The sequence below is a fragment of the Pseudomonas sp. AC169 genome (assembly GCF_979258515.1).
This window is the reverse complement of sequence record NZ_OZ409866.1, coordinates 2,098,532-2,211,448: the sequence shown is the minus strand read 5'-3', so window position 1 is coordinate 2,211,448 and position 112,917 is coordinate 2,098,532. Positions and strand designations below refer to the sequence as shown.

Below are 112,917 nucleotides of genomic sequence, written 5' to 3'. Positions count from 1 at the left end.
GCCCTGATTGGTTTTGGCGATCCGGAAGCGGTCGAGTACATCAGCGCCGACACCTACGTGATCACTGACGAGCGTCAGCAGCGGCTGATCAAGATACACCTGGAAGCAGACACTACATTCCTCGACGCGGCGGACGCCGAGCAGATGACCCTCGGTGTGCATATGGCCGGCAACAAGGGTTTCGAAGGGCTGGCTTACGACTCGGTGGGCAAGCGTCTGTTTGTCGCGAAAGAGCGTAATCCGATGCTGATCTACGAAGTACACGGTTTCCCGCACTTCAACCCGGAAAAGTCCTACGCGGTACACGTGATCAACGACCCCAAGCGCGATGCCGGGATGTTTGTGCGCGATCTGTCGAGTTTGCAATACGACGAGCGCAGCGGCCATTTATTGGCGCTGTCGGATGAGTCACGGCTGATTCTTGAACTCGATGTCGGCGGGCGGCCGCTGAGCACGATGTCGATCAGTGGCGGGCGGCAGGGTCTGAAGAAAACCGTGCCGCAGGCGGAAGGCATTGCCATGGATGATGACGGGACGTTGTATCTGGTGAGCGAGCCGAATCTGTTTTATGTCTTCAAAAAGCCAACACCGAACTAACCAACGCCACAAAACACTGTGGGAGCGAGCCTGCTCGCGAAGGCGTCGGGTCAGCCAATGAAGATGTTGGCTGATCCACCGCATTCGCGAGCAAGCTCGCTCCCACAGGTTTATTTGTCTGCCCATAAATTTCGGGCAGTCTGGCTTACTCAGCCTTGAGGGTTTTCACGCCTTCGCTAGTACCCAGCAACAGCAAGTCCGCCGGACGCGCCGCGAACAAGCCATTGGTGACCACGCCGACAATCGCATTGATCTGCGCTTCCAGCTCCACCGGGTTGGTGATCTGCAGGTTGAACACGTCCAGAATGATGTTGCCGTTATCGGTCAACACGCCTTCGCGATAAACCGGGTCGCCGCCCAGTTTCACCAGTTGGCGGGCGACATGGCTGCGGGCCATCGGGATCACTTCGACCGGCAGCGGGAACTCACCCAGCACCGGTACCAGTTTGCTGGCGTCGGCGATGCAGATGAAGGTCTTGGCCACGGCGGCGACGATCTTCTCGCGGGTCAGGGCTGCGCCGCCGCCCTTGATCAGGTTCAGGTGCGCGTCGCTTTCGTCGGCGCCGTCGACGTAAAACTCCAGGTCGCTGACGGTATTCAGCTCATACACCGGAATTCCGTGGCCCTTGAGGCGCGCGGCGGTGGCTTCGGAACTGGCGACCGCGCCATCGAACGCGCCCTTGTGCTGGGCCAGAGCGTCGATGAAGCAATTGGCGGTGGAGCCGGTGCCGACCCCGACGATGCTTTTGTCGTCGAGTTTCGGAAGGATGAAGTCGACGGCGGCCTGAGCCACTGCCTGTTTGAGTTGATCCTGGGTCATGCGGGCTCCGGAAGCGGGCAAGGTGAGTACGGAAAGGCCGGCATTATAGCCGCAAGCGTGGCTAAAACCTCTGGATTCGTGTGGTCGTGCGGGCAAAAGCCGGGTTAGACTCCCCGGTCCCGCTCAACCGCTCAGTGATGCTTTCCGATGCTCGAACAGTACGTCAAAAAGATCCTCACCTCGCGCGTTTATGACGTTGCCGTAGAAACCCCGCTGCAGAACGCTCGCCAGCTCTCCGAGCGGCTGGGCAACGACATTTGGCTCAAGCGCGAAGACTTGCAGCCAGTGTTCTCGTTCAAGATTCGCGGCGCCTACAACAAGCTGACGCAACTGAGCGATGAAGAGCGCGCCCGTGGCGTAGTCACCGCATCGGCGGGCAACCATGCGCAGGGCTTGGCCCTGGCGGCGAAAGTGCTGGGCGTAAAAGCCACCATCGTCATGCCCAAGACCACCCCCGAAATCAAAGTCGAGGGCGTGCGTTCGCGCGGCGGCAAAGTGGTGCTGCACGGTGATTCTTTTCCCGAAGCGCTGGCCTACTCGCTGAAACTGGTCGACGAAAAAGGCTACGTCTACATCCACCCGTACGACGATCCGCACACCATCGCCGGGCAGGGCACTGTGGCGATGGAAATTCTGCGCCAGCACCCGCAGCCGCTGGACGCGATTTTCGTACCGGTCGGTGGCGGTGGTCTGATCGCCGGTATCGCTGCCTATGTGAAGTATCTGCGTCCGGACATCAAAGTCATCGGCGTCGAGCCGGACGACTCCAATTGCCTGCAAGCCGCGATGGCTGCCGGTGAGCGCGTGGTGCTGCCGACCGTGGGCATCTTTGCCGACGGCGTAGCGGTGGCGCAGATCGGCCAGCACACCTTCGACATCTGCAAAGACTATGTTGATGAAGTGATCACTGTCAGCACTGACGAGATCTGTGCAGCAATTAAAGATATCTACGACGATACCCGCTCGATCACCGAGCCTGCCGGCGCGTTGGGCGTGGCCGGGATCAAGAAGTACGTCGAGCAACGCGGCGTCAGCGGCCAGACTTTCGTCGCCATCGACTCCGGTGCCAACGTCAACTTCGATCGCCTGCGCCACGTCGCCGAGCGTGCCGAGTTGGGCGAAGGTCGCGAAGCGATCATCGCCGTGACCATCCCCGAGAAGGCTGGCAGCTTCAAGGCGTTCTGCGAGGCTGTCGGTAAACGCCAGATCACCGAATTCAACTACCGCTACAACACCGGCAGCGAAGCGCACATCTTCGTCGGCGTGCAGACCCACCCGGACAACGACCCGCGCAGCGCACTGCTGGCGAGCCTGACCGAGCAGGGTTTCCCGGTGATCGACCTGACCGACAACGAACTGGCCAAGCTGCACATTCGCCACATGGTCGGTGGCCACGCGGCCCACGTGATTGATGAGGTGGTGTTCCGCTTCGAGTTCCCGGAGCGTCCGGGCGCGCTGTTCAACTTCCTTAATAAGCTGGGCGGGCGCTGGAATATATCGATGTTCCACTACCGCAACCACGGTGCAGCCGATGGCCGCGTGGTCGCGGGCCTGCAGGTGCCGCACGATGAGCGTCATCTGGTGCCGGCAGCGCTTGAGGAAATCGGTTATCCGTACTGGGACGAAAGCGAGAACCCGGCCTATCAGCTGTTTCTTGGCTGAGCGGCTACGCTGATGGGCATGGCCCAAGGAAGAGAAATACATGGAAACCCTGACCACCCTGAAAGTCCTTCACGTCGCGGCGACCGTGGTGATCCTCGTCAGCGGGTTGGGGCTTGCCGCTCTGACCTGGCGTAATCGCAGCGAAGGGCCGGCCAGCACGATGCAACGTCCCTGGCTGTTTATCTGGTGTCTGATGCTGATCGGTATGCTCAGCATGCCTTTCACCGGCTGGTGGTTGGTACACCTGATCGGCTGGCCATTGGGGCAGTTCTGGATTCTGGGTTCCAGCGTGATCTATGCCGTGGCCACGTTGAGTGCAGTGTGGTTGTTGGTGCGGCTTAATCGGCTGTGGACTAGCGGGGTTGGCAACTGGAAATTCACCTTGGCGCTGGCGATTGTCAGCGGCGTTGGGTTTCTCGCCATTGCCGGGTTGATGGGGGCCAAGCCTGTTTAAGGCTTGAGACCGAGTCGACACCATTCGCGAGCAGGCTCGCTCCCACAGGGGATTTGTGAACGACACAGATCCAATGTGGGAGCGAGCTTACTCGCGAAGGCGTAATCAGCCGCGCAACGAAATCACCGGCCAGCCACGCTTCTCGGCTTCAGCGCGTAGATTCGGATCCGGATCGACCGCCACCGGATTCGCCACCTGCTCCAGCAACGGCAAATCATTCATCGAATCGCTATAGAAATAACTGTCGTCCAGCGAATACCCGGTCTCCTCCAGCCAGCGGTTCAGGCGCGTCACCTTGCCCTCACGGAAGCACGGAATATCCGTGCTGCGCCCGCTGTAACGGCCGTCAACCATTTCGCACTCGGTGGCGATCAGTGTTTCAACACCCAGACGCACAGCAATCGGCGCGGTGACGAAGCGGTTGGTCGCGGTGATGATCACCAGTTTGTCGCCGGCGTCGCGGTGCTTTTTCAGCAGCTCCAGCGCCTTGGGCAGCACAATCGGTTCGATACAGTCGCGCATGTAATCGTAGTGCCATTGATCGAGCACGGCCATGTCGGTGCGGCCGAGGATTTCCAGGCAGAAGTTCAGGTACGCGGCGTTATCCAGTTTGCCGGCCAGGTAATCCTGGTAGAACTCGTCGTTGCGTGCTTTGTACGCAATCGGATCGAGGAAGCCGCGTTCACACAGATAGTCGCCCCAGGCGTGATCGCTGTCGCCGCCCAGAAGGGTGTTGTCCAAATCGAAGAGTGCCAGGCGCATTGCAGTTACCCGCTGATAAGTCTGTAAAAAGGCGACAAGAATACGGTCTTTTCACAAGAGTGCACATAAGGTAGGAAGCTTCGTTGCCGCCTTATCAACCTTTGTGGAACAATGCGGCGACATGCGTTTGCGAGGTTGTTGCCGTGATCGACCCCGATGGTTTCCGCCCCAATGTCGGGATCATTCTGACGAATGACGCCGGCCAGGTGCTATGGGCTCGCCGTATCAATCAAGATGCCTGGCAGTTTCCGCAAGGGGGAATCAACCCTGAAGAGACGCCGGAAGACGCCTTGTACCGCGAGCTGAACGAAGAAGTTGGCCTGGAACGTGAAGATGTTGAAATACTGGCCTGTACTCGGGGCTGGTTGCGCTATCGTTTGCCGCAACGTCTGGTGCGTACCCACAGCCAACCGCTGTGCATCGGCCAGAAACAGAAATGGTTTCTCCTGCGCCTGATCTCCAACGAGCAGCGGGTGCGGATGGATTTGACCGGTAAACCGGAGTTCGATGGCTGGCGCTGGGTCAGCTATTGGTATCCGTTGGGCCAGGTGGTGACATTCAAGCGCGAGGTGTATCGCCGCGCCCTCAAAGAGCTTGCCCCGCGCCTTTTAGCGCGCGACTGACGACGGAGTTCGACCCCGAGCCATGCTCAATACGCTGCGCAAGATCGTCCAGGAAGTTAACTCCGCCAAGGATCTCAAGGCGGCGTTGGGGATTATTGTGTTGCGCGTCAAAGAGGCCATGGGCAGCCAGGTCTGCTCGGTCTACCTGCTTGATCCCGAGACCAACCGCTTCGTCCTGATGGCCACCGAGGGCTTGAACAAGCGCTCGATCGGCAAGGTCAGCATGGCACCCAACGAAGGTCTGGTCGGTCTGGTCGGCACGCGTGAAGAACCCCTGAACCTCGAAAACGCTGCGGATCACCCGCGCTACCGTTACTTCGCCGAAACCGGTGAAGAGCGCTACGCCTCGTTCCTCGGCGCACCGATCATTCACCATCGCCGCGTCGTCGGCGTGTTGGTCATCCAGCAAAAAGAGCGCCGCCAGTTTGATGAAGGTGAAGAAGCCTTCCTCGTGACCATGAGCGCGCAGCTTGCCGGCGTTATCGCCCACGCCGAGGCCACCGGTTCGATCCGGGGTCTGGGTCGTCAGGGTAAAGGTATTCAGGAAGCCAAGTTCGTCGGCGTACCGGGTTCGCCGGGTGCCGCCGTCGGTACTGCAGTGGTCATGCTGCCGCCGGCCGATCTCGACGTGGTGCCGGACAAGACCATCACCGATATCAACGCTGAGCTGGCGCTGTTCAAGACCGCCATCGAAGGCGTGCGCGCCGATATGCGCGCGCTGTCCGCCAAACTCGCGACGCAGTTGCGCCCGGAAGAGCGCGCACTGTTCGACGTCTACCTGATGATGCTCGACGATGCCTCGCTGGGCAGCGAAATCACCACCGTGATCAAGACCGGTCAGTGGGCCCAGGGCGCGTTGCGTCAGGTGGTCACTGAGCACGTCAACCGTTTCGAACTGATGGACGATGCCTACCTGCGCGAGCGTGCCTCGGACGTCAAAGACCTCGGTCGCCGCCTGCTCGCCTATTTGCAGGAAGAGCGCCAGCAGAACCTGGTCTACCCGGAAAAAACCATTCTGGTCAGCGAAGAACTGACGCCGGCCATGCTCGGCGAGGTGCCGGAAGGCACGCTGGTCGGTCTGGTCTCGGTACTCGGTTCGGGTAACTCCCACGTCGCGATCCTTGCCCGAGCGATGGGTATTCCGACGGTGATGGGTCTGGTCGACCTGCCATACGCCAAGGTCGACGGCATCGAAATGATCGTCGACGGCACACGCGGCGAGGTCTACACCAACCCGAGCGAAGTGCTGCGCAAGCAGTTCGCCGAAGTCGTCGAAGAAGAGAAACAACTGGCGCTGGGCCTCGACACCCTGCGCGACCTGCCGTGCGTGACCCTCGATGGCCACCGCATGCCGCTGTGGGTCAACACCGGCCTGCTCGCCGATGTGGCGCGGGCGCAGAAGCGTGGCGCCGAAGGTGTCGGCCTGTACCGCACCGAAGTGCCGTTCATGATCAACCAGCGCTTCCCGAGCGAGAAGGAGCAACTGGCGATCTACCGCGAGCAGCTCGCCGCGTTCCATCCGCAACCGGTGACCATGCGCAGCCTCGACATCGGCGGTGACAAGTCGCTGTCGTACTTCCCGATCAAGGAAGACAACCCGTTCCTCGGCTGGCGCGGCATTCGCGTCACCCTCGACCACCCGGAAATCTTCCTGGTGCAGACCCGCGCGATGCTCAAGGCCAGCGAAGGCTTGAACAACCTGCGGATTCTGCTGCCGATGATCTCCGGCACTCACGAACTCGAAGAAGCCCTGCACCTGATCCACCGGGCCTGGGGCGAAGTGCGCGACGAAGGCACCGACGTGCCGATGCCGCCGATCGGCGTGATGATCGAAATTCCGGCGGCGGTGTACCAGACCAAGGAACTGGCGCGGATGGTCGACTTCCTCTCCGTCGGCTCCAACGACTTGACCCAGTATTTGCTGGCGGTCGACCGTAACAACCCGCGTGTTGCCGATCTTTACGATTATTTGCACCCGGCGGTGCTGCAAGCCCTGCAAACCGTGGTGCGCGATGCCCATGCCGAAGGCAAACCGGTGAGTATCTGCGGCGAGATGGCCGGTGATCCGGCGGCAGCGGTGCTGTTGATGGCGATGGGTTTTGACAGTTTGTCGATGAACGCCACCAACTTGCCGAAGGTGAAGTGGATGTTGCGTCAGGTGAATTTGAGCAAGGCGAAGGATTTGCTGGCGGAGTTGATGACCATTGATAACCCGCAAGTGATCCACAGCTCGCTGCAACTGGCGCTGAAGAATCTTGGTTTGTCGAAGATGCATCCGCCGGCGGTTATCAAGGCCCTGTGAAGATCAAAAGCCCCTCACCCTAACCCTCTCCCAGAGGGAGAGGGGACTGATCCGGGGATGCTGTAAAACTCCGCCGACCTGATAGTGCTGTGCTGAATCCATAATCGAAGCGCACCGACCTGATAGTGCTGTGCCGAATCCATAATCGACCCACACCGATGAGGGTTCTGGGTTGAAGCCGTATTCGAATCACAGCGACTGAAGATGCTGCTGAATCCATAATCGACTCGGTCTTTCAGGTCGATGTATGGCTCAAAACGCCTCGGTCGGCCCCCTCTCCCTCTGGGAGAGGGCTGGGGTGAGGGTCTGCTCTGAAGCTGTTATCCACAGCTCGCTGCAATTGGCGTTGAAGAACTTTGGGTTGTCGAAGATGCATCCGCCGGCGGCTATCAAGGCCCTGTGAAGATCAAAAGCCCCTCACCCTAACCCTCTCCCAGAGGGAGAGGGGACTGATCCGGGGATGCTGTAAAACTCCGCCGACCTGATAGTGCTGTGCCGAATCCATAATCGACCCACACCGATGAGGGTTCTGGGTTGAAGCCGTATTCGAATCACAGCGACTGAAGATGCTGCTGAATCCATAATCAACTCGGTCTTTCAGATCGATGTATGGCTCAAGACACCTCGGTCGGCTCCCTCTCCCTCCGGGAGAGGGCTGGGGTGAGGGTCGGCTTTTACGCTGTTATTTCCACTTCGCCCAAATGCCCGCCATACGGCCCAAAACTCCGCTCGACCATCCGCCGAGTACCGTCCGCCTGCACAATCAACGCCGTACTCGCCCGCGTGCCGTAACTCTGGCTGGCAATAAACACACTCGACAACAGTGATTCCGTCGCCAATCCCACCCCGGTATCCGGCAACTCGGCAGGCGGCGCGGTCTGCGCGTCGCTGAGCAAATCCAGCAACCGCTCAGGTTGCGGATCATCCAGCACCGCACCCAGCGCCGCCTTGGCCTTGAGCAACTTCGGCCACGGCGTATCCAGTCCGGCATTCGACAACCCGTAGACGCCCGATTCCAGCATCACCGGCTCCGACATCCGCGCATTGAAATGCCACAGCTCATGACTATTGCCGAGCAGCAGATTAAACCCGGCATATTCCGCCGAACGCCCGACCACTTCCCTCAAATAATCATCAATCGACGCATCGCCCGTCAGAAACCGCGCCACCAGCTCCCCTCGCGATTTGCGCGCTGGCGGTTGCTGCGGATCGCGAATGTTGGTCAGCGCGGCAAAGCGCCCGCTGGCGCCAATCCCCAGCCAGGTTCCGCCGGCTTCAAGATCACGCCCGGCATGCACATGCGGCGCCTCCGGCCATTGCGCCAGCGGCAGACTGGGCCGGGCGTAGAACTCGTCACGGTTGGCTGCGACGATCAGCGGCTGGGCATGACCCGGGCGCCAAGCGAAAACAATCAGGCACATAAGGTGGTCCTTGTGTGTTTTTTGTTCACTCTACGCATCCCGCGTCCGTGCATCCATCGCAAGTGGAGTAGAAGGGTGTGCATCCGTTACCATGCCGCTCCGGTTTTGCGGATGCGGTCTGGGGAGACGGTCATGGAATTTCTGCTCTATCTGGCGCTGGGCGCCTGTGCGGGCGTGCTGGCCGGGCTGTTTGGCGTCGGCGGCGGGATCATTATTGTCCCGGTGCTGGTGTTCAGTTTCACCTTGCAGGGCTTTGATCAGTCGATCCTTACCCATCTGGCGGTCGGCACGTCGCTGGCGACGATCATCTTCACCTCGGTCAACGCCGTGCGTGAGCATCATCGACGAGGCGCAGTGCGCTGGCCGATCTTCATGTGGATGGCTGTCGGCATTCTGCTGGGCGCCGGTTTCGGCGCACTGACCGCTGAAGCGATCTCCGGCCCGCACCTGCAAAAGATCATCGGCGTGTTCGCGTTGATCATCTCGGTGCAACTGGCGCTGGATATCAAACCCAAGGCCAGCCGAACCGTGCCGGGTAAACTCGGTCTGACCGTGGCCGGCAGTGTGATTGGCTGGGCCTCGGCGATTTTCGGCGTCGGTGGTGGTTCGTTGACCGTGCCGTTCCTGACCTGGCGCAGCGTGCCGATGCAGCAAGCCGTGGCGACCTCGTCGGCCTGCGGTCTGCCAATCGCGCTGGTCAGTGCATTAAGTTTCATGATTCTGGGGTGGCACGATCCGTTGTTGCCACCGCATAGTCTCGGTTTTGTGTATTTGCCGGCGTTGTTGGGCATCGCCCTGACCAGCATGGTTTTCGCCCGCATCGGCGCGCGTTTGGCGCATCGATTGTCGCCGCGCTTGCTGAAACGGCTGTTCGCCGCTTTGCTGTTCAGCGTGGGTGTGAGCTTCCTGATTTAACCGTCGCAATCCTGGCTTAATCCTGAGGTGGCAGCGTCGCCCGGGAATTCTGGTTTCAACTCTAACGAGGAGTCGCAATGCTGCCTTACCCGCAGATCGACCCGGTGGCCCTGGCCATCGGTCCGCTGAAAATCCACTGGTACGGTCTGATGTACCTGATCGGCATCGGCGGTGCGTGGCTGCTGGCGTCGCGCCAGCTCAACCGTTTCGACCCGACTTGGACCAAGGAGAAACTCTCCGACATGGTCTTCTGGATGTCGATGGGCGTGATCGTCGGCGGACGTCTGGGCTATGTGCTGTTCTACGATCTGAGCGCCTATCTGGCTAATCCGACGCTGATTTTCGAAGTGTGGAAGGGCGGCATGTCGTTCCACGGTGGCTTCATTGGTGTGATGCTGGCCGCGTTGTGGTTCGGCAAGCGCAACGGCAAGTCGTTCTTCCAGTTGATGGACTTCGTCGCACCAATGGTGCCGATTGGTCTGGGTGCCGGGCGCATTGGCAACTTCATCAACGCCGAGTTGTGGGGCAAAGCCACCGACGTGCCGTGGGCCATGGTCTTCCCGCCATTCAGCGATCCGGCGCAACTGCCGCGTCACCCGTCGCAGCTGTATCAGTTCGCGCTCGAAGGCGTGGCACTGTTCCTGATCCTGTGGATTTTCTCGCGCAAACCGCGTCCGACCATGGCTGTCTCGGGCATGTTCGCGCTGTTCTACGGCATCTTCCGTTTCATCGTCGAATTCGTTCGCGTGCCGGATGCGCAACTGGGCTACCTGGCCTGGAACTGGCTGACCATGGGCCAAGTGCTCTGCGTACCGATGATCGTCGGCGGGCTGTTCCTGATCTGGCTGGCCTATCGTCGCGCACCGGCAGCACCGCTCGCGCCGACGGCTTAAACTACGAACCCCGACGCGCGACGCCGGGGCTCAAAGGACACAGGTAACTCATGAAGCAATATCTCGAACTGGTCTCGCACGTCATTCAGAACGGCACTAAACAGGCCAACCGCACCGGCATCAACACCATCAGTTTCCCGGGCGCGATGCTGCGTTTCGATCTGCAGGAAGGTTTCCCGGCGATCACCACGCGAAAAATGGCCTTCAAATCGGCCATCGGCGAGATGTGCGGTTTTCTCCGTGGCGTGAACAATGCCGCTGAATTCCGTGCGCTGGGCTGCAAGGTCTGGGACCAGAACGCCAATGAAAACGCGCAGTGGCTGGCCAACCCGTTCCGTCAGGGCGACGACGACCTCGGCGAAATCTACGGCGTGCAATGGCGCAAATGGCCGGCGTACAAGCAGATCCCGCTGAGCAACACCGCCGCCATCGAACAAACCTTGAGCAACGGCTACAAGCAGATCGCTCAAGGCGAAGAAGACGGCCAGGCTTACGTGGTGCTGTACAAAGCCATCGACCAGGTGCGCCAGTGCGTCGACACGATCATCAACGATCCGGGCAGCCGCCGCATTCTGTTCCACGGCTGGAACGTCGCTCAGCTGGATGAAATGGCCTTGCCGCCATGCCATCTGCTGTACCAGTTCCACCCGAATGTCGAGACCAAGGAAATTTCCCTGACCCTCTACATCCGCTCCAACGATCTGGGCCTGGGCACACCGTTCAACCTCACCGAAGGCGCGGCACTGCTGAGCCTGATCGGTCGCCTGACCGGTTACACGCCGCGCTGGTTCACCTATTTCATCGGTGATGCGCACGTCTACGAGAACCACCTGGACATGCTCAACGAACAGCTTAAGCGCGAGCCGTTCGCCATGCCCAAGCTGAAGATCTCCGATCGTGTGCCGGAGTTTGCCAAGACTGGCGTGTACCAGCCGGAATGGCTGGAGCTGGTCGAGCCGAGCGATTTCTCGCTGGAAGGTTACGAGCATCACGCGCCAATGACCGCGCCAATGGCGGTCTGAAACAACGGCGCAGAGGCGTTTATATTCGGTGCAGGTCTAACAGACTGTCATGTCTGACAGTAGGCAAATGAAAAAGAGGGTGTTTGACTGACCACGGGCCTAAAGGACGTGGGTCAGTCCAACACCCTCTTTTTTCATTTCAGGAGCTTCATCATGACAAGTACAGCATCTGGCGTAACGGCTGGGTTCTCGGAGGTCTCTTTCGGTTGTACACCCACCGAATCAAAGCAGTTGAACAGTTGGCCGTTTATCGGCTGTGAAAGCCGTTCGGGACTTTTCCATTCCATTCCGAGTATTGACCCATGGGGGTGTGTGGTGCCCATGGAAATATTCAATGGCGCGCCGATTTTCATCGACTCGCTGCGTGTCGGGGTGCCGGTCACTGAGCGGGATTTCAGGATTGGCGATCAGGTTCGCGTGCAATGGAACGCACTCGGCGGCTCTGCGGGCAGCTATAGGTCGGAACCCCAGACAGTGGTGAGTTACACCCCTTTGCATTTTGCAGTTACTGACGAAATCGCAAGGACGTTCGCAGGCAATCGGGTCGAAGTCTTTTTTGTCATTGAAAGAGAAGCAGGCTCTTTGCCCTCTTCTTCGTTGTACATGACGTTTGCGCCGGAACTGGCACAGACCGGTCCGGTTTTTATTGAGGCCGTCTCGCAAGGCGTGCTTGAAATTGACCGGCATCCCGAGGGGGTTTGCCTGACTATTCCACGGATTGAAAACCTGAGAACCAACAACGCCGTCGAAATGTTCTGGAAAAGCAGTGCCAGCGGCGGGCAGACCGGCGCCTGGCGGGATTACCAACGCAAACTGACGGTCAGCCCCGACTCATCGCTCAGCTTTCGGATTGAGCCGACGGTCTATCAGGCGCATCGGGGTGAGACGGTTCATTTGTTCTGCAGTCTTTTCCTCGGGTCCGGGATGGTCCCCGGTTTGGCCTATGGCATGGGTTCTCGGGGCGTAATGGAGTTCAAACTGGTGTGAGAGCAAGCGGCGACGAAGGACTAATGCCCATGACTTCTTCCGACATGGGAGTGCTCGACCTCCGTCGCCACCACTCCGCCACTCACTTCCAGCCGCTGCAAAATCCCGCATTGATCGGCCATCGGCCCTTCGCCACAGCGTTGGCGCAGGTCGAGCAACTGTGTCTGCAACGCCAACAACCCATCAATCCGCGCCTTCACATGTTGGATATGCTCGTCGATCAACGCATTGACGCTTTCGCACTGATCCTGCGGGCTGTCGCGCAAGGTCAGCAGGCTGCGGATTTCTTCGAGGGTCATGTCGAGGGTGCGGCAGTTGCGGATGAAGGTCAGGCGTTCGGCGTGGGCCTGGGTGTAGACGCGGTAGTTGCCGTCGCTGCGCGCCGGTTCCGGCAGGAGGTTTTCACGCTCGTAGTAGCGGATGGTTTCCACGGCGCAGTCGGTCAACTTGGCCAGTTCTCCGATCTTCATGACGGCAATCTCCAAAAGGGTGCTTGACCCTATAGTGGCTACAGGGTCTTTACTTGGCAACAGGCACCTTCATGGACGCGACCAATGAGCGATTCCCAGCACACCCACAAGCCCGGCGACGGCCACGATCACAGTCATAAATTGCAGCCTGTGCATAAGCATGCCCATGGCGGCGATGCCTGCTGTGGGTCGAAAGTTGCAGCGCCGGCACCGGTTCATGCGCACGAAGATTCTTGCTGCTCGTCGAAAGCTGCCGCGCCTGCGTTGGTGCAACTGAGCGAAAAGACCAGTGCCGATGCGCGGCTGAGCAGTTTCCGCATCGAAGCGATGGACTGCCCGACCGAGCAAACGCTGATCCAGAACAAGCTCGGCAAACTCGCTGGCGTGCAGCAACTGGAATTCAACCTGATCAACCGTGTTCTTGGCGTGACCCACAATCTGCCGGGCACCGAGCCCATCACCGAGGCAATCAAATCCCTCGGCATGCACGCCGAGCCGCTGGAGGCGGGGGTCGATTCGCCAGTCCCGGAGCCAGTGAAAAAACACTGGTGGCCGCTGGCGTTGTCCGGTGTCGGCGCGCTCGCCGCCGAAGTCATCCACTTCACCAACGCCGCGCCCACCTGGGTGGTAGCGATCATTGCGCTGGTTTCGATCCTCAGCGGTGGCCTGAGCACCTATAAAAAGGGCTGGATCGCCCTGAAGAACCGCAACCTCAACATCAACGCGCTGATGAGCATCGCCGTCACCGGTGCAATCCTCATTGGCCAGTGGCCGGAAGCGGCGATGGTGATGTTCCTGTTCACCGTTGCCGAGCTGATCGAAGCACGTTCGCTGGACCGTGCGCGCAACGCAATCAGCGGCCTGATGCAGATGACGCCGGAGCAAGCCACGGTGTTGCAGGCTGACGGCAGCTGGATTGAGCAGGATGTGAAAAGCGTCGAACTCGGCGCCCGCGTGCGAGTGAAACCCGGCGAGCGCATTGCGCTGGACGGCGAAGTGGTCAGCGGCAACTCGACCATTGATCAAGCGCCGATCACCGGGGAAAGCCTGCCGGTAGAAAAAACCGTCGGCGATAAAGTCTTCGCCGGCACCATCAACCAAGCCGGGTCGCTGGAATACGTGGTCAGCGCAGCGGCGAACAACTCGACCCTGGCGCGAATCATCCACGCCGTCGAACAGGCCCAAGGCGCGCGCGCTCCAACCCAGCGTTTCGTCGATCAGTTCTCGAAAATCTACACGCCGGTGGTGTTCGTGTTTGCCTTGGCAGTGGCGATCATTCCGCCGCTGTTCATGGGCGCCGTGTGGTTCGACTGGATCTACCGCGCGCTGGTGTTGCTGGTGGTGGCGTGCCCATGTGCACTGGTGATTTCGACCCCGGTGACCATCGTCAGCGGCCTCGCGGCAGCGGCGCGCAAAGGCATTCTGGTCAAGGGCGGCGTGTACCTGGAGGGCGGTTTCAAACTCGATTATCTGGCGCTGGATAAAACCGGCACTATCACCCACGGCAAACCGGTGCAGACCGATTACCTGTCCCTCGACCCAACCGCCGACGCCACGGCGCCGGCCATCGCTGCTGCACTGGCCGGTCGCTCCGACCACCCGGTGTCGCTGGCCATCGCCAACGCCGCTGTGGATAAAAACTTCGCCGCGCTGATTGTGGATAACTTCGAAGCGCTGGGCGGGCGTGGCGTTAAAGGCGACATTAACGGCCAGACCTACCACTTGGGCAACCATCGTCTCGTTGAGGAACTGGGCCTGTGCTCGCCGGCGCTGGAAGAAAAACTCTTCGCGCTGGAGAAACAGGGAAAATCCGTGGTGCTGCTGCTCGACAGCTCCGGCCCACTGGCGCTGTTCGCCGTGGCCGATACCGTCAAGGAAACCAGCCGCGAAGCGATCCGTCAGTTGCATGAACTCGGGGTGAAAACCCTGATGCTCACTGGCGACAACGTCCACACCGCGCAGGCGATTGCCGCGCAGGTAGGCATCGATGAAGCGCGCGGTGATTTGCTGCCAACCGACAAACTGCAAGCCATTGAAGATCTGTACAAGCAGGGTCATCGTGTGGGCATGGTTGGCGACGGCATCAACGACGCCCCGGCACTGGCCCGCGCCGAGATCGGTTTCGCCATGGCCGCTGCCGGCACCGACACCGCCATCGAAACCGCCGATGTCGCCCTGATGGACGACGATCTGCGCAAGATCCCGGCGTTCATCAGCTTGTCGCGCAACACCGCGAGCATTCTGAAACAGAACATCGCGCTGGCGCTGGTGATCAAAGCTATCTTTCTTGCGGTAACCTTCGCGGGGCTCGCCACCATGTGGATGGCGGTGTTCGCTGACATGGGCGTGAGCCTGTTGGTGGTGTTCAACGGTTTGCGCCTGCTGCGCAAATAGATGAGGAAGGGTTGTGCTGAGTGCCGAGCTGAAAGCGTTTTACATGGTCGCCCGCCTGGGCAGCATCACGCTGGCGGCGAAAAAACTCGGCCTCAGCCAACCGACCGTGACCACGCAGATCCGCAATCTGGAAAGTCAGTATTCGGTGGAGTTGTTCTACCGTGGCGGCCGGCGCCTGAGTGTCAGTGATGAAGGCGCGCGGTTGCTGCCGATGGTCAAGACGCTGTTGCAGCAAGAGGCGGACATCGAGTTTTTCCTGCGCAACAGCGGTCAGGTGCAGGGCACATTGCGCATCGCGGCGACGGCGCCGTATTACATCCTCGATCTGGTGAAGACTTTTCTCGAGCGCTTGCCGCAGGTCGAGGTGTCGGTGGAAATCGGCAACTCGCAGCAGGTGCTCGAAGCACTGGAGGATTACCGGGTGGACATCGCCGCGTCGTCGCAATTGCTCGATGACGCGCGGTTGATTCGTCGGGTGCTCGGGACGGATCCGCTGGTGCTGGCGGTGCATCGCAATCATCCGCTGGCGGCACAGGAGCATGTGGCGTTGAGTGCGCTGGCCGGACATACGTTGTTGATGCGCGAATCCGGTTCAACCACGCGGCGGCTGACGGAAGAGTTGCTCGCGACTGCCGGGGTGAGTTTCGGGCCGTTGCTGGAGATTGGCAGCCGCGAGTCGATTCGTGAGGCGGTGTTGCGCAATATCGGCATCAGCATCATTGCCCGCCAGGAAGTGCCGCATGATCCGCAGTTGCGCGTGCTGACGATCGAGAATGCGCCGCAGATTCCTGAGTATCTGTATTGCCTGAAAGAGCGCAAGGGCGCGCGGTTGCCGGCGGCGTTCCTCGGCTTGGCCCAAGAGATGTCCCCCGCGTAATGATCGTTCCCACGCTCCGCGTGGGAATGCCTCTACGGACGCTCCGCGTTCGGCTTTGGGACGCAGAGCGTCCCGGGCTGCATTCCCACGCGGAGCGTGGGAACGATCTTTGGTGAACCAAAATCCCCGAATACCACTATCACCAGTTTTTGCCTCACTGCCACATGACGGACGCATTACAACTCTAGGATTGGCCTCATCTGCTTGATGAGGTCTGTCCATGAATCCTGCCATCGCAACTGCCCTGACCAACCCCGGCGCACCCATGAAAGTGCGCGGCGTGCAGAAACGCTTCGGCGCGTTCACCGCGCTGGATAATGTCTCCCTCGACGTCGCCGCCGGTGAACTGGTGTGCCTGCTCGGCCCGTCGGGCTGCGGCAAGACCACCTTGCTGCGCTGCATCGCCGGTCTGGAGAAGCAGGACAGCGGCGAGCTGTACCTCGGTGATCGCGACGTCTCGCACCTCGCCCCGCAAGCCCGCGACTACGGGATTCTGTTCCAGTCCTACGCGTTGTTCCCCAATCTGACGGTCGAAGCGAACATTGCCTACGGCCTCGCCGGCAGCGGCCGCGATGAAGTGCGCCGCCGCGTCGGACAGATGCTTGAACTAGTCGGCCTCACCGGCAGCGAGAAAAAGTACCCCGGCCAATTGTCCGGCGGCCAACAGCAACGTGTAGCTTTGGCTCGCGCTCTGGCCCCGGCACCGTCGCTGCTGTTGCTCGATGAACCGATGTCCGCCCTCGACGCCCGCGTCCGCGAGCATCTGTGCACCGAACTGCGCCAACTGCAACGCAACCTCGGCATCACCACGCTGATGGTCACGCACAATCAGGACGAAGCCATGCTCATGGCCGACCGCATCGCCGTGATGAACAATGGCCGCGTCGAGCAGTACGCCACCCCGCAGGAAATCTACAACCGCCCAGCCACACCGTTCGTGGCCGAGTTTGTTGGGCAGGGCAACTGGCTGCCGTTCCAGCGCAGCAGCGACACTCACGCGCAGGTCGGCGGGATGAACCTGCGCCTCAGCGATGGCAGCGTTCAGCGTGCTTCGGGTCGTCTGTTCTGCCGTCCGGAAGCGATCAACGTCAATCCGCCGGTGCACGAAGAAAACCTGTTCCCGGCCAAAATCCGCGAGATCACCTTCCTCGGCAACCGCTGCCGCATGAGCTTCGAACTCGACCAACTGCCGGGCCACGCCTTGCTCGCCGAACTCGCCCCGGAAGCCATGCCGCGCCTCGGCGCCCAGCAGATCATGGTCGCCTTGCCGCCGCGCAGCCTGCAGGTGTTTGCCTGATGAACAGCAACCTCGCGCTGCCGCTACCGCACAAGCAGGTGCGACAGTCCTCGAAAGCCGAGATTGGCGACCGCATTTTTGTCGTCGGCGGCAAAGTCCTTTTGCTGCTGTTGCTCGGCGTCGCGGTGTTGCTGCCGTTGCTGGCGATCTTCTGGCGCGGCTTCAGCAGTGAAGCCGGGCAGGGCGGTGGCTGGGTCGCGGCGAAGGAGTTGGTGAGCAGCGAGAATTTCCACTGGCTGCTCGGCAACAGCCTGAAGGTTTCCCTCAGCGTTGCGGCTATCGTCGTTCCACTGGCCTACCTGTTTGCCTACGCGCTGCAACGCACAATGATTCCGGCGAAGGGCATCTGGCGCGGGATTTCGTTGTTGCCGCTGATGGCGCCGTCGATGTTGCCGGGCATTGCGCTGGTCTATCTGTTCGGCAACCAAGGCATGTTGCGCGGGCTGCTCTCGGACAACATCTACGGGTTCTGGGGGATTGTGCTGGGCGAGGTGATTTACACCTTCCCCCATGCGCTGATGATTTTGCTATCGGCATTGTCGCTGGCCGATGCGCGGCTGTTCGATGCTGCGTCGAGCATGGGCGCCAGTCCGGCCAAAGCCTTTCGCAGCATTACTTGGCCGGCCACTCGCCAGGCCGTGTTCGCTGCGTTCTGTCTTGTATTCACCCTGACCATCACCGATTTCGGCGTGCCAGTGGTGGTCGGTGGTGACTATCAAGTGCTGGCGCTGGAAGCCTACAAAGCCGTGGTCGGCCAACAACAATTCGGTCGCGGCGCGTTGATCGGCATGGTGCTGTTGCTGCCAGCGCTGTTCAGCTTCGGCGTCGATGCCTGGCTGCGTCGGCGTCACGGTGACTCCATGAGCGGTCGGGCGCAGGTGTTCAAACCGGCGCCGTCGACACTGCGCGATGGTTGCTATCTGGCGATTGTCTTGCTGATCAGCGCGGCGTTGATTCTGGTGTTCGGCATGGCGGTGTTCTCGTCGCTGGTGAAGTTCTGGCCGTACAACCTGTCGCTGTCGCTCAATCACTATCAGTTCAACGAAACCGCTGGCGGTGGCTGGCTGGCCTACAACAACAGTTTGAAGATGGCTTTGGGCACGGCGTTGATCGGCAGCGTGCTGATCTTCACCGGCGCTTACCTGATGGAGAAAACCCGCAGCCAACGAGGCCTCAATCTGGCCCTGCGCATGCTCAGTTTTGTGCCGATGGCGGTGCCGGGGCTGGTGCTCGGTCTGGGCTATGTCTTCTTCTTCAATCTCAACGGCAACCCGCTGCACGTGCTGTACGGGACGATGACGCTGCTGATCGTCTGCACCATTGCGCACTACCTGACCACTGCACAAATGACCGCGACCACCGCGCTGCGCCAACTCGACGCCGAGTTCGAAGCCGCCGCGCTGTCGCTCAAGGCGCCGCTGTACCGGCACTACCTGCGCGTCACCGTGCCGATCTGCCTGCCGGCGCTGCTGGACATCGTGCGCTACCTGTTCGTCTCGGCGATGACCACCGTTTCCGCAGCGATCTTCCTCTACAGCCCCGACACCATCCTCGCGGCGGTGGCGGTGCTGAACATGGATGACGCCGGCAACGTCGGCGGCGCGGCGGCGATGTCGACCCTGATTCTGTTCACCTCGGCGGGCGTGTCCTTGCTGCTGGCGTGGGCCTCGCGCGGCTTGCTGCGCCGTTCCCAAGCCTGGCGGCAAACCGCGCCCGGTCACTGATTCCAACCCCGTTCAACTCACCTACAGGAAAACGATCATGTTCAAGCCTATGGCCCTGGCCGCTGCTGTGCTCGCTACTTTCAGCCTGAATGCCTTCGCGGCAAAAACCGAGTTGACGGTGTACACCGCCCTCGAAGCCGAGCAACTGAAGTCCTACAAAGAAGCCTTCGAAAAGGCCAACCCGGACGTCGAGATCAAATGGGTACGTGATTCCACCGGGATCATCACCGCCAAACTGCTCGCCGAAAAGGCCCGCCCGCAGGCTGACGCGGTGTGGGGTCTCGCGGCTTCGAGCCTGGCGATTCTTGATCAGCAGGGCATGCTGCAAAGCTACGCGCCGAAGGATCTCGGCAAGATCGGCGCGAACTACCGCGACGCCGCGAATCCTCCTGCTTGGGTTGGCATGGACGTCTGGGCCGCAACGATTTGCTTCAACACCGTCGAGGCCGAGAAGCAGGGCCTGACTAAACCGGTGAGCTGGCAGGACCTGACCAAGCCTGAGTACAAAGGCAAAATCGTTATGCCCAACCCGGCGTCCTCCGGTACCGGTTTCCTCGACGTCAGCGCCTGGCTGCAAACCTTTGGCGAGAAGCAGGGCTGGGCGTACATGGATGGCCTGCACCAGAACATTGGTCAGTACGTTCACTCCGGTTCCAAGCCTTGCAAACTGGCGGCTGCGGGGGAATTCCCGATCGGCATTTCTTTCGAGTATCCAGCCGTACAACTGAAGCGTCAGGGCGCGCCACTGGACATCATCCTGCCGAAGGAAGGTCTGGGCTGGGAGATCGAAGCGACTGCCGTGATCAAAGGTACGCAGCATGAAGAGGCGGCGAAGAAACTCGCTGACTTCTCTGCCAGCGCTGAGGCGATGGATCTGTACAAGGAGAACTTTGCTGTTCTCGCACAGCCAGGGATCGCCAAGCCGCAGACGGAATTGCCGGCGGATTATGAGCAGCGTCTGATCAAGAACGACTTTGCCTGGGCCTCGAAGAATCGTGACGAAATCCTCACCGAGTGGCGCAAGCGTTATGACGGCAAGTCCGAGAAAGTGGCTGCCAAGTAACCGTTGCCGATCGTTCCCACGCTCTGCTGATCGTTCCCACGCTCCGCGTGGGAATGAATCCCGTGACGCTCCGCGTCACTATGGACGCAGAGCGTCCTTGGCTGCATTCCCACGCGGAGCGTGGGAACGATCATTGAGGTAGCCTCATGACACAACACAAAGACCTGCTCATCGTAGGCGCCGGCATTCTCGGCCTGTCCCACGCCTACGCCGCCGCCAAACGCGGTCTCAAAGTCACCGTTTTCGAACGCACCGCCACGCCCCTCGGCGCCTCGGTGCGCAACTTCGGTCAGGCCCTGGTCACCGGCCAGCCACCGGGCATCATGCTCGAACTGGCCAAGGCCAGCCGCGAGATCTGGGGTGATTGGGCGCAACTCGCCGGTTTGCAAATCAAGCGCAACGGTTCTTACCTGTTTGCCAGAACCGAAGCCGAAGAACATCTACTGGAAGCCTTCTGCAATGGCCGCGCCGTGGAGCACGGCTACAACATTCAGCTGCTGCGCGGCGCCGCATTGCGCGATCTGTATCACGGCCAGTTCAGCCATCACCGCGCCGCGTTGCACGGCATGGACGATCAACAGTTGTATTCGCGCGAAGCGATCCCGGCACTGATCAATTACCTGCGCCGCGACCTCGGCGTCGAGTTTCACTTTTCCACGCTGGTGCGCGACGTCGAACCGGGGCGTCTGCAAAGCACGGCGGGGACGTTTACCGCGAAGCAGATCATCGTCTGCTCCGGCCACGATTATCAGACCCTGCTGGCCGAGCCGATTGCCGCACTCGACCCGCAAATCTGCCGCTTGCAAATGCTTCGCGCCAAACCGCAGATCGATCTCAATCTGCAACACGCCTTGCTCACCGGTTTGAGTTGCGTGCACTACGGCGCCTTCGCCGATCTGCCGGAAGCTGCGGCAGTGCAGGCGCAGATCCTGCGTGAACAACCGCACCTGCACGACAACGGTATCCACCTGCTGATCAGCCCGACGCCGTACGGCGAACTGATCATCGGCGACTCGCACCATTACGGCAGCGATCCTTCACCGTTCAACGCCGAGCAAGTGGATAACTGGATGCTCGAACTGGCCGAGCAAACGCTGGGTTGCAAGGTGCAAGTGGTCGAGCGCTGGCAGGGCGTCTATGGTTCTCGGGGGCCGGGGCCGTTTTCGTTGCTGCGCCCGGCAGCGGGGTTGAGTGTGGCGCTGATGCACACCGGTGTCGGCATGAGCGTCGGCCCGGCGCTGGCCGAGCGCAATGTTGCGCAGTTGCTGGAGGAAATTGAATGACAGCTCACGAGCAAGTCGTCGCGCGGGTATTCGGGCTGTACGAACGCTTCGGCACCAGTGATTACATCGGCGAACCGGTGTCGCAGATCGAGCACATGTCCCAGGCTGCCGAACTGGCGATGGCTGAGGGCTTTGATGATGAAGTGGTGCTGGCGGCGTTCTTTCATGACATCGGCCATTTGTGTTCCGAAGGCGCAGAGAACATGGGCGGGTATGGCGTGGTCAGCCATGAACGGCTGGGCGCGGATTATTTGCGTGAGGCCGGCTTCAGCGAGCGCATGGCGCGGCTGGTGGAGTATCACGTGCAGGCCAAGCGGTACCTGACGTTGCGTGAGCCGGGGTATTTTGATCGGCTGAGTGAGGCGAGTCGGCGGACGCTGGCGTATCAGGGCGGGGTGATGACGGAGGCGGAGGCGGAGGTGTTTGAGCGGGATCCGTTGTGGGCGGTCAGCCTGCGGATGCGGCAGTGGGATGAGCTGGCCAAGGAAATGGCTGTGCCGGTGACTGATTTGGCGGTTCTCAAGCGCAAGGCTGAGGTTTTGTTGTCGGCTGAGTGATAGCTGCCCTCACCCCAGCCCTCTCCCTCTGGGAGAGGGCTGGGGTGAGGGTCGGCGTCTATAGCTCAAGCACCTTCCCCACCAACGCCTCAATCTGCTCCTGCCTTTCCGCCTGATTCAACTTCGCCTGCGGATTCAACGACGACCACTGCGGATGCGCCCGCGCCTTGTTCAGCGCCTCGGGCAACTTGCCCTCGCGCCAGGTCTTGTCCTGCGGGGTCGCCACCTGAACCGCGTCCATCGCCGCATGCCCACGCAGATCCAGCGCCAACACCAACTGTCGCTGACGCAACGCCAACAACCGCAACACCCCGTCATCCACCGTCAACTCACGTTGTCCTTTGATCTTGCCCAGCAACCGACTGCCATAACTGCGCGCCGTTTGCAGCGCACCGCCAGCAATCGCACCCGCCAGCGCCGCAGCGCCAAGGGTAATCCCGCCAACCAGCAAATCCACGCCAGCCCCGGCCGCCGCGCCCGCCGCAATACCACCGCCGACCCGAACACCGAGTTGCTTCAAGGTTTCCGGGTTGAACAAGTCATCGCCCCAGCGCCCATCGAGCAACGGCAAATCACTCGCCGCCGCATCCTGTGGACGAAACGCGTAGAGCTTAAGCAGCGCCTCGACGCATTTCTGTTCGCGCTGACGCACAGCTTTGCGCAGTTCACTGATCGCTTGCTGTTCCTGCTCCGCCTCGCTGACCACACTGCGCCGGCACGCGGCGCAATCGATCAACAATTCAGCAATCAAGCGCGCCGCACTTTGCTGACGCGCGAGGCGCTGAGCCTGTTGATCGGCAATCAGTCGCTCCAATTGCGGTCGAGCATTTTCCAGCAGCAACGCGAGACTTTCATACAGCCGCCGCTCGCCATCCTCGGGCGGTGCGACGCTGTCGAAACGCACCAGCGCATGTAAGCCGAGCCGCGCCAACGCCTCGCGCCAATCCGGCTCGCGATGGTTGGCGCTGCTGACAAAATTCAGCACCGGCAGCAGCGGTTTGCCACAACTGGCGAGCACTTCCAGTTCGTCGCGGTACTTGGCCAGCACCGGTTCGCGGGCGTCGATCACATACAAACCGGCGTCGGAGGCGAGCAGTTGCCGCAGCACTTTGGCTTCCTGTTCGAAACGCTGGCGCGCCTCGCTGCCGTCGAGAAACCGCGCCAGTCGCGCCGGGCCATCGAGGCGTTCGCCGGGACGTTCCAGGCGTTCGAGAAAGTCCAGCAGGGCGATGGCGTCTTCCAGCCCCGGGGTGTCGTAGAGGTCGAGCAACGGCTCGCCGTCCACCGACAACCGCGCGCCTTCGACATGCCGCGTGGTGCTCGGGCGATGAGAGACTTCGCCGAAGCCGACATCGCGGGTCAGCGTGCGCAGCAGTGAGGTCTTGCCGACGTTGGTGTGGCCGACCACCGCGAGTTTCAGCGGCGCTTTCCAGGCATCAGTCATGGCCAGTCTCCAGCCAGTTCAACGGTGCGCAATCGGCGAACTTCAGATCGAGCTGTTGCAGTGCAATGTGCCAGTCGCCGAGACGTTCGCCGTCCAGTGCTTCGCCGGGCGGCGCTTGCAGCAGCCAGACGCGGGTTTCGCCCGCGTTGCGCGCCAGTTCCGCGATCAAGGCGAGGCTGCCGCGATCCGGCGAACGCTGTGGGTCACAGGCAATTGCCAGACGTGCCGGCGGGAAGCGGCTCAGTTGTTCGAGGAGTTTGTGCCGTGATTCGCGGCTGTCGAGGATGCCGGCGTTGCTGACGTTTTTCGGCAATGCCGGTGGCCATGGGCGTTGCTCGTCGAGTTCGATGGCGACCAGTAACGCGCCTTCGCTGACCAGTTCACTGACACTGCTTTCGACACGGTGCAATTGCGCCGGCTCCGGATCGTTGACGCCGAGGCGTTCGCTGGTCGGCATCAGGCGTTCGCGCAGTTGCGCGTAGCCGGGCAGGTTCAGGTCCAGACGCAGCGCGGTTTTGCCGCTGTTCCAGCGCCAGAAACACAGCAACGTCAGCAGCAGACGCGGCAGCACGCCGTACACCACCAATACGCCGACCAACCATGTCGCCCAGGCCTGGCGGGCGCTTTCGATGTCGAGCGCACCGTCGCCGCTGGCGCGGATCATTTCCACGGTCGGCACGTTGAAACCGAGCAGCGACGGCAAATAGCCGAGCGCGTGGGTGACATGGATAAACGTGTCGGCGCTGAGAATCGTGGTTTCCCAGACGAAGCCATAGCGCCGGGTCGCCATCAGCGTCAGCAGCAGAATCAGCGCGCTGAGCATCGCCAGCAACCACAAACCGTTGACCAGCGTACCGAGCGCCCAGCGATTGAGTTTCTTGCGTTGCAGCATCAGCAGCAGGGCTGGCGCCAGTTGCGCGGCTTTGGCATCGCGGGCCATTTTTTCGCTGAGCCATAACCACAACCGTCCGAGTGTGGCGCCGTGTTCGCCGGCAAAGATCAATCCCAGCAACCAGCTCAGCAACAGAATCAGGTTCAGCCCGAGCAGGCTGCCCAAGGCCCAAAACACGTTGACCGGCGTCTGGCCGAGGGCGGCGAAGGCCAGGCCGGTGCCGCTCAGTACCGCGAAGATCATCAACAACACCAGCGCCAGACGCGCGCCTTGCAGCCAGTGTCTGAGGGCAGCCGTCAGCCCGTCACGTTCGGCCAGCCATAACGCCCGGCGTTGAATGCGGCTCGGCAGATCGCCGCCGGCCGTGCGCGCCAGTCGGTTGGCTTCCAGATCATCCAATGGGCCTGCATGTTCTTCGCGCAGGCGCACGGTCTCGGTGAGCCAGAGGTTTTGCAGTGGAGTCAGTTCAGTCACGCGGCATCCCGTCGCTTAATTCAGCGCTGAGCATAACCGCTGTGGCGCTTATCGGGGTAAGCGCGGCTCTGGTATCCTCGCCGGCATGACTAAATCTCTCCCTCTCAGCCTGATCGCAGCCCTCGGTGAAAACCGCGTGATCGGCGTCGACAACAGCATGCCCTGGCACCTGCCGGGGGACTTCAAATACTTCAAGGCGACGACCTTGGGCAAGCCGATCATCATGGGGCGCAAGACCTGGGATTCGCTCGGTCGGCCATTGCCGGGGCGCTTGAACATCGTGGTCAGCCGTCAGACCGGTCTGGTGCTCGAAGGTGCGGAAGTTTATCCGTCGCTGGAAGCTGCCGTGGTTCGTGCCGAGGAATGGGCGAAGGAGCAGGGCGTCGATGAGCTGATGCTGATTGGCGGCGCGCAGTTGTACGCGCAAGGGCTGGCGCAGGCGGATCGTCTGTATCTGACTCGCGTGGCGTTGAGCCCGGAAGGGGATGCGTGGTTTCCTGAGTTTGATTTGGAGCAGTGGAAACTGGTGTCGAACGTTGAAAACCCGGCGGTTGAAGATAAACCCGCGTACAACTTCGAAGTCTGGGAAAAAGCCTAAAAGATCGCAGCCTGCGGCAGCTCCTACACGGTATCCGTGTTTCCCTGTAGGAGCTGCCGAAGGCTGCGATCTTTTGATCTTGCTTTACATCACGCCTGAGCCAACTCCGCATGCTCATCCGCATGCAGCAGTTCTTTATCGGTCTGCTGCATCACCTGACTGGTAATCGCGCCAGCGGTGATCGAACCACTCACGTTCAACGCCGTCCGCCCCATATCGATCAGCGGCTCAACCGAAATCAGCAACGCCACCAGTGACACCGGCAAGCCCATCGCCGGCAGCACGATCAGCGCCGCGAACGTCGCGCCGCCACCGACACCGGCCACACCGGCCGAGCTCAACGTGACAATTGCCACCAGCGTCGCGATCCACAGCGGATCCAGCGGGTTGATACCCACGGTTGGCGCAACCATTACCGCCAGCATCGCCGGGTACAGCCCCGCGCAACCGTTCTGGCCAATCGTCGCACCGAAAGATGCGGCAAAACTCGCCACCGACTGCGGAATCCCCAGACGACGGGTCTGCGCTTCAATGCTCAGCGGAATGCTAGCCGCGCTGGAACGGCTGGTGAACGCGAACGTCAGCACCGGCCAGATCTTGCGGAAGAATCGCAGCGGGTTGATCCCGGCCGCCGAGACCAGCAAGCCGTGCACGACGAACATCAGGCCCAGACCGAGGTACGACACCACGACAAAACTGCCGAGTTTGATGATGTCCTGCAGGTTGGAACCGGCGACCACTTTGGTCATCAGCGCCAGCACGCCGTAAGGGGTCAGCTTCATCACCAGGCGCACCAGACGCATCACCCAAGCTTGCAGGGTGTCGATGGCGTTGATCACTTTCTGACCTTTCTCGACGTCATCCTTGAGCAGTTGCAGCGCGGCGACCCCGAGGAATGCGGCGAAAATCACCACGCTGATGATCGACGTCGGCTTGGCCCGGGCCAGATCGGCGAACGGGTTTTGCGGGATGAACGACAGCAGCAGTTGCGGCACATTCAGGTCGGCGACCTTGCCGGCGTAGTCGCTCTGAATGGTCTGCAGGCGGGCCATTTCCTGGGTGCCGGCGACCAGACCTTCGGCGGTGAGGCCGAACAGGTTGGTCAGGCCGATGCCGATCAGCGCGGCAATCGCGGTGGTGAACAGCAGGGTGCCGATGGTCAGGAAGCTGATCTTGCCCAACGACGACGCGTTGTGCAGGCGCGCCACGGCGCTGAGGATCGAGGCGAACACCAGCGGGATGACGATCATTTGCAGCAACTGCACGTAGCCGTTGCCGACCAGATCGAACCAGCCGATCGACGCTTTCAGTACCGGGTTGCCAGCACCGTAAACGGTGTGCAGCGCGACGCCGAACGCTACGCCTAGCGCGAGTGCGAGCAGGACTTTTTTCGCCAGGCTCCACGTGGTGTGGCGAGTTTGCGCCAGACCGAACAGCAGGGCGAGGAACACCAGCAGATTGAGGATCAGCGGCAGATTCATGAAAACTCCGATAAGACTTGTGCCAGTCGCATTCTTGGGCAACTGCGAACCGGCAAGCCTAACAGTTTGATTTGCAATGATTTAATACCGAAATCGAAGGGTGTCCGTCGTTTTTGGAATAAGCCCTTGTCGCTCTCGGCAATGCATCTGGCGCAAACAGGGACGTGAGCGGTCGCTGACAGACGAGGACTGTCATACTTATTTGGTAGCGTCGATCTCTTTGAATCAGGGAGAAGAGGCTTATGAAGTTCGCACCGAAATTTCTGGCTGTCGCACTGACGGTGGGTATGGGTCTGGTCTCTCAGGCCTTCGCCACCGACCTGAAACACTGGCCGGCCGATCAGGCCAAGGCGCTGGATGCGATGATCGCCGCCAATGCCAACAAGGGTAACTACGCGGTGTTCGACATGGACAACACCAGTTACCGCTACGACCTCGAAGAGTCGTTGTTGCCGTTCATGGAAAACAAGGGCCTGATCACCCGCGACAAACTCGACCCCTCCCTGAAACTGATGCCGTTCAAGGACACCGCCGACCACAAGGAAAGCCTGTTCAGTTATTACTACCGCCTCTGTGAAGTCGACGACATGGTCTGCTACCCGTGGGTGGCGCAAGTGTTCTCCGGTTTTACTCTCAAGGAACTCAAAGGCTACGTCGATGAGCTGATGGCCTCGGGCAAACCGGTGCCGGCGACCTATTACGAAGGTGATGTGGTCAAGAAGCTCGACGTCAATCCGCCGAAAATCTTCACCGGCCAGCAGGAGCTGTACAACAAGCTGATGGAGAACGGCATCGAGGTTTACGTGATGACCGCCGCCTCGGAAGAACTGGTGCGCATGGTCGCGGCGGATCCCAAATATGGCTACAACGTCAAACCGCAGAACGTCATTGGCGTTTCGCTGTTGCTCAAGGATCCGAAGTCAGGCGAACTGACCACTGCGCGCAAACAGATCACCGCCGGTAAATATGACGAGAAGGCCAACCTCGGCCTGGAGCTGACGCCGTATCTGTGGACCCCGGCCACCTGGATGGCCGGCAAGCACGCGGCGATCCTCACCTATATCGACGAGTGGAAAAAACCGGTACTGGTCGGTGGCGATACGCCGACCAGCGACGGTTACATGCTGTTCCACGATGTTGACGTGGCCAAGGGCGGGATTCACTTGTGGATCAACCGCAAGGACAAGTACATGACGCAGATCAACGGCATGATGGCCAAGCATGCAGCGGCGCAGGCCAAGGAAGGGTTGCCGGTGACGGCGGACAAGAATTGGGTGATCGTCAAGCCTGAAGAAATCCAATAAAAGCAGCTGATAGCGGCGAACCGCAAGCTGCAAGTAAGAGCCACGTTGCTCTTTCTTGCCGCTTGCAGCTCGCCGCTTTGAGCTTTTTCAGATCCCGTCAAGCATCGCTTTGTTACGCACAGCACCTTTGTCGGCGCTGGTCGCCAGCAGGGCGTAAGCCTTGAGGGCGGTGGTCACTTTGCGTGGGCGAATCTCGACCGGTTTCCAGCCTTTCTTGTCCTGCTCGGCGCGACGTGCCGCCAGTTCTTCGTCGCTGACCAACAGGTTGATCGAGCGGTTCGGAATGTCGATCAGCACTTTGTCACCGTCCTGCACCAGACCGATCGCACCGCCGGCGGCTGCTTCTGGCGAAGCGTGACCGATGGACAGACCCGACGTACCGCCGGAGAAACGGCCGTCAGTGAGCAGTGCGCAGGCTTTGCCCAGACCTTTGGATTTCAGGTACGAAGTCGGGTAGAGCATTTCCTGCATGCCCGGGCCGCCTTTCGGGCCTTCGTAGCGAATGATCACGATGTCGCCAGCCTTCACTTCGTCAGCGAGGATGCCGCGTACGGCGCTGTCCTGGCTTTCGAAGATCTTCGCGTTGCCTTCAAATACGTGGATCGATTCGTCGACACCGGCGGTTTTCACCACGCAGCCGTCGATGGCGATGTTGCCGTACAGCACGGCCAAACCACCTTCCTGCGAATAGGCGTGTTCGAAGCTGCGGATGCAGCCGTTTTCACGGTCGTCATCCAGGGTTTCCCAACGGGTCGACTGGCTGAACGCCGTCTGCGTCGGGATACCGGCAGGGCCGGCCTTGAAGAAGTGATGCACCGCTTCATCGGTGGTCTGGGTGATGTCCCACTTGGCGATGGCTTCTTCCATGCTGCGGCTGTGTACGGTCGGCAAGTCGGTGTGCAGCAGGCCGCCACGGGCCAGCGAGCCGAGGATGCTGAAGATGCCGCCAGCGCGGTGCACATCTTCCATGTGGTACTTCTGGATGTTCGGCGCCACTTTGCAAAGTTGCGGAACGCTGCGCGAGAGACGGTCGATGTCGCGCAGGTCGAAATCGATTTCTGCTTCCTGGGCGGCGGCGAGCAAGTGCAGGATGGTGTTGGTCGAGCCGCCCATGGCGATGTCGAGCATCATCGCGTTCTCGAACGCCTTGAAGTTGGCGATGTTGCGCGGCAATACCGATTCGTCGTTCTCGCCGTAGTAACGCTTGCACAGCTCGACGATGGTGCGGCCAGCCTGCAGGAACAGCTGTTCGCGGTCGCTGTGGGTGGCGAGGGTCGAACCGTTGCCCGGCAAGGCCAGACCCAGAGCTTCGGTCAGGCAGTTCATCGAGTTGGCGGTGAACATGCCGGAGCACGAACCGCACGTCGGGCAGGCGCTGCGCTCGTACTCAGCGACTTTCTCGTCAGAAGCGCTTTCGTCGGCGGCGATCACCATGGCGTCGACGAGGTCGAGACCGTGGGAAGCGAGTTTGGTCTTGCCGGCTTCCATCGGGCCGCCGGAAACGAAGATCACCGGAATGTTCAGGCGCAGGGCCGCCATCAACATGCCCGGGGTGATCTTGTCGCAGTTGGAGATGCAGACGATGGCGTCGGCGCAGTGGGCATTGACCATGTATTCGACGGAGTCGGCGATGATCTCGCGGCTCGGCAGCGAGTACAGCATGCCGTCGTGGCCCATGGCGATGCCGTCATCCACGGCGATGGTGTTGAATTCTTTCGCTACACCGCCGGCGCGTTCGATTTCGCGGGCGACCAGTTGGCCCAGATCTTTCAGGTGCACGTGGCCCGGTACGAACTGGGTGAACGAGTTGGCAATGGCGATGATCGGCTTTTTGAAGTCGTCATCTTTCATCCCGGTGGCGCGCCACAGTGCGCGGGCACCGGCCATGTTGCGGCCGTGGGTGGATGTTTTCGAGCGGTAATCTGGCATGGAGCACTCCGGGCGGCTAATCAGGTACTAAATGGGAGTGAGCTTCTATTAACGTCTGGAACACTCAGAAATGGCCGTGTGTCCGGAAGCTGCCGATGACGTTGCGGGATCGCCGCTGGTCTCAGCTTGAGCTCATAAACCCGCCGGGGGATGAATGGCGATGAATCAGCCGATTCTACACCGCTGGCGTCTGGAGGGAATGGCGCAAAGCGTTGTTCCAGCGCAGACGGCGTGTATGGAATGACGACCGGCGGGTTTAATCACCGCCGGTCTGGGCAACGGCATTGGCTTCGAGGTTTCTGGCACGACGGCTGAGTCTGTTATTGAGCAGCAGCGCAATCGCGCTCAACAGCACAAAGCTGTAACCCAGCGTTGACTGCAGATTGACCGGACTGAGGCTGATCAACGCACTGATAAACCCGCCACAAATGAAGATGATCGTGCTGCCCGCAGAGGCGCAGGTGCCAGCGTTTTCCGGAAACAGGCCCATGGCCCGCGAGGTGGCTGCGGGGCGCGCAATGGTGGTGCCCGCAGTGCAGATCAGCATCGGGATCAACACCGTGGCCGGTGCCAACGCATGATTCGCCGCCAGATACAGCATTGTCAGTCCCGACATCAGTATCAGGCTCAGCCCGGTGAAGATTTGCTGAACCGGCGTGATCCGTCGATTCAGTACAGCGGCCAAAATGCCACCAACCACATAGGCGGCACCGTAGACCAGCAGAATCAATGAAAAGTCGTATGGCGCCAGTTGCAGTTGATCCATGAAAATCAGCGGCGAAATCACGATGAACGAGAAGTGGCAGGCGAAAGCAAATGCAGAGATCAGCCAGTAACCGACAAACTCGAAATCCCCCAGCACGAGTCGGTAGGACTGAATGAAACCCAACCGCGCACCACTATGGGTCGGACGGCTGTTCTGTAAAAACAACCACGCTTTGATCAGCACCATGGCGGACAGCGCGGTAAAGACCCAGAAGCTGCCGCGCCAACCGAGTGTGGCCTGCAGAAAGGTGCCGGCCAGCGGCGACACCGAGATGAAAATCCCGGTGGCCGTGACCATCAGGATACGCAAGCGGTCGCGCTCCTCACCTTCGAACAGATCTTGCACCAGTGCCTGGGACAGCACGAAACAACCACAGCCCAACGCCTGCATCACCCGGAACACCAGGAATACCGTGTAATCGCTGGTTGTCACGCAACCGAGCGCACCCAGCATGGATACGCTCATGCCCACGAGTAACAAGCCCTTGCGCCCGATCACGTCCGAGAGGGGGCCGATCAGGACCTGGGCAAACGCGATCCCTACGGCGAACAGACTGATGGACAGCGCGATATCTGCCGGTGAGCGGCTAAAGTGCGTCGCCAATGCCGGAAAGGAAGGAAGCAGAACATCCAGTGGAAACACGCCAAGCAGCACCATGGTCAGCAACAGACTGACAGCGGCGCGGCGCTGTCTGGTGGTTGCCACGGATTGTCCTTTATCCATCGATCAGTCCTGCCTTGGCGAAAAGTTTCTGGTTATGGGGGAGTGCAAAAAAACCGGCCTTGCGCAGTGCGTCCAGCGTTGCGATGGCGCCTGATCGTGCCCGCGCACGATTGGCTTGCACTGTTGCCATGCCGCCGACAATTTCCATCACGTCACTGTCGGCAATGCCCGCTCCTCGCAAGCTCTGTTGCAGCCAGCGTTCGTCGGCCTCGAAAAAAACCCCGATGATTTCCAGCAGTGTTCTGCTCGCAAATGTGCGCTGTCGGCTGTTCATCGACAGCCAGAAGTAATGGAACGCTTCGGTGAAATATCGACTGTGGCGGGCTTCGTCCGCGAGATGGTCGCGCAGCATGTCGTTCACGCCCGACACCAGGCTGTCGCGGCAGACGTCCAGCAGCTCCCGGGCAATGATGGTTTCCGAGACGAAGCCGAGCAGAAACCAGGCCAGCGCCCGGTTCTTTTCCGGCGTGCGGGCGATCAGTGCGTTCAGACGTGTGATGCGCTTCGGAATAGCCGGACGTCCAGTGATTCCATAGAAACTGGCGATCTGCTCAGCGAGCCGATTGGAGAACAGCGCGTGGTAACCCTCGTCGGTGTAGAGCTGCAGCGCCGCGTGTTTCATCGGCAAAGGTACGTAAATGGGCAACTCCCGGTGCACGATGACTTCCACGGCACGATTGACGATGCGGTGTTCGAGCAGGGTGGTGTAGTCGAGAAAGTGCACCAGGTGGTTGGCTGACAGCCGGTGCACCACGTCGAGCCCTGCCGCCTGAATGGCCGGATGTGCCAGATAAGGCAGAAACGCCGGTGGAAACCAGTGGCGGGTTTGCAACTGCAGCGGCACATCGTCGGGCAACAGATAGTCATGTGTACTACTGCGCACGGAGGCGCGGCTCTCCCAGTCACCCAAGGTGAATTTGAGCGCCCAGGACACCGGTGCTTCATCCGGCACTGCAACTGACAGGGTCATGCTTGTCCCTCGCGCAACAGATCGCGCATTTCATGGCACATCACTTGCCCGTCACTTTGCCCACAACCGACAAAGAACAGCGGCTGTTCGGCGCTGCCCTCCAGGTTCAGGAGTGTTTCGACCTGCTGGTCGGCAAATGCACCGGTTAGCCAGGTGTTGAGTCCCAGGGACGTGGCGACCAGTTGGAAGGTTTGCGACAGGTGACCAGCCTCGACGAAGGCCATGCGATAAGCCCGCGAGTGTTCGTACTTCCACCAGAGCCGGTCAAAACGGGCAGTGATGAACAACCCCAGCGGCAGGTTGTTGATGAAATGCTGACCGCCCAGCAAGTGGCCCAGCGCCGGTTCAGGCAACGGATTGATCCGGCTCAAGGTATGGTCGGCCGGATGATAGACATAGATGCCCGGCTCCAGACCCTCGACGTTCTGGACCAACAGAAAACCTTCGCAAGCGTTCAGGCCACCCGCGGAAGGACTGCTGCGCCGTGCGCTGAGCCCGTGGGCGATGCTGTCGTCGTGATCATTGTCTCGTTCGCGCAGATAACCGAGGGTCAGATAGAGCAGGGTGCCGACGTCATTCAGCGTTACCGCTGCACCTGTATAGCTGCGACAGGTTTTGCGCTGGAGCAGCACATTCCCAAGACTGTCGTCACTCAATGCGCACGGTGCGGGCAGGGTAATGCGCTGCTCGGCTTCAAGCGTCGGGCGGTCTGTCGCGGGCGCTGGTGTGGCCAATACTTCATTGCAGTGCGCCAGATATTGTCTGGACCACTCGTGGATATTTTGTGGGGTATGTTCGCAGGGAATGTTCTGTGTGCCGATGTGGTAAATCTTCGACAACTCGTCCCAACCCCATTGCGGATTGTCTGTTTTTGAAATGGTTAGAATGCCCGCACTTAATAATTGTGTGTCTATTATGTTGTGGTTGTCGAACAGTTGCGGGTTGTTGATCAATTGCGCGAGGCGAGTTGCATAGTTCAGGTCAAGTTCGTGTTGTGTATGGTTTTTATAGTTCCATACAATTTGTCCGGGAGAACGCGGCAATATAAATAGAAAGGGGTTGATGTGCATATTGGGTATTCACTCTGGATAAAGTCAAAAAGGACGCCGGAATGCCGGCACTTTCCGGCGTCCTGACTTACTTAGCGGGCTTTAGAAGCAACCAGAAAAGCCAGGTTTGCGATTTTTTTACTTTCCAGAGAAATACTTTTCATAATTTGAACTCCTTGTTCGTTGATAGTTGAAGTCACCTCGTGGTGACAACTTCATAATAGTTTGTAATGGATTATTGGCAAGGGGATATTAAGTAGGAAATTTCCAGTAATTTTGTCGGAGTAGTCTTTAGCTGGAAATAAACTTGTAGGGTAAGTTTCAATAATTAAAGGACGTAAGGAAATATCCTGCACGTCAGCGAGAAAATAATTGTAGGAAGTATTGGGTAATCGCGAGGAGGAAAAGTGGCACGCAAAAAAAACGGGGAGCCTGCTGGCTCCCCGTTTTCCGCATGGATCAGCTGTTGGGCAGCAAGCGGCAGGTGATGCTCTTGATGTAGCGGGTCTCAGCGATGGCCGGGTGCACCGGGTGATCCGGGCCCTGACCGCCACGCTCGAGCAGCTGGATATTACGATCCAGGTGACGAGCGCTGGTCAGCAGAATGTTCTGCAGATCGTCTTCCGGCAGGTGCATCGAGCATGATGCGCTGACCAGAATGCCGTCCTTGTTGAGCAGGCGCATGGCTTGCTCGTTCAAGCGGCGGTAGGCGCCTTCACCGTTTTTCATGTCTTTCTTGCGCTTGATGAACGCTGGCGGGTCGGCCACGATCACGTCGAAGCGCTCTTCGCTGGCTTTCAGTTCTTTCAGGGCTTCGAAAACGTCGCCTTCGATGCAGGTCATCTTGTCAGCGAAACCGTTCAGTGCAGCGTTGCGCTCGACACCGTCGAGGGCGAAGGCCGAAGCATCGACGCAGAACACTTCGCTGGCGCCAAACGCGGCAGCCTGTACGCCCCAGCCACCGATGTAGCTATAAAGATCGAGAACGCGTTTGCCTTTGGCGTAAGGCGCCAGGCGTGCGCGGTTCATGCGGTGGTCGTAGAACCAGCCGGTTTTCTGACCCTGAATCACCGGGGCTTCGAATTTCACGCCGTTCTCTTCGAGCGCCACCCATTCCGGCACCAGGCCGAACACGGTTTCGACGTAGCGGTTGAGGCCTTCGGCATCACGGGCGGCGGAGTCGTTCTTGAACAGAATGCCGCTTGGTTTGAGCACTTGGGTCAGTGCGGCGATCACGTCATCTTTATGCGCTTCCATGGTCGCCGAGGCGATCTGCACCACCAGGATGTCGCCGAAACGGTCGACGACCAGGCCAGGCAGCAAGTCGGAATCGCCATATACCAGGCGATAGAACGGCTTGTCGAACAGGCGCTCGCGCAGCGACAGGGCCACGTTCAGACGGTGCACCAGCAGGGATTTGTCCAGCGACAGCTTGATGTCGCGGGACAACAGGCGAGCGCAGATCAGGTTGTTCGGGCTCATCGCAACGATGCCCAGCGGTTTGCCGCCGGCCGCTTCGAGGATGGCTTGATCGCCGGCCTGGAAACCGTGCAGAGGGGTGGCGGCTACATCGATTTCGTTGCTGTAGACCCACAGGTGACCGGCGCGCAGGCGACGGTCGGCGTTGGCTTTGAGGCGCAAGCTAGGCAGGGACATGACGTCGCTCCGGAAAAAAGAGCGGGAGTATAGCGTGTTGCGACTTGTGTCGGGTTTGATCAGCGATGAAACGCTGATGGCCCTTTCGCGAGCAAACTCGCTCCCACAAAGGGCTTGTGACCGACACAAGACCAATGTGGGAGCGAGCCTGCTCGCGAATGCGGTCCCCAATGCTACGCCGACAGTGCGTCGATCAACTCTCGACTGAACGCCGGAATATCATCCGGCTGACGGCTGCTGATCAGATGACCGTCCTTGACCACTTCCTTGTCCACCCAATTGGCCCCGGCATTGACCAGGTCATCCTTGAGCGTCTTGTAACTGGTCATGGTCTTGCCGTTGACCAGTCCCGCCGAGATCAGCAACCAGCCGCCATGGCAAATCACCGCGATCGGCTTGCCGGCCGAAGCGCCAGTCTTGACCAGATGCTGGGCGTCCTGATCAATGCGAATGGTATCGGAGTTCTGCACGCCGCCCGGCAGGACGATCGCGTCGTACTGCTCGCTGCTGGCGCTCTGGAAAGTCTGGTCGACCTTGAAGTCGTCCGCCGGTTTGTCGTGATTCCAGCCTTTGACCTTTCCAGCCTCGGCCGAAAGGATATCGACCTGCGCGCCGGCTTGCTCCAGCGCTTGCTTGGGACCTGTCAATTCAACCTGTTCGAAACCATCGGTTACCAAAAAAGCGACGCGCTTGCCGTTGAGGGAAGTGGCCATCGATAAGCTCCTGAGTCTGTGGGAATTTGTTGCCGCGCCGGACAGAAACTGTCCATCGCGCCATACAAAGTCCGAAGCCTGAGCTTGAATGAAAGTTCCTGCGATGTGCCCATCGGTGTGTCGCCCTGCGGTTTCAACGGTTAGAATCGCCGCCTGTCCCAGAGTGTGTACTTATGTCCCAAGAGCTGACCACCGAACAGATTCAACAATCGCTGCAAGGCATCAGTGTGCCTGCGCAACCGCAGATCATGGTGGATCTGCAAATGGAGCAGTACATGCCCGACCCGGACCTGGAGGTGATCGCCAAGTTGATCGCTCAGGATCCTGGCCTGTCCGGCTCGCTGCTGAAAATCGTCAATTCGCCGTATTACGGCTTGAGCAACAAGATCACCTCGATTCAGCGCGCGGTGAACCTGTTGGGCAGCCGTTCGATCATCAACCTGATCAACGCGCAGTCGATCAAGGGCGAGATGAACGACGACACCATCGTCACCCTCAACCGTTTCTGGGACACCGCTCAGGACGTGGCGATGACCTGCCTGACGCTGGCCAAGCGTATCGGTACTCAGGCCGGTGATGAGGCGTATGCCTTGGGCCTGTTTCACGATTGCGGCGTGCCGCTGATGCTGCAGCGTTTCCCCAATTACATGTCGGTTCTGGAAAAGGCTTATGCCAATGCCAGCGCTGAATGTCGGGTGGTCGACACCGAGAACAGTGAGTTCAACACCAATCACGCGGTGGTCGGTTACTACACGGCCAAGTCCTGGCGCCTGCCCGAGCATGTCAGCGCGGCGATCGCCAATCACCACAACGCCTTGGCAATTTTCAGCGATGAGTCGTCGCGCAACAGTCAGCTGAAAAACCTGCTGGCGATCCTGAAAATGGCCGAACACATTTGCGCTTCGTATCGAGTGCTGGGCAGCCAGACCGAAGATTTCGAATGGAACGCCGTCGGGCCGCTGGTACTCGACTACGTAGGGCTGTCGGATTACGACTTCGAAACCCTCAAACAAACGATCCGCGACCTCGGCGCGCATTGATCCGAGGACGCCATGCCTGAACTGCCGGAAGTCGAAACCACCCGTCGCGGGATTGCCCCGCACCTGGAAGGGCAGCGTGTCAGCCGGGTCATCGTTCGCGACCGGCGTTTGCGCTGGCCGATTCCCGAAGACCTCGATGTGCGCCTGTCGGGGCAGCGTATCGTGCTGGTCGAGCGTCGCGCCAAGTATCTATTGATCAACGCCGAAGTCGGCACGTTGATCAGTCACTTGGGCATGTCGGGTAATTTGCGTCTGGTCGAAGTCGGTTTGCCGGCGCTCAAGCATGAACACGTCGATATTGAACTTGAGTCGGGGCTGGCGCTGCGCTACACCGATCCGCGCCGGTTCGGCGCGATGCTGTGGAGCAACGATCCGCTCAATCACGAGCTGCTGATTCGTCTCGGGCCGGAGCCGTTGACCGATCTGTTCGATGGCGAACGTTTATTCCAGCTGTCGCGTGGGCGTTCGATGGCGGTCAAGCCGTTCATCATGGATAACGCGGTGGTGGTCGGGGTCGGCAATATCTATGCGACCGAAGCATTGTTTGCCGCCGGGATCGATCCGCGCCGCGAGGCCGGGGGGATTTCCCGGGGGCGCTATCTGACGCTGGCGATCGAGATCAAACGGATTCTCGCCGCCGCCATCGAGCGTGGCGGCACCACGTTGCGCGATTTCATTGGCGGTGACGGCCAGCCGGGGTATTTCCAACAGGAATTGTTTGTCTATGGCCGCGGTGGTGAACACTGCAAGGTCTGTGGCACCGGTCTGCGTGAAGTGAAGCTCGGTCAACGCGCCAGTGTGTTCTGCCCGCGCTGCCAGAGCTGAGGCAAAAAGCTGAAAAGGTCCTACGGTCTATAGTGAGATGTCTCACTGTTCAGCCCGAAGGATCGTGCCATGAAGTCCTTGCAAGTCCTCGTTGTTGCGCTGCTGCTGTGTTCCAGTCTGGCCGTTCAGGCCACGGAAAACGGCAGCGGTGACCCGCGCTACACCATCCAGAATCCACCGGCCTACGCCATGCTTGGCGATTTGCTGATTGCCCGACCTTTATTGGTGGTGGCGACGGTGATCGGTGCGGGGGCGTTTGTCGTGTCGTTGCCGTTTACCGCGCTGGGTGGCGGGATTGGCGATGCCGGGCAGGCGTTGGTGGTGGATCCGGCGAAAGCGGCGTTTGTGCGGTGTCTGGGGTGTATCGGGGAGGGGTTTGAGCAGCGCGAGTGAGCTGATCAGGGATTTGCTGTGTGGCTGACGGCCCTTTCGCGAGCAAGCTCGCTCCCACATTGAAACGCATTTCAAAAGTGGGAGCGAGCTTGCTCGCGAAGAGGCCCGAAAGAGCGCTATAACTCCGGCGGATCAGGCCTTGCCAGTGATCAGGCGGTACTTCTCCATCAACTGTTCTTCAGTCTCCGGATGTGCCTCGTCCAGCGGAATGCAATCCACCGGGCAAACCTGCTGGCACTGTGGTTCGTCGTAGTGGCCGACGCACTGGGTGCACAGGTTCGGGTCGATCACGTAGATCTCTTCGCCTTGGGAAATGGCGGCGTTCGGGCACTCGGGTTCGCAGACGTCGCAGTTGATGCAATCGTCGGTGATGATCAGGGACATGCTAACTCCAGCCGGGGCGGCAGGCCCGGGCGCTATAAATCAATGCGCGCAATTGTGCCGCATTGGCGCCCGTAGTGCACGCGGGCGCCGTTTGAACGGTCGTTACTTCTTGAAGCGCAGGGTCAGCGCATCAGCCACGGCCGGGTGGACGAACTTGCTGATATCGCCGCCCAGCGCGGCGATTTCCCGCACCAGCGTCGAGGAAATGAACGAGTAACGCTCGGACGGCGTGAGAAACAGGCTCTCGACATCCGGGGCCAGCTGACGGTTCATGTTGGCCAGCTGGAATTCGTATTCGAAGTCCGACACCGCGCGCAGACCACGCAGGAACACATTGGCGTTCTGCTCTTTGGCGAAATGCGCGAGCAGCGTCGAGAAACCGACCACTTCCACGTTCGGCAGGTGTTTGGTGACCTCGCGAGCCAGTTCAACCCGTTGTTCCAGCGGGAACAGCGGGTTTTTCTTCGGGCTGGCAGCGACCGCAATGATCACGTGATCGAACAGGCGCGAGGCGCGTTCGACCAGATCGCCATGGCCCTTGGTAATAGGGTCGAAGGTACCTGGGTACAACACTCGGTTCATCGCGTCGTCCTGGCGGGAGTCCGTTGGGGAGTCGGATGGTATCGCAGCCGTCCCGGTCGGCCAAGTCACCTGTTGGGTAAGAAAGCACTATAGACGATGGCAATAATCGGTTTTTTCACGGGTTTCTCAGCCGATCGGCGAGGGACGTCGCCAGTTGCGCGGTCAGGCCATACACCGACAATTGCGGGTTGGCGCCGATGCTGGTGGGGAACAGCGAGCCGTCGTGAATCGACAGATTAGCCAGTTGATGATGGCGACCGAGACTGTCGGTGACCGCGCTTTTCGGCTCTTCACCCATTGCGCAGCCGCCCATGACATGCGCGCTGCCGAGCCGGGTGCGATACAGCTCGAGGCTCAAACCATCGATCAGCGTGCGCGCTTCAGCCAGGGTTTTCACGTAGCGCGCGTCGGCGTGCATCGGCATTACCGATTTTGCGCCGCCGGCGAACTGGATTTCGGCCATGACGTGAAACGCCCGGCGCAAGCCTTCCCAGGCATAGGGCGAAACCTGGTAGTCGAGCACCGGCGAACCATCGCCCCGCAACTCGACTGCACCGCCCGTGCTGTCCGGGTGGAAGCCATCACGCAGCAAGGCCAGCATGGCGTGGGTGTGCGGCAGGTCCGCCATGTGTTGCGCGCTTTCTGCGCCAAAGCCGCCGAGCAGCGTGGCCGCCAGTGCCGGATGCAACGGTGGCACTTCGAGTTTGAAAGCCATCGGTCCGGTGGTGCCGTCCTTCCATTGGAAATGGTCGGAATAGATCGACTGCGGCGCCCCGTAAAACGGGTTGATGACCTCGTCGAAGCGCGCGGCGGACATGTTCACCGGGTGCAGGAAGGTGCGTTTTCCCAGGTTTTCATGCGGATCCGGCGCGTCTGAACGTAGCAACAGTGCCGGGCTGTTGATGCCACCGCCGGCAAGCACGTAATGCCGCGCCTTGACGCTGATCTTGCGCCCGGTCGGTTCAACGCAGCGCTCATCCATCGCCACGCATTGCAGGCCAGTGACTTTGTCGCCATTGATCAGCAGTTTCTCCGCGCGGGCCAGATAAAGCAGTTCGCCGCCCTTTTCCAACGTGGCGGGAATGGTCGTGACCATCATCGATTGCTTGGCGTTGGTCGGGCAGCCCATCCCGCAGTAGCCAAGGTTCCAGCAGCCGCGCACGTTGCGCGGGATCACGTGCCAGCTATAGCCGAGTTGCTCACAGCCTTTGCGGATCACGTCGTTGTTGGCATTGGGTGGGACCATCCACGGGGCGACGCCGAGGCGCTGCTCCATTTTTTCGAACCACGGCGCCATCTCGGCGGGGCTATGGCCCTTGACGTTGTGTTCTTTGGCCCAGTGTTCAAGGGTCGGCTCCGGGGTGCGGAAACTCGAAGTCCAGTTGATCAGCGTCGTACCGCCGACTGCGCGACCCTGGAGGATGGTGATCGCGCCGTCCTTGCTCATGCGGCCGATGCCTTCCTGATAAAGGCTGCTGTAGGCCTTGTCTTCAAGCATTTTGAAATCGGAACTGGTTTTCAGCGGGCCTTCTTCGATCAGCAGCACTTTGTAACCGGCAGCGCTGAGGATTTCCGCGGTGGTGCCGCCACCAGCGCCGCTGCCGATGATCGCCACGTCTGCTTCAAGGGTGAGGTCATCGCTCAGCTGTGCGCCGTTGTAGGTTTTCCAGCCTCGGGCGAGGCCTTCGCGGAACGGGTCGGGTACGGGCATCGATCAGGTTCTCTTTATTATTCTGGATGCTGGGTGTGGCGGCTGGCCCCTTCGCGAGCAAGCTCGCTCCCACATTGGAATGCGAACCCCTGTGGGAGCGAGCTTGCTCGCGAAGGCCGCGCCGCCGATCTCAAACGGTAGGCGGGCCGGGATAGCCGCAATGTCCCCACGATTCGGTGCGGGTATACCAGGCCATCATCACCATCTGCTGTAACGAGCTATGGCCCATACGCAACAAGCTCAGCGAGCTGTTTTCCCAACGATCGAGGAAATGACGCATGGCCTCCGGACTGGCGTTTTCCCAACTGCCCCAGATCCCGGTAAGTGGCCCGCGTGTCACCGCCATGCCGAGGACGTCGAACAGTTGTCGGGTAAGTTTGAGCATTTCCGGCGACAGGTGATCGAGGCTGTAGTCCAGCGACTTCAGCGTGCCATCGACGGCGGCAGGCATCTTTTCCGCCGCCACGGCGCCGTCGAGCATCACTGGAATCAGCGCGCGCAGAAACAACAGATCGCCGTCGCGCAATGAGACAAAACCGTTGGCCGCGACGCTTGACGAGCAGCCGCTGAGGCTGGCGCCGAGTCCGGCGGTGGCGAGGAACGCCGTGGCGCCGAGGCTGAATTTCAGCAGGCCACGGCGGGACAGGGCGGGTGTTTCGGTCAGGCTTGGGTGCATTGTTTTTATTACCCGGCGGTGACGAATGTTTAGCGAATGAACAGTTTCTGAATCAGCTTCTGAATCGATTTGCCGTAGGGCGGGTAAATCAGTCTGGCCGCGTTGAAGCGCTGTTTAATCAGCACGCCTTTGGCTTTGCTGAAGGTCAGGAAGCCTTCGTGGCCGTGGTAGTGGCCCATACCGGAAGCACCGATACCGCCAAACGGCATATCGTCCTGAGCCACATGCAGCAACGTATCGTTCAGGCACACGCCGCCGGAATGGGTCTCGTGCAGCACGCGGTTCTGTTCGCGTTTGTCGTAGCCAAAGTAGTAAAGAGCCAGAGGACGTGGCCGCTTATTGATGTAAGCAAATGCCTGCTCCAGATCCTGATACGGCACGATTGGCAGCAGTGGACCGAAGATTTCGTCCTGCATGACCGTCATGTCGTCACTGACATTCAGCAGCACACTGTGCGGCATGCGCCGGCCCTGGCCCTGCTCGAACAGCGGGATCAGCAGCGCACCCTTGCTGGTGGCATCGCTGACGTAGCCGTTAAGACGCGCCAATTGGCGTTCGTTGATGATCGCGGTGTAGTCCGGATTGTCGGTGAGTGTCGGGTAAAAACCCTGCACGGCCTGGCGATAGGCTTCGACGAAACCACCGACGCGATCTTCCGGCACCAGCACATAATCCGGGGCCACGCAGGTCTGACCGGCGTTGAGGGTTTTACCGAAGGCGATACGCTCGGCGGCATCCTTGAGCGGTACATCGCGGGAGACGATGGCCGGTGACTTGCCGCCCAGTTCCAGGGTGACCGGTGTCAGGTTTTCGGCGGCGGCGCGCATCACGTGTTTGCCGATGCTGGTGGCCCCGGTGAACAGCAAGTGATCGAAGCGCAGGCGGGAGAACGCTACGCCGATGTCGGCTTCACCGAGCACCACGCAGACCAGGTCTTCGGGGAAAATTCGCGCCAGCAACTCTTTCATCAACAAGCCGGTGGCGGGGGTCGATTCGCTGAGTTTGAGCATCACCCGATTGCCCGCTGCCAAGGCGCCGACGAGCGGGCCGACGGCCAGATACAACGGGTAATTCCACGGCACGATGACGCCGACTACGCCGAGAGGCTGATACACGACTTTCGCCGAGGCCGGCTGGAACGCCATGCCAACCTTGCGCCGCGAGGCTTTCATCCAGCCCTTGAGATGACGGCTGGCGTAATGAATACCGTGCAGGCTTGGCATCAGCTCGGCTAGCAAGGTTTCATCGGCGCTTCGGTGGCTGAAATCGGAGCTGATCGCGGCGATCAATGCCTGGCGTTCATTGCTCAACAAATCGCTCAACGCTTTGAGCCATTGCTGGCGCTGGGCGGCGGGCGGCATCGGATTGGCGGCATACGCGGCCCGCTGTGCCTCGAACAACCGGTCCAGTTCGGCCAGCGGTTGTTGCAGCGTTTGCAGGTAGGCAATGTCGGCAGTCATGGTCTGCTCCGGATTTATTGTAGTGATGAACTTTTAGAGTCTATGCTCTAGAAAGTCAAATGACTTCCTTGCACAGCAGTGTTTTATCCATTTCCGGTTAGGTCGTAAGATGCCCCCCAACGCACTCTGAATTAAAGCTCAAGCCATGGCCCCACGAATAAAAACCAGCGAGCGTATCGTGCTGAACAGCCTTGAACTGTTCAATCAGCAGGGCGAGCGCAGCATCAGCACCAATCACATTGCTGCCCACATGGAGATTTCTCCGGGCAACCTGTACTACCACTTCCCCAACAAGCAGGCGATCATCGCCGTGTTGTTCAGTGAGTACGAAAGCCTCGTGGACAGCTTTCTGCGCCCGCCGCAGGGGCGCGCGGCGACGGTCGAGGACAAGCGTTTCTATCTCAAGGAATTGCTTTCGGCGATGTGGCGCTACCGCTTTCTGCACCGCGACCTGGAGCATCTGCTCGACAGTGATCCGGAACTGGCCGCCCGCTATCGGCGCTTTTCCCAGCGCTGCGTGATTCAAGGCGCGGCAATCTACGAAGGTTTTGTCGCCGCCGGGATTCTCGATATGGATCGCGTGCAGATCGAGTCCCTGACCCTCAATGCCTGGATCATCCTGACGTCCTGGGTGCGCTTCCTTTGCACGACCCGCGAAAACTCCAACCACCTCAGTGAACAAGCCATTAAACGTGGCGTGTATCAGGTGCTGGTGCTGGAGGCCGGATTTGTCACCGAGCAGGCGCGTGACGAGGTCAATGCGTTGTTCGAGGAGTTCTATGTGCCGCTGGCCCAGGCCCTCGAAGACGTGAAATAAACCGTTCTGTTGAAATCCCCCAGGAGCCCGTTATGCCGATTGCGCAACTGATCAGCCCCGAAGCACTGGATGCCCGCAAGGCGCAGCCGGGGCTGGTGATTCTCGATTGTCGTTTTGCCCTCGAAGACCCGGACTACGGTCAGCGCAGCTACGCCGAAGGGCACATTGCCGGGGCGAGCTTCGCCGATCTTGAGCGTGACCTCAGCGGCACCGTGGTCAAAGGCGTAACCGGTCGTCATCCGTTGCCCGAGCCGGCGGCGCTGATCGAGCGACTGCAGGCGTGGGGCATCAACAACGACAGCGATGTGATTTTGTACGATGACGGCCCCGGTGCCTACGCGGCGCGGGCGTGGTGGTTGCTAGCGTGGCTGGGCAAGCGCGATGGCGTGTTCATTCTCGATGGCGGACTCAAGGCGTGGCATGCGGCGGGGTTGCCGCTGAGCCTCGATGCGCCGACGGTCAGTCGCGGTAGTTTCAGTGGTCAGCCGGACATGAGCTTGCTGATCAGCGCCGAAAAATTGCAAAAGCGTCTTGGCCAACCTGCGTTGACCTTGATCGATGCTCGGGCGTTGCCGCGATTCAAGGGGGAAGTGGAACCGATCGATTCGGTGGCCGGGCACATTCCCGGTGCGCAATGCGCGGCGTTCACCGACAACCTCGGCAGTGATGGGCGATTCCTCCCAGCCGATCAGCTCAAGCAGCGTTTTGCCGCGAAGCTCGGCGAACGTTCGCCAGCGGATCTGGTGGCTTATTGCGGTTCTGGCGTGACGGCGTGTCACAACCTGTTCGCGTTGTGTCTGGCGGGATATCCGCTGGGTTCGTTGTATGCCGGGTCGTGGAGTGAGTGGATCAATGAGCCTTCGCGCGGTATTGCCACCGGCCAATAATTAATACCTGTGGGAGCGAGCCTGCTCACGAATGCGTCCTGTCAGCCACTATTTCTTGGACTGACACACCGCTTTCGCGAGCAGGCTCGCTCCCACATTGGTTAATTGTTGTCTGCAGGAAGCTGTCGGGCGCTGCGATAAGCGGCCGGCCCGACGCCATAAGCCTGTTTGAACTGCCGGCTCAAATGGCTCTGGTCGGCAAACCCCAGTTGCATGGCGACTTCTACCGGCAGGCAACCGTGCTGCAACAGTGCGCGCGCCTGGGCGATACGTTGCTGCATCAGCCAGGTGTGCGGCGGCATACCAGTAGCGCGGCGGAACACCCGGGCGAAATGGAAGGGCGACAGATTGACCGCCGCCGCCAGTTCTTCCAGTGACGGTGGCGCCGCCAGTTGTGCGTGCAGCAATTCTTTGCCCAACAGCACCGCGCGGTGTTCCTTGCCGGCTCGGCCGGGCACCGGCACTGCCGCATGGCGCTGCAACAGCAGCAACATCATCTCGCGCCACACCGTTTGCTGTTGCAGCGCGGTGGCCGGGCTTTCGAGCAAACGGTGCAACTGGGCAAAGCCGTTGACCAGATCCGGGTCGCGATACAGCGTGGCGCCAAACGCCGGCAGGTTGGTGGTGGACAGTTCCAGTTCATCCAGCAGCGAAACGATTTGCGCGGTATCGGGATAAAACGCCCGATACAGCCAGCCATCCTCGGTGCCTTTGTGCCCGGTGTGCAACTCGTCGGGGTTGATCAACACCAACGTGCCGCTGCCGGCCAGATGCTCGGCGCCGCGATAGCGATAACGCTGGGCGCCGGCCATGATCATGCCGATCACATAGCCGTCATGCACATGCGGGGCGAAACGATGCTCGATATAACGCGCTGACAACAACTCGACCCCGGCCAGCGGCGCGGTTTGCCAGAAATGGATCGACTCGCCCTGATCGCTCATGCGAGCACACTGGCCAGCCACTGCGGGATACGACGTTCGAGGTAGTAGCCAGGCTGACGCAGCGAGCCATCGACGAAGCCAACGTGCCCGCCGCGTGGCTGCAACTCAAAGGCGGTCGAGGCTGACAGTTCATCGGCCTGCGGCAAGCTGTGCGGGAATACGAATGGATCGTCCGCTGCTTGAATGATCAGGGTCGGCGTGCGGATCTCGCCGAGGAAGTAACGGCTCGAAGCGCGGCGATAGTAATCCTCGGCACCATTGAAACCGTGCAACGGCGCGGTCACCCGGCCATCGAAGTCCCAGAACGTGCGCATGTTCTCCAGCGAACCGAGGGCGGCCAGCGCCGCGAGTCCGTCTTCGCGTCCATCGTGTTGAAACTGCCGTTGCTTGTTCTTGATGTAGGCAACCATTTCGCGCATGAAGTGCGCTTGATAAACCTTGGAAAATCCCTGACCGATGCGGTCGGCGCATTGGTCGAGGCGAAACGGTACGGACACCGCCACAGCACCGAGCACACCACTGGCGCTGCCGGTTTCGCCCAAGTGCTTGAGCAGCACATTGCCGCCCAGGGAGTAGCCGACGGCATACAACGGTGCCAACGGTCGTTTCGCACGCAGGTGTTTGATGGCTTCGGCGAGGTCTTCACTGGCGCCGGAGTGATAACTGCGCGGGAGCAGATTCGGTTCACCGGAACAGCCGCGCCAGTTCAGCGCAACACTGGCCCAGCCTTGATCGGCCAGCGCCTTCTGGATGCCGGCGACGTAAGGCGAATTGGAGGAACCGGTCAGGCCATGCAGCACCAGCACCAGTGGTGCATCGGCGGTGTGCGGGCCGTGCCAGTCGAGGTCGAGAAAGTCGCCATCATCAAGCCACAGGCGCTCGCGCTCACGTTCGATATGCACGGTTTTGCGCCACAGCGGTCCCCACAAGGTTTGCAGATGCGGATTGCCGAGGCCGAAGGCGGGGTTAAAGCGTTCTGAAGAGGCGGACACGATGGTTCTCGATGCAGAGCGGCGACCCCATTGGAAGGGACGCCGCTGATTCAGACCGGTCGGTTAACCGGCGATCTCTGCCGTACGTTGCCACAGCGCGTAGTAAACCCGGCCGGATTTCTGCTCGCGGTGCAGGCGCCAGTTGCCCGGCAGGCCCAGCGTCGATGGCGCCGTTTCGCTTTCAGTGTAGATCCACGAGTCCGGCGCCAGCCACTGACGCTCTTCGAGCAAGGTGCAAACGGCCGGCAGCAGGTTCTGGTTGAACGGCGGGTCGAGGAACACCAGATCAAACGGCGTGGCGGTCTGGGTTTCCAGATAACGCAGTGCATCAGCCGTTTGTACCTGACCGTTGGTGCAGCGCAGGGTGCCGAGGTGTTCTTTCAGGCTGGAGACGGCAATGTTGCTGGCGTCCAGCGCCTGACCCATGGCCGCACCACGCGACAGCGCTTCGAGAAACAGTGCGCCGCTGCCGGCGAACGGGTCGAGCACTTTGGCCCCTTCAACGTATGGCGCGAGCCAGTTGAACAGGGTTTCACGCACGCGATCCGGCGTCGGGCGCAGGCCCGGCGCGTCAGGGAAACTCAGCTTGCGGCTGCGCCATTGGCCGCCAATGATGCGCAACTGGTTCACACCGTTGTGAACGTTTTGCGCAGGTTTTTTTGGGGAACGAGTCGCCATTAATGCTCCGGAACCCCGAGCGGTTGCTCGGCAGGTTTATCAGATGGGGCCGGTAACGGCTTTTGCGGCACGGTCGGGCCAGCAGTGACGATGACCATTTTGTCCGTGCTCAGGTGTTTGTTCAGGGCGTCGCGGACTTGTTCGACGGTCAGGCTCTGCGACTGACGCATGAAATCATCCAGGTAGCTCAGCGGCAGATTATAGAAGCCCATCGCGCCGAGTTGGCCGACGATATCGGCATTGCTCGCGGTGGACAGCGGGAAGCTGCCGGCCAGTTCGCGTTTGGCGTCGTCGAGTTCTTTTTGCGTCGGGCCGGTTTTAAGGTAATCGGCGAGCACATCCTGCACCAGTTTCAGGGTGCCTTCGCTCATTTCCGCGCGGGTCTGCAGGTTGATCATGAACGGGCCGCGTGCCTGCATCGGGCTGAACGCCGAGTACACGCCATAAGTCAGGCCGCGTTTCTCACGCACCTCACTCATCAGGCGCGTGCCGAAACCGCCGCCGCCGAGGATCTGATTGCCCATCGACAGTGCCGCGTAATCCGGGTCGTCTCGGTCGATGCCCAATTGCGCGATCATCAGATTGGTCTGCTTCGACGGGAACTCGATGTGGTTGGTGCTGGCTTTCGGCTCCTGTGGCTGAACGATCTTCGCCAGCGCCGGGCCTTTCGGCAGGGTGCCGGAAACCTGATTGGCAATCGCCTCGGCCTCCGCACGCGAGAGGTCGCCGACCAGTGCGATCACCACGTTGCCAGCGGCATAAGCCTTGGCGTGAAACTCACGCAACTGGGCGAGGGTGATCTTCGGCACGCTTTGCGGATTGCCGTCGCTCGAATGCGCGTACGGATGATCGCCGTACAGACGTTTCATCAGTTCAAGGCTGGCGAGTTTGCCGGGGTTCTGCTTCTGGTATTCGAAACCGGCAAGCATCTGGTTCTTGATGCGTGCGAACGAGTCAGCCGGGAAGGTCGGTTTGCCGACCACTTCCGAAAACAGCTTCAGCGCCGGTTCACGCTTGTCGGTGGCACTCAGGCTGCGCAGCGAGGCCAGCGCCATGTCCTTGAAGGCACCGTTGCCGAAATCCGCACCCAGGCCTTCAAAACCCTGAGCGATGGCGCCGACGTCTTTGCCAGCGACACCTTCGTTGAGCATCGCGTTGGTCAGCACTGCCAGACCCGAAGCGTTACCGTCCTGGCTGCTGCCGGCGGCGAAGATCAGGCGCATGTCGAACATCGGCAGTTCATGGGCTTCGACGAACAGCACCTTGGCGCCTGCGGCGGTGTTCCAGGTTTGCACGTCGAGTTTGCGGCTGGCCGGGGCCTTGCCGTCGAGTTCGGCCAGCGATTGCAGCTTCTGGCTGGACTTGGCGTTGTCGAGGGCTTCGCTGGCATTGCTGTCAGCGCCTGGCGACAGGTAGAACGCGGCAGAGCCGATCACCGCCACGGCGATCAAGCCGAGCAGCAGGCGTGGGGATTTGCGCTTACTCATGAGTCGTCTCCAGTGGCAGGACATGGGCGACGCTGAGACGTTCGCGGGTGAAATACAGCTTGGCGGCGTTCTGGATATCTTGTGGGGTGACGCTTTCCAGATCGGCGAGTTCGGTGTCCATCAGTTTCCACGACAGGCCGACGGTTTCCAGCTGACCAATGGCGGTGGCCTGGCTGGTGATCGAATCACGCTCGAAGACCAGACCGGCAATCACTTGCGCACGCACGCGCTCCAGTTCTTCAGCGGACGGCGCGGTGGTTTTCAGCTGCTCCAGCAGTTTCCACAGACCGGCCTCGGCTTGTGCCATGGTCTTTTTCTTCTGCGTGTTCGGCGTTGCCGACAGGGTGAACAGGCTGTCGCCACGGGTGTAAGCGTCGTAGCTCGACGAACCGCCGGAGACCAGCTCTTCGCCGCGCTCCAGTTGCGTCGGGATGCGCCCGCTGTAACCGCCGTCGAGCAGGGCCGAGATCAGGCGCAAGGCGTTCACCGAACGCTTGTCTTCAGCGGTGGCAATGCTTGGCACGTTGAAACCGAGCATCAGGCTAGGCAGTTGCGTCTGCACGTGCAGGGTGATCTGGCGTTCGCCGGGTTCGGCCAGTTCCAGCGGCTTTTTCGCCGGTGGCACGTCGCGTTTGGCGATCGGGCCGAAATAGCGCTGGGCGAGGGTTTTCACTTCGTCCGGGGTGACGTCGCCAACCACCACCAGTGTGGCGTTGTTCGGCACGTACCAGGATTGGTACCAGTGGCGCAGTTCTTCGACCTTCATGCGATCGAGGTCAGCCATCCAGCCGATGGTTGGTGTGTGGTAGCCGCTGGCCGGGTAAGCCATGGCCTTGTAACGCTCGTAAGCCTTGGACATCGGTTTGTCATCAGTGCGCAAGCGGCGCTCTTCCTTGATGACTTCGATTTCCTTGGCGAACTCGTCGGCCGGCAGGCGCAGATTGGCCATGCGGTCGGCTTCCAGTTCAAAGGCTACGCCCAAACGGTCGCGAGCCAGAACCTGGTAATAAGCGGTGAAATCGTCGCTGGTAAAAGCGTTCTCTTCGGCGCCCAGATCACGCAGGATCAACGACGCTTCGCCGGGGCCGACTTTCTCGCTGCCCTTGAACATCATGTGCTCAAGCGCGTGGGACAGACCGGTCTGGCCCGGGGTTTCGTAGCTGGAACCGACCTTGTACCAGACCTGCGAGACCACCACCGGTGCACGATGGTCTTCGCGCACGACGACCTTGAGGCCATTGTCGAGGGTGAATTCGTGAGTCGGTTGCGGGTCGGCCGCCAGGGCCGAAAGGGGCAGGCAGACTGTGCTGAGCAGCAGGCCTGCAGCGCGGCGGGCTAGAGCATTCATTCGTTTTTTAACCTGTTGGGCTGCCCGCTTGGTCTTAGCGTCGGCGGGCGAGAGGGTGCTAGGATACTGATCCGTTTTACCGGCGACCACGCCTATCAGGTTTTCAGACCTGATCTGGCTGAATGGGTTTGCGGCAGAAAGCTACGGTTTATCGACTAAACTTCGCTTTTTCGCCGAATTTGCCGGTTTAGTCCTTCGTTTATACGATTCTTTGGGGTGCCGCTGGCGCCTCGACAAAATGTTGCGCGTGAACAAGCTGGATGAAACACAGTCTGTTCTGCATCGAATATTTATTTGCCGGGGCGCCCTTATGGCGCGTCGCTACCGTGAGATAGCCGTCCTCCATGTTTGGTTCCAACGACGACAAGAAGACCCCAGCTGCGGCTGGCGAGAAGAAAAGCCTGTTCGGATGGCTGCGTAAGAAACCGCAGGAACCCGTCGTCGAACAGCCGCCCGCGATTCCAGAGCCTGCGCCGGAACCTGCTCCGGTTATAGAAGAAGAGCCGGCACCGATCGTTCTGCCGATTGCCGAGCCGGTGCTGCAACCGGTCGAGCCGGAACTCGAGCCTGAAGCGCCTGTGGCGGCTGAACTGCCGCTGACGCCGGCGGCTGAGCCATGGCTGACCTTGCCAGTGGCGGAAGAGCCGGTGGCGTTGGTTGAAGAAGCTGCGCCGCACATCACCCCAGAGATTCCTGCGCCGGCTGCGTTTGCTCCAGAGGTGGCTCCGGCGCCTGTGGTTGAGCCGGTTGTAGAGTCTGCGCCGGTTGTTGCTGAGCCTGTTGCACCCGTGTCTGTTGCGCCAGTTGTTCAACAGCCCGAGCCTGCACCTGCACCTGCACCTGCACCTGCACCGGTTGTCGCTGCTCCTGTTACTCCAGTTGAAGTGATTGCCGAGGCCCCAGCCGAAGCCCCGCGCACCGAAGAAACCAAAGCCGGCTTCTTCGCCCGCCTCAAGCAAGGCCTGTCGAAAACCAGCGCCAGCATCGGCGAAGGCATGGCCAGCCTGTTCCTCGGCCGCAAAACCATTGATGACGATCTGCTCGATGACCTCGAAACCCGTCTGCTCACCGCCGACGTCGGTGTCGAAGCCACCACGCAGATCATCCAGCGCCTGACCCAGAAGGTTGCCCGTAAAGAGCTGGCTGACGCCGACGCGCTGTACAAATCCCTGCAGGCCGAACTGGCCGCGATGCTCAAACCGGTCGAACAACCGCTGAAAATCACCTCGCAGAACAAGCCTTTCGTGATTCTGGTGGTGGGCGTCAACGGCGCCGGCAAGACCACCACCATCGGCAAACTGGCGAAGAAGCTGCAGCTGGAAGGCAAGAAAGTCATGCTCGCCGCTGGTGACACCTTCCGTGCCGCTGCTGTGGAGCAATTGCAGGTCTGGGGCGAGCGCAACAAGATTCCGGTCATCGCCCAGCACACCGGCGCCGACTCGGCTTCGGTGATCTTCGACGCCGTGCAAGCCGCCAAGGCCCGTGGCATCGACGTGTTGATCGCCGACACCGCTGGTCGTCTGCACACCAAAGACAACCTGATGGAAGAACTGAAAAAGGTTCGCCGGGTGATCGGCAAGCTTGATGCCGATGCGCCGCACGAAGTGCTGCTGGTGCTCGACGCCGGTACTGGCCAGAACGCCATCAATCAGGCCAAGCAATTCAACCAGACCGTCGAACTGACCGGTCTGGCGCTGACCAAGCTCGACGGTACCGCCAAGGGCGGGGTGATCTTCGCCCTGGCCAAGCAGTTCGGCCTGCCGATCCGCTACATCGGCGTCGGTGAAGGCATCGACGACTTGCGTACCTTTGAAGCCGAACCCTTTGTCCAGGCACTGTTTGCCGAGCGGGAGCGTTCATGATTCGTTTCGAACAGGTCGGTAAACGCTACCCGAACGGTCACGTCGGCTTGCATGAGCTGAGCTTTCGAGTCCGTCGTGGCGAGTTCTTGTTTGTCACCGGCCACTCCGGTGCCGGTAAATCCACCTTGTTGCGCCTGTTGCTGGCGATGGAGCGTCCGACCAGCGGCAAACTGCTGCTCGCCGGGCAAGACCTGAGCACCATCAGCAACGCGCAGATTCCGTTTCTGCGCCGGCAGATCGGCGTGGTGTTCCAGAATCACCAGTTGCTGTTCGATCGCACCGTGTTCAACAACGTCGCCTTGCCGCTACAGATTCTTGGCTTGTCCAAGGCCGAAATCGCCAAGCGCGTCGATTCGGCGCTGGAGCGCGTGGCGCTGTCGGATAAAACCGATCTGTACCCTGGCGACCTGTCCACCGGTCAGCAACAGCGCGTCGGTATTGCCCGCGCCATCGTGCATCGCCCGGCCTTGCTGCTGGCGGACGAACCGACCGGTAACCTCGATCCGCGTCTGGCGGCCGAGATCATGGGCGTGTTCGAAGACATCAACCGGCTGGGCACCAGCGTGCTGATCGCCAGTCACGACCTCGCACTGATCGCGCGCATGCGCCACCGCATGCTGACCCTGCAACGTGGCCGATTGATCGGCGACGGGGAGGCCGGGGTATGAGTGCGACACGCAGTCCCAAGGTTTCCGAACGCGTGGCCCCGAAAGCCGCCGATCCGCAGCCGCCGAAGAAGAAAAAGCACGACGATGACGATGGCCCGGATTTCGCCACGCTGTTTCGCGCGTGGATCGAAAGCCATCGCGCCAGCCTGCTCGACAGCCTGCGCCGTCTCGGCAAGCAGCCGATCGGCAGCTTCTTCACCTGCATGGTGATGGCCGTGGCGCTGAGTCTGCCAATGGGGCTTTCGCTGTTACTCAACAACGTCGAGCGTCTCGGCGGTTCGTGGCAGCGTGCGGCGCAGATCTCGTTGTATCTGCAACTCGACGCCAGCCCGGAACAGGGCGAATCGTTGCGTGAGCAGATCAAAGGCATGCCCGGCGTAGCTGATGCTGAATATGTCGGTCGTGATCAGGCGCTGGAAGAGTTCCAGCAACAGTCCGGCTTGGGCGAAGCTCTGCGCGAGCTGCCGGAGAACCCGTTGCCGGGCGTGGTGCTGGTCACCCCGAACGAAGTCGACAAGCCGACCCTGGAAGCATTAAGACAAAAACTTTCCGAGCTGCCCAAGGTACAACAGGCGCAACTTGATCTAGTCTGGGTCGAGCGTCTGGCCGCCATCCTCAAGCTTGGCGATCGTTTTGTCTTCGGTCTGACGGTGCTTTTGGTTTCTGCATTACTTTTGGTGATAGGCAATACCATTCGTCTTCATATTGAAAACCGCCGCACCGAGATAGAAGTGATTAAACTCGTCGGCGGCACTGACAGTTATGTGCGACGTCCCTTCCTTTATATGGGCGCGTTGTATGGCTTCGGTGCGGGGCTACTGTCCTGGGGTGTATTGGCGTTCGGCCTGAACTGGCTGAACGATGCGGTGGTTGGGCTGGCCGGCTTGTACGGCAGTGATTTCGCGCTGGCCGGAGTGCCAGTTGCCGACGGTCTGTCGCTCTTGCTTGGCGCGGTGCTGTTGGGTTATATCGGTGCATGGATTGCAGTCGCACGCCATCTCAGGGAGCTGGCGCCGAAGTAGAATCTTTTTTGCGCGTGATTGACCTCGCGGTTTTTTGGGAACTTGTACTTGAGTTCCCGGTCAATTTTTCGCAGTGCCGAGAGGCACGAGTATGTAAGTGGGAGGTTTTTTCGTATGACCAATTCTTTGCAACCTGCGTATGCGTTGGTTCCGGGTGCGAACCTGGAAGCCTACGTGCACACCGTCAACAGCATTCCATTGCTGACGCCGGAGCAGGAGCGTGAACTGGCCGAGAGTCTCTACTATGAGCAGGATTTGGGGGCGGCTCGGCAGATGGTGCTCGCCCACCTGCGTTTTGTTGTACACATTGCCCGTAGCTATTCCGGCTACGGTCTGGCTCAGGCTGACCTGATCCAGGAAGGTAACGTCGGCCTGATGAAGGCCGTAAAGCGCTTCAACCCGGAAATGGGTGTGCGTCTGGTGTCGTTCGCCGTGCACTGGATCAAGGCGGAAATTCACGAGTTCATCCTGCGCAACTGGCGCATTGTGAAAGTCGCGACCACCAAGGCCCAGCGCAAACTGTTCTTCAACCTGCGCAGCCAGAAGAAACGTCTGGCGTGGCTGAACAACGAGGAAGTCCACCGTGTGGCGGAAAGCCTTGGCGTTGAACCGCGTGAAGTGCGCGAGATGGAAAGTCGCCTGACCGGCCATGACATGGCCTTCGACCCGGCTGCTGAAGCCGACGACGACAGTGCTTTCCAGTCGCCGGCCAACTATCTGGAAGACCACCGGTACGACCCGGCGCGTCAACTGGAAGATGCTGACTGGAGCGACAACTCCAACAGCAACCTGCACGAAGCGCTGGAAGTGCTGGACGAACGTAGCCGCGACATCCTCTACCAGCGCTGGCTGGCCGAAGAGAAAGCCACGCTGCATGACCTGGCGCAGAAGTACAACGTGTCGGCCGAGCGAATCCGTCAGCTCGAGAAGAGCGCGATGAACAAGCTCAAGTTGTCGATCGCTGCTTAACCGGCGAGCAGGCAATAAAAAACGCCCCGATCAGCGATGATCGGGGCGTTTTCATTTCTGGCTTCACACAAAACCTATGTGGGAGCGAGCTTGCTCGCGAAGGCGGAGTGTCAGTCACCGCCACTGCTAAATGACCCACCGCCTTCGCGAGCAAGCTCGCTCCCACAGGGATCTTCAGGGTTTGGAAGATCTTTGATCGGTTATCGAGACCACGGTGCCCGCCGCGAATCATTGAGGCCCAGCAAATAGCTATCGCCACCCAACTGACTCATCTGCTGTCGAATCCACCCAGCCCGACGCGAGACATAAGCGGTCGGATGGCTAGCGCTCCACACCCGTGGATTCGGCAGTACAGCCGCCAGATAACTCGCCTGCTGCCTTGACAGCGACTTCGCGCTCACGCCAAAGTGATGGCGGGCGGCGGCTTCTGCGCCAAACACCCCGTCATCCCACTCGACACTGTTCAGATACACCTCAAGAATCCGCTGCTTGGGCCAGAACACTTCGATCAGCGCGGTAAACCAGGCCTCCAGGCCTTTACGCAGATAGCTGCGACCGGCCCACAGAAACAGGTTCTTCGATACTTGCTGACTCAGGGTGCTGGCGCCGCGAATCGAGCCGCCCAGTTCGTTGTGCGCCAGTGCAGCCTGGATCGCGCTGAAATCAAAACCCCAATGCTCGGGAAACTTCTGATCCTCACCCGCCATGACCGCCACTTTGAGATCGTCGGAGATCTCGTCCCACGGCTTCCATGTGCGCTGCAGGTCGATCGGCTCGCCATCGACCCACGATTCGATCTTGCGCTCGACCATCAACGCCGTACCCGGCGGCGGCACGAAGCGGAATACCAGCACCAGCAAGATGCTGCCGCCGGCGAACCAGAGCAGGGCCTTCGTGAGACGACGGAAAATAGTACGCAGCATAGAGATGGCTTGGCCGAACCGGTGGAGCGGGCCATTATACAGACCCTGCCGATCGCGTCTGACTGGAGTTCCCAATGCTGCGTGGCTTTTTGATGCTGGCCGCTTTTTTCGGTTTTACCGGGGTCGTCTTGGGCGCATTCGCCGCCCACGGTCTGAAAAACCGCCTGACGCCGGAGTACCTGGCGATTTTCCACACGGGCGTCACCTATCAACTGGTACACACCCTGGCGCTGTTCGGCGTTGCGCTGCTGGCCACGCAGATCCAAGGCCGATTGGTCGCTTGGGCGGGTATGTCGTTCGTCATCGGTATTCTGCTGTTCTCCGGCAGCCTCTACGTGCTGACCACCACCGGTATCAGCAAGCTCGGCATCATCACGCCATTCGGTGGTCTGGCATTTTTGGTCGGTTGGGTTTGCCTGGGGCTCGCCGCCTGGCGCTTGCAACCAACCGCTTGACGCTTGGTGCTGACCTTTAGGTCATGATCGGGCTAGAATGCCAGCCCCTAAAAATGATGGCGGCGTTGTGCATGCGCATTCAATTGAACGGCGAATCCCTTGAACTGCCCGACGGCGAGACCGTTGCGGCCCTGATCACCCGCCTGGAACTGACCGGACGCCGGGTGGCAGTCGAACTCAATCTGGATATCGTCCCGCGCAGCCAGCATGCCGACACCACGCTCAACGACGGCGACAATGTCGAAGTGGTGCACGCCATCGGCGGTGGCTGATCGCCCGGCCCGCAAGGGCACAGAATTCTGCAAGACCCTCACCCTTAAAGAGGATTCCCCATGAGCATCGTTCGTAGCGACAAGCCTTTTGTGCTGGCCGGTCGTACTTACCAGTCGCGTTTGCTGGTCGGTACCGGCAAGTACCGTGACATGGAAGAAACCCGTCAGGCCATCGAAGCCTCGGGTGCCGAGATCGTCACCTTCGCCGTGCGCCGCACCAATCTGGGCCAGATCGAAGGCGAGCCGAACCTGCTCGACGTGCTGTCGCCGGAGCGCTACACCTTCCTGCCGAACACCGCCGGTTGCTACGACGCTATCGAAGCCGTGCGCACCTGCCGCCTGGCCCGTGAGCTGCTCGATGGCCACAACCTGGTGAAGCTGGAAGTGCTGGCCGACCAGAAGACCCTGTTCCCGAACGTCATCGAAACCCTTAAGGCCGCGGAAACGCTGGTCAAGGAAGGCTTCGACGTGATGGTGTACACCAGCGATGACCCGATCATCGCCCGTCAACTGGCGGAAATCGGCTGCATCGCGGTGATGCCGCTGGCCGGTCTGATCGGTTCCGGCCTAGGGATCTGCAACCCGTACAACCTGCAGATCATCCTCGAAGAAGCGAAAATTCCTGTGTTGGTCGATGCCGGTGTCGGCACTGCGTCCGACGCAACCATCGCCATGGAACTGGGTTGCGATGCAGTGCTGATGAACTCGGCCATCGCCCATGCCCAGCAGCCAGTGATGATGGCTGAAGCCATGAAACACGCCATCGTTGCAGGCCGTCTGGCCTACCTCGCTGGCCGTATGCCGAAAAAACTCTATGCCAGCGCCTCTTCGCCGCTGGATGGTCTGATCAAGTAAGAGCCATTGATGACTGAATCGAACGACACGCCTATCCAGACGGAAGAAGGCGACGAGCGCCAACACCGCCGCATCAAGAGTTTCGTGATGCGCGCCGGGCGCATGACCGAAGGCCAGCAAAAAGGTCTGGATCAGGGTACGCCGCTGTTCGTGCTGCCGCTGGCCGACGCGCCGGTGGATTACGATCAGGTTTTCGGCCGTTCGGCACCGCGCTCGCTGGAGATCGGTTTCGGCATGGGTCACTCGCTGCTGGAAATGGCAGCGGCCGCACCGGATCAGGATTTCATCGGTGTGGAAGTTCACCGTCCGGGTGTCGGCGCGCTGCTCAATGGCGTGCTGACTCAGGGCCTGACCAACCTGCGGGTCTACGATTGCGACGCGATCGAAGTGCTCAACCGCTGCATCGCCGACAACAGCCTCGATCGCCTGATGCTGTTCTTCCCGGATCCGTGGCACAAGAGCCGTCACCACAAGCGCCGTATCGTTCAGGCCTCGTTCGCTGAACTGGTACGCAGCAAGTTGAAAGTCGGCGGCATTCTGCACATGGCTACCGACTGGGAACCGTACGCCGAATACATGCTGGAAGTGATGAACGTCGCCCCGGGTTATCGCAACCTCGCCGAAGACGGCAAGTGCGTGCCACGCCCGGCCGAACGCCCGATCACCAAGTTCGAACGCCGCGGCGAACGACTGGGCCATGGCGTGTGGGACCTGAAGTTCGAAAAGCAGTCCTGAGTATCACGCAACGATCGTTCCCACGCTCTGCGTGGGAATGCTGCCCGGGACGCTCTGCGTCCCACAGCGGACGCAGAGCGTCCAATGATGCATTCCCACGCGGAGCGTGGGAACGATCATAAGCTGCAGAGTGATCAGCGGCGGTCGGCGACTACGCCGATGAGGACAAGGACTACCAGCAGGACGGGCGCCAGGCTGTAGTTGTTGAACTGGCTCAAACCCTTGATCACCCACGGCGTGGCGTAAATCAGCGCTGCGCCGCTGCCGATCACGCAGAGCAGCGACATCAGCGGCACGCGCAAGGCGCCGGCGATGCTGCCCAGGCGTTGCTCGACCCAGCCTTTGAAGTCGGCGCCGAACAGCACCAGCAGGCAGCCGACCAGCGCCAGGGCGATTTCCGAGAGGTTGCTGCGGCTCCAGCGGGAGACGGTGGCGAGCAGGTCGAGTATCAAATCCATGCGTTTTCCCTTAGCACTGAAATCAGTTCAGAAATTGTTGCAGCAAGTCGTTGAGAAACAGCTGTCCGCGCTCGGTGGCCGCCAGACGTGACGGTTCGACCTGCAACAGACCGCTTTGTTCGGCCGCTGCCCGGCCTTCGGCGAGGCTTTCCAGTGACAGCCCGGTGCGCTCAGGATACAGGCGCGATTCGACGCCAGCAGTCAGGCGCAACGCGTTCATCAGAAACTCGAACGGCATCTCGTCATTGGTCAGCGCTTTCTCGCCGGCCTGAAAGCTTTTCGCCGGGTTGAGATAGTCCTTCGGCAAACGGGTCTTCCAGGTACGAACGATGCGTCCGTCCGGATGGCTGAGCTTGCCGTGCGCGCCCGCGCCGATGCCGATGAAGTCGCCGAAACTCCAGTAATTGAGGTTATGCCGCGCCGGCCGACCGGCCTGGGCATACGCCGACACTTCGTATTGCGCATAACCGTGCTCGGCCAATAACGCCTGCCCGGCCTCTTGGATGTCCCACAGCGTGTCGTCTTCCGGCAGCACCGGCGGCTGGTTCCAGAACACCGTGTTCGGCTCCAGCGTCAGTTGATACCAGGAGATGTGCGTCGGATTCAGTGCGATGGCCTGACGCAAGTCGCTCAAGGCATCGTCCAGCGACTGATCGGGCAAGCCATGCATCAAGTCGAGGTTGAAGTTATCGAACCCGGCCTGCCGCGCCATGCCCGCCGCACGTACCGCTTCGTCACCGTTGTGAATCCGCCCCAGCGCCTTGAGTTTTTCCTGCTGGAAGCTCTGAATACCGATCGACAGACGATTGATCCCCAGCTTGCGGTACGCGACGAACTTCTCTTGCTCGAACGTTCCGGGGTTGGCTTCCAGAGTGATTTCAATGTCTTCAGCGAACGGAATGCGCTGCTCAACGCCTTCGAGCAGACGCCCAAGGGCTTCAGCGCTGAACAGGCTTGGCGTACCGCCACCGAAGAAGATCGAACTGATTTCCCGGCCGTAAACCGCGTGCAGGTCCTGATCGAGATCGGCCAGCAAGGCGTCGACGTATTCCTGCTCCGGCAACACCGGGCTGGCAGTGTGCGAGTTGAAATCGCAATACGGACATTTGCGCACACACCACGGGATGTGGATGTACAGCGCCAAGGGCGGCAGCGTCGGCAGCGGCGCCCGAGGCGAAGAGGCGGCGCCGCCGACAATCAGCGACGACGCGGAAGAGTTACGGGTCATTTCAAGCCCAGACGCTGGCGCAGCAGATCCATTGCACGGGCGCGGTGGCTGATCTGGTTCTTGTCGGCCGGGCTCAGTTCGGCGCTGGATACGTCACGTTCCGGCACCCAGAACAGCGGGTCATAACCGAAACCGTGTTCGCCGCTGGCAGTGGTCAGAATGCGCCCGTGCCACAGGCCTTCGCAGAGGATCGGCAACGGATCGTCGGCATGGCGCACCAGCGCCAGCACGCAAACGAATTGCGCACCGCGCTCGACTTCCGGCACATCTTTCAGTGCATCGAGCAGTTTGGCGTTGTTCGCCGCATCGCCCTTGCCGTCGGCATAGCGCGCCGAGTAGATGCCCGGCGCACCGCCGAGAAAATCCACCGCCAGACCGGAATCGTCGGCCAGCGCCGGCAACCCGGAAATGCGTGCGGCGTTGCGCGCCTTGAGGATCGCGTTCTCGACGAACGACAGGCCGGTTTCTTCCGGCTCGACGTTGCTCCACTCGCCAATCGAGCGCAGTTGCACCGATTCGCCGAGCATGGCCTGGAGTTCTTTGAGTTTGCCGGCGTTATGGCTGGCCAGTACGAGCTGCTTGATGTTCATCATTCGCCGGGAAAGAGTTCTTGGTTGAAATTGATGGTGTTGATCTTGTCGCCGTTCTGCACCTTGATTTCAAAGGTGCGGGTTTCCTGCTGTTCCACCGGATACTGGGCGATGTAGTAGATCGCGCCCTGTTCGGTGATCTGGCGGAAATTCAGCGGCACGCTCTGGCTGGTCAGGTCTTTGACCGTGCCGGTGACGTTGGCAATCAGCGGTTTGCCGTCCTTGATCACCGAGACATTGATCACGCCCTGATTCTTGCTGCGAATCAGCTCCGCAGCCTTGGCGATGTCCGGCTGCAGGAACGTCGAGTTGAAAGTGTTGTAGTGCACCGTCACGTCGCCAAAGGTTTCCTGACGCTCGCCTTTGATGATGTCGGCCGCCAGAGCGCTGGCGCTCAGGCAGACAGTCAATAACAACAACGCTAAACGACCCATGATCGTGCTCCTCGAAATGTCGGGATTCAGACCGCGACTTTGTGGTCTGCAAGCTGCGGGCTGCTGACGCGGTAGATACCGATCTCACCTAACAGATTAGGCCATAGCTTACTGGCCCACCCGTGACGGTGCTGTTGATCCACAGCAAGCCGATCAATGACCTTCGCATCACGTTCGCGGCAAAGTTCTTCAAAGTCTTCGAAGGTACAGAAGTGAATGTTCGGCGTGTTGTACCAGGTATACGGCAGAAACTCCGAGACCGGCATGCGACCCTTGCTCGCCAGGTACCAGCGGCAACGCCAGTGACCGAAGTTCGGGAACGTGATGATGCACTGACGGCCGACCCGGAGCATTTCGTCGAGGATCTTGTCCGGGTAATGCACAGCTTGCAGGGCCTGGGTCATGACGACGATGTCGAAACTGTTGCTGGCGAAGTTGCCCAGCCCCTTGTCCAGATCCTGCTCGATGACGTTGACGCCTTTGGCCACGCACTGGGCGATGTTGTCAGCGTCGTTTTCCAGGCCATAACCGGTGACGTTCTTGTTGTCGCGCAGCCAGGTCAGCAGCTCGCCGTCACCGCAACCGAGGTCGAGGACGCGGCTGCCGGCGGGGATCCATTCCTGGATGATTTCCAGATCAGCTCTCATGGCTTTCTCACAGCGTGATGCGGTTCATGTAATTGCCGAACGCCTGCAAGTAGCGAGGGATCGGAATCAGGAAGGCGTCGTGGCCCTGCGGCGCATCGATTTCCAGATAGCTGACGTCTTTGCGCGCCGCCATCAGCGCATCCACCAGTTCTCGTGAGCGCGCCGGGGAGAAACGCCAGTCGGTGGTGAACGACATCACGCAGAATTTGGCTGTGGCGTTCTCAAAGGTTTTCGCCAGGTTATCGTCGAAGTTCGCCGCCGGATCGAAGTAATCCAGTGCCTTGGTCATCAACAGATAGGTGTTGGCATCGAAGCGTCCGGAGAACTCTTCGCCCTGATAGCGTAGGTAGCTTTCGACCTGGAACTCGACACTGTGGAAGTCGTAGTTGAGCTTTTCGCTCTTCAGGCCACGGCCGAATTTTTCGCCCATGGAATCGTCGGACAGATAAGTGATGTGGCCGACCATGCGCGCCAGCATCAAGCCGCGCTTGGGGATCACGCCCGCTTCCTGGAACGAACCGCCGTGGAATTCCGGGTCCGTGAGGATTGCCTGACGCGCGACTTCGTTGAAGGCGATGTTTTGTGCCGACAGCTTCGGTGCCGAGGCGATGGCCAGGCAGTGACGCACGCGATCGGGGTAGGTGATGGTCCATTGCAGCGCCTGCATGCCGCCGAGGCTGCCGCCGATCACCGCCGCCCACTGGCCGATGCCGAGCAGATCAGCGAGGCGCGCCTGGCTGTGCACCCAGTCTTCCACGGTCAGCACCGGGAAGTCGGCACCGAACGGTTTGCCAGTCTCCGGGTTGATGCTGCTCGGGCCGGTGGAGCCGTTGCAGCCGCCGAGATTATTCAGGCTGACCACGAAGAATTTATTGGTGTCGATCGGTTTGCCGGGGCCGATGCAGCTGTCCCACCAACCGGGTTTGCGGTCGTCGACGCTGTGATAGCCGGCAGCGTGATGATGGCCGGACAAGGCGTGGCAAATCAGCACGGCGTTGCTCGCTTGCGCGTTCAGCGTGCCGTAGGTTTCGTAGATCAGGTCATAGGCGGCCAGCGAACGGCCACAGGCCAGCGCCAGCGGTTCGCTGAAGTGCGCGGTTTGTGGCGTCACCAGACCAACAGAATCGGGGGGAAAGGCAGTTGGCATCGACCCTGCTCTCGTTGAAATGAGGCGTAAGTCTAAAGACCGGGGGGGTTAGCGGCAAGCGGCCCTCACTGTAGAGACCGGTACATCCTTTACAAATTAGACCGGGGACATCGTTTACACCTTTAAAGGCTTGAAACGCGTTTGGCGCCGTTTTCAAGCCTGCCTAAACAGTGGCTGCAAAGGTACAGTTCCCAAGCGTCATCAGCCACTTCCTTCAGCGCGATATCCTCTCCAATCAGAGCCTCTCCTAGAAAAATCAGCTGTCCTTTCCATTTAATTTCCCCATTTGACCGAACCTTGCGTACTTCAACATCGGAACCGTATTCAAACGCAGGCAAGTAACCAGGATAAGCGCGTGTCGACGGGCTATAGACAGATGCCGGCGGTTTCATGCCCAGCGCGGTGTGCGGTCGGTGGTGGTTAAAGTCTTGGATGAATTCCTGAAAAGCCAGCTGCTGGCGCACCAGGTTTTCCGCCGGTGGCACTGCTGCCTTTAGCGTTCTATGCATCCGTTCATGTCGCCCATTTTGGTCGGGACGGCCAGGCGTAATCGTTTCGACATGGATTCCAAGCCTGATGAACCAAACCGATAACTTCGAAAGTCGCGCCAGACCTGTCGACGCAAAAGGAGCGCCATTGTCAGTGCGGATCACATCCGGCAGCCCATATTCTCGAAAAGCCCACTCGAAGCCTTCCCGCGTCGGCGCTCCGTGCGTACTGGGCAAGGCGCGACAGACGAATAAAAAGCGGCTCATCTGATCGGTAATGGTCAACGGGTAGCACCAATTACCGTCCTGCATTTTGAACTGCCCTTTGTAATCAGCACACCAAGTCTGGTTGGGCGCGTCGACCGGACGCAAATGTGTTGGAGCACGGGGACGCGGGGGATAGGGCCGTCGCGCCACCACCAAACCAGCTTTCTTCAACCACTCCCCGGCGGTGCTCGCGGCCGGCCATTGGATATGCGGATCGGAATCGCGCAGGCGACCAATGATCTGCTTGGGTCCCCGATCGGGATGTTCGTTTTTCTTGGCCAGCAGCGTGGCAATAATTTCGTCGGGCGTTTGATGAGGACAGTTCAACGGCTTGCGCGATTGCTCTTTCAAGCCATCTACGCCCAACGCTGCGTATCGTTCCAGCCACTTGTCGATGGTTGGACGGCTGACACCATAGCGCCGGCTTAATTGGCTCTTGGTGTAGCTGCCGCCAAGCCAGTCACTGACTAACTTCACTCGTTGATCCATTGGGGACTCTTGATTCCAGGGCATGGTCAGCACCTCCTGACCATGATTAATACCTGTAAACCATGTCCCCGGTCTCAAACGTAAAGGATGTACCCGGTCTTTACCCACCCTAGCCCTCTCCCAGAGGTAGAGGGGACCGACCGAGGTGTTCTTTTGAGCTACGCCGACCTGATCTATCGAGTTGAACTCAGGCCTTGAAAACCACCAGATCGGCTCCCTCTCCCAGAGGAAGAGGGGACTGACCGAGGTGTTCTTTTGAGCTACGCCGACCTGATATATCGGGCTGAACTCAGGTTCCGAAAACACCATAGATCGGCTCCCTCTCCAGGGGGAGAGGGCTGGGGTGAGGGGCGCAGACGCCGCAAAACTCAAGACAAGCGCCCAACCAACCCAGGCAAATCCGGCAACTTCTTCGGCGAGCAAATCTTCACCCGCTTCTGCCGGTTCAACTCGCCGCTGAGCAAACTGACCTGGCTCTTGGAAACGCCAAACGCCTTGGCCAGAAAGCCCATCAGATACGCATTCGCCTTGCCCTCAACCGGCGGCGCGGTCAGGCGGATCTTCAAACGATCACCGTGCAGCCCGGCGAAGTCATCGCTGCGGGCTGCCGGTTGCAGGTGACACTCAAGGATCAAGTCGTCACCGTCCCATCGAAACCAGCTCACATCAGCAGACGGAGGATTTCCGGCATCATCGTCATCGCCGCCAGATTGTTGATCACCAGCATGTCGATCAGCTTCAGCGCGAGGAAGGCGAAGATCGGCGACAGATCCAGCCCGCCGAGGTTAGGCAGGAAACGGCGGAACGGTGCCAGCGCCGGTTCGCAGATCTGATTGACCAGCTCAGCGCCCGGATTGTGGCTGCCCGGCGCGACCCACGACAGAATCACGCTGATGATCAGGGCGAAGAAGAAGATCTTCAGGAACAGCGCGGTCACGCCAATGATCGACCAGATAAACAGTTGCAGCGGGTTGCCAGTGGTGCCGTAAGTCAGCAGCAGGGTCAGCGCCATCAGCGCCAGTTGCACCAGGATCGCCAGGACCAGCGACGACATGTCGAGGCCGAACAGGCTCGGGATGATCCGGCGCAGTGGCTTGAGCAGCGGCTGGGTGGCTTTGACGATGAACTGGCACAGCGGATTGTAGAAGTTCGCCCGTACCAGTTGCAGAACGAAGCGCAGCAGCACGATCAGCAGGTACAGGCTGCCGAGGGTTTGCAGCACGTAAACCGCTGCAGTGTTCAATCCAATCATGTAAGGCTCCTTATTTGCCCAGTTGTTCGGCCATTTCGGCCGAGCGGTGCGCGGCGGCGCCGAGTGCGGTTTCGACCAGGGCTTCGAAGCCATTGGCCTGGAATGATTTGATCGCGGCTTCGGTGGTGCCATTTGGCGAGGTCACGCGACGACGCAGTTCGGCAGCGTCAACGTCGCTGGAAACAGCCATGTGCGCGGCACCCAGCGCGGTCTGCAGAGTCAGTTGTTCTGCGACGTCTTTCGGCAGGCCGAGTTTTACGCCAGCAGCGGTCATCGCTTCGATCAGCAGGAAGAAATACGCCGGGCCGGAACCGGACACGGCGGTCACGGCGTCCAGTTGCTGTTCTTCATTCAGCCACAGGGCGATGCCGACGGCGGACAGCAGTTCTTCGGCTTGCTGACGCTGCTCGGCAGTCACTTCGCCGGTCGCGTACAAACCGCTGACACCCTGACGCAGCAGTGCCGGGGTGTTCGGCATGCAGCGCACGATCGGCTGCTCGCCGAGCCACGCGGTCATGCTTGCGCAAGTGATGCCGGCGGCAATCGATACCACCAGTTGATTCGGTTTCAGGCTCGGGCGAATTGCTTCGCACACGGCTTTCATTGCCTGCGGCTTGACCGCCAGCACGATCACATCGACGCCGTCGATGGCCTGGGCGTTGTCAGCGAAGGTTTCGATGCCGTGTTCGGCGCTGACCTTGGCGCGGGTTTCTTCACCCGGGTCGCTGGCGCGGATGTGGGCAGCTTCCAGACCCTTGGCGCGCAGGCCGCCGATCAGACTGGCCGCCATGTTGCCCGCACCGATAAACGCAATACGTGTGTTGCTCATGTGTGGTCCTTATCTGGAAACGTTCAAGATTGGGAATAGTCGCGGGCGCCGAACAGGGCCGTACCGATGCGGACCCAAGTGGCGCCTTGAGCAATGGCCGACTCGAGGTCGTGGCTCATGCCCATGGACAGTGTGTCGAGCGGCAGATTGAGGCTCGCCTGCAACTTCTGCACAGCGGCGAAAGCCGCATCCTGCTCGGCGCGATCTTCGGTCGGCTCGGGAATCGCCATCAGCCCACGCAGTTTCAACCTGGGCAAGGCGCTGATGGCTGCGGCCAATGCTGGCAAGTCAGTCGGGGTGCAGCCGGATTTGCTGGCTTCACCGCTGACGTTGACCTGAATGCAGATGTTCAGCGGCGGCAGCTCGGCCGGGCGCTGTTCGGACAGGCGTTGAGCGATTTTCAGGCGATCCACGGAGTGCACCCAGTCGAAATGCTCGGCAATCGCACGAGTCTTGTTCGATTGAATGGGGCCGATGAAGTGCCAGATCAAGGGCAGGTCGGCCAGTTCGAGCTGTTTGCCCAGGGCTTCCTGCAGGTAGTTCTCGCCAAAATCGCGCAGACCGGCGGCATACGCTTCGCGCAGCGCCTCGGCGGGTTTGGTTTTGCTCACGGCGAGCAACTGGACGCTGTTTTCAGGACGGTGTGCGGCTTGGGTCGCGGTCTGGATGCGCGAACCAACCTGAAGAATGTTGTCTGCTATCGTGGACATCAATAGGCGCCGGCGGTCTGAAGGTTCGCGGCATTCTACTGGAATTGAGGAGCGCTATGGATATCACTGAACTGCTGGCCTTCAGCGCCAAACAAGGCGCTTCCGACCTGCACCTGTCGGCCGGTCTGCCGCCGATGATCCGCGTCGATGGCGATGTGCGGCGGATCAATCTGCCGCCGCTGGATCACAAGCAAGTGCACGAATTGATCTACGACATCATGAACGATACCCAGCGGGTCGACTTCGAGAAACATCTGGAAACCGACTTTTCCTTCGAAGTGCCGGGTGTCGCGCGCTTTCGGGTCAACGCCTTCAACCAGAACCGTGGTGCCGGGGCGGTGTTTCGTACCATCCCGTCGAAAGTGCTGAGCATGGAAGACCTCGGCATGGGTGATGTCTTTCGCAAGATCACCGATGCGCCACGTGGGTTGGTGCTGGTCACCGGGCCGACCGGTTCGGGCAAGTCGACCACGCTGGCGGCGATGATCGATTACCTCAATACCCACCGCCATCACCACATTCTCACCATCGAAGACCCGATCGAATTCGTTCACGAATCGCGCAAATGCCTGATCAATCAGCGCGAAGTTCATCGTGATACCCGCAGTTTTGCCACTGCTTTACGTTCGGCGTTGCGCGAAGACCCCGACGTGATTCTGGTGGGTGAAATGCGCGATCTGGAAACCATTCGTTTGGCGCTGACCGCCGCCGAGACCGGGCATTTGGTGTTCGGCACGCTGCACACCACATCGGCGGCAAAAACCATCGACCGTGTGGTGGATGTGTTCCCCGGTGACGAGAAGTCGATGGTCCGTTCGATGCTGTCGGAGTCGTTGCTGGCGGTGGTTTCGCAGACGCTGATCAAGAAGATTGGCGGCGGGCGGGTGGCGGCGCACGAGATCATGCTGGGCACGTCGGCGATCCGTAACCTGATCCGTGAGGACAAGGTGGCGCAGATGTATTCGGCGATTCAGACGGGTGGGTCGCTGGGGATGCAGACACTGGACATGTGCCTGAAGGATCTGGTGACCAAGGGCTTGATCAGCCGCGAACATGCACGGGAGAAGGCGCGTACGCCGGATAATTTCTGAGGGAGTGATCGTTCCCACGCGCCGCAAAGGAATGCAGCCCGGGACGCTCTGCGTCCCTGCCGAAGCGGACGCGGAGCGTCCATTGAGGCATTCCCACTCGGAGCGTGGGAACGATCGGTATGGTGTTAGCGTTGAACCACGCGCATCTGGCTCTGTTCTTTCGGCAACACACGCTTGGCCACCACGTAGTGCTGCTGCCAGTACGGCTTGTTCAACGTATCGATGCTCACCGCTTTGCCACGACGCGGTGCGTGGATGAAGCGGTCGTTGCCCAGGTAGATGGCAACGTGGTTGACCCGACGGCTCTTGATGTTGAAGAAAATCAGGTCGCCCGGCTTCAGATCCTTGCGCTCGACTTTTTCGCCGTGACCGCTGGCCATGGCGTTCGAGGTGCGTGGCAGGTCGAACGTGGCGTCGTTGAACGCGTATTTCACCAGACCGCTGCAATCGAAGCCTTTACTTGGGCTGCTGCCGCCCCAACGATAAGGTGTACCGAGGACGTTGACCGCACGGCTCAGCACATTGCTGCTTTCCTTGCTAGCCATCGGTGGCACCAGCTTGCTGTGGCTCTTGCTGCTCAGCGTGGTGGTTTTGCTTTTGCTGCTTTTGCTCGAAGGAGCCGAAGCATGGGATTTAGGGGTAAAGCCGTTAACGTTAGGAAGACGTTGCTCACGATTGGTGGCGTGGGCGGCCAGTGGCATTAATAGGCAGATGGTTAGCCATGTCTTGAAAAATGGTCGCATTAGGCGTGGCTCTTAAGTGATAGCGCGCAACTTTATAACAGAGTTTTTTTTCATTCCGAGGCCGTTGGTCGATTCACTTGGCTGCCAACGGAACCAAATAAGCGGTAAATGGACGCAATTGTCCGACAGAAGTCAGGTGTTATAAGGCTTTGACGCTAGCAACGGTAACATTTGCCATACGTCGGCTACCTGTAAAAAAGTCACAAAGAATTCAAGAATATTTATCTATCGAGTGAATCGAGGTCTTCATGAACCCCTATCAACAATTTGTTCAGAAGCAAGATACGCACAGCAAAATCATCGGCTATCTGCTGTGGATTTTCGGTTTTACCGGTGCTCACCGCTTCTATTACGGCAAGCCGGTGACCGGGACGATCTGGTTTTTTACCTTGGGTCTGCTGGGTATTGGCTGGCTGATCGACGTGTTTCTGATTCCGGCAATGGATCGCGAGGCGGATCTGCGTTTTACCGCGGGGCCGATCGAGTACAACGTGGCGTGGATTCTGCTGACGTTCCTTGGCGCACTGGGCGTGCACCGGATGTATCAGGGCAAGTGGATCAGTGGGCTGATCTATCTGCTGACGGGCGGGTTGTTCTTTCTGGGGGTGCTGTATGACTTCTGGACGCTGAATGATCAGGTTTCGGTGCGCAACGCGCAGAATCGCGGTGCTTTCCAGTAAACATGAGAGACTTGCCAGACCGCTTAGAGGAACGGTTTGGCAAATCCCTCGAAGAGTTGTTTTGCAATGTATTATTTCAGTTGGGCAAATGTGCTTACTTGAAAAGCGATAAACGTGATTGCGCTAGCAACGTAAAATATTGCGATGACTGCATGGTTCGGTATCGACCAATAAACAATACTTTCCACAAGAGTCGCCAGTGACACCGCGGCAAGAAAATATGCTGGTATTTTTCGGATTAGGCTTGTAGAGGAGCGAGTGCGTGACTTTCGCAATAATAAAATCTGCACTAGGTGGTTAAGTGTCAGTGTCAACCATATAGCAAGCATTATGCTAAAGGGGATGCCGATTGAATCTTGATTGGCATCGTATATTTGCGCTTCAAGATTTTTAGTGAGTATGAATGCGCCGGTGCAAAATGTGACTGCGAGCAAAATGAGGTATGTACAACTCGAAAATTTATAGAGTCTCTTCATTTGAGCTCCACTGAGCGGGCGTGGAAGATATTATAAAATCTACGGGGTCAGTTGAAAGCCAGTTCCGGTGAGTCGTATTTTTTGCTCCCCGAAAATATCGATCTCGTAATGCGTTCCGGAGAATACTCTACCTGCTGTTGTTAAGATTTCAAGCGCTGTTGATCTGTTACTGGCGTCGAAATCATAAGTATCGGTATACGCTCTGACGACGCCATCGAAAATCCAGGATCCTTGTACATCTCGCGTGAAACTTCCTTCCATGCTTAACGCTATTCTTCCTAGGTAAGCTCCGGTGACGTTGCTGTCATTGATGGTTGCGTAAGGGATCTTCGGATCAGATAAATAATAGGTGCCGGCCTCTCGGGTGCTGGCAATTGAATTGGCCAGTAGCGGCAGTTCGTTGGCCCTGACGTTCAGGCCGATATTGTTAATGCTCACTCTCATCCTCTCCCCGTTCCCCCACAGGTAGTGGGTGAAAGCTTTAATAGGGCTGAAAGTGCCTCCCGACAACTCGTTAGTCAATGTCTCGTAATTTAAATTGTATGGAGCTGTCGCTGAAACTTTGATCAGTGCTTCTATCGGGCTCAATTTCTGCTGCGCAGCAAATGCATCGGCCAGACTGAAGTTTATAATCTTGTTCTTGAAGTAGCCGTGACTAATAACAGCGGCGTTGTTGAGTAGGTAGTTATCGCTTTCAGTGATTCTCCACAAGTCACGAATACCTCCCAGAGCATTGTTATTTATTGCCTTGTTCACCATTTGGAGCTCATAGGTGAAAGCTTTGATGCCAGATTTCATTTCCAGCCAGGAATGGAACATATCCATTTCCGCTGAAGACAACACAGGCCCATCGCTTAAGGGAAGTGAGTAGGTTTGACCATCATGGTTGATAATGGCTTCTCCAGCGCCCTGCCAATCTGCCGTGGCGTAGGTTCCCCAGCTAAAACCATGGTTAACTGTAAAGCCACCAGAATTCCCTGTTGTGCCCTTGGTGACGATAGGTGGAAGCGTAAGTCCGTTTTTCATATGTTCATCCTTGTTGGTAATCGTCGTCCTTCTCGCAGGTTTTATATTAGGGGTGGCGTATCAAACTTGGATATGGAAATTTTGTAGTCTGTTTCTGATTGTGCCGAAGTTATTTGCGTAGGAAAGAAAGGTGTCGGAAATTTCTTTGTGGCTCGCTTGCCTTTTCCTACACCTGTTGATGGACGGCAAATAGCGGGAATTAGGCGAGTGGATGTGCTGGTTTGGGAAGGGAGTTGAGAATTTTAGTAATTAGACAATTGGTGTTACTAACCGAAGTCAAACAGATCGCAGCCCACTACAGGCTGCGATCATTAGAGTTTACGCTTGGTGACTGATCCGCCCATCCACCAGCGTATAGCGAACCACACCCGGCAAACTGTGCCCCAGGAACGGGCAGTTCTCGCCTTTCGACAACCAGTTCTCACCGGCCACCGTCGACGCCTGCGGATCGAACAGCACGATATCCGCCGCCCCACCCACCGCCAGTTTGCCCGCCGGCAGACGCAGCGCTTCAGCCGGGCCTGCGCTCAAACGCGCCAGCAAGGTAGGCAGATCCAGCAAACCATCCTCAACCAGCGTCATGGCCAATGGCAGCAACAGCTCAACGCTGCTGATGCCAGGCTCTGTCGCGCCGAACGGTGCCAGTTTGGCATCACGTTCGTGCGGCTGGTGATGGCTGGAAATCGCCGACACAACGCCGGACTTCACCGCTTCACGCAAACCATCGCGATCCGCACGCGTACGCAGCGGTGGCTGCACGTGATACAGACTACTAAAGTCGATCAATGCTTCGTCGGTCAGTATCAGCTGATACAACGCAACATCCGCCGTTACCTTCAAACCACGGGCCTGCGCCTGAGCGATCAGGGCAACGCCGCGAGCGCTGGTCAACTGGCTGAAGTGCGCCCGCACGCCGGTCTGTTCGACCAGCAGCAGATCCCGGGCCAGTGCCACGGTTTCAGCAGTTTCCGGAATGCCCGGCAGACCGAGGAAACTGGCAACCGCGCCTTCGTGGGCCAAACCACCTTCAGCCAGATCATGATCCTGCGAGTTGAAAATCACCGTCAGGTCGAAGGTCGCCGCGTATTCCAGCGCCCGGCACAAGGTGCGAGTGTTGCGGAAGCTCTCCAGACCGTTGCCGAATGCCACGCAACCAGCGTCGCGCAGCGCCACCAGCTCGGCCAGTTGCTCGCCGTCCAGGCCTTTGCTCAGCGCGCCAATCGGGAACACCTTGGTGTTGCCGGCTTCGCGGGCGCGATCGAGGATCAGCTCGGCGACGGCGGAAGTGTCGAGCACCGGTTTGGTTTTCGGCGGGCAGCACAGGCTGGTCACGCCACCGGCGGCCGCCGCGCGGGTTTCGCTAATGATCGAGCCTTTGCGGCTGTAGCCCGGCTCGCGCAGGGCAACGTTCAGATCGACCAATCCGGGAGCGGCGACAAGGCCTTGGGCGTCGATGGTTTCTACTGCCGTGAAACCCGCTGGGGCGGCGCCGAGGGCGACGATCTTGCAGGCTTCAACGTGAATGTCGGTGACTTGATCCAGGCCGCTGCTTGGATCGATGACGCGTGCGCCGAGAATGCTGAGCTTCACTGGGCGTTCTCCTGCTCGAATTGGCGCTGGGCAGTCTGCCCGCTCATGGCCATGGACAACACGGCCATACGAATCGCGATGCCGTAGGTCACCTGATTGAGGATCACAGAGTGCGGACCGTCTGCCACGGCGGACTCGATCTCCACCCCGCGGTTGATCGGCCCCGGGTGCATGACGATGCAGTCCGGTTTGGCCCCGGCCAGACGCGCGGTGGTCAGGCCGAACAGGCGGTAGAACTCGCCTTCGCTCGGCAGCAGGCCGCCGGTCATGCGTTCACGCTGCAGGCGCAGCATGATCACCACGTCGACGTCTTTCAGGCCTTCGGTCATGTCGGTGTAGACCTTCACGCCGTATTGCTCGATGCCGATCGGCAGCAGGGTTTTCGGCGCGATCACGCGGATGTCCGGGCAACCGAGGGTTTTCAGCGCGAGCATGTTCGAACGTGCAACCCGTGAGTGCAGGATGTCGCCAACGATGGCCACCGAGAGGTTTTCAAAGCCGCCTTTGTGCCGACGGATGGTGAGCATGTCGAGCATGCCCTGCGTCGGGTGCGCGTGACGGCCGTCGCCGCCGTTGATGATTGCCACTTGCGGGCAAACATGTTCGGCGATGAAGTGCGCGGCGCCGGAATCACCGTGGCGCACGACGAACATGTCGGCGGCCATGGCTTCGAGGTTGCGCAGGGTGTCGAGCAGGGTTTCCCCCTTGCTCGCCGACGAGGTCGACACGTTCAGGGTGATTACGTCCGCCGACAGCCGCTGGGCGGCCAGTTCGAAGGTGGTGCGGGTGCGCGTGGAGTTTTCGAAGAACACGTTGCACACGGTCTTGCCGCGCAGCAACGGGACTTTCTTCACCGCCCGGGCACCGACTTCAAGGAACGAGTCGGCAGTGTCGAGGATTTCCGTCAGCAACTCGCGGCGCAGGCCGTCGAGCGAGAGGAAGTGGCGCAGCTGGCCCTGATCATTGAGCTGCAGCGGGCGCTTGGTATCTAGAGGCGTCATCGCGAAGGGGACTCTCAATAGGGCGGATTAAAGGTTGAAGTCTTGCAGTTCGAGCGTCAGCGGCTCGGGGCCGGACAGCTTCACCCGTTCGTGGGCGGCCAGCGCCAAAGTCGCGCCGACTACGTTCGGGCGGATCGGCAGCTCACCGGCGTCGAGGTCCAGCAGGCAGACCAGGGTCACGCTGGCCGGGCGGCCGTAGTCGAACAATTCGTTCATGGCGGCGCGGATGGTGCGACCGCTCATCAGTACGTCGTCGATCAGCACCAGATGCTGGCCTTCGATCTCGAAGGGCAGGGCGGACGGGCGCACTTGCGGGTGCAAGCCGTTCTGGCTGAAGTCATCGCGGTAGAAGGACACGTCGAGTGTGCCCAGTGGCGCGTCGCTGCCCAATTCCTTGAGCAGAGCCTGTGCGACCCAGATGCCGCCGGTGCGAATGCCGATGTAACGCGGTTCAGTGATGTCACGCTGGGCAAGGTGCGCCTTGAGGCGGGTCGCCATCTGGCTGATCAGATCGGCGGGATTTGGCAGGCTCATGGTTGCTCCTTGTTGGGGGCGAGTCGGGTCCTTGGACGCGGCTCGGTTTTTCACTCAAAAGAAAAGCGCCGAAGCGCTTGTCAGGATTCAAACAATGCAGTGTTTTCATCGAGCCAGCCCTGCAACAGCAGAGCGGCGGCGATGGCGTCCACCGGATTGTCGCGGTAACTGCCTTTCTGACCGCCACGGGCCAGGCGCTCGCCTTTGGCCTCGAACGTGGTCAGGCGTTCGTCGTGGGTATAGAAAGGCAGATTGAAGCGGCCATTGAGGCGGCGGGCGAATTTCTCCGCGCGTACGCACATGTCGCTCGGCGTGCCGTCCATGTTCAGCGGCAGGCCGACGACCACGGCGTCGGGTTTCCATTCTTTTATAAGCGCTTCGACCTGGTTCCAGTCCGGCACCCCGTTCTGCGCCTTCAAGGTGCACAGCTCGCGGGCCTGGCCGGTAATCACCTGGCCGACCGCGACGCCGATCTGTTTGGTGCCGTAGTCGAAGCCGAGAATAAGGCGAAGGGCCATCAGGCGTGTCCTGCCTGGCTGGTCAGCAGGCTGAGGTTGATCCCCAGGTGCCGGGCCGCCGCTTCGAGGCGCAGTTCGCTGCTGGTGTTGAAGAGGATGTCGGCGTCGTACGGGCAGTTCAGCCAAGCGTTGTCGGCCAGCTCAGCTTCCAGCTGCCCGGCTTCCCAGCCGGCGTAACCGAGGGCGATCAGGCTTTTCGCCGGGCCGACGCCGTCAGCGATGGCGAACAGCACATCCTGCGAAGTCGACAGGGCCAGATCACCGTCCAGTTGCGCGGTGGCCTGGAAGGTTTTGCCCGCCGGATGCAGGACAAAACCGCGATCGGTCTGTACCGGACCGCCGATGAAAATCGGTACGTGCTGGCACAGTGCTGGCGGCTCGATGTCCGGGCGCAGTTGCTCAAGGATGTCGGCCAGATTCAGCTCTTGCGGCCGGTTGACCACAATCCCCATAGCTCCATTGGCCGTGTGCTCGACGATGTAGGTCAAGGTGTGGGCAAAGTTCGGGTCGGCCATGTGTGGCATGGCGATCAGGAATTGATGCTTGAGGTAGCTGGGGCTGACGTTTTTCATGTGCGCTAGTGTGGCGTTCGGGGGGCGAACTGACAAGCTGAAGCCGCCAAAAGATCGCAGCCTTCGGCAGCTCCTACATGTGAATGCAGGCCAATGTAGGAGCTGCCGAAGGCTGCGATCTTTTGATCTTGCCCTTAATTGCTCGAGAGCTTGTCGCCCCGGGCGAATTTCCAGGTACGAATGATTTCCAGACGGTCGATATCCGACAAGTCCCCGGTAAACGGCGCAAACGGTGCCGCCAGTCGGACGATGCGCTGCGCCGCCTGATCCAGCAGCGGTTGGCCGGAAGATTCCAGCACCAGCACTTCATACAGCGAGCCGTCGCGGTTGATCGAGACCATCAGGCGCAAATTGCCGTAGATCTGCTTGCGCCGGGCTTCTTCGGGGTAATTGAGGTTGCCGATGCGTTCGACCTTCTTGCGCCAGTCGTCCTTGTACCAGGCACCCTTATCGCGCATGGTCGAGGCGGCGCTCAAGCGGTGGATGCGTGGGCGCTTGGCGTACAGCTGTTGTTCCTTGGCCAGTTCGGCTTCGAGGCTGGCGATGTCGCTGGACAGCTGCGAGCTGTCGAATTCTGGCGCGTCGACTGTCGGTTTGACTTCGGTTTTGCTTTCTTCTTTCTTGGTCGGCGCTTTTTTCGGCTTCGGCGCGACGGTGGTCACCGCAGCCTTGGGCGCGGCTTCCTGCACTTCCGGCTTGGCGGCCGGGGGCGGGGTGACTTTCTTGACCTGATTGTCCTGGAACGGCGCCACTTCAGTGGTTTTCGGGATCGCCTTCTTGTCCAGCGTGCCGCTGCCTTCCTGATGCTCCTGAGCGAGAAAATCAGCCTTCTCCGGCTTCTTTTCGCTCTTGAAGGTGGCGAGGGTGATTTCCAGGGTTTTGCTGATTTGCTTGGGCTCGACCATCGTGAAGCCGATGCCGAGCAGCAGCGCCAAATGGATCAGCGCCGCGAGGAACAGGGTAAATCCGAGGCGATCGGCCGGGCGCACGCCACGGTGGGCGAGTTCTGCGGGCAGATCGGACGGGAGGGTCATGACAGAAAAACCAACATCGCGTTTTTAAAGGCACGGCATGATAACGCAATGTTGGTTTTTAGCTGCAAGCGACTAGCTTCAAGCGACAAGATGCATAAGGGCAGCTGCAAGTTTCGAGCGGCAAGCTGCAAGTAAAAGCTTGTAGCTCATGGCTTGCGGCTTGTAGCTGGCCGTCAGGCTTGCGGCTTGCGGCTCGTGGCTTGCAGCTTCTTCTCGATCGCATCCATCAGCATGCCGCCAATGTCAGTACCGAAGGCATTGTCGATTTCACGGATGCACGTCGGGCTGGTGACATTAATTTCGGTGAGGCTTTCGCCGATCACATCGAGACCAACGAACAGCAGGCCTTTCTCACGCAGGGTCGGGCCGACCTGAGCAGCAATCCAGCGATCCTTGTCAGTCAGCGGGCGCGCTTCACCACGGCCACCGGCGGCGAGGTTGCCACGGGTTTCGCCGAGTGCCGGAATCCGCGCCAGGCAGTAATCCACCGGCTCGCCGTCGATCATCAGGATGCGTTTGTCGCCGTCGACGATGGCCGGCAGGTAGCCCTGAATCATGATCTGCTGCTTGCCGTGCAAGGTCAGGGTTTCGAGGATCACCGACAGGTTCGGGTGGCCGGCGGTGTGGCGGAAGATCGACGAACCGCCCATGCCGTCCAGCGGCTTGAGGATCACGTCGCCGTGATGGTCGGCGAATTCACGCAGCACGTCCGGGCGACGGCTGACGATGGTCGGCGGCGTGCACTGCGGGAACAACGTGGCGAACAGCTTTTCATTGCAGTCGCGCAAGCTCTGCGGCTTGTTCACCACCAGCACGCCGGCGGTTTCGGCCTGTTCGAGCAGGTAGGTGGAATAGACGAACTCCATGTCGAACGGCGGATCCTTGCGCATCAGGATCACGTCCAGATCGCTCAGCAGGTTGTCCTGCTCGACGTCCAGTTCGAACCATTTGTCCGGGTTGGCGAAGACTTTCAGCGGCTTCATGCGCCCCCGTGCCTGGCCTTCGGCCTGATACAGGTCACTCTGCTCCATATAGAACAGTTCCCAACCACGCTTTTGCGCGGCCAGCAGCATGGCCAGCGAGCTATCCTTTTTATAGGAGATGCTGGCGATAGGGTCCATGACAATCCCGACGCGAACGCTCATTGGGTTTTCCTCGAAAATTGGCTACCGGATCGGTATTGAAAAAGTGCCGCCAGAGTGGCGCCGGGCGGGTTTTCGGTCAAGGAAAAACCCGTCGATAGATTGCATCTGGAGACTGTGCTAAAAAGGCTGCCAAGCGGTGCTGGCCCTTGAACATCAAGGGTTTCCAGCCATTACTCATCGCAAAACGGACAATTTGATTCGCAAAGGCGACGGTAGAGCCCTCTTATGGAACAGCAGTCCAGCGCCTTGAAGGTCATGGTGATCGACGACTCGAAAACGATTCGTCGCACAGCCGAAACATTGTTGAAAAATGTCGGGTGCGAAGTGATCACGGCGATCGACGGTTTCGACGCCCTGGCGAAGATCGCCGATAACCACCCCGGGATCATTTTTGTCGACATCATGATGCCGCGTCTGGATGGTTATCAGACCTGCGCTTTAATCAAGAACAACAGTGCATTCAAGGCCACGCCGGTGATCATGCTGTCATCGCGTGACGGGCTGTTCGACAAGGCCAAGGGGCGGATTGTCGGTTCTGATCAATTTTTGACCAAGCCTTTCAGCAAGGAAGAACTGCTCAACGCGATTCAGGCCCATGTTCCGGGCTTCGCCGCCGTTTTGCCGCAGTAAGACACGTACAGAGACACGCGGCCAGTGGGCCGGGGGTCGACAAGAAAAATGGGGAAAACCATGGCACGTATCCTGATCGTCGATGATTCGCCGACTGAAATGTACAAACTCACCGGCATGCTCGAAAAGCACGGCCATGAAGTGCTCAAGGCCGAAAACGGCGCCGACGGCGTGGCCCTGGCCCGTCAGGAAAAACCTGACGCGGTGCTGATGGACATCGTCATGCCCGGCCTCAACGGTTTTCAGGCGACTCGCCAGTTGACCAAGGACGCCGACACCAGCCACATCCCGGTGATCATCATCACCACCAAGGATCAGGAAACCGACAAGGTCTGGGGCACCCGTCAGGGCGCCAAGGACTACCTGACCAAACCGGTCGACGAAGAGACCCTGATCAAGACCCTGAACAACGTGCTCAAAGGCTGATCGCGCGACCATGAGCGAATCGCTGACCGCGTTCGAACTGCTCTGGCAAATCGACCAGCGCTGCCGCTTGCTGGCGGCGGACTTGCCATCGCAACCGGCACGCCAGGATCGCTGGAGCGGTATCGGCTTTCGTCTCGGCGAGCATTGGTATGTGGCGCCGATGGGCGAAGTCAGCGAAGTGCTGCATGAACCGCGCTTCACCCAGTTGCCCGGGGTCAAGCCGTGGGTCAAAGGCGTGGCTAACCTGCGCGGGCGGCTGCTGCCGATCATGGATTTGTGCGGATTTTTCGGGCATGAACTGTCGCCGCTGCGTAAACAGCGGCGGGTCTTGGTGGTCGAGCATGGCGATGTGTTCGCCGGGTTGATGGTCGATGAAGTCATTGGCTTGCAGCACTTTGAGCAGAACAGCTTTGAGCCGTTGTCGATCAGCAAACGCCAAGGCTCGAAGGCCGAGTTCGTCAAAGGCTACTTCCGCCGTGAGCAGAACTGGCGGGTGTTCAGCTTGTTTGCCCTGGCGAAATCCCCGGTGTTCATGAGCGTTGCGATATAACAGATTCAACACCGTCCCCTGTGGGAGCGAGCCTGCTCGCGAAGAGGGCGTGTCAGGCAAGATAAATATTGGCTGACCCAGCGCTTTCGCGAGCAAGCTCGCTCCCACAGGGATTGCAGCAGGCCTCAAAGGTGTGGGTTTAGGGCGAGGATCGATGACAAAAGCAAAAACAGGCAAGCCGGCGGAAGGATCGCGCAGTCGCTCGCAGATCATCGTGCTGTTCATCGCACTGATCGTATTCATCATGCTGCTGTTCGCCAACTTCGCGTACCTCAACACCCAGGCGAACTACGACAAACAGTACATCGGCCACGCCGGTGAACTGCGCGTGCTCTCGCAACGCATCGCCAAGAACGCCACCGAAGCCGCCGCCGGCAAGGCTGCCGCGTTCAAGTTGCTCAGCGATGCGCGCAACGATTTCGCCCAGCGCTGGGGTTATCTGAAGAAGGGCGATCCGGCCACCGGCCTGCCTCCCGCCCCGGCTACCGTGCGCCCGGAAATGCGCGCTGTGCAGCTGGATTGGGAGCGCCTGCTGAAAAACACCGACGCGATTCTCTCCAGCGAACAGACCGTGCTGTCGCTGCATCAGGTCGCCGCAACGCTGGCCGAAACCGTGCCGCAGTTGCAGATCGAATACGAAAAAGTCGTCGAAATCCTCCTCCAGCGTGGCGCCCCGGCCGCGCAAGTAGCGATGGCCCAGCGTCAGTCGCTGCTGGCCGAGCGCATTCTCGGCGCGGTCAACACCGTGCTCGCCGGCGACGAAAACTCCCAACAAGCCGCCGACGCCTTTGGCCGCGACGCCACCCGGTTTGGCCAAGTGCTCAACGGCATGCTGCAAGGCAACCCTGCGCTGAAGATCAGTCAGGTCGAAGACCGCGACGCCCGTGCGCGTCTGAGTGAAATCTCTGAGCTGTTCCAGTTCGTTTCCGGTTCCGTGGATGAAATCCTCGAAACCTCGCCAGAGCTGTTCAAGGTTCGCGAATCGGCGAGCAACATCTTCAGCCTCTCGCAAACCCTGCTCGACGAAGCCTCACACCTGGCCACCGGTTTTGAAAACCTGGCTGGCGGGCGCAACACCGACACCATCGGCGGCTATGTTTTGGGCTTGTTGGCGCTGGCCTCGATCATCCTCATCGGTCTGGTGATGGTCCGTGAGACCAATCGCCAGTTGCGCGAAACCGCCGAGAAGAACGAGCGCAACCAGAACGCGATCATGCGTCTGCTCGATGAAATTGAAGACCTCGCCGACGGCGACCTCACCGTGACCGCCTCGGTGACCGAAGACTTCACCGGCACCATCGCCGACTCGATCAACTACTCCGTCGACCAGTTGCGTGATCTGGTTGCGACCATCAACCTCACCGCCGGCCAGGTCGCCGCCGCCGTGCAGGAAACCCAAGCCACCGCCATGCATCTGGCGCAAGCCTCGGAGCATCAGGCCCAGCAGATTTCCGAAGCGTCGACGGCGATCAGCGACATGGCCGAATCCATCGATCAGGTTTCAGCCAACGCCGCCGAGTCTTCAGCGGTGGCCGAGCGTTCCGTGGAAATCGCCAACAAGGGCAACGAGGTGGTGCACAACACCATCCACGGCATGGACAACATTCGCGAGCAGATTCAAGACACCGCCAAACGCATCAAGCGCCTCGGCGAGTCGTCGCAGGAAATCGGCGACATCGTCAGCCTGATCGACGACATCGCCGACCAGACCAACATCCTCGCCCTCAACGCGGCGATTCAGGCGTCCATGGCCGGTGATGCCGGGCGCGGTTTTGCCGTGGTCGCTGACGAAGTGCAGCGCCTCGCCGAGCGCTCGTCCGCCGCCACCCGGCAGATCGAAACCCTGGTGCGGGCGATCCAGACCGACACCAACGAAGCCGTTATTTCCATGGAACAAACCACCACCGAAGTGGTGCGCGGCGCGCGACTGGCGCAGGATGCCGGTGTAGCCCTGGAAGAAATCGAAGGCGTGTCGAAGACCCTCGCCGCGCTGATTCAAAGCATCTCCAACGCGGCGCAGCAGCAGACGTCTTCCGCCGGGCAGATTTCCCTGACGATGAACGTGATCCAGCAGATCACCTCGCAGACCTCGTCCGGCTCCACGGCCACCGCCGAAAGCATCGGCAACCTGGCGAAAATGGCCAGTCAGCTGCGGCGCTCGGTGTCCGGATTCACCTTGCCGGCAGCGTCCGCGCCGGCGACGGATAAAGTGTGATCGGAGCGGTTATGGGTGATCGCCACGACTACGTGGCCCTCGAATGGGTCAAAGGCGAAATTGCCGAAACGCTGAAATTGGCGCATCAGGCGATTGAAGCCGTGCTTGATGATCCGCAGGCCTTTCCGGGGCTGGACGAGTGTCTGGATTACATCCATCAGGTCCACGGCAGCCTGCAGATGGTCGAGTTCTACGGCGCCGCGTTGCTCGCCGAAGAAATGGAGCATCTGGTCGAAGCCCTGCAACACGAGCGCGTCAGCCACCGCGACGAAGCGCTGCACCTGTTGTTGCAAGCCCTTGGGCAATTACCGATTTATCTCGACCGCGTGCAGAGCGCCCGGCGTGATCTGCCGCTGGTGGTGTTGCCGCTGATCAACGATCTGCGCAGCGCCCGCGGCGAAAGCCTGCTCTCGGAAACCAGCCTGTTCAGCCCGCAACTGCCCGAGCTGCCGCCGCTGCGGGCCGACGAACTCGCGCTGCTGGAGCCGGCCGAACTGCCGAACGTGCTGCGCAAATTACGCCAGATGTTGCAAATGGCTTTGGTCGGTTTGCTGCGCGAACAGGATGACCAGACGCACCTCGAGTATCTGGCGAAAGTCTTCACCCGCCTCGAAGCATTGAGCGGTCATGCGCCACTGAGCCCTTTGTGGCAGGTCGCCTCGGCGCTGGTCGAAGGCATGCGCGAAGGCGTCATCGCCAACAGCCCGGCGCTACGCAGCCTGTTCAAGGACGCCGACAAAGAGCTCAAGCGCTTGCTCGAGCAAGGCATGACTGGCCTCAACCAAGCGCCCCCGGCGGAGCTGCTGAAAAGCCTGTTGTTCTATATTGCCAAAGCCGAACATCCCACCGGGCAGATGCTGACCATGAAAGATCGCTACTCGCTGGACGACGCGTTGCCCGACAGCGCGATGGTCGATGAAGAACGCGCGCGCCTGGCCGGCCCCGATCGCGATGCGATGCGCTCGGTGCTCGCGGCACTGTGTGAAGAACTGGTGCGGGTCAAGGAACGCCTCGACCTGTTCGTACGCAGCGACCGTCAGCACACCTCGGATCTGGAGAGCCTGCTCGCACCGCTGCGGCAGATCGCCGACACCCTCGCCGTGCTCGGTTTCGGCCAGCCGCGCAAAGTCATCATCGATCAATTGGCCGTGGTGCTCAGCCTCGCCCAGGGCCAGCGCGAGCCGAATGACGCAATCCTCATGGACGTTGCCGGCGCGCTGCTCTACGTCGAAGCGACGCTGGCCGGCATGGTCGGCACCGTCGAGCCGGAAAGCCCGGAAGACGCGCGCCTGCCGACCACCGACCTGACGCAGATTCATCAGATCGTGATCAAGGAAGCACGCATCTGCCTGCAACAGGCCAAGGACATGATCGTCGACTACATCGACGCCGATTGGGATCGCCACCACCTGCAACCGTTGCCAGCGCTGCTGACTCAGGTGCGCGGTGCCCTGGCGATGATTCCGCTCAGTCGCGCGGCGAGTCTGGTCGAGGCTTGCAACGGGTTTATCCGCGAACATCTGTTGCTCGATCCCCACGAGCCAGGCTGGGAGCAACTGGATCGACTGGCCGATGTCATCAGCAGCCTTGAATATTACCTCGAACGCTTGAGCGACGATCCGCAGGCACCGGGCGAACAATTGCTTGATGTCGCGCAGAAATCCCTCGCCAGTCTGGGTTTCTTTCCCGATGAGCAGCCCGGCGCACAGCATGTGCCTGTGCTCGACGATGTGCTCAGCCCGAGCGAAGCGCTGGTGATGCAGGACATGCAGACGCTCGACGATCCCGAGATCGTGCAGTCGCTGGCCGACGTATTGGCCAGCCCGGTGTCAGCGGTCAATCCACCTGCATTGATGACGCCCGGCAGCCTGATGCCGCCGCCGGCCGATGAAGAACCGGTCGACGATGAACTGCGCGAAGTGTTCCTCGAAGAGACCGACGAAGTCCTCGAAGTCCTCCACGAATACCTGCCGCGCTGGTCGGCCTATCCGCAGGATCGCGATGCGCTAACTGAACTGCGCCGTGCCTTCCACACCCTCAAGGGCAGCGGGCGTATGGTCCGCGCGCTGATCCTTGGCGAGTTGGCCTGGTCGGTGGAAAACCTGCTCAACCGTGTGCTCGAACAAAGTGTCGAGCCCGGCTCGGTGGTGCCACAACTGCTCACCGACACGGTGCTGTTGTTGCCCGAGCTGATTAATGAATTCGCCACGAACAGCCAACGTCAGCGCAGCGATGTCGATCAACTCGCTGCCCGTGCCCACGCCTTGGCCAAGGGGGACGAGCCGCTGGCCGCCGAAGACGTCGACGATGTCGCGGCGCTCGATCCGCTGTTGCTGGAAATCTTCCGCAAAGAGGCCGAGACCCACCTCGCCAGCCTCAATCGCTTCCTTGATCAGGCCGCCGAGCATGTGCCGTTGCAGGCCAGCGATGAATTGCAGCGCGCCCTGCACACGCTCAAGGGCAGTGCGTCGATGGCTGGCGTGTTGCCGATTGCCGAACTCGCGGCACCGCTCGATCAACTGGCCCGCGAGTTCAAGGCGCACCAGTTGCCGCTGGACCTCGACGAAGTGGAGTTGCTACTGGAAGCCGAGGGACTGTTCCGCGTCGGCCTGCGTCAACTCAAGCATGATCCGCTGGCGCCGATTGTCGGTGCGCAGTCGCTGATCAAACGTTCGGAAACCCTGCTCGCCGAGCGCCTGGCGTCGATCCTCGATGCGCCCAATACCGGCCTGCGGATCAAGCGCGACCCCCAACTGATCAACAACTTCCTCGCCCAGGGCATGGACATCCTCCTCGACGCGGAAAACCTCTTGCAGCGCTGGCAGCAACATCCCGGCGAGCGTCAGGAACTCAGTGCGTTGCTGGATGAACTGACGACGCTTGGCGAAGGCGCGCACATGGCCGATCTGCTGCCGGTCGATGTGCTGTGTGAAGCCTTGCTCGACCTGTATGGCGCGGTGGAAGAAAGCAGCCTGGCGGTCAGTAAGCGGTTTTTCCAGGAAGCGCAAAACGCTCACGAAGCGCTGATCAACATGCTCGACGAACTGGCTGCCGGCCAGGAAGTCACGCCGCAGCCAGAACGTATTCGGGCCCTGCATGATCTGCTTGATGAGAGCCTCGATCCGTCGTCGATGGGCCTGATTCGCAGTGATGGCAGCCGCACCCTGAGCATCCGTGAACTGGGCAGCGCCACCGCTGAGTTGCAGCAAAAGGCAACGGCGCTTGAACCCGATGATGAGATTGTCGAGATCTTCCTAGAAGAGGCGGTTGACGTTCTCGACAGCTCAGGTCAAGCCTTGCAGCGTTGGCTGAGCGACCCGGATAACGTCGCGCCGCTGTCTTCGTTGCAGCGCGATTTGCATACGCTCAAGGGCGGCGCGCGGATGGCTGAAGTCGAGGCGATTGGCGATCTGGCACAGGAGCTGGAAAGCCTTTACGAAGGTCTGGCCGATCGTCGCTACCACTACAGCGAAAGCCTGGGGCGCTTACTGCTCAAGAGTCATGACCGTTTGGCGCTGTTGCTTGATCAGCTGCAAAATCATCAGCCGCTGACCCCGGCACAGGATCTGATCGACGCGATCCGTCAGTTTCGCCAAGGCCCAGTCGTTGCCGAAATGCCGCCAGCAACAACCGAACACGACAGCGCTGGCCATGATCCGGAGTTGCTGGAAATCTTCCTCGAAGAAGGTTTCGACATCATCGAGAACTCCGGCGCCGCGCTGTTGCGCTGGCAGGCCGAGCCGGGCAATCGTCAGGAAGTGGAAACCCTGCTGCGCGATCTGCACACCCTCAAGGGCGGCGCGCGGATGGTCGAGATCGGCCCGATCGGCGACCTCGCCCATGAGCTGGAATACCTTTACGAAAGTCTTTCCAGCGGCGCTTTGCAGCCGTCGGCGGAACTGTTTGCGCTGGTACAGCGTGGGCATGATCGTTTGGCGCAAATGCTTGATGGCGTGCGCGCGGGCCAGCCGTGTCCACCGGCCGATCGGCTGATCAATGCGATTCAGAATTTCAGCCATCCGGTGACGGTAGAAACGCCGCCAGTGCCACCTGTTCCGGTCAAGACTGACGCGGCGCCGCCGACTGCCGAAGCGGGCGCGGACATGGTCAAGGTCTCCGCCGAACTGCTCGACGAGCTGGTCAATCTGGCCGGGGAAACCTCGATCTTCCGTGGCCGTATCGAACAGCAAGTCAACGATGCGCAGATCGCGCTGAACGAGATGGAAACCACCATCGAGCGCATGCGCGATCAGTTGCGCCGCCTCGACACCGAAACCCAAGGGCGAATTCTCAGCCGTCAGCAAGTCGATGCCGAGCGCCTCGGCTACGAAGAGTTCGACCCGCTGGAAATGGACCGCCATTCGCAGTTGCAGCAGCTGTCGCGGGCGCTGTTCGAATCGGCCTCCGACTTGCTCGACCTCAAGGAAACCCTCGACCGCCGCAACCACGACGCCGAGAACCTGTTGCAGCAACAGGGCCGCATCAACACCGAATTGCAGGAAGGCCTGATGCGTACGCGCATGGTGCCGTTCGAACGGATGTTGCCGCGCCTGAAACGTATCGTCCGCCAGGTCGCCGAAGAGCTGAATAAAGACGTCGCCTTCGTCGTCGGCAACGCTGAAGGCGAGATGGATCGCAACGTGCTGGAACGCATGGCCGCGCCGCTGGAACACATGCTGCGCAACGCCGTCGACCATGGTCTGGAGTCCGCCGAGGTGCGGCTGGCAGCGGGTAAACCGGCGCAAGGGCAGATCAGCCTCGACCTGTCCCGCGAGGGCGGCGACATCGTTTTCGACATTCGCGACGACGGTGCCGGGGTGCCGCTGGAGGCGGTGCGCAAGAAGGCGATCAAACGCGGCATGCTCGCGCCGGAAGCCGAAATCAGCGACCGCGACGTGTTGCAGTTCATCCTTCAGCCGGGGTTTTCCACGGCGGAAAAGATCACCCAGATTTCCGGGCGTGGCGTTGGCATGGATGTGGTGCACGAAGAGGTGCGGCAGCTCGGCGGCAGCATGAGTATCGATTCGGTGCCGGGGCAGGGCGTGCATTTCCGTATTCGTCTGCCGTTCACCGTGTCGGTCAACCGTGCGCTGATGGTGCAGTGTGGCGAGGATCAATACGCGATTCCGCTGAACACCATCGAAGGCATCGTTCGCGTATTGCCGAATGATCTGGAAGGGCACTTCCGCCAGGATCCGCCGCGCTACCAGTACGGCGGCCAGACCCACGAACTGTGCTATCTCGGCGAACTGCTGAAAACCACGCCACGGCCAAAACTGCTGGGGCAGAACCTGCCGTTGCCGGTGCTGCTGGTGCACTACAACGACCGACGCATCGCCGTGCAGGTCGATACCATGGCCGGCACTCGCGAGATCGTGGTCAAGAGCCTTGGCGCACAATTTGCGGCGGTGCAGGGCGTGTCCGGGGCGACCATTCTTGGCGATGGCCGGGTGGTGCTGATTCTCGATTTGCTCGCGCCGATCCGCGCGATGCAGGCACGCGTTGCGCAGACGCCGACGCTGCCGGAGATCGACAGCGAACCGCACAAACCGCTGCTGGTGATGGTGGTCGACGACTCGGTCACCGTGCGCAAGGTCACCAGCCGTTTGCTCGAACGCCATGGCATGAACGTGCTCACGGCCAAGGACGGTGTCGACGCCATGCTGCTGCTCGAAGAACACATGCCCGACCTGATGCTGCTCGACATCGAAATGCCGCGCATGGACGGCTTCGAAGTCGCCACCCAGGTGCGCAATGACGAGCGTTTGCAACACCTGCCGATCATCATGATCACCTCACGCACCGGCCAGAAACACCGCGACCGCGCGATGGCGATTGGCGTCAACGACTACCTCGGCAAGCCGTATCAAGAGTCGGTGCTGCTTGAAAGCATTGCCCAATGGAGCAAGAAACATGCATGAGCGCCGGCATAATCAGCGCAGCAGCCAACTCACCGGGCTGCTGCTGCCGTTGGCGGATCGCAATCTGATCCTGCCTAACGTCGCTGTCGCCGAGTTGATCGACTATCAGGCCAGCGCCTTCGATCTGGACACGCCGCCGTGGTATCTGGGGCGCGTGAAGTGGCGTGAGCGGCAGATTCCGTTGCTGAGTTTCGAGTCGGCGTGCGGGCAGAAAATCGTCATCGGCGAGCGGGCGCGGATTGTCATCCTCAATGCCCTCGGCGGGTTGCCGGAACTGAAGTTCATTGCGCTTCTGGTGCAGGGGATTCCGCGGTCGTACAAGCTCGACAGTCAGTTGAGCTATGTCGATGTGCCGTTGTGTGCGCTGGAGCAGGCGGCGGTGCAGGTCGGGGAGCAAGTGGCGAAGGTGCCGGATTTGTTGGGGTTGGAGAGTTTGTTGGTGGACGCTGGGCTGGTCCATTGATCCAGAATTCATGTTGCTCTGACTGGCCCCATCGCTGGCAAGCCAGCTCCCACAGTGTCCGAGTTGTATTCGAATTCTGTGAACCACACAAAACCCTGTGGGAGCTGGCTTGCCAGCGATGAGGCCAGTTGCATCAGCAAACTCTTACAGGCAAATCCTCAATTTCTGCAGTGCAATAAACACCATTCAGCCCGCTGTTTAAAGACACCCGGTGTTACGGCTCCCTAGCCTACAAATCCTTGCGCCGCTGCCTACGCATGTACCAGAATCCGCCGGCTTGTGCGCCTTTGGCTGGCTGCGTAACGTGGATCGGGTCACTGATTCCCAGTGATCGGGTTTAGCAGCCCGTGGTTAATCTAAGGGTGCACATGCATCATCGTCAGGCTCCGCGCCTGCATTCGATGGCGGCTGTGCGCAGGGCGCTTCGGCGCGCCGGCTTCCTTAGGTTCCCCGGTCTGCTAACCTGCGTTCAGCTGCCACCCCTTCTTTTAGCAGAGAAGCGGTTCCAGCTTTATTTCGGAACCTGAAGATGATTAAACCAACGCCTAACCCCCCGCTCGCAGACCCGGCATCCCCCTACGAATCCCCCGACTCAAAGAAATTCCACGAAGCCGCCGAACGCGCCCTCGACCATTACCTCGGCCCGACCAACGCCGACCTCATGGCCACGCCCTACACCCCGAACACGCTGTACATGGCCAACCCCAATGCCGACACGGAATCCCTGCTGGCTGACGCCAGCGAAACCCTTGGCTCGGCCACGGTCATGCTCAACAACCATGCGGCAATGGTGGAGGGTACGCACCGCAAGACTGTGCAAGGTATTGCGCAGGTGGTGATGGTGGCGGAGATGGCCGTCAATCGTTTGTTGGACAGATTGGTGCCGACGGAGTGACTTAAAAGCTGACCCTCACCCCAGCCCTCTCCCGGAGGGAGAGGGGGCCGACCGTGGGATGCTCACAAGTTACGCCGACCTGAAAATCCTGCTGTGAATCCATAATCGACTCGGTGGGGCAGGTCGATGTATGGCGCCAGACACCTCGGTCAGTCCCCTCTCCCTCCGGGAGAGGGCTAGGGTGAGGGGCTTTTGACCATTACTCTGAGCGTAACGATTCACCACCGCGCTTGATTGATGCCCCCACCCCACACGCCTACCTTAGCTCCACGACAGCGAACCCCGTGGAGTGAGCATGACAACAACAATTTCCCCCGACTCGCGCTGGACGCGGCGGCGCGATGAGAAGCAGCGCCGCCTCGACAAGGTGCGCGGGCTGGCCGACGGTGTGGTGTTGCCCACCGACAAGATCGTCGCCGCGCTCGAAGCGCTGATTCATCCCGGCGACCGTGTGGTACTCGAGGGCAACAACCAGAAGCAGGCGGATTTCCTTTCGCGCTCGCTGGCAAAAGCCGACCCGGAAAAGCTTCACGACCTGCACATGATCATGCCCAGCGTCGGCCGCTCCGAGCACCTCGACCTGTTTGAACGCGGCATCGCCCGCAAACTGGATTTCTCCTTCGCCGGCACCCAGAGCCTGCGCATCAGCCAATTGCTTGAAGACGGCCTGCTGGAAGTCGGCGCGATCCACACCTACATCGAACTCTATGCGCGACTGGTGGTGGACCTGATCCCCAACGTCGTGCTCTCCGCCGGTTTCATGGCCGACCGCGCCGGCAACATCTACACCGGCCCCAGCACCGAAGACACCCCGGCACTGATCGAACCCGCCGCGTTCAGCGACGGCATTGTCATCGTCCAGGTCAACCAATTGGTCGACGACGTCAGCGAACTCCCGCGTGTGGACATCCCCGCGTCATGGGTCGATTTCGTCGTGGTCGCCGACAAGCCGTTCTACATCGAACCGCTGTTCACCCGCGACCCACGCCACATCAAGCCTGTGCACGTGTTGATGGCGATGATGGCGATCCGTGGCATCTACGAAAAACACAACGTGCAGTCGCTCAACCACGGCATCGGATTCAATACTGCCGCCATCGAATTGATCCTGCCCACCTACGGCGAATCCCTCGGCCTCAAGGGCAAGATCTGCCGCAACTGGACGCTGAATCCGCATCCGACGCTGATCCCGGCGATAGAAAGCGGTTGGGTCGAAAGCGTGCATTGCTTCGGCACCGAACTGGGCATGGAAAACTACATCGCCGCGCGCCCGGACGTGTTCTTCACCGGCCGTGACGGCTCGCTACGTTCCAACCGGATGTTCTGCCAACTCGCCGGACAATACGCGGTGGATCTGTTTATCGGCGCGACGCTGCAGGTCGATGGCGATGGCCATTCCTCGACCGTCACCCGTGGCCGCCTCGCCGGCTTCGGTGGTGCGCCGAACATGGGCCACGACCCGCGCGGTCGCCGTCACGGCACCCCGGCGTGGCTGGACATGCGCCACGACGACTCGCAGCAACCGATGCTCGAACGCGGCAAGAAACTTGTGGTGCAAATGGTCGAGACGTTCCAAGAGGGTGGCAAACCGACCTTCGTCGAAACCCTCGACGCTGTGGAGGTAGCGAAGAAAAGCGGCATGCCGCTGGCGCCGATCATGATCTACGGCGACGACGTCACCCACCTGCTCACCGAAGAAGGCATCGCCTACCTGTACAAGGCACGCTCGCTGGAAGAGCGCCAGGCGATGATCGCTGCGGTCGCCGGCGTCACCGCCATCGGCCTGCGCCACAACCCGAAAGACACCGAACGCATGCGCCGCGAAGGCCTGATCGCCTTGCCCGAAGACCTCGGTATCCGCCGCACCGACGCCACCCGCGAATTGCTCGCAGCGAAGAGCGTGGCCGATCTGGTCGAGTGGTCCGGCGGCCTGTACAACCCGCCCGCCAAATTCAGGAGCTGGTAATGCACGCATTTAACCTGCAAGCGAAACCGCTTTCTCTGGCTGATCGATTGGCCGATCTGGCAGTGGACGCTTTGATCGACGAAGCGGATCTGTCACCGAAACCGGCGCTGGTCGACCGTCGCGGCAATGGCGCGCACACCGATCTGCACCTGGGCCTGATGCACGCCTCGGCGCTTTCGTTATGGCCGGCGTTCAAGGAAATGGCTGAAGCGGCGGTTGCAATCGGCGAAGTCGATTCAACGTTGCGCGAAGCGATTGGCCGCATCGGCCGTGAAGGCGAGCAAGCCATGCTCACGACCACCAACGGCGTGAACACGCATCGTGGTGCAATTTGGGCGTTGGGATTGTTGGTGACGGCCGCTGCACTGGAACCGCAATCCTCCAGCGTCAATGCCGTGACCCTACGCGCCGCACGCCTGGCCTTGCTGGACGATCGCCACGCCCCCAAACCCTTGAGCCACGGCGCCCAAGTCGCCCTGCGTTACGGCGCACGCGGCGCTCGTGAAGAAGCGCAACTCGGCTTCCCTTCGGTGCTGCAACGCGGCCTGCCACAACTCAAACGCAGCCGCGCCAACGCCAGCGGCGAACAGAATGCCCGGCTCGACGCCTTGCTCGCGATCATGACCGACCTCGCCGATACCTGCGTGCTCTATCGCGCCGGCGAACAAGGCCTGCACGCCATGCAGTCCGGCGCGCAAGCCGTGCTAGACGCCGGTGGCAGTGCCAGCATCAGCGGTCGCCGTCGCCTGCACGAACTGGATCAACAACTCATCGCATTGAATGCATCGCCCGGTGGCGCCGCCGACTTGCTCGCCGCCACGCTGCTGCTCGACCGTATCGAGCGCGACGGCATCCTTCAGGGAGCGTTTTGATGGAAACCCTATCGTTTGAATTCCCCGCCGGGCAGCCGCCACGCGGTCGCGCGCTGGTCGGTTGTGTCGGCTCGGGTGATCTGGAAGTGCTGATCGAACCGGGCCTGGCCGGCAAGCTGACGATCAATGTGCAGACTTCGGTCAACGGCGCGCAACTGCGTTGGCAGCATCTGTTTGCGCGGATGTTCGACGGCACCACGCCGCCGGCCATGGCCATCGATATCCACGATTTCGGCGCGACGCCGGGGGTGGTGCGGTTGCGTCTGGAACAAGGTTTCGAGGAGATCGGCCATGACTGACAGCGCCGCGTTGCTCAACAAACACAGCTTCGTCGAACTCGGCGCGCGGCAACGGGCGCAAGCCTTGCTCGATGCCGGCAGTTTTCGCGAACTGCTCGACCCGTTTCAACGGGTGATGTCGCCATGGCTTGAACGTCAGGGTGTGGTGCCGCAGGCCGACGACGGTGTGGTGATCGCCAAGGGCAGCCTCGACGGTTTGCCGGTGGTGATCGCCGCGATTGAAGGTGCATTTCAGGGCGGCAGCCTTGGCGAAGTTGGCGGGGCGAAGATTGCCGGCGCGCTGGAACTGGCGGCTGAAGACAACCGCAAAGGTATTCCGACCCGCGCGGTGTTGCTGCTGGAAACCGGCGGCGTGCGCTTGCAGGAGGCCAATCTCGGGCTGGCGGCGATTGCTGATATTCATGCGGCGATTGTCGATTTGCAGCAGTACCAACCGGTGGTCGGCGTGGTTGCGGGCAGCGTCGGTTGCTTCGGTGGTATGTCGATTGCGGCGGCGTTGTGCAGCTATTTGCTGGTGACTCAGGAAGCGCGCCTCGGTTTGAACGGCCCGCAAGTGATTGAGCAGGAAGCGGGGATCGAAGAATACGACTCGCGCGACCGGCCCTTCATCTGGAGTTTGACTGGCGGTGAGCAGCGGTTCGCCAGTGGTCTGGTGGATCGTTATGTCGCTGATGACGTGGCGAAGATTCGGCAGCAGGTCGGTGAACTGCTCCAACAAGGTTTGCCGGCGCAGCCACGCAGCCAACGCGCCGAGTGGTTTTTGCAACGCCTTGGCAGTCTGAACACTGACCCGCAAATCGAACCGTCGGTGGTTCGCGATCTGTATCAAGGAGAGCGCTCATGAGCGGCTATTCACTGCGCGGTTTGCACTGGTTCAACGCCTTAAGCGCGGGCGCTAAAAGTGTCGAAGGGCTGCCGCCATCCTTGCGCGTTGCTGATGGTGAGCTGGGGCGTTTTATCGCTGTGGTCGCTGATCCGGACAATCGTTTTCCACGCGCTCGTAATGGCGAAGTCGGCTTGCTCGAAGGCTGGGGGTTGGCCAAGGCTGTGGATGATGCGATCACTGCTGATCGTGATAAAGCGCAGAAGCGCCCGATCATCGCCATCGTCGATGTGCCGAGCCAGGCATATGGTCGCCGCGAGGAAGCGCTCGGCATTCATCAGGCCTTGGCCGGTGCGGCGGACAGTTATGCCCGTGCGCGTCTGGCCGGGCATGCGGTGATTGCGTTGCTGGTGGGCAAGGCGATGTCCGGGGCGTTTCTGGCTCATGGTTATCAGGCCAATCGATTGATTGCGCTGCGTGATCCGGGCGTGATGGTGCATGCGATGGGTAAAGCTTCGGCGGCGCGGGTGACCTTGCGCAGTGTTGAAGAACTGGAAGCCCTGGCCGCCAGTGTGCCGCCGATGGCGTATGACATCGACAGTTACGCGAGCCTCGGATTGCTTTGGGAAACCCTGTCGGTTGAGCAGATTGAACAGCCGACGGCGGAGGATCTGGCGCGGGTGAACGAATGCTTGAAACAGGCCATTAGCGATGTTTCCAGCACTGACTTGAGCAATCGCCTCGGCGCGAAAAATCGTGCGGCCTCCAGCAAGGTTCGCGAACTGCTGAGGGCGCAGTGGTGAACACGCCTCTGGCCCACGATCTGCTCTGGGGCATGACCCCGGCGCAGTTGCCGGCGGATGCGCCGTTGTGGGCCGTCGAGTCGCTGGCCGCCGGGCAACCGGTGGTCGTGCGGCGGGCGTTGAACGCTGAAGGTTACGTCGCGGTCGGCGTGCGCGGCGTGTTGCGTGAGCAGCGGCTGGCGGCGTTTTTGGCGGTTGATTCGATTGCCTGTCGGGTCAGCCCGGAAGCGCTGTGTCACGTCGATTGCGAACGCGATCTGCCGGTCATGCAGGCGCTCAAACAACTGCGGCCGATGCTCGACGATTGCGGTTGGGTCTGGGGTGTCAGCGGCAGTGTCGGGTTTGAACTGGCCAGTGGTTTTGAAGCGATGCACGCGGCCAGTGACCTCGATTTGATTCTGCGGACACCGAAGATGATCACGCGTAATCAGGCCCGTAAATTCGTAGAGGTTTTCGATCAAGCTGTGTGTCGGGTGGACATGCAATTGCAGACGCCGTTCGGCGCTGTGGCGTTGCGTGAGTGGGCCAGCGGTTCGGCGCGAGTGCTGCTGAAAAATGCTCATCAGGCTTGCCTGGTGATTGATCCATGGAACCCGCAGGAGCAGGCAGCGTGAGCAGTCTGCTGGTGTTTCCCGGCCAGGGCGCACAGCAAGCGGGCATGCTTCAGAGCTTGCCTCGGGAGACCTTGGTTGAGGCCAGCGATGTGCTTGGCGAAGATGTTTTGCTGCTGGATTCCAGCGATGCGTTGCGCACGACAAGGGCGGTTCAGCTATGCCTGCTGATCGCCGGAGTCGCTGCTTCGCGGCAACTGTTGCAAGACGGACTCACGGCGGATTACGTCGCCGGCCTGTCCATCGGCGCTTACCCGGCAGCTGTAGTTGCGGGCGCTGTGAGGTTCAGCGATGCGCTGCATCTGGTCAGCCTGCGCGGTGAACTGATGCAGCAAGCTTATCCACAGGGCTACGGCATGACCGCGATTATCGGCCTGCAGTTATCCACCGTCGAAACGCTGCTGGCGCAGGTGCACGGCGAGGGTTCGCCGGTGTATCTGGCCAACATCAATGCGGATAACCAAGTGGTGATTGCCGGCAGTGACGAGGCTATGCAAGCCGTGGCTGAACTGGCGCGCAGTCGTGGCGCCGGTCAGGCGAAGCGCCTGGCAGTGAGTGTGCCGTCGCACTGTCCATTGCTGGAGAAACCGGCGCAAACCCTCGTCGAAGCCTTCGCCAAAGTTGAACTGAAAACTCCGAAAATCGCCTACCTGAGCGGCAGTCGCGCACGCCCTGTGACCAAAGTAGAAGCGCTGCGCGACGACCTCGCCTTCAACATGTGTCGCGTAGTGGATTGGCGCGGCACTGTACAAAGCGCCTACGAGCGCGGCGTACGTTTACAGATCGAACTGCCGCCCGGTGCGGTGCTGACCGGGCTGGCGCGCCGGGTGTTCGAGCAGGGCACAGTCACTGCCTTCGACAGTGCGCGTCTCGACACTTTGCAGGCGCTGTTGCGTGAGGAGGGTGGCCGCCAACACTAAAACCGCCGACTCAAGCTTCGAACAACAAAAACAACATTCGACGATGCACTTTGAGGACTACAACAATGATTATTTACGGTGTGGCGTTTCTCGCCTTTTGTACGCTGGTGGGTATTTGGGTCGGTGAGCTGCTCGGCAAGCTGATCGGCGTGCCGGCCAACGTCGGCGGTGTCGGCATTGCGATGCTGCTGTTGATCGGTCTGGGCAGTTACCTCAACAAAAGCGGCTGGCTCAAAGGCAAGACCGAGCAGGGTGTCGAGTTCTGGAGCGCGGTCTACATTCCTATCGTGGTGGCCATGGCGGCCCAGCAAAACGTCTACGGCGCACTGAAGGGCGGGCCGATGGCGATCCTCGCCGGGACGTTGGCCGTGGTCATCGCTTTTGCCCTGGTGCCAGTGCTGACACGCATGGGCAACAAGGAGCAGACCCCGATCGCTCCAGCCAAGACTGCGGGGTAATCGCCATGTACGAATCGATGATGAAAGTGATCACCGGCTACGGTTTGATCAGCGGTTTCCTGATTGTCGGCCTGACCATGTGGGTGTCCTACTGGATGTCCAACACCTTCACCAAGGGCCGCTTGCACGGCTCGGCCATCGCCATTCTGCTCGGGCTGGTGCTGTCGTATGTCGGCGGCGCGCTGACCGGTGGGCAAAAGGGTGTGGTGGATATTCCGTTGCTGTCCGGCATCGGTCTGCTCGGCGGCGCGATGCTGCGCGATTTTGCGATTGTCGCCACGGCGTTTGGCGTGAGTGTCGATGAGCTCAAGCGTGCCGGGTTCGTCGGTGTGCTGGCGTTGTTTGTGGGTGTCGGCACGTCGTTTGTCGCCGGGGTCGGTGTGGCGATGGCGTTCGGTTATACCGATGCAGTGAGCCTGACCACCATTGGCGCGGGCGCGGTGACTTACATCGTCGGCCCGGTGACCGGCGCGGCGATTGGCGCGAGTTCCGAGGTGATGGCGCTGTCGATCGCGGCGGGGCTGATCAAGGCGATTCTGGTGATGGTGATGACGCCGTTCGTGGCGCCGATGATCGGCCTGAACAACCCGCGCAGTGCGGTGATTTTTGGCGGGCTGATGGGCACGTCCAGTGGTGTGGCCGGCGGGTTGGCGGCGACGGATCCGAAGCTGGTGCCTTATGGCTGTCTGACGGCTGCGTTTTATACCGCGCTTGGGTGTTTGCTTGGGCCTTCGCTGTTGTTTTTGGCGATGCGCGGGTTGGTGGGTTAATCGCTAAAGGGTGCCCTCACCCTAGCCCTCTCCCGGAGGGAGAGGGGACTGACCGAGTTGTTTTGGCGTTATACATCGACCTGAAATTTCTGAGTCGAACTCAGGTCTTGAAACCCATGAAGATCTGCTCCCTTTCCCCCTCTACCCCTTGGGGGAGAGGGCTGGGGTGAGGGGGTAGCTCTTGATCTTGATCTTGATCTAAACCCCAGCCTGCCGATTCGCATACATCCGACACTCCGCCAGCAACGCCAACAAATTCGGATCCCGCTCCTTGGCCTTCAAAAACACCACCCCAATGTGCTGCTGCAACCGGTACTTCTCCTGCAACGGAATCAGCTTCACCCGATTCTCATACACCGCCGCAATCCGTCCCGGCAGCAACGCATAACCCACCCCCGAACTGACCATGCTCAACAGCGTGAAAATGTCATTCACCTGCATCGCCACCTTCGGCTCGAACCCCGCCTGCTTGAACACCCGGTTACCGTCCTGATGCGTCGCGAAGCCTTGGGTCAGGGTGATAAATGTTTCATCTCGCACCTCGGCCAGATCCACTTCACTGCGCTGGGCGAACTTTGAATCCGCTGGGGTGGCGAGGAAGATGTCATCGGAGAACAGCGCAATCTGCTCGCAATCCGGATCGTTGATGCTGTCGTCCAGCGACACCAGAATCGCGTCGACTTCCATGTTTTTCAGCTTGTAGAGCAGGTCGATGTTCGAGCCGAGGATCAGGTCGATGTTGAGTTCGCTGCGACGGATTTTCAGGCCCATGATCAGTTGCGGCACGGTTTTCACTGTCAGCGAATACAGCGAACCGAGTTTGAAGCGTTCAGCCGAGAACCCGGCGGCTTCGCGGGTCAGGCGCACGCTTTCGACGACGTCATTGATCAGCTTCTGCGCGCGTTCTTCGAGTACGTAGGCGCTTTCCAGCGGCGTCAGGTTGCGGCCTTCGTGTTTGAACAGCGGGCAGCGCAGGGCGCTTTCCAGCGAGTGAATCGCGCGGTGCACGCTGACGTTACTGGTCTGCAACTCGGCGGCGGCGCGGGCGAGGTTGCCGGTGCGCATGAAGGCGAGGAACACCTCGAGTTTTTTCAGGGTCAATTCTTCGTCGATCAGCATGGCGCGGACTCTTTTTGGTATCGGCCGATTGTGCCCAATTACCACGACGTGCGCAGGCCCGTGTTGAACAGAAACATTGCGCTTTTACGCTCGAGGCCCGAGCCTTGCGCGCTGCGGTAACGAATGTGAGGTGAGCAATACATGTATCACGGAGAAAAACTCAACGCCTGGACCCATCTGGTCGGGGCAGTGGCAGCGTTTATCGGCGGCGTCTGGATGCTGGTGATCGCCAGCCTCGACGGCAGTCCGTGGAAGATTGTCAGTGTGGCGATTTACGCGTTTACCTTGCTGGTGCTCTACAGCGCATCCACCGTGTACCACAGCGTGCGCGGGCGCAAGAAAGCGATCATGAAGAAGGTCGATCACTTTTCGATCTATCTGTTGATTGCCGGCAGTTATACACCGTTCTGTCTGGTGACTCTGCGCGGGCCTTGGGGCTGGACGTTGTTCGGGATAGTCTGGGGGCTGGCGCTGATCGGTATTCTGCAAGAGATCAAACCGCGTTCGGAGGCGCGGATTCTGTCGATCGTGATTTACGCAGTGATGGGCTGGATTGTGTTGGTGGCGGTCAAGCCTTTGATTGCGGCGCTGGGTACAACCGGATTTGCCTGGCTGGCGTCGGGTGGGGTTTTGTACACGGTGGGGATTATCTTTTTTGCCCTTGATCACCGGTTGCGCCATGCACATGGGATCTGGCATTTGTTCGTGATCGCGGGGAGCTTGCTGCACTTTGTCGCGATTCTGTTTTATGTTCTCTAGCCGGCTGACTGATCGTTCCCACGCTCTGCGTGGTAACGCCTCCTGTGACGCTCTGCGTCACGCCGTTTGAGACGCGGAGCGTCCCGGGCGGCATTCCCACGCAGAGCGTGGGAACGATCAATTCGGCAAAAAGGATTAGAAATCACCCCAAAGTTGCTGGGCTACCGCCAGCGCAACCACCGGCGCCGTCTCGGTGCGCAACACCCGCGGGCCGAGGCGGGCGGCGTGGAAGCCGTTACCCTTGGCCTGCTCGACTTCCGCATCAGTCAAACCGCCTTCAGGCCCGATCAAGAACGCCAGCGTCGCCGGTTTGGCATGACTCACCAACGGCTCAGCCACCGGGTGCAGCACCAGCTTCAACTCGGCTTCGGTCTGTTTGATCCAGTCCGCCAGCAACACCGGCGGATGAATCACCGGCACCCGCGAACGCCCACATTGCTCGCAAGCGCTGATCGCCACCTGACGCCAGTGCAGCAGGCGTTTGTCGGCGCGTTCGTCCTTGAGGCGGACTTCGCAGCGATCACTGAAGATCGGCGTGATTTCATTCACGCCCAGCTCGGTGGCTTTCTGAATCGCCCAATCCATCCGCTCGCCACGGGACAGGCCCTGGCCGAGGTGGATGTGCAGCGGCGATTCGACCTGACCGGCGAATTGTTCGTCGATCTGCACGGTCACGTGCTTCTTGCCGACTTCCAGCAGAGCGCCGCGAAACTCATGACCGGAACCGTCGAACATCTGCACCGCATCGCCCTCGGCCATGCGCAGCACGCGGCTGATGTAATGCGCCTGGGCCTCCGGCAATTCGTGTTCGCCGGTGCTCAGGGGGGCGTCGATAAAGAAGCGGGACAGTCTCATTTCGGGTCTCTCAGATTAGATCGTTCCCACGCTCTGCGTGGGAATGCCTCAATGGACGCTCTGCGTCCGCTTTGGGACGCGGAGCGTCCCGGGCTGCATTCCCACGCGGAGCGTGGGAACGAGCGGTCACGGTTAGCCCGGATCGCGGAAGCCGGGGTGGAAGTCTTTCGGCACGGCGACGCTGACGCTATCACGGGTGGCAATGTCGATGCCTTCGCTAGCCACTTCAGCTAGGAAGTCGATCTGCTCCGGGGTGATCACGTACGGCGGCAGGAAATACACCACGCTGCCCAGCGGACGCAGCAACGCGCCACGCTCCAGCGCATGCTGGAATACCTTCAAACCACGGCGTTCCTGCCAAGGGTAGGCCTCTTTGGTGGCTTTATCCTTGACCATCTCGATGGCCAGGACCATGCCGGTCTGGCGCACTTCGGACACGTTCGGGTGATCGACCAAATGCGCCGTCGCCGAGGCCATGCGCTGAGCCAGCGCCTTGTTGTTCTCGATGACGTTGTCCTGCTCGAAGATATCCAGCGTCGCCAATGCCGCTGCACACGCCAGCGGGTTGCCGGTGTAGCTGTGCGAATGCAGGAACGCGCGCAGGGTTGGATAGTCGTCGTAGAACGCGCTGTAGACCTCATCGGTGGTCAGGCACGCGGCCAGCGGCAGGTAGCCGCCGGTCAGGGCTTTCGACAGGCAGAGGAAGTCCGGGCGAATGCCGGCCTGTTCGCAGGCAAACATCGTCCCGGTGCGACCGAAACCAACGGCGATCTCGTCGAGAATCAGGTGCACGCCATAACGGTCACAGGCCTCGCGCAGCAGCTTCAGATAAACCGGGTGATACATGCGCATGCCGCCAGCGCCCTGAATCAGCGGCTCGACGATCACTGCCGCAACGCTGTCATGATTCTCGGCCAAGGTCTGTTCCATGGCGGCGAACATGTTGCGCGAGTGCTCTTCCCAGCTCATGCCTTCGGGGCGCCCATAGCAATCCGGGCTCGGCACCTTGATGGTGTCCATCAGCAGCGCTTTGTAGGTTTCGGTGAACAGCGGCACGTCGCCGACCGCCATCGCAGCCATGGTTTCGCCGTGGTAGCTGTTGGTCAGGGTGACGAAGCGCTTCTTGTTCGGCTGACCGCGATTGAGCCAGTAGTGAAAGCTCATTTTCAGCGCGACTTCGATGCAGGACGAACCGTTATCGGCGTAGAACACCCGGTTCAGGCCTTCTGGGGTCATCTTCACCAGACGCTCGGACAACTCGATCACCGGTTGATGGCTGAAGCCGGCCAGAATCACGTGCTCGAGTTGATCGACCTGATCCTTGATGCGCTGGTTGATGCGCGGGTTGGCGTGGCCGAACACGTTGACCCACCAGGAGCTGACGGCATCGAGGTAACGCTTGCCTTCGAAGTCTTCGAGCCAGACGCCTTGACCGCGCTTGATCGGGATCAGCGGCAGCTGTTCGTGGTCTTTCATCTGGGTGCAGGGATGCCACAACACCGCGAGGTCGCGTTGCATCCACTGGTTATTCAGGCCCATTTACAGTCTCCTCGAGGCGGCTCGCGTCAGGCGCGGGCAAACAATCGCGCAAGCCTATGCAATGCGTCGCGCCGGGACAACCCATTGTGTCGATTGAGCTACTTTGTATGAGCCGATAGACGTCGCTGGCGGCGTTTTGATGGCTAACGTATTCTTCGCGGTTCTTTGGGTCGTCTGACCCGCAAAAGTGCTTTTTCCTACGTGTATTTCCGGAGTTCGCTGAATGTCTGTCGGTTGGCTGCGCGCCTGTGCGCTGGTGATGTTGGGGCTGTTCAGCGTTACAGCGCTGGCCAAGGATAAAACCGCAATCGTGATCGGCGGCGGCCTCTCGGGCCTGACTGCCGCTTATGAGCTGCAAAACAAAGGCTGGCAGGTCACCCTGCTGGAAGCCAAGCCGAGCATGGGCGGACGCTCGGGTATGGCCACCAGCGAGTGGATCGGCAACGACAAGACGCAGCCGGTGCTGAACAAGTACGTTTCGACCTTCAAGCTCGGCACCACGCCGGCCCCGGAATTCGTGCGTACCCCGGGTTACCTGATCGACGGCGAGTATTTCTCCGCCGCTGATCTGGCGACCAAGCAACCGGCCACCGCCGACGCCTTGAAGCGCTACCAGAAAACCCTCGACGATCTGGCGCGTTCGATCGACGACCCGCAGAATCCGGCGGCGACCAGCACCCTGCACGCGCTGGACCAGATCACCGTATCGAGCTGGCTCGACAAGCAGAATCTGCCGGCCACCGCGCGCCAGTTGATCAACCAGGACATCCGTACTCACTACGACGAACCTTCGCGTCTGTCGTTGCTGTACTTCGCCCAGCAGAACCGTGTCTATCGCGGCGTCTCCGACCGTGACCTGCGCGCTTCGCGTCTGGTCGGCGGCAGCCAGGTGCTGGCGCAGGCCTTCGTCAAACAGATCAAGACCATCAAGACCAACTCGCCAGTGTCGGCGATCAATCAGGACAAGGACGGCGTGACCGTCAAGGTCGGCAGTGTTGGCTACCAGGCTGATTACGTCGTACTGACCGTGCCATTGCGCGCACTGAACAAGATTGCGCTGACCCCGGCACTGGATGCCCAGCATCTGGCCGCGATCAAAGGCACCAACTACGGCTGGCGCGACCAGATCATGCTGAAGTTCAAGACACCAGTGTGGGAAAGCAAGGCGCGCATGTCCGGCGAGATCTACAGCAACACCGGTCTCGGCATGCTCTGGATCGAACCTGCCCTGAAGGGCGGCGCCAACGTGGTGATCAACCTTTCCGGCGACAATGCCCGCGTGATGCAGGCGTTCGGCGACAAACAGATGGTCGATCAGGTGCTGATCCGTCTGCACGCGTTTTATCCACAGGCCCGTGGCTCGTTCACCGGTTATGAAATCCGCCGCTACAGCACCGACCCGTCGATGGGCGGCGCGTATCTGGCTTACGGCCCGGGGCAGATCAGCAAGTTCTGGCGCCTTTGGGAACGTCCGCTGCAACGCGTGACGTTCGCCGGCGAACACACCGACACCTTGTACCCGGGCACCCTGGAAGGCGCACTGCGCACCGGTCAGCGTGCAGCCAGTCAGGTTGAAGATCTGGCGGCGGGCAAATCGTTTGAGCCGGTCAAAGTGGTTCCGGCCGCTGCAGCGGCAGGCGCGGCGGGTGCCGTGGCAGCGAAGAAGGGCAACTTCTTCACCAATCTGTTCGGCGGTTCGGATGACGAGAAGAAGCCAGAGCCTGTGAAGGCGCCAGAGCCAGCTCCTGCTCCGGTCGCACCAGCGCCTGCGCCGACCCCGGCACCAGCGCCAGCTCCGGTGGAAGCGCCGAAACCAGCGGCCCCAGTGAAAGCTGAACCGGCGAAGAAAGCAGCGGCCAAGCCAGCGGCGAAGAAGCCGGCGGCTAAAACCGAGGCGAAAAAGCCAGCAGCGAAACCAGCGGCGAAAAAGGCTGAACCGGCGAAGAAGCCAGCGGCCAAGCCTGCTGCCACCACTGAGACCAAGGCGCAGTAAGCCTTTGCTTCAATAAAAAACGCGGCCTTCGGGTCGCGTTTTTTTTCCTGCATTTTTGTCCTTCGCCATCCGGTCACGGAGCTTACTTGTGTACCGGAGCCTTCCCACAAAGTACTCAGAGTGAGGTGATAGCGGGTGCCCCGGCGCCAATTCTATGCTGGGAAAAACAGGAGGCACTTGATGAAAACGTTCACTCTCATGCTTTTGCTGATTGCACTTCCCGGTTGCTCCAACGGGCGTTTCTTTCCTGGTGGTTATAGTTCAGAGCTCGCGCATAAATGCCAGATAGATCCCTACAGCGCCGATTGCCTGCAACCGCCGGCGGTACTTCATAACTAATCAGCCATGAATAGAGGGCCGGTTACTTGAATAACTCTGTCCCGTTCGGCAGTTTCCTTTGGACACCTTTGCTTGCGCTGTGCAGGCGCCCGAGAGTTTCAGCAACGATCATTTGTCCAGACGTCCCACGCCGTAATCGCCTTTAATCTTTCCTTAACACGCCACTTCCAGACTCTTGATCGTATTTCTCGATATTTCAAAGCGAAATTTTCCGCTTTAATTCGATAGATAACTCGCTAGTCTTGGTTCGCAGTTCTCACAGGATTTGGGCAATGCAGCTACGTAACTCTTCTTCGCGCTATGGTTGGGTCAGCATCTTCATGCACTGGGGCGTGGCGCTGGTGGTCTTCGGATTGTTTGCGCTGGGTCTGTGGATGGTCGGGCTGGATTACTACAGCAGCTGGCGCAAAGAAGCTCCGGATCTGCACAAGAGCATCGGCCTGGTATTGCTGGCCGTGATGGTGTTACGGGTGCTGTGGCGCTTTATCAGCCCACCGCCGCCGACGCTGCAAAGCTACAGCCGCATGACCCGCCTCGGCGCCAAATTCGGCCACGGGTTTCTGTATCTGGCGCTGTTCGCTGTAATGCTTGCCGGTTACCTGATTTCCACCGCAGACGGTGTCGGGATTCCGGTGTTTGGCCTGTTTGAAGTTCCTGCACTGGTTTCCGGACTACCGGATCAGGCAGATACCGCCGGGGTGATTCATCTCTGGCTTGCGTGGGCGCTGGTAATTTTTTCCGGTCTCCATGCGTTGGCAGCATTGAAGCACCACTTTATTGATCGTGATGTGACCCTGACGCGAATGCTCGGTCGCAAAGCCTGAAATTCAACCTCGACTCAAAGGAAAAGAAAGCATGTTGAAAAAGACTCTGGCCGCTCTGGCAATCGGTTCTGCACTGCTCTCGGCTCAGGCCATGGCAGCGGATTACAAAATCGACAAGGAAGGTCAGCACGCCTTCGTTGACTGGAAAATCAGCCACCTGGGCTACAGCTTCATCCACGGTACTTTCAAGGATTTCGACGGTACGTTCTCGTGGGATTCGGCCAAGCCTGAAGCCAGCAAGATCTCGGTTGATGTGAAAACCGCCAGCCTGTGGTCGAACCACGCTGAACGTGACAAGCACATCGCCAGCAAAGACTTCCTGGATGTCGGCAAGTTTGCTGATGCCAAGTTCGTCTCCACCGCCGTTAAATCGACCGGCGAAAAGACGGCTGACGTGACCGGCGACCTGACCCTGCACGGCGTGACCAAGCCTGTGACCTTCAAGGCTACGTTCATCGGCGAAGGCAAGGATCCATGGGGCGGCGAGCGTGCTGGCTTCAACGCCACCACCACCCTGAACCTGAACGATTTCGGGATCAAGGGCCCAGGTCCTACCTCGCAAACTGCGGATCTGGACATCTCGCTGGAAGGCGTGAAAGTTAAGTAACTTTCGCTCGCCACACAAAAACGCCCCCGGTCGAAAGGCCGGGGGCGTTTTTTATTGCCCGTCACACACATCCACTGTGGGAGCGAGCCTGCTCGCGAAGGCGGCGGGTCAGTCAGCAATGATGTTGGCTGAATGACCGCTTTCGCGAGCAGGCTCGCTCCCACAGGGAATATGCGGTGATCCGGGGGAATTTGTAGCGCCATAAAAAATGCCCCGGCTCTTGCGAGGCGGGGCATTTTTCAGTGCGGCGTCAATCAGCGATTGCGAGTCAGCAGCGCTGGTTTTTCGCCACGCGGGCGGCTTGGCAGTTGATCGAGCTGCTCAGGCGTCGGGAAGCGGTCGGCTTTCGATTCCTTGTGCATGATCTTCGGGCCGTTGCTGCGCGGGTTCTGTACGGCTGGTTCGCTGCGTGGCTGATCGTCACGGGCTGGACGACGGTTGCGCGAGGACGAGGCGGAATCGTCGCGACGACCCGACTGACCATCACGCGGTGCGCCGTTGCGCGGGCCGCTGCGTTTGGCCGGAGGGGTGCCGGTGCTCGAACCGTTGCTGTTGCGCGGACCGTTCTGGCGACCTTGCGACTGACCGCCGCGTGGTGCGCCTGAACCTGCACCAGCACCAGCACCTTGAGCCGGTGCGCCTGGGCGACGACCACGGCCGCCAGCAGGAGCCGGCTTCGGCACGTAATCAACGCGGTTACCGAAGTTATCGATATCGTCGTCGAGGAACTCGTCCGGTGCACGATCCGCCGCCGCACGTGGCGGCTGGCTCGGACGCTGTTCACGGCTCGGGGTGCCTTCGCGCGGTTTTTGCTGACGGGCAGGACGCTCGCCACGTTCACCGGCCGGTTTTTCCTTGCCCTTGTCTTTGCCTTTGTCTTTACGACCGCCGCCACCGCCGCCGCCATTCGGGCCGTCGCCGCGTGGGCCACGTGGATTGCGCGGGTTACGCACGTCCGGACGCTCGCGCACTTCCGGCTTCTCGGCTTCAATGGTGCTCGAATCGAAGCCCATCAGGTCGCCGTCGGCGATTTTCTGCTTGGTCATGCGTTCGATGCTTTTCAGCAACTTCTCTTCGTCCGGTGCAACCAGCGAGATCGCCTCGCCCGAACGACCGGCACGGCCGGTACGGCCGATACGGTGAACGTAATCTTCATCGACGTTCGGCAGTTCGAAGTTGACCACATGTGGCAACTGATCGATGTCCAGACCGCGAGCGGCAATGTCGGTCGCGACCAGAATGCGTACCTGGTTGGCCTTGAAGTCGGCCAGCGCTTTGGTGCGCGCGTTCTGGCTCTTGTTACCGTGGATCGCCACAGCCGGCAGGCCGTGCTTGTCCAGGTACTCGGCCAGACGGTTGGCGCCGTGCTTGGTGCGGGTGAAGACCAGCACCTGTTCCCAGGCGCCTGCGGTGATCAGGTGCGCCAGCAGCGCACGCTTGTGGCTGGCCGGCAGACGGAAGACGCGTTGTTCGATGCGCTCGACCGTGGTGTTCGGCGGCGTCACTTCGATGCGTTCCGGGTTGTGCAGCAGCTTGCCGGCGAGGTCGGTGATGTCCTTGGAGAACGTCGCCGAGAACAGCAGGTTCTGACGCTTGGATGGCAGGCGCGCGAGAACTTTCTTCACGTCGTGCACGAAACCCATGTCGAGCATGCGGTCGGCTTCGTCGAGGACGAGGATTTCCACGTGGGACAGGTCAACGCTGCCCTGGCCGCACAGGTCAAGCAAACGACCCGGGCAGGCAACGAGCACGTCAACACCACGGGACATGGCCTGAACCTGTGGGTTCATGCCGACGCCGCCGAAGATGCAGGCGCTGACGAATTTCAGGTCACGGGCGTAGATCTTGAAGCTCTCGTGAACCTGGGCCGCGAGTTCGCGGGTCGGAGTCAGGACCAGTACGCGCGGTTGGCGCGGGCCATGACGCTGGGATTTGTCCGGGTGACCGTTGGGGAACAACCGCTCCAGGATCGGAAGGGCGAAACCGCCGGTTTTACCGGTACCTGTCTGTGCCGCAACCATCAGGTCGCGACCTTGCAACACGGCGGGAATGGCCCGCTGTTGCACCGGAGTAGGCTCGGTATAGCCCGCATCTTCGATGGCGCGGACTAAAGCCTCGGAGAGACCGAGGGAAGCAAAGGACATGAGTAATCCTGTTTTAGTTAGGGCTTGGCCCAATGGGAGTCTTGCCTGGCGCGAATGGCGTTTAAGAGGACGCAATCCCGTCCGGTCCTGCTGCGGTTCCGAAGGCACGTCTGGAGCGCTCGCGCGGGCTGCAAAGCTGCGCTGTAGCGGGTCGAGAGGCCTGTTACGGTTCCGGGCGTCCGGGCGTGAGCCTGGCGGGAACGCCGGAGTATAACAGAGCAATCACTGCGCGCTGCTTTCCTGCTGCTCAACGGTTTTACCGCTGGCCGTGGCGGAATTCATTGAAGGGCTGTCGCCGGGCGCGGCACCGTAGCGTGCGCTCAGCTCGGCGTACGCCGGTTCACGCTTGAATCGCTTGAGTTCGGCGCCGAAGCGCTGCACCAGCAAATCCATCCCGGCATTGCGCCGAACCGCGAGAAACTGACTTTGGCGGCTAATAACCGTTGGGTTCTCGCTGATCTGATCGCGGATATTCAATTCATCGAGCAAATGCTGACCGACGCGGCGATCGGTTATCAGCAAGTCAATACGCCCGCGTACCAGTTTGCCGAAGTTGGCCTCATGGGTCGGGGCCGGTTCGCGGGTAAACAGTGTTGATTCGCTGAAATCGGGGCTGTAGAGATAGCCCGGCGAGGTGCCGATGGTCAGACCTTTGAGTTCTTCGAGTTTGCTGAACGGGTGCGGCCGGTCGTTGGCGTAGAACAGCACGAACTCGACATCCGACAGCGGCTCGCTCGGGTAGAGCAGGGTGGCGTCGCGTTCATCGCTGTGAAAAATATCCAGCGCACCGTCGGCCTGACCGGTTTCGAGCATCGACAGGCAACGCTTCCACGGAAGGAATTGCCATTCGACTTCGATCCCCAGACGTTTGAAGACGATGGCCGTGGTTTCGTAATCCAGCCCGAGGTTTTTACCGTTTTCTTCGTAGACGTAAGGCGCCCACGGCTCGGTGACAATACGCAGCTTCTCGCCTCGAGCGGCAAAGCTCAGGCAAGCGAAAACCAGCACGGCGAATAACTGTGTGATCAAAGGCATGGCTTGAGATTACGACGAGAAACGCGAAAGAGCCAGAAAGTGCCTGCACAAGCTCTAAAACGGGGATTCAAATGCAAAAAATCGCAGCGCCGCCAACCCCTGTAGGAGTTGCCGAAAGCTGCGATCTTTTGATCTTGCTTGTCGCTTTCCGCTTGAAGCTTGCTGCTGTTTCAGCGCGGCAACTTCAAGTTATTCCAGATCGCCAGACTAGGCTCAGCCTGGTTCATGGAATAAAAATGCAGCCCCGGTGCGCCGCCCTGCAGCAGGCGCTCGCACATCTCGCTGACGACTTGCTCACCAAAGCGCTGAATGCTTTGCGTGTCATCGCCGTAGGCTTCCAGTTGCTTGCGGATCCAGCGCGGAATTTCCGCACCGCAGGCATCGGAGAAGCGCGCGAGTTTGCTGTAGTTGGTGATCGGCATGATCCCCGGCACGATCGGCAGATCGACACCCTGCGCCTGCAAACGGTCGACGAAGTAGAAGTAGCTGTCGGCGTTGAAGAAGTACTGGGTGATCGCGCTGTCGGCGCCAGCCTTGGCTTTGCGCACGAAGTTGGCCAGATCGTCTTCGTAGTTGCGCGCTTGCGGATGCATCTCCGGGTAAGCGGCGACTTCGATGTGGAAATGATCGCCGGTTTCTTCACGAATGAATTCAACCAGTTCATTGGCGTGACGCAGCTCACCGCTGGTCATGCCCATGCCGGACGGCAGGTCACCACGCAGGGCGACGATGCGCTTGATGCCGGCAGCCTTGTACTCGTTCAGCAGGCCGCGCAGGTCGTCCTTGCTGTCGCCGACGCACGACAGGTGCGGTGCGGCCGGTACTTTGACTTCGCTTTCCAGTTGCAGAACGGTATTGAGGGTGCGATCACGGGTCGAACCACCAGCGCCATAGGTGCAGGAAAAGAAATCAGGGTTGTAAGTGGCCAACTGACGGGCAGTGGCGAGCAGTTTTTCATGCCCAGCATCGGTCTTGGTCGGGAAGAACTCGAAGCTGTAGCGACGGTCTTGGGACATCGGAGGGGACCTCCAGCTACAAGCTGCAAGCTTCGAGCTGCAAGAGGAGCGGAGGTGCGCTGATCTCTTGTGCCAGTAGCCTGTAGCCTGATGCTGTTTTGAAATGATGGCAGAGCCTCAGGCTTCGCACGACAAGTCCGGCTTTTGACCTTACTTGCCGCTTGAAGCTAGAAGCTCGCAGCTGCTCTTGTCTTAGTAGCGGTAAGCGTGCGGCTTGAACGGGCCTTCGACGGTGACGCCGATGTAGTCAGCCTGTTGCTTGGTCAATTGAGTGACCACGCCACCGAAGCCGCGAACCATTTCCAGGGCCACTTCTTCGTCGAGTTTCTTCGGCAGTACTTCAACGGTCAGACGCTCGGCTTTCTGGGCTGGCGACAGGTCGGCGTACTTCTGGCCGAACAGGAAGATCTGCGCCAGAACCTGGTTGGCGAACGAACCGTCCATGATGCGGCTTGGGTGGCCAGTGGCGTTACCCAGGTTTACCAGACGGCCTTCGGCCAGCAGGATCAGGTAGTCGTCGTTCTGCGCGTCGAAAGCGCCCGGGCCGGTACGGTGGATCTTGTGTACCTGTGGCTTCACTTCTTCCCATGCCCAGTTCTTGCGCATGAAAGCGGTGTCGATTTCGTTGTCGAAGTGACCGATGTTGCAGACAACGGCGCGCTTCTTCAGAGCCTTGAGCATGTTCGCGTCGCAAACATTGACGTTGCCGGTGGTGGTCACGATCAGGTCGATCTTGCCCAGCAGCGCTTTGTCGATGCTCGCTTCGGAACCGTCGTTGATACCGTCGATGAACGGCGACACCAGTTCGAAACCGTCCATGCACGCTTGCATGGCGCAGATCGGGTCAACTTCGGAGACTTTAACGATCATGCCTTCCTGACGCAGGGACTGAGCCGAGCCCTTGCCCACGTCACCGTAACCGATGACCAGCGCTTGCTTGCCGGACAGCAGGTGGTCGGTACCGCGCTTGATCGCGTCGTTCAGGCTGTGACGGCAGCCGTACTTGTTGTCGTTCTTGGACTTGGTCACCGAGTCGTTGACGTTGATGGCCGGGATTTTCAGCTCGCCCTTGGCCAGCATGTCCAGCAGACGGTGTACGCCGGTGGTGGTTTCTTCGGTCACGCCGTGAACGCGATCCAGTACTTGTGGGTACTTGTCGTGCAGCAGCTGAGTCAGGTCGCCGCCGTCGTCGAGAATCATGTTGGCGTCCCATGGCGCGCCATCCTTCAGGATGGTTTGTTCCAGGCACCACTCGTACTCTTCTTCAGTTTCGCCTTTCCAGGCGAAAACCGGGATGCCGGCAGCAGCGATAGCGGCAGCAGCCTGATCCTGAGTGGAGAAAATGTTGCACGACGACCAGCGTACTTCGGCACCCAGGGCAACCAGGGTTTCGATCAGCACGGCAGTCTGAATGGTCATGTGGATGCAGCCGAGGATCTTCGCGCCTTTCAACGGCTGTTCGCCGGAATACTTGCGACGCAGACCCATCAGGGCTGGCATTTCCGATTCGGCGATGATGGTTTCGCGACGGCCCCAGGCAGCCAGGGACATGTCGGCAACTTTGTAATCGGTAAAATCTGCAGGCGTGATAACAGCGCTCATGAAGAGCCTCCATTCGTAATGTATGCGAATGGGCGCCGTTGTGCGTTTAGTGTCCGGCCTGAGCCAGTCAACGCCCCATCCGAGCCTGACAGGTTGAACCTGCTGCAGCGCCCCTCGGACAGGTGGCGGGAAAACGGTATCAATTGAAGATGACCGTTTTGAAACGGGGGCGATTATAGCCGTCTAGACTGATCTTCCAAAGGGTTTCTGTCGGCCAGATGAAGATCGTTAATGACGACCATAGTCGAAGCCGCATGGAGCCTGACCGCTCAGTCTGCCAAGATACCGTCCATCGTTCGGCAAGACACTCAGGAGTGAAGATGAATTTCCACACCCGCAAATGGGTAAAACCCGAAGACCTCAACCCCAACGGCACCTTGTTCGGTGGCAGCCTGCTGCGCTGGATCGACGAAGAAGCGGCGATTTACGCCATCGTGCAACTGGGCAATCAACGCGTGGTGACCAAGTACATTTCCGAGATCAACTTCGTCAGCGCCTCGCGCCAGGGCGACATCATCGAACTCGGCATCACCGCTACCGAGTTCGGCCGCACCTCGATCACCCTGACCTGCGAAGTGCGCAACAAGATCACCCGCAAGAGCATTCTCACCGTTGAGAAGATGGTGTTTGTGAACCTGGGTGAAGACGGTTTGCCCGCGCCGCACGGCCGGACGGAGATCAAGTACGTCAAAGACCAGTTTCAGGAAGATGAGTTAGTCACCAAGTGACATCGGCGGCGCTTTCTTCGCGAGCAAGCTCGCTCCCACAAGGATCACGCTGTACCTGTGGGAGCGAGCTTGCTCGCGAATGCGGCTGTTCAGTCAGCGAAGAATCATCTGGCCACTGAACAGCCATGAACCGCCGGGGTCGTAGGTAAACACCACCCCCACGGTTCCCACGCCATGACCACCCCCACCGACGGCAAGACCCCCGATCTCTCGGCCAAAGAGCAGCACGAAGTCGAGAAAAACCAGCCGCCCCGCGCGGCCGTTCTGCATGAAATCATCCGCTCGCAAGGCGATCAGGAACTGGAGCGCAGCATCGCCGCACTCTGGTGGTCGGCGCTGGCGGCCGGGTTGACCATGGGCCTGTCGCTGATGGGCATGGGCCTGCTCAACTCGCGCCTGCCCGAGGGCGATGAATTCAAGGTGATCGCCAGTTTCGGCTACTGCGCAGGTTTTCTCGCGGTGATTCTCGCCCGTCAGCAACTGTTCACTGAAAACACCCTGACTGCCGTGCTGCCGGTCATGACCAAACCAACCCTGCTCAATTTCGGCCGGCTGATCCGCCTGTGGACAGTGGTGCTGGTCGGCAACCTCTGCGGCACGATTCTGGTGGCGTACGTGATGCTCGAACTGCCTATCTTCGACACCAAGACTGACCATGCCTTCCTCGAAATCGGCCGCAAGGTCATGGAAAACCATGCCAGCCAGATGTTCGCCAAAGGCATTGTGTCTGGCTGGATGATCGCCACCATGGTCTGGATGATTCCTTCCATGGAGAGCGCGAAGATGTGGATCATCATCCTCATCACCTACCTCATGGCGCTTGGCGACTTCACCCACATCGTCGTCGGTTCGGCCGAGGTGTCGTATCTGGTGTTTGCCGGCGAATTGCCTTGGAGTGATTTCTGGATGATCTTCGCAGGGCCGACGCTGGCGGGGAACATCATTGGCGGCAGCTTTATCTTTGCGCTGATCAGCCATGCGCAGATTCGCAGTGAAAGCGGGGCGCCGAAGGAGTCTGCGGATCAGGCCGAAAAACCTGATCCGCAGCAGATCAAAAAATGATCAGTGGTGCGCTGGTTCAGTCACGGTCGCGGGCTCATTGCGAGTCGCGTGCTTGACCAGTTTGCCGATGGTCAGGCCCTGCAGCAGGATCGACGACAGCACCACGATGTAAGTGATGCTGAGCAGCAGATCGCGCTCCGGCCCCAACGGCAGGGCCAGCGCCAGTGCCACCGAAACACCGCCGCGCAAACCACCCCACGTCAGGATGCGGATGGTGCCGGCGGGCACCGTGCGCCAGCGGCGCAGCAGGACAATCGCCGGGGCCACGGTGAGCAGTCGCGACAGCAGAATCGCCACCGCCAACAACCCTGCCGCCGCCATATGCAGCCAGTTGAACGGCAGCAGCAACAGCTCCATACCGATCAGCGCGAACAGCAGCGCGTTGAGCATGTCATCGAGCAATTCCCAGAAACCGTCGAGATAGCGGCGAGTCATGTCATTCATCGCCAGATTACGTCCGACGTTACCGATGATCAGACCGGCGACCACCATCGCAATCGGCGCGGAGACGTGAATCTCGGTGGCCATCGCCGAACCACCGATAACCAAGGCCAGTGTCAGCATCACGGTGATCTGATGCTGCTCGATGCTCTTGATCATCCGATAGACCAGATAACCGATCAGCCCGCCAAACAGCACACCGCCAATCGCTTCGTGAACGAACAGCATCGCGGTGGCGCTGATGGTCGGGGTTTCGCCGAGTTGGGCGATGCCCAGCAGCACGGTGAATACCACAACGGCTGTACCGTCGTTGAACAGCGACTCGCCGACGATGGTGGTTTTCAGCGGCTTCGAGGCATTGGCGGTACGCAACACGCCGAGCACCGCGATCGGATCGGTCGGCGAAATCAACGCGCCGAACAGCAGGCAATACAAGAAGCTTACGTGCCAGCCGAACAGGGCAAAAATGTAATAGGCGAGGCTGCCGATCACCGTGGTGGCAATCAACACGCCGAAAGTCGCCAACAGGCCGATGGGCCAGCGGTAGCTGCGCAGGTCATTGAGGTTGACGTGCAAAGCGCCGGCGAACAGCAGGAACGACAGCATCCAGTTCATCAGCAGATCGCCGAAGTCGATCTGGCCGATCAGTTGTTGCACGCGTTCTTCGAGACCGGGGTAGCCGAGCACGCTCAGGCCTTGCAGGATCAGCGAGAACAGCAGTGCGGTCACCATCACGCCGATGGTCGGCGGCAGGCCGATGAAGCGGAAGTTGACGAATGTGAGGAGGGTGGTGAGGCAGATGAAAGCGGCGACAAGTTCAAGCATCCGGGGTCCTTTGGATGAGAGGTGAAAGATAGCGCACCGAATCTTTGGTGCAGGGGTTGGATGGGCTGAGAGCGACAGAGGGCACAAGCTTCCCTCACCCCAGCCCTCTCCCGGAGGGAGAGGGAGCCGACCCTATTGTCTTGCGGCATGCATCGACCTGAATCACCGAGTCGATTATGGATTCGGCAATGCGCGTTCAGGTCGGCGTACTTCTGAAGCATCCCCCGTTCAGTCCCCTCTCCCTCTGGGAGAGGGCTAGGGTGAGGGCTCTTGCAGGCTAAACCCGATCAGCCGGACACATTGACCGCAGCCGCTTCGCGACGTTGCAGATAGATGAAAAACAGCGCCGTA

At 60.1% G+C, this 112,917-nt stretch carries 109 protein-coding genes and 1 riboswitch (2 of these 110 only partly in view); of the genes, 56 read left to right on the top strand and 53 right to left on the bottom strand.

The annotated features are described in order from the left end of the window. Positions 1-597, top strand: partial view of an SdiA-regulated domain-containing protein gene (locus tag ACZZ0G_RS10085; protein WP_463556054.1) — the 3' portion only. Its footprint begins 321 nt before the window's first position; 597 of the gene's 918 nt are visible here — the last part of the coding sequence; its start codon lies beyond the left edge, outside the window; the stop codon is at positions 595-597. A gap of 145 nt (positions 598-742) precedes the next feature. Here ACZZ0G_RS10085 and rpiA read toward each other — a convergent pair whose 3' ends face one another. Next, positions 743-1,417, bottom strand: a complete 675-nt coding sequence (gene rpiA / locus ACZZ0G_RS10080; protein ID WP_007913886.1) for a ribose-5-phosphate isomerase RpiA — start codon at positions 1,415-1,417, stop codon at positions 743-745. 147 nt (positions 1,418-1,564) lie between these two features. On the opposite strand from rpiA, the gene ilvA reads away from it, so the two are divergent. Continuing rightward, positions 1,565-3,079 carry a threonine ammonia-lyase, biosynthetic gene (gene ilvA, locus ACZZ0G_RS10075; protein ID WP_038358948.1) on the top strand — a complete coding sequence of 505 codons (1,515 nt, stop codon included), beginning with the start codon at positions 1,565-1,567 and terminating at the stop codon, positions 3,077-3,079. A gap of 40 nt (positions 3,080-3,119) precedes the next feature. Further along, the gene (locus tag ACZZ0G_RS10070; RefSeq protein WP_463556053.1) at positions 3,120-3,533 is read left to right on the top strand and encodes a DUF2269 family protein; all 414 of its coding nucleotides are present in this window, start codon (positions 3,120-3,122) and stop codon (positions 3,531-3,533) included. Between the two features lie 105 nt (positions 3,534-3,638). On the opposite strand, the gene ACZZ0G_RS10065 is transcribed toward ACZZ0G_RS10070, so the two are convergent. Further along, positions 3,639-4,295, bottom strand: a complete 657-nt coding sequence (locus ACZZ0G_RS10065) for a histidinol-phosphatase (RefSeq protein WP_463556052.1) — start codon at positions 4,293-4,295, stop codon at positions 3,639-3,641. 143 nt (positions 4,296-4,438) lie between these two features. Between ACZZ0G_RS10065 and ACZZ0G_RS10060 the strand changes: the two genes are divergently transcribed. Both ACZZ0G_RS10060 and ptsP read left to right on the top strand, forming a co-directional pair. After that, the gene (locus ACZZ0G_RS10060) at positions 4,439-4,918 is read left to right on the top strand and encodes an RNA pyrophosphohydrolase (RefSeq protein WP_003229203.1); all 480 of its coding nucleotides are present in this window, start codon (positions 4,439-4,441) and stop codon (positions 4,916-4,918) included. A 22-nt stretch (positions 4,919-4,940) separates the two neighbouring features. Further along, the gene (ptsP, locus tag ACZZ0G_RS10055; protein WP_463556051.1) at positions 4,941-7,220 is read left to right on the top strand and encodes a phosphoenolpyruvate--protein phosphotransferase; all 2,280 of its coding nucleotides are present in this window, start codon (positions 4,941-4,943) and stop codon (positions 7,218-7,220) included. Positions 7,221-7,894: 674 nt separating this feature from the next. On the opposite strand, the gene ACZZ0G_RS10050 is transcribed toward ptsP, so the two are convergent. Next, positions 7,895-8,641, bottom strand: coding sequence for an NRDE family protein (locus ACZZ0G_RS10050; RefSeq protein ID WP_463556050.1), 747 nt, complete (start codon positions 8,639-8,641; stop codon positions 7,895-7,897). Between the two features lie 132 nt (positions 8,642-8,773). Between ACZZ0G_RS10050 and ACZZ0G_RS10045 the strand changes: the two genes are divergently transcribed. The 4 genes from ACZZ0G_RS10045 to ACZZ0G_RS10030 all read left to right on the top strand — a co-directional run bounded on the left by ACZZ0G_RS10045 (position 8,774) and on the right by ACZZ0G_RS10030 (position 12,458). Continuing rightward, positions 8,774-9,556, top strand: coding sequence for a sulfite exporter TauE/SafE family protein (locus tag ACZZ0G_RS10045; protein WP_463556049.1), 783 nt, complete (start codon positions 8,774-8,776; stop codon positions 9,554-9,556). Between the two features lie 77 nt (positions 9,557-9,633). Then, on the top strand, positions 9,634-10,449 hold the full coding sequence (lgt, locus tag ACZZ0G_RS10040; RefSeq protein WP_463556048.1) for a prolipoprotein diacylglyceryl transferase: 816 nt from the start codon (positions 9,634-9,636) through the stop codon (positions 10,447-10,449). Between the two features lie 50 nt (positions 10,450-10,499). Next, on the top strand, positions 10,500-11,471 hold the full coding sequence (locus tag ACZZ0G_RS10035) for a thymidylate synthase (protein WP_034153704.1): 972 nt from the start codon (positions 10,500-10,502) through the stop codon (positions 11,469-11,471). Between the two features lie 153 nt (positions 11,472-11,624). Beyond that, entirely contained in the window at positions 11,625-12,458 is an 834-nt protein-coding gene (locus ACZZ0G_RS10030; RefSeq protein ID WP_463556047.1) for a hypothetical protein, read from the top strand. A 20-nt stretch (positions 12,459-12,478) separates the two neighbouring features. On the opposite strand, the gene cadR is transcribed toward ACZZ0G_RS10030, so the two are convergent. Then, the gene (cadR, locus tag ACZZ0G_RS10025; RefSeq protein WP_034153703.1) at positions 12,479-12,928 is read right to left on the bottom strand and encodes a Cd(II)/Pb(II)-responsive transcriptional regulator; all 450 of its coding nucleotides are present in this window, start codon (positions 12,926-12,928) and stop codon (positions 12,479-12,481) included. An 84-nt stretch (positions 12,929-13,012) separates the two neighbouring features. Between cadR and ACZZ0G_RS10020 the strand changes: the two genes are divergently transcribed. The 7 genes from ACZZ0G_RS10020 to ACZZ0G_RS09990 all read left to right on the top strand — a co-directional run bounded on the left by ACZZ0G_RS10020 (position 13,013) and on the right by ACZZ0G_RS09990 (position 22,123). After that, entirely contained in the window at positions 13,013-15,322 is a 2,310-nt protein-coding gene (locus tag ACZZ0G_RS10020; protein ID WP_463556046.1) for a heavy metal translocating P-type ATPase, read from the top strand. A 13-nt stretch (positions 15,323-15,335) separates the two neighbouring features. Next, positions 15,336-16,199 carry a LysR family transcriptional regulator gene (locus ACZZ0G_RS10015; RefSeq protein WP_463556045.1) on the top strand — a complete coding sequence of 288 codons (864 nt, stop codon included), beginning with the start codon at positions 15,336-15,338 and terminating at the stop codon, positions 16,197-16,199. 220 nt (positions 16,200-16,419) lie between these two features. Beyond that, a complete protein-coding gene (locus ACZZ0G_RS10010; protein ID WP_463556044.1) occupies positions 16,420-17,496 on the top strand; it encodes a putative 2-aminoethylphosphonate ABC transporter ATP-binding protein in 1,077 nt (358 codons plus the stop codon). Next, entirely contained in the window at positions 17,496-19,220 is a 1,725-nt protein-coding gene (locus ACZZ0G_RS10005; RefSeq protein ID WP_463556043.1) for a putative 2-aminoethylphosphonate ABC transporter permease subunit, read from the top strand. The genes ACZZ0G_RS10010 and ACZZ0G_RS10005 overlap by 1 nt, the downstream gene beginning before the upstream one ends. A gap of 37 nt (positions 19,221-19,257) precedes the next feature. Continuing rightward, entirely contained in the window at positions 19,258-20,283 is a 1,026-nt protein-coding gene (locus ACZZ0G_RS10000) for a putative 2-aminoethylphosphonate ABC transporter substrate-binding protein (protein ID WP_463556042.1), read from the top strand. A 146-nt stretch (positions 20,284-20,429) separates the two neighbouring features. Further along, entirely contained in the window at positions 20,430-21,566 is a 1,137-nt protein-coding gene (locus ACZZ0G_RS09995) for a TIGR03364 family FAD-dependent oxidoreductase (RefSeq protein WP_463556041.1), read from the top strand. Continuing rightward, positions 21,563-22,123 carry a phosphonate degradation HD-domain oxygenase gene (locus ACZZ0G_RS09990; protein ID WP_463556040.1) on the top strand — a complete coding sequence of 187 codons (561 nt, stop codon included), beginning with the start codon at positions 21,563-21,565 and terminating at the stop codon, positions 22,121-22,123. Before ACZZ0G_RS09995 ends, ACZZ0G_RS09990 begins: the two co-directional genes overlap by 4 nt. A 58-nt stretch (positions 22,124-22,181) precedes the next feature. Here the strand turns inward: ACZZ0G_RS09990 and ACZZ0G_RS09985 are convergent, their stop codons facing one another. Together ACZZ0G_RS09985 and ACZZ0G_RS09980 are read right to left on the bottom strand one after the other, a co-directional pair. Further along, a complete protein-coding gene (locus tag ACZZ0G_RS09985) occupies positions 22,182-23,567 on the bottom strand; it encodes a GTPase/DUF3482 domain-containing protein (RefSeq protein WP_463556039.1) in 1,386 nt (461 codons plus the stop codon). Further along, a complete protein-coding gene (locus ACZZ0G_RS09980) occupies positions 23,560-24,933 on the bottom strand; it encodes a DUF2868 domain-containing protein (RefSeq protein ID WP_463556038.1) in 1,374 nt (457 codons plus the stop codon). The genes ACZZ0G_RS09985 and ACZZ0G_RS09980 overlap by 8 nt, the downstream gene beginning before the upstream one ends. An 85-nt stretch (positions 24,934-25,018) precedes the next feature. On the opposite strand from ACZZ0G_RS09980, the gene ACZZ0G_RS09975 reads away from it, so the two are divergent. Then, positions 25,019-25,531, top strand: coding sequence for a dihydrofolate reductase (locus ACZZ0G_RS09975; RefSeq protein WP_463556037.1), 513 nt, complete (start codon positions 25,019-25,021; stop codon positions 25,529-25,531). An 89-nt stretch (positions 25,532-25,620) separates the two neighbouring features. Here ACZZ0G_RS09975 and ACZZ0G_RS09970 read toward each other — a convergent pair whose 3' ends face one another. Continuing rightward, positions 25,621-27,012 carry an L-cystine transporter gene (locus tag ACZZ0G_RS09970; RefSeq protein ID WP_463556036.1) on the bottom strand — a complete coding sequence of 464 codons (1,392 nt, stop codon included), beginning with the start codon at positions 27,010-27,012 and terminating at the stop codon, positions 25,621-25,623. A 242-nt stretch (positions 27,013-27,254) separates the two neighbouring features. Here ACZZ0G_RS09970 and ACZZ0G_RS09965 point away from each other — a divergent pair, with 242 nt between their 5' ends. Then, complete coding sequence (locus ACZZ0G_RS09965; RefSeq protein ID WP_463556035.1) at positions 27,255-28,316, top strand: HAD family hydrolase; 1,062 nt, start codon at positions 27,255-27,257, stop codon at positions 28,314-28,316. Positions 28,317-28,403: 87 nt separating this feature from the next. Here ACZZ0G_RS09965 and ilvD read toward each other — a convergent pair whose 3' ends face one another. From ilvD to ACZZ0G_RS09935, 6 genes are all read right to left on the bottom strand, one after another. After that, positions 28,404-30,245 carry a dihydroxy-acid dehydratase gene (gene ilvD, locus ACZZ0G_RS09960; RefSeq protein ID WP_463556034.1) on the bottom strand — a complete coding sequence of 614 codons (1,842 nt, stop codon included), beginning with the start codon at positions 30,243-30,245 and terminating at the stop codon, positions 28,404-28,406. Between the two features lie 256 nt (positions 30,246-30,501). Next, a complete protein-coding gene (locus ACZZ0G_RS09955; protein ID WP_463556033.1) occupies positions 30,502-31,734 on the bottom strand; it encodes a multidrug effflux MFS transporter in 1,233 nt (410 codons plus the stop codon). Beyond that, positions 31,727-32,704, bottom strand: a complete 978-nt coding sequence (locus ACZZ0G_RS09950) for a diiron oxygenase (protein ID WP_463556032.1) — start codon at positions 32,702-32,704, stop codon at positions 31,727-31,729. The genes ACZZ0G_RS09955 and ACZZ0G_RS09950 overlap by 8 nt, the downstream gene beginning before the upstream one ends. Next, complete coding sequence (locus ACZZ0G_RS09945) at positions 32,701-33,774, bottom strand: SagB family peptide dehydrogenase (RefSeq protein WP_463556031.1); 1,074 nt, start codon at positions 33,772-33,774, stop codon at positions 32,701-32,703. Before ACZZ0G_RS09945 ends, ACZZ0G_RS09950 begins: the two co-directional genes overlap by 4 nt. Before the next feature lie 438 nt (positions 33,775-34,212). Further along, positions 34,213-35,409 carry a class I SAM-dependent rRNA methyltransferase gene (locus ACZZ0G_RS09940; RefSeq protein ID WP_077574923.1) on the bottom strand — a complete coding sequence of 399 codons (1,197 nt, stop codon included), beginning with the start codon at positions 35,407-35,409 and terminating at the stop codon, positions 34,213-34,215. Positions 35,410-35,582: 173 nt separating this feature from the next. After that, positions 35,583-36,122 (bottom strand): type 1 glutamine amidotransferase domain-containing protein, encoded by a 540-nt coding sequence (locus ACZZ0G_RS09935; RefSeq protein ID WP_463385390.1) that lies wholly within the window; start codon positions 36,120-36,122, stop codon positions 35,583-35,585. A gap of 227 nt (positions 36,123-36,349) precedes the next feature. On the opposite strand from ACZZ0G_RS09935, the gene ACZZ0G_RS09930 reads away from it, so the two are divergent. The 3 genes from ACZZ0G_RS09930 to ACZZ0G_RS09920 all read left to right on the top strand — a co-directional run bounded on the left by ACZZ0G_RS09930 (position 36,350) and on the right by ACZZ0G_RS09920 (position 38,380). After that, positions 36,350-37,162 (top strand): HDOD domain-containing protein, encoded by an 813-nt coding sequence (locus ACZZ0G_RS09930; RefSeq protein ID WP_463558838.1) that lies wholly within the window; start codon positions 36,350-36,352, stop codon positions 37,160-37,162. A gap of 12 nt (positions 37,163-37,174) precedes the next feature. Continuing rightward, positions 37,175-37,987, top strand: coding sequence for a bifunctional DNA-formamidopyrimidine glycosylase/DNA-(apurinic or apyrimidinic site) lyase (gene mutM / locus ACZZ0G_RS09925; protein WP_463556030.1), 813 nt, complete (start codon positions 37,175-37,177; stop codon positions 37,985-37,987). Positions 37,988-38,056: 69 nt separating this feature from the next. Further along, entirely contained in the window at positions 38,057-38,380 is a 324-nt protein-coding gene (locus tag ACZZ0G_RS09920; protein ID WP_463556029.1) for a multidrug transporter, read from the top strand. Positions 38,381-38,512: 132 nt separating this feature from the next. Here the strand turns inward: ACZZ0G_RS09920 and ACZZ0G_RS09915 are convergent, their stop codons facing one another. The 5 genes from ACZZ0G_RS09915 to ACZZ0G_RS09895 form a co-directional block, all read right to left on the bottom strand. Beyond that, positions 38,513-38,764, bottom strand: a complete 252-nt coding sequence (locus ACZZ0G_RS09915) for a YfhL family 4Fe-4S dicluster ferredoxin (protein ID WP_003213796.1) — start codon at positions 38,762-38,764, stop codon at positions 38,513-38,515. Between the two features lie 102 nt (positions 38,765-38,866). After that, positions 38,867-39,346, bottom strand: coding sequence for a pantetheine-phosphate adenylyltransferase (coaD, locus tag ACZZ0G_RS09910; RefSeq protein WP_003229157.1), 480 nt, complete (start codon positions 39,344-39,346; stop codon positions 38,867-38,869). A gap of 115 nt (positions 39,347-39,461) precedes the next feature. Continuing rightward, complete coding sequence (locus tag ACZZ0G_RS09905; protein WP_463556028.1) at positions 39,462-41,057, bottom strand: GMC family oxidoreductase; 1,596 nt, start codon at positions 41,055-41,057, stop codon at positions 39,462-39,464. Positions 41,058-41,187: 130 nt separating this feature from the next. Next, the gene (locus tag ACZZ0G_RS09900; protein WP_463556027.1) at positions 41,188-41,733 is read right to left on the bottom strand and encodes a twin-arginine translocation pathway signal protein; all 546 of its coding nucleotides are present in this window, start codon (positions 41,731-41,733) and stop codon (positions 41,188-41,190) included. A 29-nt stretch (positions 41,734-41,762) separates the two neighbouring features. Further along, the gene (locus ACZZ0G_RS09895) at positions 41,763-43,193 is read right to left on the bottom strand and encodes a coniferyl aldehyde dehydrogenase (RefSeq protein WP_463556026.1); all 1,431 of its coding nucleotides are present in this window, start codon (positions 43,191-43,193) and stop codon (positions 41,763-41,765) included. Between the two features lie 145 nt (positions 43,194-43,338). Here ACZZ0G_RS09895 and ACZZ0G_RS09890 point away from each other — a divergent pair, with 145 nt between their 5' ends. Beyond that, on the top strand, positions 43,339-44,010 hold the full coding sequence (locus tag ACZZ0G_RS09890; RefSeq protein ID WP_007913599.1) for a TetR/AcrR family transcriptional regulator: 672 nt from the start codon (positions 43,339-43,341) through the stop codon (positions 44,008-44,010). Positions 44,011-44,042: 32 nt separating this feature from the next. Continuing rightward, positions 44,043-44,897 (top strand): sulfurtransferase, encoded by an 855-nt coding sequence (locus ACZZ0G_RS09885; protein ID WP_463556025.1) that lies wholly within the window; start codon positions 44,043-44,045, stop codon positions 44,895-44,897. 101 nt (positions 44,898-44,998) lie between these two features. On the opposite strand, the gene ACZZ0G_RS09880 is transcribed toward ACZZ0G_RS09885, so the two are convergent. The 5 genes from ACZZ0G_RS09880 to ACZZ0G_RS09860 form a co-directional block, all read right to left on the bottom strand. Then, positions 44,999-45,841 carry an AraC family transcriptional regulator gene (locus tag ACZZ0G_RS09880; protein ID WP_463556024.1) on the bottom strand — a complete coding sequence of 281 codons (843 nt, stop codon included), beginning with the start codon at positions 45,839-45,841 and terminating at the stop codon, positions 44,999-45,001. Continuing rightward, positions 45,838-46,833: a hydrolase gene (locus ACZZ0G_RS09875; RefSeq protein WP_463556023.1), complete on the bottom strand. Its 996-nt coding sequence runs from the start codon at positions 46,831-46,833 to the stop codon at positions 45,838-45,840. The genes ACZZ0G_RS09880 and ACZZ0G_RS09875 overlap by 4 nt, the downstream gene beginning before the upstream one ends. Before the next feature lie 63 nt (positions 46,834-46,896). Beyond that, a complete protein-coding gene (gene rsmD / locus ACZZ0G_RS09870) occupies positions 46,897-47,511 on the bottom strand; it encodes a 16S rRNA (guanine(966)-N(2))-methyltransferase RsmD (RefSeq protein WP_038358861.1) in 615 nt (204 codons plus the stop codon). Further along, entirely contained in the window at positions 47,511-48,998 is a 1,488-nt protein-coding gene (locus ACZZ0G_RS09865; RefSeq protein ID WP_463556022.1) for a M16 family metallopeptidase, read from the bottom strand. The genes rsmD and ACZZ0G_RS09865 overlap by 1 nt, the downstream gene beginning before the upstream one ends. After that, positions 48,991-50,346, bottom strand: coding sequence for a M16 family metallopeptidase (locus ACZZ0G_RS09860; RefSeq protein WP_025112091.1), 1,356 nt, complete (start codon positions 50,344-50,346; stop codon positions 48,991-48,993). The genes ACZZ0G_RS09865 and ACZZ0G_RS09860 overlap by 8 nt, the downstream gene beginning before the upstream one ends. A gap of 344 nt (positions 50,347-50,690) precedes the next feature. On the opposite strand from ACZZ0G_RS09860, the gene ftsY reads away from it, so the two are divergent. The 4 genes from ftsY (at position 50,691) to rpoH (ending at position 54,867) form a co-directional block, all read left to right on the top strand. Then, positions 50,691-52,208, top strand: a complete 1,518-nt coding sequence (ftsY, locus tag ACZZ0G_RS09855; protein ID WP_463556021.1) for a signal recognition particle-docking protein FtsY — start codon at positions 50,691-50,693, stop codon at positions 52,206-52,208. Further along, entirely contained in the window at positions 52,205-52,876 is a 672-nt protein-coding gene (gene ftsE, locus ACZZ0G_RS09850) for a cell division ATP-binding protein FtsE (RefSeq protein ID WP_003229148.1), read from the top strand. Before ftsY ends, ftsE begins: the two co-directional genes overlap by 4 nt. After that, positions 52,873-53,898: a permease-like cell division protein FtsX gene (gene ftsX / locus ACZZ0G_RS09845; RefSeq protein ID WP_064116278.1), complete on the top strand. Its 1,026-nt coding sequence runs from the start codon at positions 52,873-52,875 to the stop codon at positions 53,896-53,898. Before ftsE ends, ftsX begins: the two co-directional genes overlap by 4 nt. A 114-nt stretch (positions 53,899-54,012) precedes the next feature. Continuing rightward, positions 54,013-54,867: an RNA polymerase sigma factor RpoH gene (gene rpoH, locus ACZZ0G_RS09840; RefSeq protein WP_007913617.1), complete on the top strand. Its 855-nt coding sequence runs from the start codon at positions 54,013-54,015 to the stop codon at positions 54,865-54,867. A gap of 200 nt (positions 54,868-55,067) precedes the next feature. On the opposite strand, the gene mtgA is transcribed toward rpoH, so the two are convergent. After that, on the bottom strand, positions 55,068-55,790 hold the full coding sequence (gene mtgA / locus ACZZ0G_RS09835) for a monofunctional biosynthetic peptidoglycan transglycosylase (RefSeq protein ID WP_463556020.1): 723 nt from the start codon (positions 55,788-55,790) through the stop codon (positions 55,068-55,070). 74 nt (positions 55,791-55,864) lie between these two features. On the opposite strand from mtgA, the gene ACZZ0G_RS09830 reads away from it, so the two are divergent. From ACZZ0G_RS09830 to trmB, 4 genes are all read left to right on the top strand, one after another. Next, positions 55,865-56,245, top strand: coding sequence for a DUF423 domain-containing protein (locus tag ACZZ0G_RS09830; RefSeq protein WP_463556019.1), 381 nt, complete (start codon positions 55,865-55,867; stop codon positions 56,243-56,245). 71 nt (positions 56,246-56,316) lie between these two features. Beyond that, positions 56,317-56,517, top strand: coding sequence for a sulfur carrier protein ThiS (gene thiS / locus ACZZ0G_RS09825; protein WP_122604433.1), 201 nt, complete (start codon positions 56,317-56,319; stop codon positions 56,515-56,517). 60 nt (positions 56,518-56,577) lie between these two features. Then, positions 56,578-57,372, top strand: a complete 795-nt coding sequence (locus ACZZ0G_RS09820) for a thiazole synthase (protein WP_007913621.1) — start codon at positions 56,578-56,580, stop codon at positions 57,370-57,372. A 9-nt stretch (positions 57,373-57,381) separates the two neighbouring features. After that, complete coding sequence (gene trmB / locus ACZZ0G_RS09815) at positions 57,382-58,107, top strand: tRNA (guanosine(46)-N7)-methyltransferase TrmB (protein ID WP_201231625.1); 726 nt, start codon at positions 57,382-57,384, stop codon at positions 58,105-58,107. A 134-nt stretch (positions 58,108-58,241) separates the two neighbouring features. Here the strand turns inward: trmB and ACZZ0G_RS09810 are convergent, their stop codons facing one another. The 11 genes from ACZZ0G_RS09810 to ACZZ0G_RS09760 all read right to left on the bottom strand — a co-directional run bounded on the left by ACZZ0G_RS09810 (position 58,242) and on the right by ACZZ0G_RS09760 (position 66,646). Next, complete coding sequence (locus tag ACZZ0G_RS09810; protein WP_127930116.1) at positions 58,242-58,565, bottom strand: DUF3392 domain-containing protein; 324 nt, start codon at positions 58,563-58,565, stop codon at positions 58,242-58,244. Between the two features lie 22 nt (positions 58,566-58,587). Next, positions 58,588-59,793 carry a radical SAM family heme chaperone HemW gene (gene hemW / locus ACZZ0G_RS09805; protein ID WP_463556018.1) on the bottom strand — a complete coding sequence of 402 codons (1,206 nt, stop codon included), beginning with the start codon at positions 59,791-59,793 and terminating at the stop codon, positions 58,588-58,590. Then, positions 59,790-60,386, bottom strand: coding sequence for an RdgB/HAM1 family non-canonical purine NTP pyrophosphatase (rdgB, locus tag ACZZ0G_RS09800; protein WP_463556017.1), 597 nt, complete (start codon positions 60,384-60,386; stop codon positions 59,790-59,792). Before rdgB ends, hemW begins: the two co-directional genes overlap by 4 nt. Further along, the gene (locus ACZZ0G_RS09795) at positions 60,383-60,817 is read right to left on the bottom strand and encodes a DUF4426 domain-containing protein (RefSeq protein WP_463556016.1); all 435 of its coding nucleotides are present in this window, start codon (positions 60,815-60,817) and stop codon (positions 60,383-60,385) included. Before ACZZ0G_RS09795 ends, rdgB begins: the two co-directional genes overlap by 4 nt. Before the next feature lie 26 nt (positions 60,818-60,843). Next, positions 60,844-61,464: a methionine biosynthesis protein MetW gene (metW, locus tag ACZZ0G_RS09790; protein ID WP_007913638.1), complete on the bottom strand. Its 621-nt coding sequence runs from the start codon at positions 61,462-61,464 to the stop codon at positions 60,844-60,846. Between the two features lie 7 nt (positions 61,465-61,471). Continuing rightward, complete coding sequence (gene metX, locus ACZZ0G_RS09785; RefSeq protein ID WP_007913641.1) at positions 61,472-62,611, bottom strand: homoserine O-succinyltransferase MetX; 1,140 nt, start codon at positions 62,609-62,611, stop codon at positions 61,472-61,474. Positions 62,612-62,733: 122 nt separating this feature from the next. Then, entirely contained in the window at positions 62,734-63,879 is a 1,146-nt protein-coding gene (locus ACZZ0G_RS09780; RefSeq protein ID WP_463555955.1) for an integrase core domain-containing protein, read from the bottom strand. A gap of 344 nt (positions 63,880-64,223) precedes the next feature. Beyond that, complete coding sequence (locus ACZZ0G_RS09775; RefSeq protein WP_007913642.1) at positions 64,224-64,520, bottom strand: DUF167 domain-containing protein; 297 nt, start codon at positions 64,518-64,520, stop codon at positions 64,224-64,226. Then, the gene (locus ACZZ0G_RS09770) at positions 64,517-65,107 is read right to left on the bottom strand and encodes a YggT family protein (protein ID WP_221732387.1); all 591 of its coding nucleotides are present in this window, start codon (positions 65,105-65,107) and stop codon (positions 64,517-64,519) included. The genes ACZZ0G_RS09775 and ACZZ0G_RS09770 overlap by 4 nt, the downstream gene beginning before the upstream one ends. A gap of 10 nt (positions 65,108-65,117) precedes the next feature. Continuing rightward, entirely contained in the window at positions 65,118-65,936 is an 819-nt protein-coding gene (proC, locus tag ACZZ0G_RS09765) for a pyrroline-5-carboxylate reductase (protein WP_463556015.1), read from the bottom strand. 23 nt (positions 65,937-65,959) lie between these two features. Then, positions 65,960-66,646, bottom strand: a complete 687-nt coding sequence (locus ACZZ0G_RS09760; protein WP_463556014.1) for a YggS family pyridoxal phosphate-dependent enzyme — start codon at positions 66,644-66,646, stop codon at positions 65,960-65,962. Positions 66,647-66,702: 56 nt separating this feature from the next. Between ACZZ0G_RS09760 and ACZZ0G_RS09755 the strand changes: the two genes are divergently transcribed. Further along, positions 66,703-67,737, top strand: coding sequence for a type IV pilus twitching motility protein PilT (locus ACZZ0G_RS09755; RefSeq protein ID WP_463556013.1), 1,035 nt, complete (start codon positions 66,703-66,705; stop codon positions 67,735-67,737). 125 nt (positions 67,738-67,862) lie between these two features. Here ACZZ0G_RS09755 and ACZZ0G_RS09750 read toward each other — a convergent pair whose 3' ends face one another. Continuing rightward, a complete protein-coding gene (locus tag ACZZ0G_RS09750) occupies positions 67,863-68,480 on the bottom strand; it encodes a C40 family peptidase (protein ID WP_016985978.1) in 618 nt (205 codons plus the stop codon). A gap of 248 nt (positions 68,481-68,728) precedes the next feature. Here ACZZ0G_RS09750 and ACZZ0G_RS09745 point away from each other — a divergent pair, with 248 nt between their 5' ends. Next, positions 68,729-69,160 carry an NINE protein gene (locus ACZZ0G_RS09745; RefSeq protein ID WP_463556012.1) on the top strand — a complete coding sequence of 144 codons (432 nt, stop codon included), beginning with the start codon at positions 68,729-68,731 and terminating at the stop codon, positions 69,158-69,160. 515 nt (positions 69,161-69,675) lie between these two features. Here the strand turns inward: ACZZ0G_RS09745 and ACZZ0G_RS09740 are convergent. The 8 genes from ACZZ0G_RS09740 to gshB all read right to left on the bottom strand — a co-directional run bounded on the left by ACZZ0G_RS09740 (position 69,676) and on the right by gshB (position 77,056). Next, complete coding sequence (locus ACZZ0G_RS09740; RefSeq protein WP_463556011.1) at positions 69,676-70,662, bottom strand: lipid II-degrading bacteriocin; 987 nt, start codon at positions 70,660-70,662, stop codon at positions 69,676-69,678. Positions 70,663-70,980: 318 nt separating this feature from the next. Continuing rightward, entirely contained in the window at positions 70,981-72,252 is a 1,272-nt protein-coding gene (locus ACZZ0G_RS09735) for a dihydroorotase (protein ID WP_463556010.1), read from the bottom strand. After that, positions 72,249-73,253 carry an aspartate carbamoyltransferase catalytic subunit gene (locus ACZZ0G_RS09730; RefSeq protein ID WP_007913665.1) on the bottom strand — a complete coding sequence of 335 codons (1,005 nt, stop codon included), beginning with the start codon at positions 73,251-73,253 and terminating at the stop codon, positions 72,249-72,251. The genes ACZZ0G_RS09735 and ACZZ0G_RS09730 overlap by 4 nt, the downstream gene beginning before the upstream one ends. A gap of 27 nt (positions 73,254-73,280) precedes the next feature. Then, positions 73,281-73,787 carry a bifunctional pyr operon transcriptional regulator/uracil phosphoribosyltransferase PyrR gene (pyrR, locus tag ACZZ0G_RS09725; RefSeq protein WP_463556009.1) on the bottom strand — a complete coding sequence of 169 codons (507 nt, stop codon included), beginning with the start codon at positions 73,785-73,787 and terminating at the stop codon, positions 73,281-73,283. An 80-nt stretch (positions 73,788-73,867) separates the two neighbouring features. Then, positions 73,868-74,305, bottom strand: a complete 438-nt coding sequence (ruvX, locus tag ACZZ0G_RS09720) for a Holliday junction resolvase RuvX (RefSeq protein WP_064589634.1) — start codon at positions 74,303-74,305, stop codon at positions 73,868-73,870. Beyond that, a complete protein-coding gene (locus ACZZ0G_RS09715) occupies positions 74,305-74,877 on the bottom strand; it encodes a YqgE/AlgH family protein (RefSeq protein WP_223027620.1) in 573 nt (190 codons plus the stop codon). The genes ruvX and ACZZ0G_RS09715 overlap by 1 nt, the downstream gene beginning before the upstream one ends. A 134-nt stretch (positions 74,878-75,011) precedes the next feature. Beyond that, positions 75,012-75,911, bottom strand: coding sequence for an energy transducer TonB (locus tag ACZZ0G_RS09710; RefSeq protein ID WP_463556008.1), 900 nt, complete (start codon positions 75,909-75,911; stop codon positions 75,012-75,014). Positions 75,912-76,084: 173 nt separating this feature from the next. Then, complete coding sequence (gene gshB, locus ACZZ0G_RS09705; RefSeq protein WP_463556007.1) at positions 76,085-77,056, bottom strand: glutathione synthase; 972 nt, start codon at positions 77,054-77,056, stop codon at positions 76,085-76,087. A gap of 225 nt (positions 77,057-77,281) precedes the next feature. Between gshB and pilG the strand changes: the two genes are divergently transcribed. From pilG to madM, 16 genes are all read left to right on the top strand, one after another. After that, complete coding sequence (gene pilG / locus ACZZ0G_RS09700; protein WP_007913673.1) at positions 77,282-77,686, top strand: twitching motility response regulator PilG; 405 nt, start codon at positions 77,282-77,284, stop codon at positions 77,684-77,686. A 60-nt stretch (positions 77,687-77,746) separates the two neighbouring features. Beyond that, a complete protein-coding gene (gene pilH / locus ACZZ0G_RS09695) occupies positions 77,747-78,112 on the top strand; it encodes a twitching motility response regulator PilH (protein ID WP_122596931.1) in 366 nt (121 codons plus the stop codon). A gap of 10 nt (positions 78,113-78,122) precedes the next feature. After that, positions 78,123-78,662, top strand: coding sequence for a chemotaxis protein CheW (locus ACZZ0G_RS09690; protein WP_095049470.1), 540 nt, complete (start codon positions 78,123-78,125; stop codon positions 78,660-78,662). Positions 78,663-78,816: 154 nt separating this feature from the next. After that, positions 78,817-80,877: a methyl-accepting chemotaxis protein gene (locus ACZZ0G_RS09685; RefSeq protein WP_463556006.1), complete on the top strand. Its 2,061-nt coding sequence runs from the start codon at positions 78,817-78,819 to the stop codon at positions 80,875-80,877. Between the two features lie 11 nt (positions 80,878-80,888). Further along, positions 80,889-86,798, top strand: a complete 5,910-nt coding sequence (locus ACZZ0G_RS09680) for a hybrid sensor histidine kinase/response regulator (protein ID WP_463556005.1) — start codon at positions 80,889-80,891, stop codon at positions 86,796-86,798. Then, a complete protein-coding gene (locus ACZZ0G_RS09675; RefSeq protein ID WP_397483413.1) occupies positions 86,791-87,261 on the top strand; it encodes a chemotaxis protein CheW in 471 nt (156 codons plus the stop codon). Before ACZZ0G_RS09680 ends, ACZZ0G_RS09675 begins: the two co-directional genes overlap by 8 nt. Positions 87,262-87,790: 529 nt before the next feature. Next, entirely contained in the window at positions 87,791-88,156 is a 366-nt protein-coding gene (locus ACZZ0G_RS09670) for a DUF6124 family protein (RefSeq protein ID WP_077574893.1), read from the top strand. Between the two features lie 295 nt (positions 88,157-88,451). Further along, positions 88,452-90,122 (top strand): malonate decarboxylase subunit alpha, encoded by a 1,671-nt coding sequence (gene mdcA, locus ACZZ0G_RS09665; protein ID WP_007913685.1) that lies wholly within the window; start codon positions 88,452-88,454, stop codon positions 90,120-90,122. Beyond that, positions 90,122-90,994: a triphosphoribosyl-dephospho-CoA synthase gene (locus ACZZ0G_RS09660; protein ID WP_463556004.1), complete on the top strand. Its 873-nt coding sequence runs from the start codon at positions 90,122-90,124 to the stop codon at positions 90,992-90,994. The genes mdcA and ACZZ0G_RS09660 overlap by 1 nt, the downstream gene beginning before the upstream one ends. Then, entirely contained in the window at positions 90,994-91,293 is a 300-nt protein-coding gene (locus ACZZ0G_RS09655; RefSeq protein WP_007913697.1) for a malonate decarboxylase subunit delta, read from the top strand. The genes ACZZ0G_RS09660 and ACZZ0G_RS09655 overlap by 1 nt, the downstream gene beginning before the upstream one ends. Continuing rightward, entirely contained in the window at positions 91,286-92,137 is an 852-nt protein-coding gene (locus tag ACZZ0G_RS09650) for a biotin-independent malonate decarboxylase subunit beta (RefSeq protein ID WP_463556003.1), read from the top strand. Before ACZZ0G_RS09655 ends, ACZZ0G_RS09650 begins: the two co-directional genes overlap by 8 nt. Then, complete coding sequence (gene mdcE / locus ACZZ0G_RS09645; RefSeq protein ID WP_463556002.1) at positions 92,134-92,919, top strand: biotin-independent malonate decarboxylase subunit gamma; 786 nt, start codon at positions 92,134-92,136, stop codon at positions 92,917-92,919. The genes ACZZ0G_RS09650 and mdcE overlap by 4 nt, the downstream gene beginning before the upstream one ends. Then, complete coding sequence (locus ACZZ0G_RS09640) at positions 92,913-93,533, top strand: malonate decarboxylase holo-ACP synthase (protein ID WP_463556001.1); 621 nt, start codon at positions 92,913-92,915, stop codon at positions 93,531-93,533. Before mdcE ends, ACZZ0G_RS09640 begins: the two co-directional genes overlap by 7 nt. Beyond that, a complete protein-coding gene (gene mdcH / locus ACZZ0G_RS09635; RefSeq protein WP_463556000.1) occupies positions 93,530-94,450 on the top strand; it encodes a malonate decarboxylase subunit epsilon in 921 nt (306 codons plus the stop codon). The genes ACZZ0G_RS09640 and mdcH overlap by 4 nt, the downstream gene beginning before the upstream one ends. A gap of 65 nt (positions 94,451-94,515) precedes the next feature. Then, positions 94,516-94,908, top strand: a complete 393-nt coding sequence (gene madL, locus ACZZ0G_RS09630; protein ID WP_129395884.1) for a malonate transporter subunit MadL — start codon at positions 94,516-94,518, stop codon at positions 94,906-94,908. A gap of 5 nt (positions 94,909-94,913) precedes the next feature. Continuing rightward, positions 94,914-95,678, top strand: coding sequence for a malonate transporter subunit MadM (gene madM / locus ACZZ0G_RS09625; protein WP_016984761.1), 765 nt, complete (start codon positions 94,914-94,916; stop codon positions 95,676-95,678). Between the two features lie 198 nt (positions 95,679-95,876). Here the strand turns inward: madM and ACZZ0G_RS09620 are convergent, their stop codons facing one another. Continuing rightward, a complete protein-coding gene (locus ACZZ0G_RS09620) occupies positions 95,877-96,797 on the bottom strand; it encodes a LysR family transcriptional regulator (RefSeq protein ID WP_034153639.1) in 921 nt (306 codons plus the stop codon). Positions 96,798-96,938: 141 nt separating this feature from the next. On the opposite strand from ACZZ0G_RS09620, the gene trhA reads away from it, so the two are divergent. Beyond that, positions 96,939-97,556, top strand: a complete 618-nt coding sequence (gene trhA / locus ACZZ0G_RS09615) for a PAQR family membrane homeostasis protein TrhA (protein ID WP_047596560.1) — start codon at positions 96,939-96,941, stop codon at positions 97,554-97,556. 135 nt (positions 97,557-97,691) lie between these two features. Here trhA and ACZZ0G_RS09610 read toward each other — a convergent pair whose 3' ends face one another. Beyond that, positions 97,692-98,411 carry a 16S rRNA (uracil(1498)-N(3))-methyltransferase gene (locus tag ACZZ0G_RS09610; protein ID WP_463555999.1) on the bottom strand — a complete coding sequence of 240 codons (720 nt, stop codon included), beginning with the start codon at positions 98,409-98,411 and terminating at the stop codon, positions 97,692-97,694. A gap of 132 nt (positions 98,412-98,543) precedes the next feature. After that, complete coding sequence (locus ACZZ0G_RS09605; RefSeq protein WP_463555998.1) at positions 98,544-99,950, bottom strand: adenosylmethionine--8-amino-7-oxononanoate transaminase; 1,407 nt, start codon at positions 99,948-99,950, stop codon at positions 98,544-98,546. A 223-nt stretch (positions 99,951-100,173) separates the two neighbouring features. On the opposite strand from ACZZ0G_RS09605, the gene ACZZ0G_RS09600 reads away from it, so the two are divergent. The 4 genes from ACZZ0G_RS09600 (at position 100,174) to ACZZ0G_RS09585 (ending at position 103,713) form a co-directional block, all read left to right on the top strand. Beyond that, positions 100,174-101,943, top strand: coding sequence for a flavin monoamine oxidase family protein (locus ACZZ0G_RS09600; protein ID WP_463555997.1), 1,770 nt, complete (start codon positions 100,174-100,176; stop codon positions 101,941-101,943). Between the two features lie 180 nt (positions 101,944-102,123). Beyond that, a complete protein-coding gene (locus tag ACZZ0G_RS09595) occupies positions 102,124-102,282 on the top strand; it encodes a hypothetical protein (RefSeq protein ID WP_157786272.1) in 159 nt (52 codons plus the stop codon). Positions 102,283-102,554: 272 nt separating this feature from the next. Next, positions 102,555-103,106 carry a cytochrome b gene (locus tag ACZZ0G_RS09590; RefSeq protein WP_158953422.1) on the top strand — a complete coding sequence of 184 codons (552 nt, stop codon included), beginning with the start codon at positions 102,555-102,557 and terminating at the stop codon, positions 103,104-103,106. Positions 103,107-103,137: 31 nt separating this feature from the next. Then, complete coding sequence (locus ACZZ0G_RS09585) at positions 103,138-103,713, top strand: YceI family protein (protein WP_463555996.1); 576 nt, start codon at positions 103,138-103,140, stop codon at positions 103,711-103,713. A gap of 254 nt (positions 103,714-103,967) precedes the next feature. On the opposite strand, the gene ACZZ0G_RS09580 is transcribed toward ACZZ0G_RS09585, so the two are convergent. From ACZZ0G_RS09580 to ahcY, 4 genes are all read right to left on the bottom strand, one after another. Continuing rightward, a complete protein-coding gene (locus tag ACZZ0G_RS09580; RefSeq protein WP_463555995.1) occupies positions 103,968-105,857 on the bottom strand; it encodes a DEAD/DEAH box helicase in 1,890 nt (629 codons plus the stop codon). Between the two features lie 222 nt (positions 105,858-106,079). Then, a complete protein-coding gene (locus ACZZ0G_RS09575; protein ID WP_463555994.1) occupies positions 106,080-106,892 on the bottom strand; it encodes a substrate-binding periplasmic protein in 813 nt (270 codons plus the stop codon). A 170-nt stretch (positions 106,893-107,062) separates the two neighbouring features. After that, on the bottom strand, positions 107,063-107,908 hold the full coding sequence (gene metF, locus ACZZ0G_RS09570) for a methylenetetrahydrofolate reductase [NAD(P)H] (RefSeq protein ID WP_053124662.1): 846 nt from the start codon (positions 107,906-107,908) through the stop codon (positions 107,063-107,065). Positions 107,909-108,100: 192 nt separating this feature from the next. Continuing rightward, a complete protein-coding gene (ahcY, locus tag ACZZ0G_RS09565; RefSeq protein ID WP_463555993.1) occupies positions 108,101-109,510 on the bottom strand; it encodes an adenosylhomocysteinase in 1,410 nt (469 codons plus the stop codon). A gap of 23 nt (positions 109,511-109,533) precedes the next feature. Further along, positions 109,534-109,632, bottom strand: a riboswitch (S-adenosyl-L-homocysteine riboswitch). Positions 109,633-109,830: 198 nt separating this feature from the next. On the opposite strand from ahcY, the gene ACZZ0G_RS09560 reads away from it, so the two are divergent. Further along, on the top strand, positions 109,831-110,238 hold the full coding sequence (locus tag ACZZ0G_RS09560; protein ID WP_016984776.1) for an acyl-CoA thioesterase: 408 nt from the start codon (positions 109,831-109,833) through the stop codon (positions 110,236-110,238). 174 nt (positions 110,239-110,412) lie between these two features. Further along, positions 110,413-111,300, top strand: coding sequence for a formate/nitrite transporter family protein (locus ACZZ0G_RS09555; RefSeq protein WP_463555992.1), 888 nt, complete (start codon positions 110,413-110,415; stop codon positions 111,298-111,300). On the opposite strand, the gene ACZZ0G_RS09550 is transcribed toward ACZZ0G_RS09555, so the two are convergent. Then, the gene (locus ACZZ0G_RS09550) at positions 111,301-112,566 is read right to left on the bottom strand and encodes a cation:proton antiporter (protein ID WP_463555991.1); all 1,266 of its coding nucleotides are present in this window, start codon (positions 112,564-112,566) and stop codon (positions 111,301-111,303) included. It abuts the gene before it with no gap. A 287-nt stretch (positions 112,567-112,853) separates the two neighbouring features. After that, positions 112,854-112,917 carry the 3' portion of an MFS transporter gene (locus ACZZ0G_RS09545; RefSeq protein WP_463555990.1) on the bottom strand. The gene runs 1,106 nt beyond the window's last position, so the window shows 64 of its 1,170 coding nt (coding positions 1,107-1,170); its start codon lies off the right edge, out of view; its stop codon occupies positions 112,854-112,856.

Coding starts and splice junctions, on each gene's coding strand:
- rpiA (WP_007913886.1), bottom strand. CDS start 1,417: ATGACCCAGGATCAACTCAAACAGGCAGTGGCTCAGGCCGCCGTCGAC.
- ilvA (WP_038358948.1), top strand. CDS start 1,565: ATGCTCGAACAGTACGTCAAAAAGATCCTCACCTCGCGCGTTTATGAC.
- ACZZ0G_RS10070 (WP_463556053.1), top strand. CDS start 3,120: ATGGAAACCCTGACCACCCTGAAAGTCCTTCACGTCGCGGCGACCGTG.
- ACZZ0G_RS10065 (WP_463556052.1), bottom strand. CDS start 4,295: ATGCGCCTGGCACTCTTCGATTTGGACAACACCCTTCTGGGCGGCGAC.
- ptsP (WP_463556051.1), top strand. CDS start 4,941: ATGCTCAATACGCTGCGCAAGATCGTCCAGGAAGTTAACTCCGCCAAG.
- ACZZ0G_RS10050 (WP_463556050.1), bottom strand. CDS start 8,641: ATGTGCCTGATTGTTTTCGCTTGGCGCCCGGGTCATGCCCAGCCGCTG.
- ACZZ0G_RS10045 (WP_463556049.1), top strand. CDS start 8,774: ATGGAATTTCTGCTCTATCTGGCGCTGGGCGCCTGTGCGGGCGTGCTG.
- lgt (WP_463556048.1), top strand. CDS start 9,634: ATGCTGCCTTACCCGCAGATCGACCCGGTGGCCCTGGCCATCGGTCCG.
- ACZZ0G_RS10035 (WP_034153704.1), top strand. CDS start 10,500: ATGAAGCAATATCTCGAACTGGTCTCGCACGTCATTCAGAACGGCACT.
- ACZZ0G_RS10030 (WP_463556047.1), top strand. CDS start 11,625: ATGACAAGTACAGCATCTGGCGTAACGGCTGGGTTCTCGGAGGTCTCT.
- cadR (WP_034153703.1), bottom strand. CDS start 12,928: ATGAAGATCGGAGAACTGGCCAAGTTGACCGACTGCGCCGTGGAAACC.
- ACZZ0G_RS10020 (WP_463556046.1), top strand. CDS start 13,013: ATGAGCGATTCCCAGCACACCCACAAGCCCGGCGACGGCCACGATCAC.
- ACZZ0G_RS10010 (WP_463556044.1), top strand. CDS start 16,420: ATGAATCCTGCCATCGCAACTGCCCTGACCAACCCCGGCGCACCCATG.
- ACZZ0G_RS10005 (WP_463556043.1), top strand. CDS start 17,496: ATGAACAGCAACCTCGCGCTGCCGCTACCGCACAAGCAGGTGCGACAG.
- ACZZ0G_RS10000 (WP_463556042.1), top strand. CDS start 19,258: ATGTTCAAGCCTATGGCCCTGGCCGCTGCTGTGCTCGCTACTTTCAGC.
- ACZZ0G_RS09995 (WP_463556041.1), top strand. CDS start 20,430: ATGACACAACACAAAGACCTGCTCATCGTAGGCGCCGGCATTCTCGGC.
- ACZZ0G_RS09990 (WP_463556040.1), top strand. CDS start 21,563: ATGACAGCTCACGAGCAAGTCGTCGCGCGGGTATTCGGGCTGTACGAA.
- ACZZ0G_RS09985 (WP_463556039.1), bottom strand. CDS start 23,567: ATGACTGATGCCTGGAAAGCGCCGCTGAAACTCGCGGTGGTCGGCCAC.
- ACZZ0G_RS09975 (WP_463556037.1), top strand. CDS start 25,019: ATGACTAAATCTCTCCCTCTCAGCCTGATCGCAGCCCTCGGTGAAAAC.
- ACZZ0G_RS09970 (WP_463556036.1), bottom strand. CDS start 27,012: ATGAATCTGCCGCTGATCCTCAATCTGCTGGTGTTCCTCGCCCTGCTG.
- ACZZ0G_RS09965 (WP_463556035.1), top strand. CDS start 27,255: ATGAAGTTCGCACCGAAATTTCTGGCTGTCGCACTGACGGTGGGTATG.
- ilvD (WP_463556034.1), bottom strand. CDS start 30,245: ATGCCAGATTACCGCTCGAAAACATCCACCCACGGCCGCAACATGGCC.
- ACZZ0G_RS09955 (WP_463556033.1), bottom strand. CDS start 31,734: ATGGATAAAGGACAATCCGTGGCAACCACCAGACAGCGCCGCGCCGCT.
- ACZZ0G_RS09950 (WP_463556032.1), bottom strand. CDS start 32,704: ATGACCCTGTCAGTTGCAGTGCCGGATGAAGCACCGGTGTCCTGGGCG.
- ACZZ0G_RS09945 (WP_463556031.1), bottom strand. CDS start 33,774: ATGCACATCAACCCCTTTCTATTTATATTGCCGCGTTCTCCCGGACAA.
- ACZZ0G_RS09940 (WP_077574923.1), bottom strand. CDS start 35,409: ATGTCCCTGCCTAGCTTGCGCCTCAAAGCCAACGCCGACCGTCGCCTG.
- ACZZ0G_RS09935 (WP_463385390.1), bottom strand. CDS start 36,122: ATGGCCACTTCCCTCAACGGCAAGCGCGTCGCTTTTTTGGTAACCGAT.
- mutM (WP_463556030.1), top strand. CDS start 37,175: ATGCCTGAACTGCCGGAAGTCGAAACCACCCGTCGCGGGATTGCCCCG.
- ACZZ0G_RS09920 (WP_463556029.1), top strand. CDS start 38,057: ATGAAGTCCTTGCAAGTCCTCGTTGTTGCGCTGCTGCTGTGTTCCAGT.
- ACZZ0G_RS09915 (WP_003213796.1), bottom strand. CDS start 38,764: ATGTCCCTGATCATCACCGACGATTGCATCAACTGCGACGTCTGCGAA.
- coaD (WP_003229157.1), bottom strand. CDS start 39,346: ATGAACCGAGTGTTGTACCCAGGTACCTTCGACCCTATTACCAAGGGC.
- ACZZ0G_RS09905 (WP_463556028.1), bottom strand. CDS start 41,057: ATGCCCGTACCCGACCCGTTCCGCGAAGGCCTCGCCCGAGGCTGGAAA.
- ACZZ0G_RS09900 (WP_463556027.1), bottom strand. CDS start 41,733: ATGCACCCAAGCCTGACCGAAACACCCGCCCTGTCCCGCCGTGGCCTG.
- ACZZ0G_RS09895 (WP_463556026.1), bottom strand. CDS start 43,193: ATGACTGCCGACATTGCCTACCTGCAAACGCTGCAACAACCGCTGGCC.
- ACZZ0G_RS09890 (WP_007913599.1), top strand. CDS start 43,339: ATGGCCCCACGAATAAAAACCAGCGAGCGTATCGTGCTGAACAGCCTT.
- ACZZ0G_RS09885 (WP_463556025.1), top strand. CDS start 44,043: ATGCCGATTGCGCAACTGATCAGCCCCGAAGCACTGGATGCCCGCAAG.
- ACZZ0G_RS09880 (WP_463556024.1), bottom strand. CDS start 45,841: ATGAGCGATCAGGGCGAGTCGATCCATTTCTGGCAAACCGCGCCGCTG.
- rsmD (WP_038358861.1), bottom strand. CDS start 47,511: ATGGCGACTCGTTCCCCAAAAAAACCTGCGCAAAACGTTCACAACGGT.
- ACZZ0G_RS09865 (WP_463556022.1), bottom strand. CDS start 48,998: ATGAGTAAGCGCAAATCCCCACGCCTGCTGCTCGGCTTGATCGCCGTG.
- ACZZ0G_RS09860 (WP_025112091.1), bottom strand. CDS start 50,346: ATGAATGCTCTAGCCCGCCGCGCTGCAGGCCTGCTGCTCAGCACAGTC.
- ftsY (WP_463556021.1), top strand. CDS start 50,691: ATGTTTGGTTCCAACGACGACAAGAAGACCCCAGCTGCGGCTGGCGAG.
- ftsE (WP_003229148.1), top strand. CDS start 52,205: ATGATTCGTTTCGAACAGGTCGGTAAACGCTACCCGAACGGTCACGTC.
- ftsX (WP_064116278.1), top strand. CDS start 52,873: ATGAGTGCGACACGCAGTCCCAAGGTTTCCGAACGCGTGGCCCCGAAA.
- rpoH (WP_007913617.1), top strand. CDS start 54,013: ATGACCAATTCTTTGCAACCTGCGTATGCGTTGGTTCCGGGTGCGAAC.
- mtgA (WP_463556020.1), bottom strand. CDS start 55,790: ATGCTGCGTACTATTTTCCGTCGTCTCACGAAGGCCCTGCTCTGGTTC.
- ACZZ0G_RS09830 (WP_463556019.1), top strand. CDS start 55,865: ATGCTGCGTGGCTTTTTGATGCTGGCCGCTTTTTTCGGTTTTACCGGG.
- thiS (WP_122604433.1), top strand. CDS start 56,317: ATGCGCATTCAATTGAACGGCGAATCCCTTGAACTGCCCGACGGCGAG.
- ACZZ0G_RS09820 (WP_007913621.1), top strand. CDS start 56,578: ATGAGCATCGTTCGTAGCGACAAGCCTTTTGTGCTGGCCGGTCGTACT.
- trmB (WP_201231625.1), top strand. CDS start 57,382: ATGACTGAATCGAACGACACGCCTATCCAGACGGAAGAAGGCGACGAG.
- ACZZ0G_RS09810 (WP_127930116.1), bottom strand. CDS start 58,565: ATGGATTTGATACTCGACCTGCTCGCCACCGTCTCCCGCTGGAGCCGC.
- hemW (WP_463556018.1), bottom strand. CDS start 59,793: ATGACCCGTAACTCTTCCGCGTCGTCGCTGATTGTCGGCGGCGCCGCC.
- rdgB (WP_463556017.1), bottom strand. CDS start 60,386: ATGATGAACATCAAGCAGCTCGTACTGGCCAGCCATAACGCCGGCAAA.
- ACZZ0G_RS09795 (WP_463556016.1), bottom strand. CDS start 60,817: ATGGGTCGTTTAGCGTTGTTGTTATTGACTGTCTGCCTGAGCGCCAGC.
- metW (WP_007913638.1), bottom strand. CDS start 61,464: ATGAGAGCTGATCTGGAAATCATCCAGGAATGGATCCCCGCCGGCAGC.
- metX (WP_007913641.1), bottom strand. CDS start 62,611: ATGCCAACTGCCTTTCCCCCCGATTCTGTTGGTCTGGTGACGCCACAA.
- ACZZ0G_RS09780 (WP_463555955.1), bottom strand. CDS start 63,879: ATGCCCTGGAATCAAGAGTCCCCAATGGATCAACGAGTGAAGTTAGTC.
- ACZZ0G_RS09770 (WP_221732387.1), bottom strand. CDS start 65,107: ATGATTGGATTGAACACTGCAGCGGTTTACGTGCTGCAAACCCTCGGC.
- proC (WP_463556015.1), bottom strand. CDS start 65,936: ATGAGCAACACACGTATTGCGTTTATCGGTGCGGGCAACATGGCGGCC.
- ACZZ0G_RS09760 (WP_463556014.1), bottom strand. CDS start 66,646: ATGTCCACGATAGCAGACAACATTCTTCAGGTTGGTTCGCGCATCCAG.
- ACZZ0G_RS09755 (WP_463556013.1), top strand. CDS start 66,703: ATGGATATCACTGAACTGCTGGCCTTCAGCGCCAAACAAGGCGCTTCC.
- ACZZ0G_RS09750 (WP_016985978.1), bottom strand. CDS start 68,480: ATGCGACCATTTTTCAAGACATGGCTAACCATCTGCCTATTAATGCCA.
- ACZZ0G_RS09745 (WP_463556012.1), top strand. CDS start 68,729: ATGAACCCCTATCAACAATTTGTTCAGAAGCAAGATACGCACAGCAAA.
- ACZZ0G_RS09740 (WP_463556011.1), bottom strand. CDS start 70,662: ATGAAAAACGGACTTACGCTTCCACCTATCGTCACCAAGGGCACAACA.
- ACZZ0G_RS09730 (WP_007913665.1), bottom strand. CDS start 73,253: ATGACGCCTCTAGATACCAAGCGCCCGCTGCAGCTCAATGATCAGGGC.
- pyrR (WP_463556009.1), bottom strand. CDS start 73,787: ATGAGCCTGCCAAATCCCGCCGATCTGATCAGCCAGATGGCGACCCGC.
- ruvX (WP_064589634.1), bottom strand. CDS start 74,305: ATGGCCCTTCGCCTTATTCTCGGCTTCGACTACGGCACCAAACAGATC.
- ACZZ0G_RS09715 (WP_223027620.1), bottom strand. CDS start 74,877: ATGAAAAACGTCAGCCCCAGCTACCTCAAGCATCAATTCCTGATCGCC.
- ACZZ0G_RS09710 (WP_463556008.1), bottom strand. CDS start 75,911: ATGACCCTCCCGTCCGATCTGCCCGCAGAACTCGCCCACCGTGGCGTG.
- gshB (WP_463556007.1), bottom strand. CDS start 77,056: ATGAGCGTTCGCGTCGGGATTGTCATGGACCCTATCGCCAGCATCTCC.
- pilG (WP_007913673.1), top strand. CDS start 77,282: ATGGAACAGCAGTCCAGCGCCTTGAAGGTCATGGTGATCGACGACTCG.
- pilH (WP_122596931.1), top strand. CDS start 77,747: ATGGCACGTATCCTGATCGTCGATGATTCGCCGACTGAAATGTACAAA.
- ACZZ0G_RS09690 (WP_095049470.1), top strand. CDS start 78,123: ATGAGCGAATCGCTGACCGCGTTCGAACTGCTCTGGCAAATCGACCAG.
- ACZZ0G_RS09685 (WP_463556006.1), top strand. CDS start 78,817: ATGACAAAAGCAAAAACAGGCAAGCCGGCGGAAGGATCGCGCAGTCGC.
- ACZZ0G_RS09680 (WP_463556005.1), top strand. CDS start 80,889: ATGGGTGATCGCCACGACTACGTGGCCCTCGAATGGGTCAAAGGCGAA.
- ACZZ0G_RS09675 (WP_397483413.1), top strand. CDS start 86,791: ATGCATGAGCGCCGGCATAATCAGCGCAGCAGCCAACTCACCGGGCTG.
- ACZZ0G_RS09670 (WP_077574893.1), top strand. CDS start 87,791: ATGATTAAACCAACGCCTAACCCCCCGCTCGCAGACCCGGCATCCCCC.
- mdcA (WP_007913685.1), top strand. CDS start 88,452: ATGACAACAACAATTTCCCCCGACTCGCGCTGGACGCGGCGGCGCGAT.
- ACZZ0G_RS09660 (WP_463556004.1), top strand. CDS start 90,122: ATGCACGCATTTAACCTGCAAGCGAAACCGCTTTCTCTGGCTGATCGA.
- ACZZ0G_RS09655 (WP_007913697.1), top strand. CDS start 90,994: ATGGAAACCCTATCGTTTGAATTCCCCGCCGGGCAGCCGCCACGCGGT.
- ACZZ0G_RS09650 (WP_463556003.1), top strand. CDS start 91,286: ATGACTGACAGCGCCGCGTTGCTCAACAAACACAGCTTCGTCGAACTC.
- mdcE (WP_463556002.1), top strand. CDS start 92,134: ATGAGCGGCTATTCACTGCGCGGTTTGCACTGGTTCAACGCCTTAAGC.
- madL (WP_129395884.1), top strand. CDS start 94,516: ATGATTATTTACGGTGTGGCGTTTCTCGCCTTTTGTACGCTGGTGGGT.
- madM (WP_016984761.1), top strand. CDS start 94,914: ATGTACGAATCGATGATGAAAGTGATCACCGGCTACGGTTTGATCAGC.
- ACZZ0G_RS09620 (WP_034153639.1), bottom strand. CDS start 96,797: ATGCTGATCGACGAAGAATTGACCCTGAAAAAACTCGAGGTGTTCCTC.
- trhA (WP_047596560.1), top strand. CDS start 96,939: ATGTATCACGGAGAAAAACTCAACGCCTGGACCCATCTGGTCGGGGCA.
- ACZZ0G_RS09610 (WP_463555999.1), bottom strand. CDS start 98,411: ATGAGACTGTCCCGCTTCTTTATCGACGCCCCCCTGAGCACCGGCGAA.
- ACZZ0G_RS09605 (WP_463555998.1), bottom strand. CDS start 99,950: ATGGGCCTGAATAACCAGTGGATGCAACGCGACCTCGCGGTGTTGTGG.
- ACZZ0G_RS09600 (WP_463555997.1), top strand. CDS start 100,174: ATGTCTGTCGGTTGGCTGCGCGCCTGTGCGCTGGTGATGTTGGGGCTG.
- ACZZ0G_RS09595 (WP_157786272.1), top strand. CDS start 102,124: ATGAAAACGTTCACTCTCATGCTTTTGCTGATTGCACTTCCCGGTTGC.
- ACZZ0G_RS09590 (WP_158953422.1), top strand. CDS start 102,555: ATGCAGCTACGTAACTCTTCTTCGCGCTATGGTTGGGTCAGCATCTTC.
- ACZZ0G_RS09585 (WP_463555996.1), top strand. CDS start 103,138: ATGTTGAAAAAGACTCTGGCCGCTCTGGCAATCGGTTCTGCACTGCTC.
- ACZZ0G_RS09580 (WP_463555995.1), bottom strand. CDS start 105,857: ATGTCCTTTGCTTCCCTCGGTCTCTCCGAGGCTTTAGTCCGCGCCATC.
- ACZZ0G_RS09575 (WP_463555994.1), bottom strand. CDS start 106,892: ATGCCTTTGATCACACAGTTATTCGCCGTGCTGGTTTTCGCTTGCCTG.
- metF (WP_053124662.1), bottom strand. CDS start 107,908: ATGTCCCAAGACCGTCGCTACAGCTTCGAGTTCTTCCCGACCAAGACC.
- ahcY (WP_463555993.1), bottom strand. CDS start 109,510: ATGAGCGCTGTTATCACGCCTGCAGATTTTACCGATTACAAAGTTGCC.
- ACZZ0G_RS09560 (WP_016984776.1), top strand. CDS start 109,831: ATGAATTTCCACACCCGCAAATGGGTAAAACCCGAAGACCTCAACCCC.
- ACZZ0G_RS09555 (WP_463555992.1), top strand. CDS start 110,413: ATGACCACCCCCACCGACGGCAAGACCCCCGATCTCTCGGCCAAAGAG.
- ACZZ0G_RS09550 (WP_463555991.1), bottom strand. CDS start 112,566: ATGCTTGAACTTGTCGCCGCTTTCATCTGCCTCACCACCCTCCTCACA.